The 89,207-nt window shown below is 56.5% G+C and carries 86 protein-coding genes, 2 tRNA genes and 3 pseudogenes; 69 read left to right on the forward strand and 22 right to left on the reverse strand.

Features of this window, described 5'->3' with window-relative positions:
• Positions 1 to 9 precede the first annotated feature (9 nt).
• Positions 10 to 1,479, reverse strand: coding sequence for a glucose-6-phosphate dehydrogenase (gene zwf, locus HHJ16_RS16080; protein WP_296902234.1), 1,470 nt, complete (start codon positions 1,477 to 1,479; stop codon positions 10 to 12).
• Positions 1,480 to 1,618: 139 nt separating this feature from the next.
• Between zwf and tal the strand changes: the two genes are divergently transcribed.
• From tal to HHJ16_RS16100, 4 genes are all read left to right on the forward strand, one after another.
• Positions 1,619 to 2,566, forward strand: coding sequence for a transaldolase (gene tal, locus HHJ16_RS16085; protein WP_296902236.1), 948 nt, complete (start codon positions 1,619 to 1,621; stop codon positions 2,564 to 2,566).
• An 8-nt stretch (positions 2,567 to 2,574) separates the two neighbouring features.
• Entirely contained in the window at positions 2,575 to 4,179 is a 1,605-nt protein-coding gene (gene pgi / locus HHJ16_RS16090; RefSeq protein WP_296902238.1) for a glucose-6-phosphate isomerase, read from the forward strand.
• A gap of 224 nt (positions 4,180 to 4,403) precedes the next feature.
• Positions 4,404 to 5,618 carry an SGNH/GDSL hydrolase family protein gene (locus tag HHJ16_RS16095; RefSeq protein ID WP_296902240.1) on the forward strand — a complete coding sequence of 405 codons (1,215 nt, stop codon included), beginning with the start codon at positions 4,404 to 4,406 and terminating at the stop codon, positions 5,616 to 5,618.
• A 61-nt stretch (positions 5,619 to 5,679) separates the two neighbouring features.
• Complete coding sequence (locus HHJ16_RS16100; RefSeq protein WP_296902242.1) at positions 5,680 to 5,850, forward strand: hypothetical protein; 171 nt, start codon at positions 5,680 to 5,682, stop codon at positions 5,848 to 5,850.
• Between the two features lie 229 nt (positions 5,851 to 6,079).
• On the opposite strand, the gene groL is transcribed toward HHJ16_RS16100, so the two are convergent.
• Together groL and HHJ16_RS16110 are read right to left on the reverse strand one after the other, a co-directional pair.
• The gene (groL, locus tag HHJ16_RS16105) at positions 6,080 to 7,732 is read right to left on the reverse strand and encodes a chaperonin GroEL (RefSeq protein ID WP_296902243.1); all 1,653 of its coding nucleotides are present in this window, start codon (positions 7,730 to 7,732) and stop codon (positions 6,080 to 6,082) included.
• A 45-nt stretch (positions 7,733 to 7,777) separates the two neighbouring features.
• The gene (locus HHJ16_RS16110; RefSeq protein WP_296902244.1) at positions 7,778 to 8,068 is read right to left on the reverse strand and encodes a co-chaperone GroES; all 291 of its coding nucleotides are present in this window, start codon (positions 8,066 to 8,068) and stop codon (positions 7,778 to 7,780) included.
• A gap of 735 nt (positions 8,069 to 8,803) precedes the next feature.
• Between HHJ16_RS16110 and HHJ16_RS16120 the strand changes: the two are divergent.
• A pseudogene (locus HHJ16_RS16120) lies at positions 8,804 to 9,957 on the forward strand (acyltransferase).
• Positions 9,958 to 10,087: 130 nt separating this feature from the next.
• Here the strand turns inward: HHJ16_RS16120 and HHJ16_RS16125 are convergent.
• A complete protein-coding gene (locus HHJ16_RS16125; protein ID WP_296902250.1) occupies positions 10,088 to 11,698 on the reverse strand; it encodes a multicopper oxidase domain-containing protein in 1,611 nt (536 codons plus the stop codon).
• 244 nt (positions 11,699 to 11,942) lie between these two features.
• Positions 11,943 to 12,365 (reverse strand): hypothetical protein, encoded by a 423-nt coding sequence (locus tag HHJ16_RS16130; protein WP_296902252.1) that lies wholly within the window; start codon positions 12,363 to 12,365, stop codon positions 11,943 to 11,945.
• A 428-nt stretch (positions 12,366 to 12,793) separates the two neighbouring features.
• Here HHJ16_RS16130 and HHJ16_RS16135 point away from each other — a divergent pair.
• The 3 genes and pseudogenes from HHJ16_RS16135 to HHJ16_RS16145 form a co-directional block, all read left to right on the forward strand.
• Positions 12,794 to 13,189 (forward strand): annotated as a pseudogene (locus HHJ16_RS16135) (HupU protein); the annotation flags it as partial.
• Positions 13,190 to 13,199: 10 nt separating this feature from the next.
• A complete protein-coding gene (locus HHJ16_RS16140) occupies positions 13,200 to 14,657 on the forward strand; it encodes a nickel-dependent hydrogenase large subunit (RefSeq protein ID WP_296902254.1) in 1,458 nt (485 codons plus the stop codon).
• Between the two features lie 42 nt (positions 14,658 to 14,699).
• On the forward strand, positions 14,700 to 16,088 hold the full coding sequence (locus HHJ16_RS16145; RefSeq protein ID WP_296902375.1) for an ATP-binding protein: 1,389 nt from the start codon (positions 14,700 to 14,702) through the stop codon (positions 16,086 to 16,088).
• A gap of 144 nt (positions 16,089 to 16,232) precedes the next feature.
• Here the strand turns inward: HHJ16_RS16145 and metK are convergent, their stop codons facing one another.
• Positions 16,233 to 17,414, reverse strand: coding sequence for a methionine adenosyltransferase (metK, locus tag HHJ16_RS16150; RefSeq protein WP_296902255.1), 1,182 nt, complete (start codon positions 17,412 to 17,414; stop codon positions 16,233 to 16,235).
• A gap of 172 nt (positions 17,415 to 17,586) precedes the next feature.
• Between metK and HHJ16_RS16155 the strand changes: the two genes are divergently transcribed.
• Entirely contained in the window at positions 17,587 to 18,435 is an 849-nt protein-coding gene (locus HHJ16_RS16155; protein ID WP_296902257.1) for a lysophospholipid acyltransferase family protein, read from the forward strand.
• Positions 18,435 to 19,334: a lipid A biosynthesis acyltransferase gene (locus HHJ16_RS16160; RefSeq protein WP_296902258.1), complete on the forward strand. Its 900-nt coding sequence runs from the start codon at positions 18,435 to 18,437 to the stop codon at positions 19,332 to 19,334. Before HHJ16_RS16155 ends, HHJ16_RS16160 begins: the two co-directional genes overlap by 1 nt.
• Before the next feature lie 23 nt (positions 19,335 to 19,357).
• Here the strand turns inward: HHJ16_RS16160 and HHJ16_RS16165 are convergent, their stop codons facing one another.
• Together HHJ16_RS16165 and yihA are read right to left on the reverse strand one after the other, a co-directional pair.
• Positions 19,358 to 20,269, reverse strand: coding sequence for an alpha/beta fold hydrolase (locus tag HHJ16_RS16165; protein ID WP_296902259.1), 912 nt, complete (start codon positions 20,267 to 20,269; stop codon positions 19,358 to 19,360).
• A gap of 109 nt (positions 20,270 to 20,378) precedes the next feature.
• Complete coding sequence (yihA, locus tag HHJ16_RS16170; RefSeq protein ID WP_296902261.1) at positions 20,379 to 21,107, reverse strand: ribosome biogenesis GTP-binding protein YihA/YsxC; 729 nt, start codon at positions 21,105 to 21,107, stop codon at positions 20,379 to 20,381.
• 179 nt (positions 21,108 to 21,286) lie between these two features.
• Here yihA and HHJ16_RS16175 point away from each other — a divergent pair, with 179 nt between their 5' ends.
• Positions 21,287 to 21,919, forward strand: coding sequence for a c-type cytochrome (locus HHJ16_RS16175; RefSeq protein WP_296902262.1), 633 nt, complete (start codon positions 21,287 to 21,289; stop codon positions 21,917 to 21,919).
• Between the two features lie 41 nt (positions 21,920 to 21,960).
• Here HHJ16_RS16175 and HHJ16_RS16180 read toward each other — a convergent pair whose 3' ends face one another.
• Positions 21,961 to 22,137, reverse strand: a complete 177-nt coding sequence (locus HHJ16_RS16180; RefSeq protein ID WP_296902263.1) for a hypothetical protein — start codon at positions 22,135 to 22,137, stop codon at positions 21,961 to 21,963.
• Here HHJ16_RS16180 and HHJ16_RS16185 point away from each other — a divergent pair.
• From HHJ16_RS16185 to HHJ16_RS16200, 4 genes are all read left to right on the forward strand, one after another.
• Positions 22,136 to 24,337, forward strand: a complete 2,202-nt coding sequence (locus HHJ16_RS16185) for a cytochrome c biogenesis protein ResB (protein WP_296902264.1) — start codon at positions 22,136 to 22,138, stop codon at positions 24,335 to 24,337. The genes HHJ16_RS16180 and HHJ16_RS16185 overlap by 2 nt on opposite strands.
• Positions 24,334 to 25,707, forward strand: a complete 1,374-nt coding sequence (gene ccsB, locus HHJ16_RS16190; protein ID WP_296902265.1) for a c-type cytochrome biogenesis protein CcsB — start codon at positions 24,334 to 24,336, stop codon at positions 25,705 to 25,707. Before HHJ16_RS16185 ends, ccsB begins: the two co-directional genes overlap by 4 nt.
• Positions 25,708 to 25,792: 85 nt before the next feature.
• Positions 25,793 to 26,791 carry a protein-methionine-sulfoxide reductase catalytic subunit MsrP gene (msrP, locus tag HHJ16_RS16195; RefSeq protein WP_296902266.1) on the forward strand — a complete coding sequence of 333 codons (999 nt, stop codon included), beginning with the start codon at positions 25,793 to 25,795 and terminating at the stop codon, positions 26,789 to 26,791.
• Positions 26,791 to 27,438: a protein-methionine-sulfoxide reductase heme-binding subunit MsrQ gene (locus HHJ16_RS16200; RefSeq protein ID WP_296902267.1), complete on the forward strand. Its 648-nt coding sequence runs from the start codon at positions 26,791 to 26,793 to the stop codon at positions 27,436 to 27,438. The genes msrP and HHJ16_RS16200 overlap by 1 nt, the downstream gene beginning before the upstream one ends.
• A gap of 51 nt (positions 27,439 to 27,489) precedes the next feature.
• Here the strand turns inward: HHJ16_RS16200 and lysA are convergent, their stop codons facing one another.
• Together lysA and HHJ16_RS16940 are read right to left on the reverse strand one after the other, a co-directional pair.
• Positions 27,490 to 28,806 (reverse strand): diaminopimelate decarboxylase, encoded by a 1,317-nt coding sequence (gene lysA / locus HHJ16_RS16205; RefSeq protein ID WP_296902269.1) that lies wholly within the window; start codon positions 28,804 to 28,806, stop codon positions 27,490 to 27,492.
• Positions 28,803 to 29,015 (reverse strand): lipoprotein, encoded by a 213-nt coding sequence (locus HHJ16_RS16940; RefSeq protein ID WP_366557504.1) that lies wholly within the window; start codon positions 29,013 to 29,015, stop codon positions 28,803 to 28,805. The genes lysA and HHJ16_RS16940 overlap by 4 nt, the downstream gene beginning before the upstream one ends.
• Positions 29,016 to 29,027: 12 nt before the next feature.
• Between HHJ16_RS16940 and cyaY the strand changes: the two genes are divergently transcribed.
• Positions 29,028 to 29,363: an iron donor protein CyaY gene (gene cyaY / locus HHJ16_RS16210; RefSeq protein ID WP_296902270.1), complete on the forward strand. Its 336-nt coding sequence runs from the start codon at positions 29,028 to 29,030 to the stop codon at positions 29,361 to 29,363.
• A 67-nt stretch (positions 29,364 to 29,430) separates the two neighbouring features.
• Here cyaY and HHJ16_RS16215 read toward each other — a convergent pair whose 3' ends face one another.
• The gene (locus HHJ16_RS16215; RefSeq protein WP_296902272.1) at positions 29,431 to 31,842 is read right to left on the reverse strand and encodes a penicillin-binding protein 1A; all 2,412 of its coding nucleotides are present in this window, start codon (positions 31,840 to 31,842) and stop codon (positions 29,431 to 29,433) included.
• Positions 31,843 to 32,109: 267 nt separating this feature from the next.
• On the opposite strand from HHJ16_RS16215, the gene HHJ16_RS16220 reads away from it, so the two are divergent.
• The 35 genes from HHJ16_RS16220 (at position 32,110) to tatC (ending at position 64,999) form a co-directional block, all read left to right on the forward strand.
• Positions 32,110 to 33,189, forward strand: coding sequence for a pilus assembly protein PilM (locus tag HHJ16_RS16220; protein ID WP_296902274.1), 1,080 nt, complete (start codon positions 32,110 to 32,112; stop codon positions 33,187 to 33,189).
• Positions 33,186 to 33,821 carry a PilN domain-containing protein gene (locus HHJ16_RS16225; protein ID WP_296902276.1) on the forward strand — a complete coding sequence of 212 codons (636 nt, stop codon included), beginning with the start codon at positions 33,186 to 33,188 and terminating at the stop codon, positions 33,819 to 33,821. Before HHJ16_RS16220 ends, HHJ16_RS16225 begins: the two co-directional genes overlap by 4 nt.
• A gap of 22 nt (positions 33,822 to 33,843) precedes the next feature.
• Complete coding sequence (locus tag HHJ16_RS16230; protein ID WP_296902278.1) at positions 33,844 to 34,518, forward strand: type 4a pilus biogenesis protein PilO; 675 nt, start codon at positions 33,844 to 33,846, stop codon at positions 34,516 to 34,518.
• The gene (locus HHJ16_RS16235) at positions 34,515 to 35,066 is read left to right on the forward strand and encodes a pilus assembly protein PilP (protein WP_296902280.1); all 552 of its coding nucleotides are present in this window, start codon (positions 34,515 to 34,517) and stop codon (positions 35,064 to 35,066) included. The genes HHJ16_RS16230 and HHJ16_RS16235 overlap by 4 nt, the downstream gene beginning before the upstream one ends.
• Positions 35,063 to 37,210 carry a type IV pilus secretin PilQ gene (locus tag HHJ16_RS16240; protein ID WP_296902282.1) on the forward strand — a complete coding sequence of 716 codons (2,148 nt, stop codon included), beginning with the start codon at positions 35,063 to 35,065 and terminating at the stop codon, positions 37,208 to 37,210. Before HHJ16_RS16235 ends, HHJ16_RS16240 begins: the two co-directional genes overlap by 4 nt.
• Before the next feature lie 170 nt (positions 37,211 to 37,380).
• On the forward strand, positions 37,381 to 37,905 hold the full coding sequence (locus HHJ16_RS16245) for a shikimate kinase (protein WP_296902284.1): 525 nt from the start codon (positions 37,381 to 37,383) through the stop codon (positions 37,903 to 37,905).
• An 87-nt stretch (positions 37,906 to 37,992) separates the two neighbouring features.
• Positions 37,993 to 39,108, forward strand: coding sequence for a 3-dehydroquinate synthase (gene aroB, locus HHJ16_RS16250; protein WP_296902286.1), 1,116 nt, complete (start codon positions 37,993 to 37,995; stop codon positions 39,106 to 39,108).
• 92 nt (positions 39,109 to 39,200) lie between these two features.
• A complete protein-coding gene (locus tag HHJ16_RS16255) occupies positions 39,201 to 40,400 on the forward strand; it encodes a deoxyguanosinetriphosphate triphosphohydrolase (RefSeq protein WP_296902288.1) in 1,200 nt (399 codons plus the stop codon).
• Between the two features lie 219 nt (positions 40,401 to 40,619).
• Entirely contained in the window at positions 40,620 to 41,318 is a 699-nt protein-coding gene (locus HHJ16_RS16260; protein ID WP_296902290.1) for a transposase, read from the forward strand.
• A 232-nt stretch (positions 41,319 to 41,550) separates the two neighbouring features.
• Complete coding sequence (locus tag HHJ16_RS16265; RefSeq protein ID WP_296902292.1) at positions 41,551 to 46,299, forward strand: glutamate synthase-related protein; 4,749 nt, start codon at positions 41,551 to 41,553, stop codon at positions 46,297 to 46,299.
• 96 nt (positions 46,300 to 46,395) lie between these two features.
• Positions 46,396 to 47,862, forward strand: coding sequence for a glutamate synthase subunit beta (locus tag HHJ16_RS16270; RefSeq protein ID WP_296902294.1), 1,467 nt, complete (start codon positions 46,396 to 46,398; stop codon positions 47,860 to 47,862).
• Positions 47,863 to 47,917: 55 nt separating this feature from the next.
• Entirely contained in the window at positions 47,918 to 48,763 is an 846-nt protein-coding gene (locus HHJ16_RS16275) for an ABC transporter ATP-binding protein (RefSeq protein ID WP_296902296.1), read from the forward strand.
• Entirely contained in the window at positions 48,760 to 49,542 is a 783-nt protein-coding gene (gene mlaE / locus HHJ16_RS16280) for a lipid asymmetry maintenance ABC transporter permease subunit MlaE (protein WP_296902298.1), read from the forward strand. Before HHJ16_RS16275 ends, mlaE begins: the two co-directional genes overlap by 4 nt.
• A 10-nt stretch (positions 49,543 to 49,552) precedes the next feature.
• The gene (gene mlaD / locus HHJ16_RS16285; RefSeq protein ID WP_296902299.1) at positions 49,553 to 50,059 is read left to right on the forward strand and encodes an outer membrane lipid asymmetry maintenance protein MlaD; all 507 of its coding nucleotides are present in this window, start codon (positions 49,553 to 49,555) and stop codon (positions 50,057 to 50,059) included.
• Positions 50,056 to 50,835 (forward strand): VacJ family lipoprotein, encoded by a 780-nt coding sequence (locus HHJ16_RS16290; RefSeq protein WP_296902301.1) that lies wholly within the window; start codon positions 50,056 to 50,058, stop codon positions 50,833 to 50,835. Before mlaD ends, HHJ16_RS16290 begins: the two co-directional genes overlap by 4 nt.
• Positions 50,836 to 50,995: 160 nt before the next feature.
• Complete coding sequence (locus HHJ16_RS16295) at positions 50,996 to 51,631, forward strand: phospholipid-binding protein MlaC (protein WP_296902302.1); 636 nt, start codon at positions 50,996 to 50,998, stop codon at positions 51,629 to 51,631.
• A gap of 14 nt (positions 51,632 to 51,645) precedes the next feature.
• Positions 51,646 to 51,927 carry an STAS domain-containing protein gene (locus HHJ16_RS16300; RefSeq protein WP_296902304.1) on the forward strand — a complete coding sequence of 94 codons (282 nt, stop codon included), beginning with the start codon at positions 51,646 to 51,648 and terminating at the stop codon, positions 51,925 to 51,927.
• A 101-nt stretch (positions 51,928 to 52,028) separates the two neighbouring features.
• Positions 52,029 to 52,997 (forward strand): ABC transporter ATP-binding protein, encoded by a 969-nt coding sequence (locus HHJ16_RS16305; RefSeq protein ID WP_296902306.1) that lies wholly within the window; start codon positions 52,029 to 52,031, stop codon positions 52,995 to 52,997.
• On the forward strand, positions 52,994 to 53,749 hold the full coding sequence (locus HHJ16_RS16310; protein WP_296902307.1) for an ABC transporter permease: 756 nt from the start codon (positions 52,994 to 52,996) through the stop codon (positions 53,747 to 53,749). The genes HHJ16_RS16305 and HHJ16_RS16310 overlap by 4 nt, the downstream gene beginning before the upstream one ends.
• A gap of 17 nt (positions 53,750 to 53,766) precedes the next feature.
• Positions 53,767 to 54,012, forward strand: coding sequence for a BolA family protein (locus tag HHJ16_RS16315; RefSeq protein ID WP_296902309.1), 246 nt, complete (start codon positions 53,767 to 53,769; stop codon positions 54,010 to 54,012).
• Positions 54,013 to 54,017: 5 nt separating this feature from the next.
• The gene (murA, locus tag HHJ16_RS16320; protein ID WP_296902311.1) at positions 54,018 to 55,289 is read left to right on the forward strand and encodes a UDP-N-acetylglucosamine 1-carboxyvinyltransferase; all 1,272 of its coding nucleotides are present in this window, start codon (positions 54,018 to 54,020) and stop codon (positions 55,287 to 55,289) included.
• Between the two features lie 85 nt (positions 55,290 to 55,374).
• Positions 55,375 to 56,013, forward strand: coding sequence for an ATP phosphoribosyltransferase (gene hisG / locus HHJ16_RS16325; protein ID WP_296902313.1), 639 nt, complete (start codon positions 55,375 to 55,377; stop codon positions 56,011 to 56,013).
• A gap of 18 nt (positions 56,014 to 56,031) precedes the next feature.
• Entirely contained in the window at positions 56,032 to 57,375 is a 1,344-nt protein-coding gene (gene hisD, locus HHJ16_RS16330; RefSeq protein ID WP_296902315.1) for a histidinol dehydrogenase, read from the forward strand.
• Entirely contained in the window at positions 57,372 to 58,481 is a 1,110-nt protein-coding gene (hisC, locus tag HHJ16_RS16335) for a histidinol-phosphate transaminase (protein ID WP_296902317.1), read from the forward strand. Before hisD ends, hisC begins: the two co-directional genes overlap by 4 nt.
• Positions 58,478 to 59,098, forward strand: a complete 621-nt coding sequence (gene hisB / locus HHJ16_RS16340) for an imidazoleglycerol-phosphate dehydratase HisB (RefSeq protein WP_296902318.1) — start codon at positions 58,478 to 58,480, stop codon at positions 59,096 to 59,098. The genes hisC and hisB overlap by 4 nt, the downstream gene beginning before the upstream one ends.
• A 132-nt stretch (positions 59,099 to 59,230) precedes the next feature.
• The gene (gene hisH / locus HHJ16_RS16345) at positions 59,231 to 59,908 is read left to right on the forward strand and encodes an imidazole glycerol phosphate synthase subunit HisH (protein WP_296902320.1); all 678 of its coding nucleotides are present in this window, start codon (positions 59,231 to 59,233) and stop codon (positions 59,906 to 59,908) included.
• Between the two features lie 83 nt (positions 59,909 to 59,991).
• The gene (hisA, locus tag HHJ16_RS16350) at positions 59,992 to 60,732 is read left to right on the forward strand and encodes a 1-(5-phosphoribosyl)-5-[(5-phosphoribosylamino)methylideneamino]imidazole-4-carboxamide isomerase (RefSeq protein WP_296902321.1); all 741 of its coding nucleotides are present in this window, start codon (positions 59,992 to 59,994) and stop codon (positions 60,730 to 60,732) included.
• Between the two features lie 30 nt (positions 60,733 to 60,762).
• The gene (gene hisF / locus HHJ16_RS16355; protein WP_296902323.1) at positions 60,763 to 61,542 is read left to right on the forward strand and encodes an imidazole glycerol phosphate synthase subunit HisF; all 780 of its coding nucleotides are present in this window, start codon (positions 60,763 to 60,765) and stop codon (positions 61,540 to 61,542) included.
• A gap of 85 nt (positions 61,543 to 61,627) precedes the next feature.
• Positions 61,628 to 62,017, forward strand: a complete 390-nt coding sequence (gene hisI, locus HHJ16_RS16360; RefSeq protein ID WP_296902324.1) for a phosphoribosyl-AMP cyclohydrolase — start codon at positions 61,628 to 61,630, stop codon at positions 62,015 to 62,017.
• A 16-nt stretch (positions 62,018 to 62,033) separates the two neighbouring features.
• On the forward strand, positions 62,034 to 62,438 hold the full coding sequence (locus HHJ16_RS16365) for a phosphoribosyl-ATP diphosphatase (RefSeq protein ID WP_296902326.1): 405 nt from the start codon (positions 62,034 to 62,036) through the stop codon (positions 62,436 to 62,438).
• A gap of 15 nt (positions 62,439 to 62,453) precedes the next feature.
• Positions 62,454 to 62,804 (forward strand): hypothetical protein, encoded by a 351-nt coding sequence (locus HHJ16_RS16370; protein WP_296902328.1) that lies wholly within the window; start codon positions 62,454 to 62,456, stop codon positions 62,802 to 62,804.
• A gap of 50 nt (positions 62,805 to 62,854) precedes the next feature.
• Entirely contained in the window at positions 62,855 to 63,214 is a 360-nt protein-coding gene (locus HHJ16_RS16375) for a histidine triad nucleotide-binding protein (protein WP_296902330.1), read from the forward strand.
• A gap of 156 nt (positions 63,215 to 63,370) precedes the next feature.
• The gene (gene tatA, locus HHJ16_RS16380) at positions 63,371 to 63,613 is read left to right on the forward strand and encodes a Sec-independent protein translocase subunit TatA (protein ID WP_296902331.1); all 243 of its coding nucleotides are present in this window, start codon (positions 63,371 to 63,373) and stop codon (positions 63,611 to 63,613) included.
• A 48-nt stretch (positions 63,614 to 63,661) separates the two neighbouring features.
• Positions 63,662 to 64,129: a Sec-independent protein translocase protein TatB gene (gene tatB, locus HHJ16_RS16385; protein WP_296902332.1), complete on the forward strand. Its 468-nt coding sequence runs from the start codon at positions 63,662 to 63,664 to the stop codon at positions 64,127 to 64,129.
• Between the two features lie 69 nt (positions 64,130 to 64,198).
• Positions 64,199 to 64,999: a twin-arginine translocase subunit TatC gene (gene tatC, locus HHJ16_RS16390; protein ID WP_296902334.1), complete on the forward strand. Its 801-nt coding sequence runs from the start codon at positions 64,199 to 64,201 to the stop codon at positions 64,997 to 64,999.
• A gap of 157 nt (positions 65,000 to 65,156) precedes the next feature.
• On the opposite strand, the gene HHJ16_RS16395 is transcribed toward tatC, so the two are convergent.
• Entirely contained in the window at positions 65,157 to 66,314 is a 1,158-nt protein-coding gene (locus HHJ16_RS16395; RefSeq protein WP_296902336.1) for a trypsin-like peptidase domain-containing protein, read from the reverse strand.
• A 189-nt stretch (positions 66,315 to 66,503) separates the two neighbouring features.
• Between HHJ16_RS16395 and HHJ16_RS16400 the strand changes: the two genes are divergently transcribed.
• Together HHJ16_RS16400 and pdxA are read left to right on the forward strand one after the other, a co-directional pair.
• Entirely contained in the window at positions 66,504 to 67,274 is a 771-nt protein-coding gene (locus HHJ16_RS16400) for a Nif3-like dinuclear metal center hexameric protein (protein WP_296902338.1), read from the forward strand.
• Between the two features lie 24 nt (positions 67,275 to 67,298).
• The gene (pdxA, locus tag HHJ16_RS16405; RefSeq protein WP_296902340.1) at positions 67,299 to 68,351 is read left to right on the forward strand and encodes a 4-hydroxythreonine-4-phosphate dehydrogenase PdxA; all 1,053 of its coding nucleotides are present in this window, start codon (positions 67,299 to 67,301) and stop codon (positions 68,349 to 68,351) included.
• A gap of 42 nt (positions 68,352 to 68,393) precedes the next feature.
• Here pdxA and mscL read toward each other — a convergent pair whose 3' ends face one another.
• Positions 68,394 to 68,813 (reverse strand): large conductance mechanosensitive channel protein MscL, encoded by a 420-nt coding sequence (gene mscL, locus HHJ16_RS16410; RefSeq protein ID WP_296902342.1) that lies wholly within the window; start codon positions 68,811 to 68,813, stop codon positions 68,394 to 68,396.
• 269 nt (positions 68,814 to 69,082) lie between these two features.
• Here mscL and petA point away from each other — a divergent pair, with 269 nt between their 5' ends.
• From petA to HHJ16_RS16440, 6 genes are all read left to right on the forward strand, one after another.
• Positions 69,083 to 69,709 carry a ubiquinol-cytochrome c reductase iron-sulfur subunit gene (petA, locus tag HHJ16_RS16415; RefSeq protein WP_296902344.1) on the forward strand — a complete coding sequence of 209 codons (627 nt, stop codon included), beginning with the start codon at positions 69,083 to 69,085 and terminating at the stop codon, positions 69,707 to 69,709.
• 104 nt (positions 69,710 to 69,813) lie between these two features.
• Positions 69,814 to 71,223: a cytochrome bc complex cytochrome b subunit gene (locus HHJ16_RS16420; RefSeq protein ID WP_296902345.1), complete on the forward strand. Its 1,410-nt coding sequence runs from the start codon at positions 69,814 to 69,816 to the stop codon at positions 71,221 to 71,223.
• A 16-nt stretch (positions 71,224 to 71,239) separates the two neighbouring features.
• Entirely contained in the window at positions 71,240 to 71,995 is a 756-nt protein-coding gene (locus HHJ16_RS16425) for a cytochrome c1 (protein WP_296902346.1), read from the forward strand.
• A gap of 118 nt (positions 71,996 to 72,113) precedes the next feature.
• Positions 72,114 to 72,725, forward strand: a complete 612-nt coding sequence (locus HHJ16_RS16430; RefSeq protein WP_296902348.1) for a glutathione S-transferase N-terminal domain-containing protein — start codon at positions 72,114 to 72,116, stop codon at positions 72,723 to 72,725.
• Positions 72,726 to 72,767: 42 nt separating this feature from the next.
• On the forward strand, positions 72,768 to 73,301 hold the full coding sequence (locus tag HHJ16_RS16435) for a ClpXP protease specificity-enhancing factor (protein ID WP_296902349.1): 534 nt from the start codon (positions 72,768 to 72,770) through the stop codon (positions 73,299 to 73,301).
• Between the two features lie 12 nt (positions 73,302 to 73,313).
• Positions 73,314 to 73,389, forward strand: a tRNA-Thr gene (locus HHJ16_RS16440).
• A 134-nt stretch (positions 73,390 to 73,523) separates the two neighbouring features.
• Here the strand turns inward: HHJ16_RS16440 and HHJ16_RS16445 are convergent.
• Positions 73,524 to 73,841, reverse strand: a complete 318-nt coding sequence (locus tag HHJ16_RS16445) for a hypothetical protein (RefSeq protein ID WP_296902350.1) — start codon at positions 73,839 to 73,841, stop codon at positions 73,524 to 73,526.
• Positions 73,842 to 73,891: 50 nt separating this feature from the next.
• Here HHJ16_RS16445 and HHJ16_RS16450 point away from each other — a divergent pair, with 50 nt between their 5' ends.
• From HHJ16_RS16450 to HHJ16_RS16470, 5 genes are all read left to right on the forward strand, one after another.
• Positions 73,892 to 74,875 (forward strand): M23 family metallopeptidase, encoded by a 984-nt coding sequence (locus HHJ16_RS16450; protein WP_296902352.1) that lies wholly within the window; start codon positions 73,892 to 73,894, stop codon positions 74,873 to 74,875.
• 308 nt (positions 74,876 to 75,183) lie between these two features.
• Positions 75,184 to 77,949 carry a preprotein translocase subunit SecA gene (gene secA / locus HHJ16_RS16455; protein WP_296902354.1) on the forward strand — a complete coding sequence of 922 codons (2,766 nt, stop codon included), beginning with the start codon at positions 75,184 to 75,186 and terminating at the stop codon, positions 77,947 to 77,949.
• 74 nt (positions 77,950 to 78,023) lie between these two features.
• Positions 78,024 to 79,274, forward strand: a complete 1,251-nt coding sequence (gene argJ / locus HHJ16_RS16460; protein WP_296902355.1) for a bifunctional glutamate N-acetyltransferase/amino-acid acetyltransferase ArgJ — start codon at positions 78,024 to 78,026, stop codon at positions 79,272 to 79,274.
• 19 nt (positions 79,275 to 79,293) lie between these two features.
• Positions 79,294 to 80,178, forward strand: coding sequence for an ATP-binding protein (locus HHJ16_RS16465; protein ID WP_296902357.1), 885 nt, complete (start codon positions 79,294 to 79,296; stop codon positions 80,176 to 80,178).
• Positions 80,175 to 80,651 (forward strand): NUDIX domain-containing protein, encoded by a 477-nt coding sequence (locus HHJ16_RS16470; RefSeq protein WP_296902358.1) that lies wholly within the window; start codon positions 80,175 to 80,177, stop codon positions 80,649 to 80,651. Before HHJ16_RS16465 ends, HHJ16_RS16470 begins: the two co-directional genes overlap by 4 nt.
• Positions 80,652 to 80,675: 24 nt before the next feature.
• On the opposite strand, the gene HHJ16_RS16475 is transcribed toward HHJ16_RS16470, so the two are convergent.
• Positions 80,676 to 81,338: a lytic transglycosylase domain-containing protein gene (locus HHJ16_RS16475; protein WP_296902359.1), complete on the reverse strand. Its 663-nt coding sequence runs from the start codon at positions 81,336 to 81,338 to the stop codon at positions 80,676 to 80,678.
• A 27-nt stretch (positions 81,339 to 81,365) separates the two neighbouring features.
• On the reverse strand, positions 81,366 to 83,111 hold the full coding sequence (locus HHJ16_RS16480) for a proline--tRNA ligase (RefSeq protein WP_296902360.1): 1,746 nt from the start codon (positions 83,109 to 83,111) through the stop codon (positions 81,366 to 81,368).
• A 102-nt stretch (positions 83,112 to 83,213) separates the two neighbouring features.
• On the opposite strand from HHJ16_RS16480, the gene HHJ16_RS16485 reads away from it, so the two are divergent.
• Both HHJ16_RS16485 and HHJ16_RS16490 read left to right on the forward strand, forming a co-directional pair.
• Entirely contained in the window at positions 83,214 to 83,921 is a 708-nt protein-coding gene (locus HHJ16_RS16485) for an RNA pyrophosphohydrolase (RefSeq protein ID WP_296902361.1), read from the forward strand.
• Positions 83,918 to 84,421 (forward strand): CNP1-like family protein, encoded by a 504-nt coding sequence (locus HHJ16_RS16490; RefSeq protein WP_296902362.1) that lies wholly within the window; start codon positions 83,918 to 83,920, stop codon positions 84,419 to 84,421. The genes HHJ16_RS16485 and HHJ16_RS16490 overlap by 4 nt, the downstream gene beginning before the upstream one ends.
• A gap of 44 nt (positions 84,422 to 84,465) precedes the next feature.
• Here HHJ16_RS16490 and proB read toward each other — a convergent pair whose 3' ends face one another.
• From proB to rplU, 4 genes are all read right to left on the reverse strand, one after another.
• Positions 84,466 to 85,602: a glutamate 5-kinase gene (gene proB, locus HHJ16_RS16495; protein ID WP_296902363.1), complete on the reverse strand. Its 1,137-nt coding sequence runs from the start codon at positions 85,600 to 85,602 to the stop codon at positions 84,466 to 84,468.
• 103 nt (positions 85,603 to 85,705) lie between these two features.
• Positions 85,706 to 86,800 (reverse strand): Obg family GTPase CgtA, encoded by a 1,095-nt coding sequence (cgtA, locus tag HHJ16_RS16500; RefSeq protein WP_296902364.1) that lies wholly within the window; start codon positions 86,798 to 86,800, stop codon positions 85,706 to 85,708.
• 107 nt (positions 86,801 to 86,907) lie between these two features.
• Positions 86,908 to 87,165: a 50S ribosomal protein L27 gene (rpmA, locus tag HHJ16_RS16505; RefSeq protein WP_296902365.1), complete on the reverse strand. Its 258-nt coding sequence runs from the start codon at positions 87,163 to 87,165 to the stop codon at positions 86,908 to 86,910.
• Positions 87,166 to 87,192: 27 nt separating this feature from the next.
• Positions 87,193 to 87,504 (reverse strand): 50S ribosomal protein L21, encoded by a 312-nt coding sequence (rplU, locus tag HHJ16_RS16510; protein ID WP_296902376.1) that lies wholly within the window; start codon positions 87,502 to 87,504, stop codon positions 87,193 to 87,195.
• Positions 87,505 to 87,680: 176 nt separating this feature from the next.
• Here rplU and HHJ16_RS16515 point away from each other — a divergent pair, with 176 nt between their 5' ends.
• The 3 genes from HHJ16_RS16515 (at position 87,681) to HHJ16_RS16525 (ending at position 89,034) form a co-directional block, all read left to right on the forward strand.
• Entirely contained in the window at positions 87,681 to 88,664 is a 984-nt protein-coding gene (locus HHJ16_RS16515; RefSeq protein ID WP_296902366.1) for a polyprenyl synthetase family protein, read from the forward strand.
• An 11-nt stretch (positions 88,665 to 88,675) separates the two neighbouring features.
• Positions 88,676 to 88,752: transfer RNA gene (locus HHJ16_RS16520), tRNA-Pro, on the forward strand.
• Between the two features lie 9 nt (positions 88,753 to 88,761).
• On the forward strand, positions 88,762 to 89,034 hold the full coding sequence (locus HHJ16_RS16525) for a hypothetical protein (RefSeq protein ID WP_296902367.1): 273 nt from the start codon (positions 88,762 to 88,764) through the stop codon (positions 89,032 to 89,034).
• A 36-nt stretch (positions 89,035 to 89,070) separates the two neighbouring features.
• Here HHJ16_RS16525 and HHJ16_RS16530 read toward each other — a convergent pair.
• A pseudogene (locus HHJ16_RS16530) lies at positions 89,071 to 89,207 on the reverse strand (IS3 family transposase); the annotation flags it as partial.

Raw genomic sequence — 89,207 nt, forward strand, 5'->3', positions numbered from 1 at the left:
GCGCCGGGATCAACCTTCCTCGCTCCAGCAGTAATTGTCTCTGGCGATCATGGCGCTTGAGGCACTCGGCCCCCAGGTGCCCGAGGCGTAAGGACGGGGGCCTGTAGCGTCGTTACTCCACGCGTCCAAAATCGGTTCGACCCAACGCCACGCTTCTTCCTGCTCGTCACTGCGCACAAACAGATTGAGTCGCCCGTCGATCACATCGAGCAGCAGTCGTTCATAGGCGCCTACGCGCTCGGCGCCAAAGCGCTTGTCAAAATCGAGATCCAGCTGCACCGGCGCGAGCGTGGGCGTACCTCTGCCGTGACGCTGATTAGCATTTTGCGCCAGCAAATGAAGTTCCAGCCCGTCCTTGGGTTGCAAGTTAATCACCAGCCGGTTGGCCACGTTGCAGTTGGTCAGGGGTAATTTGAAAATCGCATGAGGTGTGGGGCGAAAGTTCACTTCAATGTAGGCGTCACGGTTCGCCAGACGCTTGCCGGTGCGTATGTAAAAGGGTACTCCCGCCCAGCGCCAGTTGGAAATCTCGGTGCGCAGCGCCACAAACGTTTCCGTGGTGCTCTCCGGGTTCACGCCTTTTTCATCGCGGTAAGCAGGTAAAGCCTCGCCGTTGATGCTGCCGCCTCCGTATTGGCCGCGAATGACATGTTGACTCAGCGTTTCAGGTGTCCACGGTTTGAGTGAACGCAAGACCTTGAGCTTTTCGTCACGGATGGCATCGGCGTGGGAATTGATGGGTGGCTCCATGCCCATGGCGCACAACAGCTGCAATGCATGGTTTTGCACCATGTCCCGCAGGGCACCGGTACTGTCGTAAAAGGCACCCCGTTTTTCCACGCCCAACTCTTCCGCGATGGTAATTTGAATGTTCGCAATGTGCTCGCGCCGCCACAAAGGTTCAAACAACGAATTACCAAAACGCAGTGCAAACAGGTTTTGCACTGCGGGTTTGCCGAGGTAGTGGTCGATGCGGAATATTTGTTTTTCCGTTAGTACGCTGCGTACCGTTTCGTTGATGGCACGGTTCGAAGCCAGGTCGTGCCCGAGCGGCTTTTCGAGCACCACCCGGGTCTGGGGGCCGTTCAGGCCGCTGGCCCCAATCTGTTCACAAACCACAGTAAAGAGGCTGGGGGCCGTAGCAACATACATGACCACCACATCCGCGCGTCGCTGTTGCAGCTTGGCCGCCAGGCGGGCATAGTCGGCCGGGTTGGACAGATCCATGCGCAGGAAACCGAGCAGCGCTGAGAAGCGCGAAAACTCCTCTTCACTGGGGCGTTTATCCAGCTCGACTTGATCAAAGCGAGACTTGATGAGCGACCTGTACTGGTCGTCCGACAAATCGTCTCGTGCCACACCCACAATGCGCCCGTCTGAAGGCAGCGAGCCATGGCGAAAGGCCTGAAACAATGCGGGCATGATTTTTCGCCACGCCAGATCGCCCGTACCGCCAAACAAAATAAGATCAAAACTCATAGTGGAAAGCTGCCGCTGTAATTAAGTTTTCTATTCTATGGATGAATGGTACCCACACATCATCGGATGCACACCTCAAATGTGTTTTACGATGGGTTCTATCCTGATAAATTTTGCGCTTTTGCCAAGCGCTCACGCCATGAGTCAACTTGACGCTCTCAAAAAATTCACCACGGTGGTCGCAGATACCAGCGACTTCAAGCAGCTGGCGCAATTCCAGCCGCAAGACGCGACCACCAACCCCTCCTTGATTTTAAAGGCGGTGCAAAAAGCTGATTACCAGCCGTTGCTGAAAGACACGATGGGGCGATTCAAAGGAGGCGCGCTGGACGAAACGATGGACTGGTTGCTGGTGCGCTTTGGCTGCGAGATTTTGTCCATCATTCCCGGTCGTGTATCGACTGAAGTCGACGCGCGCCTGAGCTTTGACACCCACGCCACCTATCTGCGCGCCGAGCGCCTGATTGAGCTGTACCGGACCGAGGGCATTCACGTTGACCGAGTGCTGATCAAAGTGGCCGCAACCTGGGAGGGTATTCAGGCTGCGCAAAAGCTGGAGCAGCGCGGCATCCACACCAATTTGACCTTGCTATTTTCGTTCTGCCAGGCGGTCGCCTGCGGCCAGGCCAAAGTGCAGCTCGTGTCTCCGTTCGTCGGGCGTATTTACGACTGGTATAAAAAGTCGGCGGGTGTCGCCTGGGACGAGGCGGCAAATGCAGGGGCTAACGATCCCGGTGTTAAATCGGTGCACGAGATTTACCAGTACTACAAACACTTCGGGGTTGCCACCGAAATTATGGGCGCGAGTTTTCGGAACATCGGCCAAATTACGGCGCTGGCAGGCTGCGATCTGCTGACTATCAGCCCGGAACTGCTGGCGCAGTTAGCGGCATCCGAAGCGCCGCTGCCTCGCGCACTGGACGCGGGGGTCGCGAAAGCCCTCGACTTGCCCGAGGTAAGTTTCGACGAAGCGAGTTTCCGCTACGCACTGAACCAGGATGCCATGGCGACCGAGAAGCTGGCAGAAGGCATCCGCGCGTTCGGGGCCGACGCCGTCAAGCTTGAGCAGCTGATGTTGGCCGTATAGGGCGCGCCATGAACCGATTGCGTTGCGACCAAACCCCGGCGTGGACTGCCCTGCAAGCCTTCTTTGAGAAGGCAGGCAAAGATTTCGACTTGCGTGACGCGTTTGCCGCAGACCCGGCCCGTTTTGCTAATTTCAGCCAGGACGCGCCGCATGTTTTTGCTGACCTGTCCAAAAATCTGATCGACGCTGATTGTCAGGCGCTTTTGTTCGACCTTGCGCGGCAGTGCGGTCTTGAGCAGTATCGGGACGCCATGTTTTCCGGGGAGCCGATCAACCGCACCGAACGGCGTGCTGCGATGCACTTCTTATTAAGAAGCCCCCCTTTCGGCGAGGCGGCCCAGCAGCGGGGTGTTTTTGAAAAGAGGGCAGATGACTTGGCGCATGTACACGCCACGCTCGACGCCATGTTGGCCTACGCTGAGCAAGTGCGCGGCGATGACGCCATCACCGACATCGTGAACATCGGTATTGGAGGTTCAGATTTGGGGCCGCAAATGGCGGTGCTGGCGCTGAGTGAATTTGCCATAGTGGGAAAGCGCTTCCACTTTGTTTCGAACATTGATGGTCAGGAACTCGCTGGCGTTCTGGCCGCGCTGAAGCCTCAGAACACCTTGTTCCTGATTGCTTCCAAAACGTTCACAACCACCGAGACCATGACCAATGCCCACTCGGCGAGGGACTGGTTTGAGGCACAAGGCGGGAAAAATATAGGTCGGCATTTTGTTGCGCTGACGACCAACGTGGCGGCGGCCCATGACTTTGGTATCGGCACCACGTTCGGATTTTGGGATTGGGTGGGGGGCCGCTATTCTCTTTGGTCCGCCATTGGGTTGCCGATAGCCATTGCGATTGGTGCTGCGGGTTTTCGCGAATTTTTGGCGGGTGCCCACGCGATGGACGAGCACTTTCGCACGGCGGCGTTGGCACAAAACCTGCCGGTGCGTCTCGGCCTGATAGATGTCTGGTACCGTAACTTCCACGGTTTTACCAGCCGCAGCATTGCGCCTTACAGCAGTGCCTTGCGCCGCTTGCCAGCCTATTTGCAGCAGTTGGAGATGGAGAGCAATGGCAAACGCGTGGATCTGGATGGCAAGGCCTTGCCTTATGCCACCGCGCCGGTGCTGTGGGGCGAGCCCGGCACCAACGGGCAGCACGCCTACTTTCAGATGCTGCACCAGGGTACTTCAGTGGTGCCGGTGGAGTTTGTGGCGATAAAGCGAGGCGCAACCTATCCCCACGACTTGCCGGGGCATCACGAGAAGTTGCTGGCCAACGTCCTCGCGCAGGCGCAGGCCTTGATGCTGGGGAAAAAAGATGGCGGCGGCCACAAAGACTTCCCGGGCAACCGACCCAGTACTTTTCTCTTGCTTGAGCGGCTCTCGCCAGCCAGCCTCGGCGCACTGATTGCGCTACAGGAACACCGCGTATTTGTCAGCGGCGCGATCTGGGGAATCAACAGTTTTGATCAGTGGGGGGTTGAGCTTGGCAAGGTGCTGGCCAAGGACATCGAGCCGCGCTTAGCCAGTGGCGACGCAACTGGACTCGATGGTTCCACCGCTGGATTATTGCGGCGCCTACGGTGCGATCGGGAGATGCCACACGAAGGGCATTAGCGAACTTAACATTCGTTACTCCCATGAGGCGAGGTCCGCGCACCCAAGAACTGATGCCTTGGTCCGGTATGCTGTCTATTCATTGACTGCCTTAAGCGGCAATCTGGCGGTATTGCGAGAGTGAGTTCAAGCTCCGCATTTACCCTGTATTGCACGGAGATCATTGCCTCTATTATTTGATTTTTTAAACGAACGATCATTTTATTTTTCAACAGGGGACGGCAATGAAACAGTGGAAATGGGCAGCGACTACTGCAGTCTGTGCAGTTGTATTAGCCGCTTGCGGCGGCGGAGAGAGCAGTGTTTCCAGCAACAATGGCATCGGTTTTACCCAGCTGGTGAGCTTTGGCGACAGCCTGAGTGACGTTGGTACTTACAAGGTCGGCTCCGTTGCGGCGCTGGGCGGCGGCAAATGGACTGTCAACTCTGATACGGCCAAGAACTGGACCGAGCTGATCGCAGCCCTGTATGGATTGCCCACCCCCTGTCCCGCTCAGACGGGCCTATTTCCGTTAATTCCAGGTTTCACCGGAGCGCCGATCCAGAACTTTTCAAGCTGCCGCAACTACGCGCAAGGTAGTTCGCGCGTTACCAGTACCTATGGCCCGAACAGTACAGCGGTGCAGACTTTCGTATCGGCTGCCAACGGCGGGAGCACTGCTGGAGCCACGGCAGCGGCTTCAGCAGCGCCGCTAGGCCTGATGGCAGTTCCTCTCGTGACCCAGATGAGCACGCATCTGAGCAACGTAGGTGGCAGCTACAGCGGCAAGGAACTGGTCACCATCATGGCCGGCGGCAATGACGTCTTTATGAATCTCAATGGCGTGGCCAATGCTGCGACAGGCGGAGCTGCCGCCGTCGGTGCCGCCAAGCTTGCGGGCTGGTCGTCCACCGTGCAGACGGCAGTGGCAGCAGGAGGTACCGCTGCATCCGATGCAGCCGTAGCGGCTGCTGTCCAGGGCATGGCACAGGCCGCGACCGAGTTGACCGGTTACATCAAGACCCTCGTCGTTGCGAAAGGCGCCAAGTATGTAACGGTAGTGAATCTTCCCGACGTGAGCCAGTCTCCTTACGCGGCGGCGCAAAGCGTACAGATCCAGGGTTTGCTGAACACGATGGTGACGACGTTTAACGCCACCCTTCAGACCGGGCTTTCGGGGACCAGTGGCGTGATCATCCTGGACGCCTACTCCCAAGGCCGAGACCAAATCGCCCACCCCAGCCAGTATGGCCTGAGCAATGTCACCAGCGTCGCTTGTAGCACCACCTCGACGGCCAATCCGCTGGCGGGCAGCTCCTTGACCTGTACTACTGCGAGCACCGTTCCAGGGGACACCAGCAGATACCAGTTTGCCGACCAGGTACATTTCACGCCTTACGGCTACAAGCTGCTGGCCGAGTTCGTCACGCTGAAGCTGGTGGCCGCAAGCTGGAAATAAATTTAATTCCTACCGAGTAAAGCCTTCATAGGCAACTCCGTTTTCCGCTTTTAGCGGCAACTTGAGCGCACCCGGCCTACCCGGCACCCAAGCCACGGTCAACAGCAATACGCAATTGACGCACCCCCGACTCGTCAATGACAAGTTGACGGACCTTGCGGCCATCGGCGGTCCTCTGGGCCACGGTTCCAAGTGCCAGGTGAGCGGGGCGGGGGCTGGCGACAAATTCTAAATGTCCTCGCATCGGCACGGCTGACCGCGGGTCTCTGACGAAAAAAACCGCTGGGGGCTGCTTTTTTATGTCAAAGTGAAAAAGAGTAGGAAGTCGCATTGGTGTGAGGGCTTGAGCGGACAAAGAGAAAAGGCCGTGGTGCTTTCGCACCGCGGCCTTTTTCGGAAGCAGAAAAAAATGGGGAGTTGGCCACCGACTTTTTAAAAAAATCGGTGGCCGCCCCGTTTTTTTACATGCCCATATCGCCCATGCCACCCATACCGCCCATGCCACCCATACCGCCACCGCCAGCAGGTGCGTCGTCCTTTGCAGACTCGCACACCATGGCTTCAGTGGTCAGCATCAGCGATGCCACAGAGGCTGCGTTCTGCAGAGCCGTGCGGGTCACCTTCGTTGGGTCAAGAATACCCATTTCGATCATGTCGCCGTAGGTATCGTTGGCAGCGTTAAAGCCGTAGTTGCCCTTGCCGGCCAACACAGCGTTCACTACCACAGAGGCCTCGCCGCCTGCGTTGTACACAATCTCGCGCAATGGCGCTTCGATGGCGCGCAGCACCAGCTTGATACCAGCGTCCTGGTCAGCGTTTTCGCCTTTGATGACGCCAGCGGTTTGCTTGGCACGCAGCAGAGCAACGCCGCCACCAGCCACAATGCCTTCTTCCACAGCAGCGCGGGTCGCGTGCAGAGCGTCTTCAACGCGGGCTTTCTTCTCTTTCATTTCGACTTCGGTAGCAGCACCAACCTTGATCACCGCAACGCCGCCAGCCAGCTTGGCCACGCGCTCTTGCAGTTTTTCGCGGTCATAGTCGCTGGTTGCTTCTTCGATCTGCACACGCACTTGCTTGACGCGCGCTTCGATGTCAGCAGCAGCGCCGGAGCCGTCGATGATGATGGTGTTTTCTTTGCCCACTTCGATGCGCTTGGCCTGGCCGAGGTCAGCCAACGTCACTTTTTCGAGCGACATGCCAACTTCTTCAGCAATCACTTTGCCGCCGGTCAGGACAGCGATGTCTTCCAGCATGGCTTTGCGACGATCGCCGAAACCTGGTGCCTTGACAGCGACCACTTTCAGAATGCCGCGCAGAGTGTTGACCACCAGCGTTGCGAGGGCTTCGCCTTCGACATCTTCTGCAACGATCAGCAGCGGACGGCCAGCTTTTGCGACTTGTTCCAAGGTAGGCAGCAGGTCACGGATGTTGCTGACTTTCTTGTCGTAGAGCAGAACGAACGGGTTGTCCAGCAACGCGGACTGCTTTTCAGGGTTGTTGATGAAGTAAGGCGAGAGGTAGCCGCGGTCAAACTGCATGCCTTCGACTACGTCCAGTTCGCTTTCCAGCGACTTGCCGTCTTCAACGGTAATGACACCTTCTTTGCCGACTTTGTCCATGGCATCAGCAATGATCTTGCCAATGGTTTCGTCGCTGTTGGCGGAAATAGAGCCGACTTGTGCGATTTCCTTGGAGGTCGTGGTGGGCTTGGAAGCCTTTTTCAATTCTTCGGTCAACACGGCGACCGCTTTGTCGATGCCGCGTTTCAGGTCCATCGGGTTCATGCCGGCCGCGACGTATTTCATGCCTTCGTGAACGATGGCTTGTGCCAGCACGGTAGCCGTGGTGGTGCCGTCGCCAGCGATGTCAGACGTTTTGGAAGCAACTTCCTTGACCATCTGCGCACCCATGTTTTGCAGCTTGTCTTTGAGTTCGATTTCTTTAGCGACGGAGACACCGTCTTTGGTCACGGTGGGGGCGCCGAAAGAGCGCTCGAGCACCACGTTGCGGCCTTTGGGGCCCAGGGTTACTTTGACGGCGTTGGCCAGGATGTTGACACCCTCGACCATGCGTGCGCGGGCTTCGCCGCCGAAAATGACGTCTTTTGCTGCCATGTAAATTCTCCAGATTCAGTTAAAGGATTGGGAAAGCGCGAGAACTTACTTCTCGACGACCGCAAACAGATCTTCTTCTTTCATCACCAGAAGTTCGTCGCCATCGACTTTGACGGTCTGGCCGCTGTATTTGCCGAACAAAACGCGGTCGCCCACTTTCACGCCCATGGCGCTGATTTCGCCTTTGTCATTTTTCTTGCCTGGGCCTACAGCCAATACTTCGCCTTGATCAGGCTTTTCAGCGGCGCTGTCAGGAATAACAATGCCAGAGGCAGTTTTGGTTTCGTTTTCTACGCGTTTGACGATCACGCGGTCGTGCAAAGGACGAAGTTTCATGAGAGCTCCTTGTTTAAAAACAATGGGTTTTGGGAATCAAAAAGCACCAATAAAAAATTGATGCTCAATAACTTGATGGTTTTGAAGGGTTTTTTGGCACTCCATACCACCGAGTGCTAATCATATGGGGGTTTTACCCAATTTTCAAGAGAGCTCAATGCGAAGGGGTGGAATTGGTGCCGAATGTCCTTGATGGATTCGCTGCTGCGGCAAGTGACGACGCTTCGCATTCGTGCGAAATGGCCACTTTCAAAAACTGCATTCTCGATGCCACCGCCGTGATCGTGGGCGATGGGCGGGCTGGATGCGTACGTCACTCCGCGTTGCTGCCGCCGATTTAATCAGTAGCACCGAATGCCGAACACTGGTGTGGGCTGGCGAATCACGAAGCCTGGTCCGCTAAAGCTAACGGTGCTGGTCGAATTGGCCTCTGCGACGACACATCAACGCACCAGTCGGCGCAAAACGTCTGGACTGTAAGCGCGGGCTGATCGTGGTGTAAGCGCGCATCCCTTTCTGGCCTGCCGTTACCCGGAGTCCGTGCCGGTGGCAATTTTTCATTGCATACAGCGGGCACTTAAAAAAACGTCTGTCTTTCAGAACCGTCGCCGCGTTGTTGGAGAACAGACTTCAGCCGGCTGCCCAATCCTGTAAGAAATTCAGAAAGCATTAATGGCGCACAGCGCTGCGGTCCTGATTGGTATTCTTCTCATTGCAGGTTTCTGTTATGCCCTGATGGCAGGACGGCGAGGCTTTTGGACATCGAGAGGCGTGTCAAACACCGCCTCCGCGATACCTGCCAGCGATGCGTTTGCCGCGTTCACCTCGGTACGCTACTTCAGCGGCCTGGATGCCCTTCTGGCGATCAGCGTTATCGGAATCATTTGGACCCACCTGAGCGGCGAGCACAGCGTGCATCTGCTCAACCGGGGCAATATGGGCGTGGACCTTTTCTTCGCCATCAGCGGCTTTCTGGTGACAACGCTGCTGCTGCGCGAGTACCGGCAAAACGGTCGTATCTTGCTGCGAAATTTCTACATCCGCAGAACCTTGCGAATCTTCCCTCTGTACTAGCCGTGCTGGCGCTGTATTGCGTGCTGGTCTTCCTGACCTTGAGGGAAACGCCCAAGGCGAGCGAGTTCTGGCACAACCTTCCAACGTTCGCCAGCTACACATCCAATTGGTTTGTGAATGCAGAAAATGGCGCAGACCATGGGGTCACGTTCTACCTTGCCTGGTCGCTGGCGACCGAGGAGCAGTTCTACCTTTTCTGGCCTTCGCTGATGGTCTTGCTGTTGTGGAAGTTCAAAAAGGACTGGATTCTCGTCCTTGCGGCCGTGGTGCTGATTGGCATGAAGGTGGTCGCTGTTGCGTACGATGGCGAAATCCTGCTCGCGACCGTGATTGCGAGCCTTGCACCGGCGATCCTGTTCGGCGCTGCGTTCGCGGTTTTGCTCAACAAGCGCTCGGCTTTCAACACCTTGTATCCGGTTCTCGGCAACAAACTCATGGCGCCTGCCACTGTTTTGCTGCTCTTGGTGATGCTGCAGTTGGAGGCTCACTGGCTGCTGACGCGCTTCGTGATTGCCGTGTTGGTCACCAGTGTTTGCATCCGCGAGGATACTTACCTGCACTCTCTTTTAAGATGGCGGCCAGCAGTTTTTGTGGGCACGATCAGCTATGGTATTTATCTTATGCACATGCTGGCAGCGAACGTCGTGCGCAAGGTGCTCGGTCACTCCTTTGGAATCGATGTGTTCGTGGCAACAGCGTTGCTGGTGACCGTTCTCGCCTACCTCAGTTTCCGCTACTTCGAAACTCCCCTCCTCAGCTTGAAGAACCGGTTCGGCGCGCAACGGCGTGATGCGGAGGCTGCCGCCCCCGCTTAGCCAGTGCTACCGAAAACCGGTGATCATTTGGATTACCGGGAATTCCGAACGACCATGCGCGCGATTGAACCGCTGGTCTTGGTCAGTCAAAGCCGGCAAGGCTGGTCAAACTGGCCTATCGATTGCGCTCTTATGCTTGCACGCGATAGTTGAGCATCATTCCGCCGTCCCCATGTTCCAGGTTATGGCAATGGAACAAGTAGGTCTGACTGCCTGGGTAGTCGTGAGTGAAGTCAATCGCAATTCGCACCGTTTCACCCGGCCACACCAGCACAGTGTCTTTCCAGCCAAGGTCGCTTACCGTACGACCCTTTCCGAAGCGCGCCAAAGCGGACACTTGCGGCGGGCTATTCAGGCGCTCGATCACTTGGAAAGAAAATCCGTGCAGGTGCATGGGGTGGGGCATCCCTAGCTTCGGATTGCTGATGCTCCAAACTTCGACCGCACCACGCTTCACGTTGAACGCGATGTCGTGCATGCCGAAGCTACGTCCGTTAATCAGAAACTTCATGTCTTTCAGGGACAGTTTGATCTGGCGCTGCGCTGCGCCAACAAGTGGAATCGGCTTGACTTGGGACAGGGTTGCGGGCAGCGTGGTAAGGACCGGTTTTCCGGGCATGACCGAGAGTTTCAAAATGTTGAATTCCGCACCCATCGCCAGTCGCGACGTGCTTTCGCCCATGCCTGACATGCCCGGCATACTGACGGTGCCTTCGTTTTCCATAGGATCGAACGCCAGACTTTTCAGGAACAGGTCGGTACCGGGCTCTCCTTGCCCCGCGTCAAAAAGCACATCGAGGCGTTCTCCTGGAGAAATAAAAGCCTCAGTCACTTTTTCAGGCCGCTCAATCAGGCCCCCATCGGTTCCGATCACCGTGAAATTCAGCCGTGTAGCGTCAGGTGAATTTCCTTTGCTGAAGGCGAGTCGATAAATGCGTGCGTTCGACCCATTCAAGATTCGCAGGCGATAACTGCGTTGGGTGACGACCTGAACGGCGTTGGGCGTCAGGTTGGCAAGAACGACGTCACCCAGCCAGCCCATCATCGACTCCTGGGCGTTAGGCTGGTATAACAGCTTTCCTTCTTTGTCGAACTGTTTGTCTTGTATGACTAGAGGCAGGTCGGTTTCTCCGATCCGCAGATCGAGAGCCTTGGCAAGGCTGCGCTGATCTTTGTCGTCCACCAGGAAGAAACTTGCTAAACCCTGGTAAGCCTGCCGGGCAGTCAGGCCGTGTGCGTGCGTGTGATACCAATAGGTGCCACCGCGATTGGGCACCGTGAAGTCGTATTCGAAGCGACCGCCCGGGGCGATGGTGCTGCCAGGATGGCCGTCCATGGCCGCTGGCGTATGCAGGCCATGCCAGTGAATGATGGTTGGCTCAGTCAGCGCGTTGTCGAGACTGGCTGTAAAACGCGCACCGCTCTCAAGCCGCAAGATGGGATTCTGATAGGCCTTGCCAGCGTGCTCGGTCTGATACAACAGGAACGGTGATTCGTGGCCGGGCAGGATGGAGAAGCTCGCCGCAGTGGCACGAATTTTCAGTGGCCCGGTGACATCCAATATCCCAAATGGCCCACTGGTCCCGGGGATGAATAACTTGTTCTGAAAGTTTTCCGCCGCGACGGGATCGAAGGGATAGTGGCGAAACGGCTTGGCGGCCAACTCCTTGGAGTAGCCGGCACCAGAATACATCAAGGCTGCTGCGCCCACGAACTGGAATAACTGTCTTCTTTTCAACATAATGAGTTCCTTTTTTCAATTCAATTTCTTCACTAATTCGGTGCGAGCCGGTAGCCACTAAAAATGACCTACGGCGCGAACGAATGAAATGCTACAGAGTCTGCTGCACCGCGTAGACCGATGCGACGATTCGGTTCAGCGCCCATGACCGGCAGATGCAGTGAGTCTGCGAAGTATCCGGCGCTAGACGCGGACTTATTGCCAAGCGGTCAGTGCGCTTGCCAAAAGTCCTGAAGGCCGACGATCAAATAGTGAGCCGCAAAAAGCGGATGAAGAGGGGTGGTTCCGATCTGGTCGGACTATCGAGTACCTGCGGCTGGCTCTCCCGAGTGAGCGCGGGAATCCGCAATCCCGTCAAGAAAAGCACGGGAACGAAATCAAAACCTGCAGTGTCGCCCAACTGGTGCGGGGCCTTGGCCACGGTGGTCTGCTCTGCCGCGCAAAAACTCAAACAGACTGGGGTGTCTGGCGACATCGGGTGGACATCGGCGTTGCGGTGATCTTGTAAAGACACCGGTACAGAAAGACCCTGCCGCCCCTGACCCTGACCCTGAACTTGAGCGAGCAGACAGGCATTCGCCACTCCAATTCCCAAAGTCATTAACCAGACGATCAGCATCGCGACAGCGGTGTACCGGGAGCGTCGAAAGTTAAAAAAAGACTTCATATTGTTTTGAAACGAACAGGGAATGGGGTGTCGGGGCCTGCTGCAAATTCTAGAAGTGATGATGACACAAGTATTGATATGGATTAAGTTTCTAAGCAATCGCCTCAGCGAAGGTTGCTGATTTCTTTAGTGGGACCATCCCCAAAGGTTTTCCATAAGAACGGTCGGGGAGCGAAATTCAGGTCATGAATCAAGTTGTGATTCCAGGCGCCCCGCTTTCACTGAACACGTAGCTTTCGAAAATCACCTGTGACTGAAAGCTGGCCTTCCACAGCGGTATATGGAGCGCCGTCACGCTGTTTTTGGCCTTCAAATTTAGCCAAAAAAACAAACACTTAAAACGACTACCGAGGGTCTTCCCGAGGTCGGGTGCGTACTGGCGCGTGAATTGCATTTCAGCATCAGAGTGGCCTGTGCAGGCGATGGACCACCACGGTTGCACGCGCAATGAGTACTACGAGTACAAAGCCAGCGCTGAAAAACCGTCCGATCTCGGCTGCATGATGGAGAACATGGGTTGCAAAGGAACCCAAGTGCACGCCGACTGCAACACCCGGTTATGGAACGGGGAGGGCTCCTGCACCCGCGGCGGCTATGCCTGCATCGCCTGCACCGAGCCGGGTTTCCAGGAACCGGGTCATCCCTTCCACGACACACCGAAGTTCGCCGGTATTCCGATTGGCCTGCCGACCGACATGCCCAAGGCCTGGTTTGTGGCCCTGGCGTCACTGTCCAAATCCGCTACGCCCCGGCGTGTCAAGCTCAACGCCGTGGCCGACCACCTGGTCGTCGCACCGGTCGCCCGTAAAACCCGATTGAAATGACGCGCGTGCCATGACCCGTTTAATCGTTGGCCCGTTCAACCGGGTGGAGGGCGACCTCGAAGTGACGCTAGACATCGACGCAGGACGAGTCACGGCGGCCCACGTCAATGCACCGATGTACCGGGGTTTCGAGCAGATTTTGCAAGGCAAAAATCCGCATGATGCGCTGGTGTATGTGCCGCGCATCTGCGGCATCTGTTCGGTGTCTCAGTCGGTGGCCTGCGCGCGCGCCCTGGCCAGCGTGGGCGGCATCGAGATGCCGCCTAATGGCCAACACGTGACCAATGTGATTCTGGCCACCGAAAACCTGGCCGACCACCTAACCCATTTCTATCTTTTTTTTATGCCGGACTTCACGCGTCCGGTGTATGCGCAGCAGTCCTGGCATACCGAGGCAGTGCGCCGCTTCGCCGCGCAGACGGGTGAGCAGACGCGCGCGGCCATCGCCACCCGTCAGCGCTGGTTCACGCTGTTGGGCACGCTGGCGGGCAAGTGGCCGCATACACAGAGCATTGAGCCGGGTGGCTCGACGCGGGCGATCGACGTCGCCGAGCGCATCCGCCTGTTGGCCAAGGTACGCGAATTCCGGGGCTTTCTGGAGCGCCAGTTATTCGCCGCGCCACTCGAGCAAATCACTGCGCTTTCCAGTGAAGAGGCGCTGTGGGCCTGGCATGCAAAAGATCCCTTGGGCGGTGATTTCCGGCTCTTTTTAAGTATGGTGCAGGACACCGGACTGGCCAGCCTGGGTACAGGACCTGGCCGCTACCTGAGTTTTGGGGCTTATCCGCAGCCGCAGGGCGGCTTCGAGTTTGGCAGTGGCGTGTGGCACGCGCGCACCGGCGCACTGGCGCGCCTTGATGAGCGGGGCATCCGTGAAGACGCCACCTGCGCCTGGCTGTCCGATGCCGCCGGGCCACGGCATCCACTTGAAGGCATCACGCTGCCGGATGCCAACAAGTCCGGGGCCTACACCTGGAACAAGGCGCCGCGCCTGGCGGGCGAGGTGATTGAGACTGGCGCGATAGCGCGCCAACTGGCGGCGGCGAACCCGCTGGTGCTTGATGCGGTGGGTCGCCATGGCGGCACGGTTTACACGCGGGTACTGGCGCGCCTGCTGGAGCTCGCACGCGTGGTACCCATGATGGAGCATCGGCTGCAACAACTGCGGCCCAATCAGGCCTACTGCGTGCCAACCCCACCCTTCACGGAAGGCGTTGGCGTGGGCTTGAGCGAGGCGGCACGCGGCAGCCTGGGCCACTGGGTGGTGGCCAGCCGGGGCCGCATTGCCAACTACCAGATCGTGGCGCCCACCACCTGGAACTTCTCACCGCGCGATGCCGCTGGCACGCCCGGTGCACTCGAGCAAGCACTGGTTGACGCGCCAGTGCGGAATGGGGAAATCACCCCGGTGGCGGTGCAGCACATCGTGCGCTCCTTCGATCCCTGCATGGTGTGTACCGTGCATTGATTAAGGCTTGTTCAAATCATGCTTGAGCCTTCCTCTACGAATATGCCCGCGCCGCGCCCCCAGGGCCTGGTAAGTCTGATGCCGCGCGGCCCGATGGACGGGGTGGACGAGTCCACCTGGATCGACGTGATCCAGAAAATGGACGAGGTGTACTCGCAGCTGATCCATGACGAAATCGAACTTGAGAATAAAAACACCGAACTCGAGCAGTCACAGCAATTTATCTTCAGCGTGCTCTCGGCCATGTCGGACGTGCTGCTGGTTTGCAATGAACGCGGCGTGATCGAGGAAACCAATGCCGCACTGTGCGAACTGGTGGGCCGCAGCGACGCCGAACTGCGCGGCACTTCGATATATGACCTGTTGGCCGATAGCCCGAGTACAGACCGCGCGCGAACCGTGCTGGACAACATCAACCCGCCGCGCCGCGGTGAAGGGCTGGAGCTGAACTTGCTGGATGCGCAGCGCCTGAGTGTGCCGGTGGATGCCAACTGCACCCCGCGCGTGGCCGCCAACGGACGCCGGGTGGGTACCGTGTTCGTGGCCCGTCCCACGGCCGAGATCAAGCGCGCTTACCATGAACTGCGTGCCGCGCACGAAGCACTGAAACGCGCACAGCAGCAGTTGCTGCACTCTGAAAAAATGGCCTCGCTGGGCCGGTTGGTGGCCGGCGTTGCGCACGAGCTCAACAACCCGATCAGCTTTGTCTTGGGCAATGTGCATGCACTGAGCCGCTACTGTGAACGCCTGAGCCACTATCTGGCAGCCGTGCATGCCGGCGAACCCGCCAAGCAGCTAGAGGCGCTGCGTGGCAAATTACGCATCGATCATCTGCTAGGTGATCTGCCCTCGCTGATTGAAGGCACGCTCGAAGGCGCCCAGCGCACGGCAGACATCGTCAATGGCCTCAAGCGGTTCTCGGCCATGGACCCGGAAGCTCGCGCGCCCGTCAATTTGAACCAGGTGATTGAGCGCGCCATCCATTGGGTGCGCAAGGGCGTTGCGCCGAACTTTGAAGTGCATTGGCAAGCGGGGGCGCCTTGTACCGTGACGGGCAGCGCCGGCCAGTTGCAGCAGGTGCTGATGAATCTGCTGCAAAACGCGCTCGACGCGGCTACGGGCATTGGCCGGACGCCCCCGGAGGTGTGGATCGACATGGACGTGAATAGCGCTCGCCTGCAGTTGCGCCTGCGTGACAACGGGCCTGGCATTGCGCCGGAACACCTTTCGCACCTCTTCGATCCGTTTTTTACCACCAAACCAGTCGGCAAGGGCACCGGCCTGGGCTTGTCCATCAGCTACGGCATCGTGGAGCAACACGGTGGCACTTTGAGTGTGCACAACCATCCTGACGGTGGGGCGGAGTTTTTATTGGAACTGGCGCTGGCGCAGACGCCGCCCGAGACCGTGATCCACCCTCTGAAGTCCTGAAAGACCTTGTTCCTGCGCACCGTTGGCGGCAAGGCCGCTTTCGCCTGACGCTGAAACCCTTCCGCCCGGCATACAAGCGGTGACCGCGACAGTGCGGGAGACGAATGGCCCCCGCACTGCCAAAACCATTTGGGTCGTGCTCGCTTACAGGCCCGCCGCTACGCGCAGCGCTGCCGCCCTGTCAGTACGCTCCCAAGTGAACTCGGGTTCGTCGCGGCCGAAGTGACCGTAGGCCGCGGTTTTTTCGTAGATGGGGCGCAGCAGATCCAGCATCAGGATGATCCCTTTCGGACGAAGGTCAAAGTGTTCGTTGACCAGGGCTGAAAGTTTCTCGTCAGAGATCACGCCAGTGCCTTCGGTATACACCGTCACGTTCATGGGTTTCGCCACGCCAATGGCATACGCCACCTGGATCTGGCATTGCTTGGCCAGACCGGCTGCAACGATGTTTTTGGCGACATAACGTGCGGCGTAAGCGGCTGAGCGGTCCACCTTGCTGGGGTCTTTGCCACTGAACGCGCCGCCGCCGTGCGGGCACGCGCCACCGTAGGTGTCCACAATGATCTTGCGCCCCGTGAGGCCGCAGTCGCCCTGTGGGCCGCCGATGACGAAGCGGCCGGTCGGGTTGACCAGGTAACGGGTATTTTTCAGCCATTCCTTGGGCAGTACCGGCTTGATGATCTCTTCGATAATGGCTTCAATGAACGACGCCTTCATCTTTTGCGCGGTCTCGCTCTGGTCGGGGCTGTGCTGGGTGGACAGCACCACGGTGTCGATGCTGTGAGGCTTGCCATCGACATAGCGCATCGTGACCTGGCTCTTGGCATCAGGGCGCAGAAACGGCAGGCGGCCGTCTTTGCGCAATTGAGCCTGGCGCTCGACCAGGCGGTGCGCGTAGTAAATGGGGGCGGGCATCAGCTCAGGCGTTTCGTCGCAGGCGTAGCCGAACATCAGGCCTTGGTCGCCCGCGCCCGTGTTCAGGTGGTCGTCGCTGGCGTGGTCCACGCCCTGGGCAATGTCGTTGGACTGCTTGTCGTAGGCTACCAGCACAGCGCAGCCTTTGTAATCAATGCCGTATTCGGTGTTGTCATAGCCGATGCGCTTGATCGTGTCGCGGGCGACCTGGATGTAGTCGACGTGCGCGTTCGTGGTTATTTCGCCCGCCAGCACCACCAGCCCGGTGTTTGTCAGGGTTTCTGCAGCGACCCGCGAGAGCGGATCCTGTTTGAAAATCGCGTCGAGGATTGCGTCGGAAATCTGGTCAGCCACCTTGTCGGGATGACCTTCAGAGACGGATTCGGAAGTAAAGAGAAAATCATTTGCCATTGCGTACACTCCATAAGTTTGTTGGCGCGTTGCCAGCTGAAGTGCTTCGGCGAACGCTTTAGCAGTTTGGTTTAATGTCGCCCTGCAAGTTGTTCAGTAACTCGGCGACAGCCAGAATTATAAGACGCCCTCGTTGCTGCCCCATTTCCTTTTGTTTTTAAACACCCCTCCGATGCTCTGGTTATTTCGTTTTTTCTCCCTGTGGCCGCTGGCCGTTTTGCACGCGGTGGGCGGAGGGTTGGGCTGGTTGGTTTGGGCCTTGAGCCCGTCGTACCGGGCGCAATTTCGAGCCCATGTCACGCAGGCGGGGCTGCCGTTTGAGGTCGCCCGGCCTGCTATCGCCGAGGCCGGGCGTTTTGTCGCCGAACTGCCCAAGCTGTGGCTGCGGCCCAGCGCGCAGTCGTGCTTGTCCAATGTTCAGCTGGAAGGTCGCTCGCATGCCGAGCAGGCTTTTGCGACAGGTCGTGGCGTGATTTTCTTTGGCGCCCACTGCGGCAGTTTTGAACTGGGACCGCAAGCGCTGGCCGAGGTTTATGGACCCATCACCGCGATCTATCGGCCAGCCCGCAAAGCCTGGCTGGCCGAACTGGAGCGGCTTGCCCGCAACCGCCAGAATTTGACCGTGGTGCCGGCCAGTCTCAGTGGCATCCGCCTGATGCACAAGACCCTTAAGGCTAACCGTGCCGTCGCCATGTTGACCGACCAGGTGCCGCCGGAGGGTCTGGGGGTCTGGGCGCCTTTTTTTGGCCGACCGGCCTACACCATGACGCTGGCGGCCCGGCTGGCATTGCAAAGCGGCGCAAGCTTGCTGCCTGTGAGCTGTGAACGCCTGCCTCGTGGGAGGGGGTATTTGTTGAAAATTTGGCCGGCGGTGGCAGGCCTTGAAGTCGCTGAAAAAGCCGATGTGCTGCCGGTCGTAACAATCATTAACCAAGCGATTGAGGCGATTGTGTTGAGCCAGCCCGGCCAATATTTGTGGGGCTACGCGCGCTACAAGACACCCCGCAAGGAACCCCGTTGATGTCTCGTCCGCCAGCCAATTATTTCAGTGCTTTCGCCACCCGAGCCGGCATCGCGCTCATGCAGGGGCTGGCTGTCTTGCCGCTGTCCTGGCTCCGCGCTTTGGGCACTGGCTTGGGTTGGACCCTGTATGCCCTCGTGAAGTCACGGCGGCGGGTAGTAGAAATCAATTTTGCCGTGTGTTTTCCCGAGCGTTCAGCGGCCGAACGGCGCCAGCTTACGCAACAGATGTTTATCTATTTTGCGCAAGCCTGGCTGGATCGGGCCTGGTTGTGGCATGCGCCCAAAAGCTGGGTACAGCGCCGCGTACATCTGACTGGCGCCGTGCACGAACTGACCGGCACTGGACCAACGGTGATTTTTCTGCCGCATTTTGTCGGGCTCGATGCGGCTTGGGCAGGTGTGGCGCTAATGTTGCCCCGGCTATCGACCACGATTTACACCGATCAGTCGAACAAGCTGGTCGATGAATGGATATTGCGGGGGCGACAGCGCTTTGGCCATCTGCGCTTGTTTGGGCGGGTGGACGGCGTCAAACCGATCGTGGCGGCGCTGCGTGAAGGGCAGCCCTTGTATTTGCTGCCCGACATGGACTTTGGCCCCGAAGATTCGGTGTTTGTGCCGTTCTACGGCATCCCGACTGCGACCGTGCCGTCGCTGTCGCGCTTTGCCAGGCTGGGCCGGGCCAAGGTGGTGCCGCTGTTACCCCGCATTACGGCGGCGGGCTACGAGGTGCAGGTATTGCCTGCCTGGGATAATTTTCCCAGTGATGATCCGCTGCTGGACACGGCACTGATGAACGCTCGTCTGCAGCAGTACATCGACACCATGCCGGCGCAATACTACTGGGTGCACAAACGCTTCAAGACCCGGCCCGATGGAGAGCGCTCGTTGTATTGAGCAGTTCTTTGGGATTGGTTTATTCAGCGCAGGAATTGTTGTAGATAACGAGCTACCAGCTCGGGTTGTTCATGCACGATCCAGTGCGTGGCGCCCTCTACCCGGTGCAGGGTCATTTCGGGTACGAACTGGTCCAGCCCGTCGAGCAGTGCAGGGGGCAAGGCGGTGTCTCCCATCGCCCAGATCACCAGCGTGGGAAGGTGGATTTCGAGCATCGCCTGGGGAATCGTCACCGCCGCTGCGGCTGGATCGTTGTGCGGCGGGCCGGGACGGGGCGGGCGCAGCGGTGAGGCTCTGTAGTAATTACAGGGGCCCGTCAAGCCTTGAGTCCATACCGCCCGGTAGCGCGCCTTGACCGCTTCGGTCAGCCAGGCGTGTGGCCCTTCCACCGCGCCCATTTGGGTAAAAAATTCCCAGAGTCGCCGGAAGTCGTTCTCGGCGAGAAGGGCTTCCGCGTCGGGGCGGATCAGGAAATTCATGTACGCGCTGGCGGCCTGCTGTGTGGGTGAGTGCTGCAGTTCGCGGAGGAAAGTACCGGGATGCGGCGAGTTGATGATGGCCAGCTTTTTCATGCAGTCGGGTTGCGCCGCCGCGAGGTTCCAGGCCACCGCCCCACCCCAGTCGTGCGCAATCAGACATTCGATCTGACCGCCCTCCAGGTCAATCAGTGCTGCAATGTCTTTCACCAGTTGTTTGGGCCGGTAAGCGGCGACATCGCTTGGCGCACTCGACTGCTCAAAGCCGCGCAGGTTAGGCGCAACACAACGAAAGCCGCCGTTTTCGGGTTGAGAAAAATACGTCATCAGGCCGTCCCAGACAAAGGCGGCTTCCGGAAAACCGTGCAAAAACAGCAGCACCGGCCTCCCTCTGGCCCCAACGGTACGGCATGACAGGGTGATGCCATGCGGCAATACTTGCGAACTGGTTTCAATCATGGGGCTACGCTTTCATGGCTTTTTACAGGGCGATGCAAAAGCTAAAGCCACTTTTTGTAAACTGACTTTGGTCGACCGGCGCCGGCCGCGTTTTTCGGCCCAGCGGGCTTCAAAGTTCGGTCGGTGACTCCGGCGCAACGGCTTCGGCGTCTGGCACTGCTTTGGGTTTTTTCACTGGCTTTTCGGCTGGATGCGCCCAGTCCCACAAGTGTTGGGCGACTTCTTCCACGCCTTGGCGCTTCAACGCCGAGAAGAGTTTGACATCCCCGCCGCCGGCTTGTAGTCGCACAATGGACAGGGCCTTCGCCCCTTCGGTCTTGTTAAGTTTGTCAGATTTGGTTAACAGCACCAAAAATTTAAGGCCCTCAGCGACCCGAGGCCGGATCACGTCAAGCAGCACTTCGTCGAGTTCTGTGAGGCCCAAGCGAGGGTCGCACAGCAACACCACCGCCTTGAGGTTATCGCGGGTTTGCAGGTAGTTCCCCATCACTTGTTGCCAGCGGTACTTAGCCTCTTTAGGCACTGCTGCATAGCCATAACCGGGCAAGTCGGCCAGCATCGCGTCGGTCACGCCTTGCTTGCCCAAACTGAACAGGTTGATACTTTGCGTGCGGCCCGGTGTTTTTGAGGCAAAGGCCAGCCGGTGTTGCTGCGTCAGCGTGTTGATGCAGGTCGATTTCCCGGCGTTGGATCGGCCTACGAAGGCGATCTCGGGAACCTCTAGCCGGGGTAGGTGTTTCAGTTCGGGCGCTGTGGTCAGGAATTTTGCCGTGTGAAGCCAACCCATGGCGATTTTGGGGTCGGGGCGGGAAGAAGGTATAGAGGCGGATGAGGTCATGGTGGGGCGCTCGCTGGAGGTCGGTTGCAGGCGGTGGCGTGCGGTGAAGAGGGCGTCAGTCAGCGGGTCGTGGTCGGTGAGCGGCTACCGCGGCAAGTTCCGGATAATCAGAATCGCCTCTAAGCATTGTAAAATCACAGAGTTCAAAGTATTGTGCGCCAACCAATTAAAACCTCGATATGAAGCTGTTCGCTACTTCCCTACTGGCCGTTTTGCTGGCCGTGTCTGCCGTATCTTCATTTGCCGCCGCCGCGGAGCCCGCCAAGGTTGCTAAACCTGATCTGGTCAAAGGCGAGGCCAGCTTTACGGCTGTTTGCGTGAGCTGCCACGGCGCTGACGGCAACTCGACCACGCCCGCCTATCCCAAGTTGGCCCAGCAACACCCTGAGTATCTGGTCAAGCAATTGCAGGAATTCAAAGCCGGCAAGCGCCAAAACGCCATCATGCTAGGCTTTGCGTCGACGCTTTCCGAAGAGGACATGAGAAATGTTGCCTATTGGGTCACGTCGAAAAAGGCCAGTCCTGGTTTTGCCAAAGACAAAGAGCTGTCGGCCCTCGGCGAGCGTATCTACCGCGGGGGGGTGGCTGATCGACAGATTCCCGCTTGTGCGGGATGCCACAGTCCGAACGGCGCTGGCATTCCGGCGCAGTATCCTCGTTTGAGTGGCCAGCATGCGGACTATGTCACCACGCAACTGACTTCTTTTCGCGATGGCATCCGCAACAATAGCCTGCAAATGACGCAGGTTGCTTCCAAGCTCAATGACCGCGAGATCCGCGCTTTGGCCGACTACATTGCGGGCTTGCGTTGAGCGAATGGGTTTACGGGTGACGTAAGCCCTTTTCTCAGAAATTATGCATAGATCGTTTGCAGTATTGAACCTAAGCCTCCAAAGTCGATCTCATCGAAGCGGGCCTTTCTGATAAAAGTCCGCTTTTTTTGTTTTTGCTGATTTTTCTTCCGTCGGCTCGCTCCGCTTGGTGTGCCGCTGACGCCTTTTGAACCGACATCAGAACCAACTTTCCGCATGACAGTTTCCACCCAAGGCATGAAAGTCAACTGGGGTTCCCGCACTCTCCGGGCGTCCGTGGAGTTGCTGTCGTCGATGCGATTTTCCATTTCGCTGTTGACGGTCATCTGCATTGCGTCCGTCATCGGAACGGTGCTCAAGCAACAAGAGCCGCTGAGCAACTATGTGAACCAGTTCGGACCGTTCTGGGCGCAGGTTTTCAACCTGACCAGCTTGAACACCATCTACAGCGCCTGGTGGTTTTTGCTGATTCTGACCTTTCTTGTTATCAGCACCAGTCTTTGCATTGCACGCAACGCGCCCAAAATTCTGATTGACCTGAGCCAGCTGAAGGAAAACGTCCGCGAACAAAGCCTCAAGGCGTTTGGCCACCGTGCTGAGGGGGCCCTTGCGGAGTTGCCTGAAGTAGCGGCCCGCCGTATTGGTCAAACGCTGGTGCAAAGCGGCTGGAAGGTCAAACTGCAGCAAAGAAATACCGGCTGGATGGTGGCCGCCAAAAAGGGCACCGCTAACAAGTTGGGCTACATCGCGGCACACAGCGCAATTGTGCTGATCTGCGTGGGGGGTCTGCTTGATGGCGACATGATGGTGCGCGCGCAAATGTGGTTGGGGGGGAAATCTATCTACACCGGCGGCGGACTGATTTCCGATGTACCTTCCCAGCATCGGCTGAGTGACAGCAACCCAACGTTTCGCGCGAATCTTCTGGTCGCCGAGGGAACGCAATCCGGGACTGCCATTCTGAACCAGCCCGGCGGTGTGCTCCTGCAGGAACTGCCGTTTTCGATTGAACTGAAAAAATTCATCGTCGAGTATTACTCCACCGGCATGCCCAAGCTGTTTGCAAGCGACATCATCATTCATGACAAGGAGACTGGCGACAAGGTCCCGGTGCGGGTGGAGGTCAATCACCCTGCCAAGTACAAGGGCGTCGAAATATACCAGTCCAGCTTTGACGACGGTGGTTCCAGTGTCACGCTCAAGGCGATACCGATGGCTGCGGCGAGCAAGCCGTTCGAAATTCAGGGCACGATTGGCGGTTCCAGCAGCCTGACGAGTGGCGCAGAAAAACTGACGCTTGAATATACGGCGCTGCGCGTCATTAATGTCGAAAACTTCGCTGCTGGGGGCAACCAGGGCAGCGGCTCGGGTACGGATGTGCGTAAAGTCGATTTGCGCCAGGCTATCGACACCCGCTTGGGTGCAGCCAATAAAACCGTCACGCAAAAAGAGCTCCGCAATGTCGGCCCAAGCGTGCGCTACAAGTTGCGCGATGCGGCCGGTCAAGCCCGTGAGTTTCAAAACTATATGCTACCCGTCAAGGTGGATGAAGGCTTGGACAGCCCGGCGGTGTTTTTGATGGGTGTGAGAGAAACGCCGGCCGATGCCTTTCAGTACCTGCGGATTCCCGTCGACGCGGAAGGCAGTATGGAAACCTTTGTACGCCTCCGCGCCGCGTTGGCTGACCCCGCGCAGCGCGAACTCGCTGTCAACCGATATGCCAGTCAAGCTATTGGCCCTGACCGCCCCGAACTGATTCCGCAGCTCGCCGCCTCCGCATCGCGTGCGCTGGCACTGTTTGCAGGTAGCGGAGCCCCCGGCCCGTCATCGGGCAATGTAAAGACAGCGGCCGGGTTAGAGGCTATCTCTAACTTTATGGAAGCCAACGTCCCGGAAGCCGAGCGCAACCGTGCTGGCGAGATGCTGGTTCGTATTCTTAATGGCGGGCTGTTTGAGCTCACACAGATGACGCGAGAGCAAAGCGGCCTGAAGCCGCTGCCACAGGACGAGAAAACCCGGGCTTTCATGTCGCAGATGGTTCTCAGCCTGTCCGACGCCCCCCATTATCCGGCGCCGATGGCCTTTGAGCTCAAAGATTTCACACAAGTGCAGGCCAGTGTGTTCCAGGTGGCACGGGCGCCGGGCAAAACGGTTGTCTACCTGGGCTGTGGCTTTCTGATATTGGGGATATTTGCCATGCTGTACGTGCGCGAGCGGCGTGTTTGGGTCTGGCTGGCACCCCGTCAGACCGACTTTACTGCCGAATCTGGAAATCCCATTGCGGTGGGCGGGCATCCAGTGTCAGAATCTACCGCAAGCAGCTACGCGACCATGGCCTTGTCCACCAATCGTAAAACCATGGACGGTGATAAAGAGTTTGAGATGTTGAAAACGAAACTGTTGCAGGCACCTTTATGAATACTACAAGTATCAACACCACCACGTTGTCGGCCGGAAGACACAGCACCACGCTGAGTCTGAACGAGGGCTATTTCTCCAAGCGCAGCCCGCTGGACTGGATGTTTGCCGCGCTGGTCGTGGGGGGCTTTCTTTACGCTTTTGCCCGCTACAGCACGTTTATGGATGTGTACGAAAAGGGCATCCTGATGGCGGCCATTCCGGCGACGATTGCCATGGGTTGGTTCTGGCGCCCTCTGCGGGTGCTGATGCTGGTCGTCACCGGCTTTGCGTTGCTTGGTATTGCCTCCTACCAGGGCGATCTGGCACGGGCAGAACAGGTGTTTTGGCTGAAGTATTTTCTGTCCAGTCAATCCGCGATTTTGTGGATGAGCATGCTCTTCTTCATGAGTACTATTTTTTATTGGCTCGGCATGTTCGCTGGACGTGAAGGTTCAGGCCAGAGTGCGGTGCTGGAGTCCCTGGGTTCGAAAATCGCCTGGGTAGCGGTGGGCATGGCGCTGATTGGCACGCTGGTGCGCTGGTATGAAAGTTACCTCATTGGTGCCGACGTCGGGCATATTCCGGTCAGTAATCTGTATGAAGTGTTTGTGCTGTTTTGCTGGATGACGGCAGCGTTCTATCTTTACTTCGAGGAAAAGTACCACACCCGTGCGCTGGGTGCTTTCGTCATGCTGGTGGTGAGCGCCGCAGTTGGATTTTTACTGTGGTACACCATCGTGCGCGAAGCCCATCAAATCCAGCCGCTGGTACCGGCCCTTAAAAGCTGGTGGATGAAGCTGCACGTGCCTGCCAATTTCATTGGCTACGGTATGTTTTCGCTGGCGTCCATGGTGTCACTCGCTTACCTGGTCAAACAGCAGGCGACTGAAACCCGCTGGTACAAGCTCACGCCGTTGTGGTTGCTGGGCGTCGTGTTGTGTTTTGTTCCGATTGTTTTCCGTAAATCGCCTGCCGACGTGGGCGGCGGCAACTATTGGGTGGGCTATCTGGTCGTGGCCGGTTTGATCGCTTCCCTGATTTTGTTGGGCCGCAAGCGTATTGCTGCTCGCCTGCCGAGCTTTGAAGTGCTTGACGATGTGATGTACAAGGCGATTGCAGTCGGTTTTGCCTTCTTTACGATTGCCACTGTGCTCGGTGCGCTCTGGGCGGCCGAGGCTTGGGGGGGGTACTGGAGCTGGGATCCCAAGGAAACCTGGGCATTGATTGTCTGGCTTAACTACGCCGCCTGGCTGCACATGCGGCTTATGAAGGGGTTGCGGGGGACTGTCGCCGCATGGTGGGCGCTGGCCGGGGTGGCGGTGACCTCATTTGCGTTTTTGGGAGTCAATATGTTTCTGTCAGGTTTACACAGTTACGGAACCTTGTAGGCGTGAGGTGACTCCAGGTAATTGAATCCGTGTAAGAAATGGTCGCGTATTAAGACTAGCCATTATTTCCCTTCAAGGACCGTTCATGCTCATCAGGACCACCGCCAGCTCGTTTGATTCCCCGGTTTCCAGCGAAATAACGCCTCAGGACATTTATCATGCCCGCCGCGACCTGATGAAGCTAGTGGCTACGGGTGCCGCTGGGGTAACGCTGGCAAGCTGGGCGGGGCGCCGAGCCTTCGCTCAAACGATTCAAAAGCCAGGTAAGCTGGCGGTACTGCCTGCTGGAAAATCAGCGGTTGCCGGCGCAATGACCCTGGAAAAAATCACCGATTACAAAGACGCCACGAGCTATAACAACTACTACGAGTTTGGTACTGACAAGGCAGATCCGGCTAAAAATGCGCATACGCTGGTAACAAAGCCCTGGTCGGTCGTCGTGGAAGGTTTGGTCAAGCAACCAAAAACCTACACGCTCGAAGACCTGATCAAGCTCAGCCCTCAGGAAGAGCGTATCTATCGCCACCGCTGCGTAGAGGGCTGGTCCATGGTGATCCCCTGGGTCGGTTATTCGTTGGCTGAATTGATCAAAAAAGTTGAGCCGCTGGGGAGCGCAAAATATGTCGAGTTCGTTACCCTTGCCGACCCTAAAACCATGCCCTTTGTCGGCTCGCGCGTGCTGGACTGGCCTTATGTCGAGGCACTGCGCCTCGACGAGGCGATGAACCCCTTGGCCCTGCTGGCGTTCGGCATGTATGGGGAAGTGCTGCCGAATCAGAATGGCGCGCCTGTGCGTCTGGTGGTTCCGTGGAAATACGGTTTCAAAAGCGGAAAAAGTATCGTCAAGATCAGGTTCACCGACAAGGAGCCCCGAACCGCTTGGAACAAGGCCGCCGCGCAGGAATATGGTTTTTATTCCAACGTCAATCCGACTGTGGACCATCCGCGCTGGAGTCAGGCCACTGAGCGGAGGATTGGTGAAGACGGTTTGTTTGCGAAAAAGCGTAAAACCCTGATGTTCAATGGTTACGAAGCGCAAGTCGGCCAGTTGTACGCCGGCATGGACCTCAAGAAGTTGTTCTGATGCTCTCGCGTCAAAAGCTATTGCTGCACCCCGCGGCAAAGGCGACTCTCTTCGTTCTTTGCCTACTGCCTTTTGCGTGGTTGTTTTACAGGGCACTGAGCAACCAGCTAGGGGCCAATCCCGCAGAGGCGTTAATTCGCGCCATGGGCGACTGGACACTGCGGTTTATTTGCATTGTGCTGGCCGTGACCCCTCTTAGAGTCATCAGCAGCACGCCGGCGCTGGCGCGCTTTCGCCGCATGCTGGGTCTTTTCGCGTATTTTTATGCCTTCGTTCACCTACTGAGCTACAGTTGGTTTGACATGGGCCTGGATGTTTCCGATATTGCCAAAGATATCGGTAAACGGCCTTTCATCCTCGTAGGCTTTACCGCGTTTGTGCTGCTCACGCCTTTGGCGGCTACTTCGTTTAATGCCGCTATCAAGGCCATGGGTGCCAAACGCTGGCAAATGCTGCACAAGCTGGTGTACCTGATTGCCGGCCTTGGGTTGTTGCATTTTTTCTGGATGCGTGCAGGCAAGAACAATTTTGCTGAAGTGTTTGTCTATGCAGCGATCATCGTTTTTTTGCTGGGCTGGCGGGTGCAGCAGTTTTTAAAAAGGAAGATGCCGCAGCGGTCGTACGCCGGTCGAACCAAGCTATCTTAATAATGGTTTATTGATTGTCAGGGTGGGCCGGGTGTGGCGCTCTATGGGCTGTCAGGAGTCCACTAGGCGCTCCTGCTGCATCTGTTCCTGTACGGTTTCCCTTCGGCGAATCAAATGGCTTTTGCAGCCGTCTACCAATATCTCAGCGGCTCGGTTGCGGGTGTTGTAGTTGCTGGCCATGCTCATGCAATAGGCACCCGCCGACAATACGGCCAAATGGTCACCCGCTGCGACACTCAGGGCGCGCTCGTGGCCAATCCAGTCTCCGCTTTCACACACCGGGCCCACAACGTCGTAAGTGGCCTCCGTGGCCCCTGTTGCCCCTATGCCCGGCAATGCAACGGGGACGATGGCGTGGAAAGCTTGGTATAAGGCCGGGCGCGGCAAGTCGTTCATGGCCGCGTCAATAATGCAGAAATTTTTCTGCTCGCCGAACTTTAGGTAGAGCACCTCAGTGAGGCAAACACCGGCATTGCCCACCAGTGAACGGCCAGGCTCGATCATTAGTTTTTTCGCGCCGAATCCGCGTGCATCCAATTTGGTTAGCAACTGCTGCCAAAGCGCGTCCGCCGCTGGCGGAGTGTCGTGGTTGTAATTGATGCCCAGTCCACCGCCAAAGTCGATGTGCTCAAGCGGGATACCTGCGGCTTCAATGGAAACTACCAGATCAAGAATTCGGTCCATCGCGTCGAGATAGGGGGTGGCATCGGTGATTTGTGAACCGATATGGCAGTCGATTCCGATGACCTTGAGTCCTTTCAGGGAAGCCGCGTGCTGGTAAACGCGCAACGCATCTTCGTGGGCAACACCGAATTTATTGTCTTTTAAGCCGGTCGAGATATAGGGATGCGTTTTGGGATCAACATTGGGATTGACCCGAATGCTCACTGGTGCGAGTAGATTCATCGCAACCGCAACGCTCGAAAGTGCATCCAGCTCACCCTCGCTTTCAACATTGAAGCAGCCAATGCCCGCCGCCAGTGCGTGCTGCATTTCGGCACGGGTTTTACCGACGCCGGAAAAAATAATTTTTTGGGCATCTCCGCCTGCCGCTAGCACGCGGTCAAGTTCGCCGCCCGAAACAATATCAAAGCCGCACCCGGCCTGGGCAAACACTTGCAGCACGCCCAACGAGGAATTAGCCTTCATGGCGTAGCAGATTTGCGCACGGCGTCCTGCGAAACCGCGTTGATAAGCCGCCAGGGCTGACAGCATGGCGGCCTTCGAATACACGAAAAGAGGTGTGCCATGCTCTCTGATCAGCTTTGAGAGCGTTACGTCTTCGAGGTGAAGCGACTCATTTCGATAAGCTAAAAATGGGTGACCTGGAAGCGCTGCAGGTGCGGCTTGGGTGACTAAATCACTCATTTTGTAGCCGATGCGGGAGAAAGAGGTACAAGCACCGCAGGTATCGCGGTGGGCAGTGACGCGGGCTGCACGCTGGGCGGTACCCGTATGAAAAGTGGACCTTTCTGGCCGCAACCGACCAGCGTTACAGCAACCGCCACGACGGCAAAAAGGCTGTGCCTGGAAATAGCAGCCTGGAGCCGATCTAAAATTTGAAGTAAGAAAACCATGATGGAATTGTAATGACTGACCTTGACTACCAAGACTTGGCGGAGAACGTGCTGAAGGCCATTGAACTCGCCTGTGACCGCATTAATGATGAGACCGATGTGGACCTTGACAACCAGCGGACCGGCAGCATGATCACGCTGACCTTCCAGAATCAGAGTCAGATCATTATTAACCTGCAAAAACCGCTTCAGGAAATCTGGATGGCGGCCAAAGCGGGCGGATTTCACTACCGATTCGTTGGCAATCAATGGGCGGACACAAAGGACTCGCGCGAGTTTTTTGCCAACTTATCGATCTACGCCAGCGAACAGGCAGGCCAAGCCCTGGTGTTCAAGGCATCGGCTTGAATAGCGGGTAGATCGAAAACACCTTGCTTCTCGCGGGGAGCCGGTAATGGCCCCGCTTGGCCCCTGATTAGTTCTTGAAAAGATCCAGTATTCGTTTCTTTTCGTCCGAAGGTGGCAGCACCTGAATGCCGCCAGCGGGCGGGCCCGCGTTGGCAGACCCCGCATCTTGCTGTGTCCCTACGCTAGTTACCCCGGCGCCCTTGGCATACTCGTTGTAGTACCACTCGCCGCCTACATTCACCACGCCTTCAGGCGGTGGATATTCGGTAACCGGTACCCCTTTGAGGGCGTATTCCATGAAGTTGATCCAGATGGGCAAGCTCAGGCCGCCACCCGTCTCCCGATCGCCAAGCTTTTTGGGGGTGTCGTACCCCATCCAGACCGCAGCCGCGAGCGTCGGCTGAAAACCCACAAACCAAGTGTCTATCGAGTCGTTGGTCGTACCGGTTTTTCCGAAAATATCAGGACGCTTGAGCATCGCCTGCGCTTTGGCTGCCGTGCCCGATCGTGCTACTTCTTGTAACAAACTGTCCATGATAAAGGCGTTGCGCGGGTCAATACCCCTCGCTGATTCATTCAAAACAGGCGGTTTGGTCTCGAGTAAAACTTTGCCTCGTTGATCGGTAATTTTCGTGATCAGATAGGGATTGACCCGAAAGCCCCCGTTCGCAAAGACGGAATATCCCGTGACCATTTGCATCGGCGTGACCGAGCCGGCGCCCAGCGCCATGGTGAGGTAAGCGGGGTGTTTTTCTGCCTCAAAACCAAAATGTGTGATCCATTCCTGCGCGTACTTGGGACCGATTGCCTGAAGAATACGGATGGAAATCATGTTCTTTGATTTCTTCAGACCAGTTCGCAAGGTCATAGGGCCCTCGAAATTTCCATCGTAATTTTTGGGCTCCCAAGGTTGGCCGCCCGTAACGCCTGCATCGAAAAACAAGGGCGCGTCATTCACAACCGTGGCTGGAGTGAAGCCTTTCTCAAGCGCTGCCGAATAGATAAAAGGTTTGAAGCTGGACCCTGGCTGGCGCCAAGCTTGGGTCACGTGGTTGAATTTGCTCTTCTGAAAATCAAACCCGCCGACCAGCGCGCGGACGGATCCATCCCGCGGATCCAAGGCCACAAAAGCGCCTTCAACTTCGGGAAGCTGGGTAATTTCCCACGTATTTTTCACGGTTTTCACCACCCGGATCAGGGCGCCACGGCGGATCTTGATGTTGGGTCCGGCTTTGTCAGCCAAGCCAGACTGCGCGGGCTTCAGGCCTTCGCCTGTGATTGCAACTGTCTCGCTGTTCTGGCGCATCGCAAAAATTCGCTTGGGATTGGCCTCTAGCACCACGGCAGACATGATGTCGCCGTTGTCGGGGTTGTCGGTCAACGCTTCGTCAATTGCATCCTGCGTCTCTTGAGGGTTGGCTGGAAGGTCGATGAATTTTTCAGGTCCTCGGTAAATTTGCCGGCGCTCGTAATCCATGATGCCTTTGCGCAAGGCCTTGTAAGCCACTGCCTGGTCGGTGGCGATCAAGGTCGTGTAAACATTGAGTCCTCGGGTATAGCTTTCTTCACCGTACTGGTTGTATACCAGCTGGCGCACTGTTTCCGCCACGTATTCGGCATGTATGCGGCCGGTGTCGGACCCGGTTTTGACATGGAGTTCTTCCTCCTTGGCGGTCTTGGCTTGATCGGCTGTGATGAAGCCGTTTTGTTCCATACGCTCAATGATGTAGAGCTGGCGGGCGCGGGCCCGGGTGGGGTTGATGATGGGGTTGTAGGCCGAAGGTGCTTTCGGAAGGCCAGCCAGCATGGCCGCTTCCGCAATTGAAATATTCTTGAGCGGTTTGCCAAAGTAGGCCTCTGAAGCGGCAGCAAAGCCGTAGGCCCGGTTGCCCAGAAAAATCTGATTCATGTAGATCTCAAGAATCTGGTCTTTGGTCAGTAAATGCTCCAGCTTGAAGGTCAGCAGGATTTCATAAATTTTTCGGGTATAGCTTTTTTCGGCTGACAGGTACACGTTTCGGGCTACCTGCATGGTGATCGTAGAGGCCCCCTGGCTCTTTGCGCGCCCCAGATTGGCAAAGCCTGCACGTATCACGCCAAGATAGTCCACGCCTCCATGCGAGAAGAAGCGCGCGTCCTCGATAGCCAGTACAGCGTCTTTCATGACTTGAGGAATATCCTTGATCGGGGTGAAATTCCGACGCTCTTCGCCAAACTCGCCGATCACGACGCCGTCTGCAGAATAGACACGCAGTGGCAACTTGGGTCGGTAGTCTGATAAATCTGAGATATCTGGCAGATTTGGGTAGGCGACCGATAGGGCAATGGCGATGAACAAGAGGAGTCCGGCAATGCCCGCCAGGACCAAACCCGCACTCCATATGGAAAGTTTGATCAACCAGCGCTGCCAGGAAGGGTTTGAAGAGGTCGGCTTCACCGGGCGGGGGGTTGGATTTGAAGAGGAGGGCGTAGAGGGCATGTAGACAATCGTAAAGTCGCGTGATCATTATAAAAACCCCGGAAACCCGGAGGTATCAGGCGCCTTCCAAAACGCCACACTGTTACGTTTACAGACAGTGCTTTGACCTGACTTGCATTGACAGAGGCGTCAAAACCGTCTGCTTTTGACAACGGTGGCGACCCAGGAAGCAGGAAAAATCCTTACAGCACAAAGAGCTTACTGCTACTATTCAACCGATTTATTAAGTATGCAGGGCTACATATTAGCCGTCATTTGGGGACCGCCTTGATCTCTGTGGGATCGTTATTCAACCGTCAGCAGCCCGCGTTGCTGGGTCTTGACATCAGTTCTTCCGGCGTCAAGCTGGTGGAGTTGAGCCATGACAGCGCAGGCAATTTGGTGCTGGAGCGATGTGCAATGGAGCCGCTGGAGCCCGGCTGGATCACGGATGGAAATGTCGAAAAATTCGACGAGGTGGCAGACGCCGTGCGCCGTTTGGTCAAAAAGAGCGGGGCCCGCACCAAGAACGTGGCGATGGCGCTGCCGGCCTCGGCGGTGATTAGCAAAAAAATCATTTTGCCGGGTGGCCTGAGTGACGCCGAACTAGAAACTCAGGTCGAGTCTGAGGCCAACCAATATATTCCCTTCTCTCTCGATGAGGTCAGCCTGGATTTTTGTGTGGTGGGTCCCAGCGCTATGTCCAGCGGCGACGTCGAAGTGCTGATTGCCGCTTCGCGCAAGGAAAAAGTGCAGGACCGACAAGGTCTTGCGGAGGCTGCCGGGCTTAAACCCGTAATAATGGATGTGGAGTCTTACGCTTCGCGCCTTGCAACCGCACGCCTGATTGCAAATCTGCCTGACAAGGGCGTCGGCGCCATGATTGCGCTGTTTGAAGTGGGCGCTTTGACCACCAGCATGCAGGTGCTCAGGAATGATGACGTGTTGTACGAGCGCGACCAAGCCTTTGGTGGGGCGCAACTGACGCAGTTGATTGTTCGCCAGTACGGGTTTTCGCCCGAAGAAGCGGAGGCTAAAAAGCGCAGCGGTGATTTGCCTGAAGATTATGGATTGAGCGTGTTGAAGCCGTTCGTGGAGAGTCTGGCTCAAGAAATTGGCCGAGCGCTACAGTTCTTTTTCACGAGTACGCCGCATAACAAGATTGATTACGTGATGCTTGCCGGCGGCTCCTCTGCCTTGGCTGGACTGACCGATTCCGTGACGCAGCAGACCTCATTCGCCTGCTCGCTGATTAATCCTTTTGAAGGCATGGAACTGGGATCTGGCGTGCGGGAAAAGAAAATGCGGCGTGAGTCGTCGTCGTATTTAACCTCCTGCGGACTGGCTTTGCGGAGGTTTTTGCAGTGATTCTGATCAATCTGCTCCCGCACCGGGAAGCTGCGCGCAAGAAGAGGCGGGAAGTATTTCATGCAACGCTTGGTTTAGCTGCACTGGCAGGCGTTCTGATTTGCGGCGCAGTCTATTCCTGGTACCTGACTGAAATCGAAAGCCAGCAGGGAAAGAATACTTTCCTCAAATCTGAAATTTCCCGCCTGGATGGGCAGATCAAGGACATTTCAACTTTGCAAGCAGAGATCGCTGGGCTGAGGGCGCGCCAAAATGCGGTGGAAGAATTGCAGGGAAACCGCAATATGCCTGTGCATTTGCTCAACGAACTAGTCAAGCAATTGCCCGACGGGGTATATATAAATAGTATGAGGCAGGATAACCAGACTGTCCTGATCACGGGGGTTGCGCAATCCAACGAGCGGGTTTCCGAACTGTTGCGAAATTTTTCCAATAACAGCCCTTGGTTGACCAAGCCCGAACTGGTTGAAATCACCGCCAGTATTGTTACCCTGAGCCAGCGCGATCAGCGGCGGGTGTCCAATTTCACCATGCGGGTGGGGCTCAAACGGGCCAGTGATCCAACGCCTGTCAATTCCGCCAACTTAAGTTCAGCGCCAGCGTCTGCCGCATCTGCGTCATCCAAGACATGACGCGGTTTGAATAAGACTGATCATGGTAAAAACTTTAAAACTCCCTATCAATTTCGCCGATATTCAAAGTGATTTGAAGGCACAGTTCACCGGTCTTGATTGGAAAGATCCGCCTTCATTGCCGGCTTTGCCGCGTTATCTTCTATGCGTTGCGGTCACGCTGGTTGTTGTGGTTGCGCTCTGGTTTCTTGGGTTGGAATCGTCAGAAAAAGAGTTGACTGCAGAGAAAACAAAAGAAGTTGAACTGAGAGAAGACTATAAAAAGAAGCTTACGCAGGCGGTTAATCTGGACGCGCTGAAGAAACAGCGAGAACAAGTCCAGCAGTATGTTACCCAGCTCGAAAAACAATTGCCCAGCAAGGCTGAAATGGATGCACTGCTTTCTGATATTAACCAAGCCGGTCTGGGCCGCAGCCTGCAGTTCGAGTTGTTTCGACCTGGACAGGTAAGTGTTAAAGAGTATTACGCCGAGTTGCCGATTACGGTCCGTGTAACCGGCCGTTATCACGATATTGGAGCTTTCGCTGCCGATATTGCCAATCTCTCGCGCATCGTGACCCTGAATAATCTGAGTATTACGCCGGTCAAAGATGGCGTCTTGTCCATGGACACCACTGCAAAAACATTTCGATATTTGGACAAAGAAGAAGTCGCTTTGCAGCGTAAGAGCGCTCCCGGCAATGGAGCTAAAAAATGAGACTTTTAAAGTATGCGCTGGCTGGTAGCTTGACGCTGGTCTTATTCGGAATCGTCGGTTGCGGTGCTTCGGGGCAGGAAGAGTTGCAGCAATGGATGGCGGAACAACGCGATGCAACCAAACCTCGGACGGAACCCCTGCAGGAGCCTACCAAGTTCTCGCCGCAAGTGTATGACCAGGAGCGTTCAGTCGAGCCTTTTAGCAGCCAGAAACTTGCACAAGCCTTGAAGCGCGACTCCAATCGGGTTACTGCCAACGCCGCTTTGATAACGCCGGAGCTAAGCCGACGCAAAGAGCCGCTCGAAGCATCCCCGCTGGATGCCATTGTCATGGTGGGCAGCCTGATTAAAGCCGGCCAGCCTGTGGCACTTGTTCGTGTCGACAACTTGATTTATCAGGTTCGAGCGGGTAATTATCTTGGACAGAACTATGGTCGTATAGACAAGGTGACCGAAACGAGTCTTGCTTTGCGCGAAATTGTTCAGGACGCTTCTGGTGAATGGATAGAGAGAACAGCGACTTTGCAGCTTATAGAGGGATCAAAATGAACAAGCAGACATGGACATTAGGGGCGAAGGCGACGCGAGGTAGTCTGCTGAGTTTGGTTGGACGTGTGTTGCTCTCTGTTGCACTCAGCGTGATATTGTTCGCGCACACTCCGCCACTTGAGGCGCAAACGCACAATGCGATCCAGGCTGTTTCTGGCTCGGTTCAGGGAAGTTCGGAAATTATTCGAATCGATTTTGCCGAACCCTTGGCGACTGCGCCTACCGGGTTTAGTATCCAGACTCCTGCGCGCATTGCTCTTGATTTTCCCGGCGTTAGTAATTCAATGGGTCGTTCCGCTGTTGATTTGAACCTTGGAAATTTGCGTTCGGTGAATGTAGTTCAAGCAGGTGAGCGAACCCGAGTGGTGCTCAGCCTCAAGGCGTCTACTCCGTACAAAGCTGAGATTCAAGGCAAGACGCTGCTAATTATCTTGGACTCTCCCACCATTGCAGTACCTTCTGCTGCAACTACGCCGATTTTTGCCGAGAGCCGCAACCGCGACACCCTTCCGCTCAAAGACATTGACTTCCGCCGGGGGACAGACAATTCAGGACGAATTGTGGTCGGACTGGCCAATAATGAGGTTGGCGTTGACATTCGCCAACAAGGCCAAACATTAGTGGTCGAATTTCTGAAAACTGCGTTGCCCGAGGGATTACGACGTCGCCTGGATGTTACTGATTTCGGGACGCCTGTCCAAACAGTCACTACTTTCCAAGTCGGCGACAAGGTGCGCATGGTCATCGAGCCTAAAGGTTTGTGGGAACACAGCGCGTATCAAAGTGATAACCAATTTGTTTTGGAAGTGCGTCCACAAAAAGTCGATTCGGAAAAACTGACTCAAGGTGTGGGTTATAACGGGGAAAAACTGTCGCTCAATTTTCAGAATATTGAAATTCGTTCTCTTTTACAAGTTATTGCGGATTTTACAAACTTCAATATTGTGACTTCAGATACGGTTGCCGGTGCCGTAACCCTGCGTTTGAAGGATGTCCCCTGGGACCAGGCACTGGATATTATCTTGCAGGCCAAGGGCTTGGGAATGCGCAAGGTAGGCAATGTGTTGTTAATAGCGCCCAAGGATGAACTGGCAGCTAAAGACAAGCTCGATTTAGAATCTAGAAATGCCATTCAGAGCCTGGAGCAAGTGCGGACGCAGGACTTTAAGCTGAACTATGCCAAGGCTTCGGATGTCGCTGCCGGACTGTTGGGCACGGGGGGAGCAGGCACCACCAAAATATTATCACCTCGCGGCAGCGTTATATCGGAGTCACGTACCAACCAGTTATTTGTCACAGATATTCCGACCAAGCTGGAGCAAGTTCAAAGTTTGATTGCGAAGTTGGATATTCCCGTACGTCAGGTTTTGATTGAGTCGCGTATTGTCGAAGCGTCAGACTCTTTCGGAAAATCGCTCGGGGTCCGGCTGGGCGGCCGACCTTTCAATACGACCAGCAACGTTATGGTTGGCAGCACTTACATTGCACCCAGCGTTCCAACGGGAACAGCGCCTAAACTCGGGCTTAATATAGGCACCTATGCAGGAGACTTTGTCAATCTGCCAACGGCGGGACAAAGCGGTTTTCCAGCAGCCACCTTCGCAGTGTCACTTTTCAACTCGTCATTGACACGCCTTTTGAACCTTGAAATCTCCGCGATGGAGGCAGATGGTCAAGGCAAGATTGTTTCAAGCCCCAGGATTGTGACCGCCGACCAAGTGAAAGCGGTGATCGAGCAGGGCACAGAGTTGCCCTACCAGCAGTCGACTTCCAGCGGCGCTACGTCGGTATCTTTTCGGAAAGCTAACCTGAAGCTTGAAGTGACACCTCAGATTACGCCGGAAGGAAATGTTATTTTGAATGTTGATGTTACCAAGGATAGCGTGGGGCAAGCTACTACTGCCGGGTTCGCCATCAACACCAAACACATACAAACGCAGGTTCTTGTGGATAACGGAGGCACGGTGGTGATCGGCGGAATTTTTGAACAAACAGATCGAGTAGATGAAGCCAAGGTACCGTTTCTGGGCGATCTGCCGGGAGTCGGTATTTTGTTTAAAACAAAAACCCGCACGGCCAACAAGTCTGAACTGCTGGTGTTCATTACGCCGAAAGTACTCGCCGGCGGAGCAACGCCGCGATAGTTCGAGTCATGTAAATTAATAGCGGGATCGCCCCTCGGTGAGGATTTTGATGTGGTGCTGTAGCCGGCAGATCTTCCGGTCCGGTGCCACAGCGCCCTACTTCAGGAAATCTTTGCTTCGTGCAGGTACTAACGTTAGCGGCACATCCTATCCAAGTGAATCCAAGCTTCTTGAAAATTTCATGCGTGGGTCTTCCGGGTTCTGGAAAGTCGACGGTTGGCAGGCACCTTGCCAAAAGGTTGGGTTTGGAGTTCATCGACTCGGACCACGTGATAGAACAGCGTACGGGATGCTCCGTTCGCGTTTTTTTCCAACGTGAAGGCGAGGCTTCTTTTCGTGATCTTGAACAATTGGTCATTGATGAGTTGACCCAAGGCCTTCCATGTGTTCTTTCGAGCGGTGGGGGCGCTGTTTTGCGGCTCGCGAACCGCGAGCGTCTTCGGCAGCGTACGCACGTCATTTACCTTCACTCTTTGCCGGAAGAGATTTTTCGCCGGTTGCGACATGACCAGAGCCGACCCTTGCTTCAGGTGCCAGATCCGCTCGCCAGGCTTCGTGATCTTTACCACGCACGCGACCCGCTCTACCGCGAGACCGCTCATTTCGTGATTGAAACCGGTCGACCATCGGTTGCAACCCTGGTCAACATGATCGTCATGCAACTCGAACTGGCTGGCGTCATTCGGGCACCATAGCGTGCGCCACATCGCAGTGGCGGACGGCCTACTGCAACAAAACCGGACAGGTAAAAAAAACTGACGAGTGCCTCTACACTTGCCGTTATGCAAGCAAATTCTTCTTCCGAAGCGGTCCAGGTACACATCAGTCTGGCTGAACGTAGCTATCCAATTTTGATTGGTTCCAAGCTGCTTGGTTGCGCGCTCACCTACGAAAACCTGCCTGCCGCCGCGACAGCTCTGGTGGTGTCCAACACGACCGTAGCTCCGCTGTATGCGGAGCCGCTGATGCAAGCGCTGCAGGCGCGTTATGGCCGGGTGTTGCTGGTCACGTTGCCGGATGGGGAGATTTACAAGGACTGGGCCACCCTTCAGTTGATCTTTGACGCTTTGTTGGAAAGCGGTTGTGACCGCAAAACCGTACTTTTTGCATTAGGCGGTGGTGTCGTCGGCGATATGACGGGTTTTGCTGCAGCAAGTTACATGCGTGGCGTGCCATTTGTGCAGATACCCACGACGCTTCTGGCTCAAGTGGACTCATCCGTAGGCGGCAAAACGGGTATCAACCATCCGTTGGGGAAAAACATGATCGGAGCGTTTTACCAGCCTCTCTTGGTGGTGTGTGACCTTGATGTGTTGACGACGCTGCCGCCCCGTGAACTGAGTGCCGGCTTGGCAGAGGTGATTAAATATGGGCCGATCGCCGATATGCTGTTTTTCGAATGGATCGAAGCCCACCTTGATGCGCTGCTGGCGAAAGAGCCGACCGCACTCTCGCACGCCATACAACGCAGTTGTGAGATCAAAGCCCGGGTAGTGAGTCAGGATGAGCGCGAGTCTGGCTTGCGGGCGATTTTGAATTTTGGCCATACCTTTGGGCACGCGATCGAATCTGGCATGGGGTATGGAAATTGGCTGCACGGCGAAGGCGTGGGCTGCGGCATGGTGATGGCGGCGCACCTGTCGCAGCAATTGGGTTTGGTTGATAGCCGGTTTGTCGAGCGCTTAACCAGCCTTATCCGGCGAGCCGGGTTGCCGGTGAAGGGACCGGTACTTTCGACGACTGACAATGCCGGTCGCTACCTCGAACTCATGCGCATCGATAAAAAATCCGAGGCGGGAGAGATTCGGTTTGTGCTGATTGAGGGACCTGGTAAGGCTTCAGTGCGCACTGCGCCCGATGCGCTGGTGCGCAAAGTGATCGACGCATGCTGTGCGTAGTCAACGGTCCGAATTCCCATCAACGCGCGATTGAAACATTAGCTAATTGTGGACACGGCGATGGGACTGCAGTTGTTTTTCGTATTTAATTTATGACTTGGGCACCCGCTGCATGTGATCCCGCGTTGTCGCGCGGTCGACGTTATCCTGAAGCCCCAGCGCCGACGCGGTCCGACTTCCAGCGGGATCGCGACCGAATTGTGCACTCCACGGCTTTTCGCCGTTTAGTCTACAAAACTCAGGTATTTTTGAACCATGAAGGCGACCTGTTCCGCACTCGCCTGACTCATTCGCTGGAGGTTGCGCAACTGGGGCGCTCAATTGCCCGCACTCTTCAGCTAAATGAAGACTTGGTTGAAGCGATTGCCCTGGCGCACGATCTAGGCCACACGCCCTTCGGGCACGCGGGGCAGGATGCCTTGAATGCGTGCCTGAGAGCTCACAATCCTGCCAGCGCGGGTTTTGAACACAATTTGCAAAGTCTACGCGTCGTGGATGCGCTGGAGGAAAGTTACCCCGCGTACAACGGTTTGAATTTGACGTTCGAGACACGCGAAGGCATCTTGAAGCACTGCTCAAAACGTAATGCCCGCCATATTGAGGCTCGCGAGCCTTTCGGCGTAGCGCACCGGTTTGTCGAGCAGGCAGGCAGTGGTCCGGCATGGCGCCAGCCCAGTCTGGAGGCGCAGCTGGCCAATCTGGCGGATGAAATTGCTTACAACGCCCACGATATTGATGATGGCGTTCGCTCGGGACTGCTGAGCCTGGAACAGTTGGAAGAGGTGGCGCTGTTCCGTCAGTATCGATGCGAAACGACGGCGGCCTATCCCTATTTGAAGGGGCGACGCCTGCTGTTTGAGACCATACGGCGCATGCTCAGTGCGCAAGTCTACGACGTGATCGACGCAACGCGCCTGACGCTGAAAAAAGCGGCGCCGGCCAACGTTCAGGCGGTGCGCGAACAGGGCGCGCTGGTTTGTTTTTCGGTTCAAATGTCCTTGCAGTCGGCGTCCCTCAAGCACTTTCTGCTGCAAAATTTATACCGTCACGCTCAAGTTGTAGAAACCACGGAAGCCGCCAAGCAGGTTGTGCGCGATTTGTTTGATGCTTACATGGCCGACCCGGCCCAACTGCCGCAGGCCCATATTGACCGCTTCGACGGCATCGGAGCCTCCCACGCCGCTGGCGCCAAACCCGAGCGCGTGGTGGCCGACTATATCGCCGGCATGACCGACCGTTTCGCCGCCAAAGAGCATGAGCGGATCATGGGGCACGCTGTTTTCCCCGTTTGAAAATAAGAACACTGAGGGAGGGTTTCATGGCGCGGTCTTGGACCGCAATCCCTGAAGAAAGTCGGCTTACGCTCCTAATTCGCGATTGAAATAGCCCCACAACCCAACGCAGACTTTCGCAGTAGCTATAAAGATAATAGCAAATTTTTCACGTCGATATTCTGAATAGGGGAGGCCGGAATCCACTTATCATGACGCAAACTTCAGGCAAAGCATCTTATGGCCCGTCTTCCCCGTCTTACGCTGCCGGGCTATCCGCATCACATCATCCAGCGGGGCAATAACCGGCAGGTCATTTTTTCATCGATGGCCCACTACCAGATGATCTTGGCGCTACTGAATGAAAATGCCCTGAAGTTTGGCGTGGCGCTGCATGCCTATGTGTTGATGAACAACCATTTTCATTTGCTCGCAACCCCTGCAACCGATGAGGCGCTACCGCAGATGATGCAAGCGGTCGGCCGCAGCTATGTGCGTTATTTCAACGACAGCCAAGGACGTTCAGGTACCTTGTGGGAAGGGCGCTACCGCTCGACAGTAATAGAAACTGACCGTTACTTGTTGGCCTGTATGGCCTACATCGATCTCAATCCCGTGCGTTCCGGAGTGATGAAAGAGGCGAGAGACTATCCCTGGTCCAGCCATGGCCACTACATCGGTTTGCGGACGGACAAAATGGTGACACCCCACGCCTTGTTCTGGGCACTGGGTAACACACCCTTCGCGCGTGAAGCCGCTTACGCCGAATTGGTAAAAGCGGGCATCACGCAGAAGCAACAGGACGCGTTGACCCAATCGGCTCTTAGTGGATGGGCGTTAGGCGACGACGATTTCGTGTCTGATCTCCAAAAACGGACAGCTCGTCGAATCAAGAAAAATCAGCCCGGGCGTCCCACCGGAAAATCTCGGCAAGAGTAAGAACGCAGCACCCGTGACATTCATTTACCTGGCAACGAGTTTTAACATGTCCCCAATTAAAGTTTATGGTGTTTTCGCGGTCATTAATTAGAATCTGACCCTTATTAAAGTGCTTGGTGATATTGTTGCGGTGCACTATGCTGTGTATTCTGTGAAAAATTATGAACCCTGGGGGAAGGAGTGATGCGCGCCCGCTGCGCCGCTTTTGTCTTCCAAACGATGAGGAATTGCCATGACCACGGCTGCAGAAATTAAGCACTTTGAACAACACGGTTTGTATGCTGGCGCCAATGAGCACGATGCGTGCGGCGTCGGATTTGTCGCGCACATCAAAGGTCACAAAAGCCATGCCATCGTCCAGCAGGGTCTTAAAATCCTTGAAAACCTTGATCACCGGGGGGCAGTGGGCGCTGACAAGTTAATGGGCGACGGCGCCGGCATACTGATTCAATTGCCCGATGCCCTCTACCGGGAAGAGATGGCTAAACAAGGCGTTAACCTGCCCCCTCCGGGAGAATATGGCGTCGGCATGGTGTTTTTACCCAAAGAACACGCGTCCCGTCTGGCATGCCAGCAGGCGTTGGAACGCGCTGTCAAGGCCGAGGGCCAAATGCTGCTCGGCTGGCGCGATGTACCGGTTAACCGCGAGATGCCCATGTCGCCCACGGTGCGCGAAAAGGAACCCATTCTTCGGCAGATATTCATTGGCCGCGGCAATGACGTAATTGTTCAGGACGCGCTGGAACGCAAGCTGTACGTGATTCGCAAAACTGCCAGCGCGGCCGTTCAGAAACTGCACCTCACGCACAGCAAAGAGTATTACGTCCCCAGCATGTCCAGCCGCACAGTGGTTTACAAAGGCTTGTTGCTGGCCACGCAGGTAGGCACTTACTACCGGGATCTAACGGATACCCGCTGCGTTTCGGCGCTGGGTCTGGTGCACCAGCGTTTTTCGACCAACACCTTTCCAGAGTGGCCGCTGGCGCATCCCTATCGCTATGTTGCGCACAACGGTGAGATCAACACCGTCAAGGGGAACTACAACTGGATGAGGGCACGCGAAGGCGTGATGTCCTCACCCGTGCTCGGCGCCGATCTACAAAAACTTTACCCAATCACCTTCGCCGGCCAATCCGATACCGCCACCTTTGACAATTGCCTTGAGCTGCTGACCATGGCGGGTTACCCCATCAGCCAGGCCGTGATGATGATGATTCCCGAGCCCTGGGAGCAGCACACCAGCATGGACGAGCGCCGCAAGGCTTTTTACGAATACCATGCGGCCATGCTGGAACCGTGGGACGGTCCAGCGTCTATCGTGTTCACCGACGGCCGTCAGATTGGTGCGACGTTGGACCGCAATGGCCTGCGTCCATCGCGTTATTGCGTGACCGATGATGATCTGGTCATCATGGCCTCTGAATCAGGTGTGTTGCCGATTCCCGAACACAAAATTGTGCGCAAGTGGCGTTTGCAGCCCGGCAAAATGTTCCTGATCGATCTGGAGCAAGGTCGCATGGTGGACGATGAGGAGATCAAGGCGACGCTGGCCAACAGCAAGCCTTACAAGCAGTGGATTGAAAACCTGCGCATCAAGCTGGATGATGTCCCCAGCGAAGCGCCGACCGCATCAGTCGCTTCCAAAACCCCGACTTTGCCGGCGGCTTCGCTGCTGGACCGCCAGCAGGCTTTTGGCTACACCCAGGAAGATATCAAATTCCTGATATCACCCATGGCCATCAATGGCGAGGAAGCTACCGGCTCCATGGGCAATGACAGTCCGCTGGCCGTGCTGTCGAATCGGAACAAGCCGCTCTATAACTACTTCAAGCAATTGTTCGCGCAGGTCACCAACCCGCCGATTGACCCGATTCGCGAAGCCATCGTGATGTCGCTGGTGTCCTTCGTCGGACCCAAACCCAACCTGCTCGACATCAACCAGGTCAACCCGCCCATGCGCCTGGAAGTCAGTCAGCCCGTGCTGAACTGCGCCAACATGCAAAAACTGCGCGATATCGAAGCACACACCCAGGGCAAGTTCAAGAGCTACACCCTGGACATCACCTATCCGCTGGTTTGGGGCCATGAAGGGGTGGAGGCCAAACTTGCATCCCTGTGCGCTGAAGCGGTGGATGCCATCAAAGGCGGAAAAAATATCCTGATCGTGAGTGACCGGGCCGTGAGTGCAAGCCAGGTTGCCATTCCGGCTGTGCTGGCACTTTCAGCCATTCACCAGCACTTGGTGAAAGAGGGCTTGCGCACCACCGCAGGGCTGGTGGTTGAGACCGGTTCCGCGAGAGAAGTGCACCACTTTGCCGTGCTCGCAGGGTATGGCGCAGAAGCGGTTCATCCCTACCTCGCCATGGAGACACTGGCCGAGCTGTCCCGGGGACTTCCGGGCGACTTGAACACCGACAAGGCAATTTACAACTACACCAAAGCGGTTGGCAAAGGTCTTTCCAAGATCATGTCCAAGATGGGGGTGTCGACTTACATGAGCTATTGCGGTGCCCAGTTGTTCGAGGCGATTGGTCTGAACCGCGAAACCGTGGACAAATTCTTTACGGGCACGGCCAGTCAGGTCGAGGGCATGGGTGTGTTCGAGATTGCAGAGGAAGCCTTGCGCATGCACAAGGCCGCCTTTAGTGAAGATCCGGTGCTGGCCAATATGCTCGATGCAGGCGGTGAATACGCCTGGCGCGTACGCGGCGAAGACCACATGTGGACGCCTGACGCGATTGCCAAACTGCAGCATTCCACGCGTTCGAATAACTGGAATACCTACAAAGAGTATGCCCAGCTGATCAACGACCAGAATCGCCGCCACATGACCTTGCGTGGTTTGTTCGAATTCAAGATTGACCCCAGCAAAGCGATCCCGATTGATGAGGTCGAGTCCGCCAAGGAAATCGTCAAACGGTTCGTAACGGGTGCCATGTCGTTGGGCTCGATCAGCACCGAAGCGCATGCTACTTTGGCTGTGGCCATGAATCGCATTGGCGGCAAGAGCAACACCGGTGAGGGCGGAGAGGATCCAAACCGCTATCGCCAGGAACTCAAGGGCATTCCGATCAAAAAGGGAGAGACGCTGAAAAGCGTGATCGGTCCCAAGCAGGTCGAGGTCGATCTGCCTTTGCAGGACGGTGATTCACTACGTTCGCGTATCAAGCAGGTCGCTTCGGGCCGCTTTGGGGTTACCACCGAGTATTTGGTATCGGCTGACCAGATCCAGATCAAGATGGCGCAGGGTGCCAAGCCCGGTGAGGGCGGTCAGCTGCCAGGCGGCAAGGTGAGTGAATACATCGGTAGCCTGCGCTACTCGGTGCCGGGAGTGGGCTTGATTTCGCCACCGCCCCATCACGACATCTACTCGATCGAGGACCTCGCGCAGTTGATCCACGACTTGAAAAACGTCAACCCGCGTGCCAGCATCAGCGTCAAGCTGGTCAGCGAAGTCGGCGTGGGGACGATTGCGGCAGGCGTGGCCAAGGCCAAGTCTGACCACGTGGTCATTGCCGGCCATGACGGAGGCACGGGCGCATCGCCCTGGTCGTCCATAAAGCATGCAGGCTCTCCTTGGGAAATTGGCCTGGCTGAAACCCAGCAGACGCTGGTACTCAACCGATTGCGCGGCCGTATTCGGGTTCAGGCTGACGGCCAGATGAAAACCGGTCGCGACGTGGTCATCGGCGGGCTGTTGGGGGCCGACGAATTCGGCTTTGCCACGGCGCCGCTGGTGGTCGAAGGCTGCATCATGATGCGCAAATGCCATCTCAATACCTGCCCGGTGGGCGTGGCAACGCAAGACCCGGTATTGCGTCAAAAATTCAGTGGCAAGCCTGAGCATGTGGTCAATTACTTCTTTTTTGTCGCCGAGGAAGCGCGCCAGCTCATGGCCCAACTGGGGGTGCGCAAGTTCGATGACCTGATTGGCCGCGCCGACCTGCTGGATACACAAAAAGGCATTTCACATTGGAAGGCCAGCGGCCTGGACTTTAGCCGTCTGTTCTATCAACCCCATGTGCCAGCCGATGTGCCGCGCAGGCATGTGATGGAGCAAGACCACGGGCTCGAAAAAGCACTCGACATTCGCCTGATTGAAAAATCAAGAGCGGCCCTCGAAAAGGGGGAGAAAGTTCAGTTCATCGAGGTTGCGCGGAACGTCAACCGAACCGTGGGCGCCATGTTGTCCGGCGAATTGACGCGCATGCGCCCTGAAGGTTTGCCCGACGACACCTTGCGCATCCAGCTCGAGGGGACGGGCGGCCAGTCCTTTGGGGCCTTCCTCGCCAAAGGCATCACGCTTTACCTGATTGGCGACGCGAACGACTACACCGGCAAGGGTCTCTCGGGGGGTCGCATCGTGGTGCGGCCTAGTATCGACTTCCGCGGTGATGCCGTCAAAAACACCATTGTCGGCAACACGGTGCTTTATGGTGCCACCACTGGCGAAGCCTTTTTCAGTGGAGTCGCGGGTGAACGTTTTGCCGTTCGCCTGTCGGGTGCGACCGCCGTGGTGGAAGGCACGGGTGACCATGGCTGCGAATACATGACCGGCGGCACGGTGGTCGTGCTCGGCAAGACTGGCCGTAACTTTGCCGCGGGGATGAGCGGTGGCGTGGCCTATGTCTATGACGAAGACGGACAGTTTGCAACGCGTTGCAACACCTCCATGGTGTCGATGGACCGTGTGGTGACCACTGCCGAGCAGCACAGCCATGACAAGGCGGACTTGCATACTGGCGAAAGCGATGAAGAGCTGCTCAAACGCCTGTTGCAAGAGCACAACCGCTGGACCGGCAGCAAGCGTGCCAGAGAGCTGCTGGACCACTGGAACGAATCGCGCTTGAAGTTCGTGAAAGTGTTCCCCAATGAGTACAAACGGGCCTTGATTGAGCGCAAGGAGCGCCGACTGGACGCGGCGACCGAGACCACGCGCGCGCAGGTTGCCACCAATCAGGAAGCGGTGCTGGCCAAGTAAGGCCTCCCCTTTTTTGCTATTGTATTAATAGCTGTTTGCACCCACTCTCAGAGCGCCAACAGCGTAGAACGCTTAAAAAATCGCAGAGGACTCATCATGGGAAAAATTACCGGCTTCATGGAATACGAGCGCATTGAAGAAGGCTACAGGCCGATCACGGAGCGCTTGAAAAGTTACAAGGAATTTGTCATTGGCCTGGACCATGCCCAGGCCAATAAGCAAGCGGCGCGATGTATGGACTGCGGCACACCGTTTTGCAACAACGGCTGCCCCGTCAATAACATCATTCCCGATTTCAACGACATGGTGTTTCGTGGCGACTGGAAAAATGCAATTGACACATTGCACAGCACCAACAACTTTCCGGAATTCACCGGCCGCATCTGTCCCGCGCCGTGTGAGGCTGCTTGCACGCTCAACGTCAACAACGATGCGGTGGGAATCAAATCGATTGAGCACGCCATCATTGACCGCGCCTGGTTGGAGGGCTGGGTCACGCCCCAGTTACCGAAGCACAAAAGCGGAAAAAAGGTGGCCGTGGTGGGGTCCGGTCCTGCCGGCATGGCCGCTGCGCAGCAACTGTCTCGCGCTGGCCATGAGGTGACGTTGTTTGAGAAAAACGATCGCATCGGCGGCTTGCTGCGCTACGGCATTCCTGACTTCAAAATGGAAAAAATTCACATCGATCGCAGGGTTGAGCAGATGCAGGCCGAAGGTGTGAAGTTCAGAACCGGCGTGATGGTGGGTCGTCTTACCAAAGACTCCAAAGTAACCAACTGGGCCAAAGAGACCATCAGCCCGGAACAACTTAAAAAAGACTTCGACGCCGTCATTCTGACTGGCGGCGCTGAACAGTCCCGTGATCTGCCCGTGCCCGGCCGCGACTTGAACGGTGTGCACTTTGCGATGGAATTTTTACCGCAGCAAAACAAGATTAATGCCGGGGACAAAGTCAAAGGCCAGCTTCGGGCTGATGGCAAGCATGTGATCGTGATTGGCGGCGGCGACACAGGTTCCGACTGCGTGGGCACCAGCAACCGCCATGGCGCGGCCAGCGTGACGCAGTTTGAACTGATGCCGCAGCCGCCTGAAGAAGAGAATCGCCCCATGACTTGGCCCTATTGGCCGATCAAATTGCGAACCAGTTCCAGTCACCAGGAAGGCTGCGACCGCGAGTTTGCCATTTCGACCAAGGAACTGATGGGTGAAAAGGGAAAAGTCACGGGTCTCAAAACGGTGCGGGTCGAGTGGAAAGACGGCAAGATGGTCGAGGTGCTAGGTTCCGAGCAAATCCTGAAAGCGGACTTGGTATTGCTCGCCATGGGGTTTGTCTCGCCTGTCGCTTCGGTTCTGGAGGCCTTCGGCATTGAGAAGGATAACCGCGGTAACGCCAAGGCGAGTACTGACTTCGCGGGTGGCTATGCCACCAACGTGTCCAAGGTGTTTGCAGCAGGTGATATTCGTCGCGGTCAAAGCCTGGTGGTGTGGGCGATTCGCGAAGGCCGCCAGGCCGCTCGCTCCGTTGACGAGTTTTTGATGGGGTACAGTGATCTTCCGCGCTGAAGTCGCGTAATCCCTTATGATCCACAATCCGGAGAAACCCGGATTTTTTCTTTCTATGGCTTCATCTTCCACCCAATCCCTTGTTGAATTGCGTCACCTGACCTTCGGGTACGGGGAGCGCATCATTCTGGACGACATTTCACTGTCGGTGCCTCGGGGCAAGGTCACGGCATTGATGGGAGCCTCTGGTGGCGGCAAGACGACCATCCTCCGCTTGATTGGCGGCCAGAATCATGCACAGTCTGGACAACTTTTGTTCGACGGCCAGGACGTTACCCCCATGAAGCAACCGCAGCTCTACGCCGCGCGGCGGCGCATGGGCATGCTGTTTCAGTTTGGCGCTCTATTTGCCGACCTGAGCGTGTTTGAGAACGTTGCCTTTCCGCTGCGCGAGCATACCGATTTACCCGAAGCCCTGATTCGTGACATTGTGCTGATGAAACTCAATGCGGTGGGCTTGCGTGGCGCGCGTGACCTTATGCCCAGCGAAGTGTCGGGGGGCATGGCGCGTCGTATTGCGTTGGCGCGCGCGATTGCCCTCGACCCCGATCTGGTCATGTATGACGAACCCTTTTCCGGACTTGATCCAATTTCTCTGGGCACTTCGGCACGACTCATTCGTCAACTCAATGACACGATGGGATTGACTAGCCTCTTTGTGTCGCACGAACTGGAGCAGACTTTCGGCATTGCGGACCACGTAGTCATCCTGGCCAACGGGAAAATCGCTATCGAAGGGACACCCGACGAGGTGCGCAAAAGCACTGACCCGCTGGTCTATCAGTATGTGAATGCGTTGCCAGACGGTCCCGTCCGTTTTCATTATCCTGGAGTGACGGTTGAGGAAGACTTCGGTCTCGATGTCAAGTCCGCATCCCATAGCGCGAAGGTTTCATCATGAGCTGGTACAAACCCTCGGATGTGGGCCTCGCTACGCGCAGCAAACTGGTTAACCTGGGTTACGGCGCTCGGCTTTTTTTGAAGCTCCTCGCCTCGATTGGTTCGAGTTTTCGGCGTTTTGGTTTGGTGCGTGACCAGATCCATTTTCTCGGCAATTACTCGTTGGTCATCATCGCGGTGTCCGGGCTGTTTGTCGGTTTCGTCTTCGGTCTGCAAGGGTATTACACCTTGCAGCGATTTGGTTCTTCAGATGCATTGGGCTTGTTGGTGACGCTGACCCTGGTCCGGGAACTTGGCCCGGTGGTGACCGCGCTGCTATTCGCCGGACGGGCAGGGACCTCGTTGACAGCCGAGATCGGATTGATGAAGGCGGGTGAGCAGATCAGCGTCATGGAAATGATGGCGGTGGACCCGGTGCAACGCATTTTGGCACCCCGTTTTTGGGCAGGTGTTATTACCATGCCTTTGCTGGCCGCTGTGTTCAGCGCCATGGGCATTATTGGCGGCTGGGTCGTCGGCGTGCTGATGATCGGCGTGGACGCGGGCTCGTTCTGGAGCCAGATTCAGGGCGGTGTCGATGTCTGGAAAGATGTCGGAAACGGCATTGTCAAGAGTATCGTTTTCGGCTTTGCCGTGACTTTTATTGCCCTGATGCAAGGTTTCGAGGCGCAAGCCACACCGGAGGGGGTGGCAAGCGCCACGACGCGTACGGTGGTCGTGGCTTCCCTGGCGGTTCTGGGTCTGGATTTCATCCTGACCGCGATGATGTTTACTAATTAAGGAGAGTGTGGTGCAACGCTCAAAGATCGATGTGTGGGTGGGCTTGTTTGTCCTTATCGGCGCTGCGGCCATCTTGTTTCTCGCGCTGCAGGCTGCTAATTTGCTAAATCTGAATTTTCAGTCGACTTACCGAATTGAAGCCCATTTCGACAATATTGGCGGTCTGAAATCCAAGGCTGCGGTACGCAGCAGCGGGGTTGTCGTGGGCCGTGTGGAGTCAATCACCTTTGACGACAAGACCTTCCAGGCGCGTGTTACGCTGGCTATAGAAGGCCGTTACAGATTCCCCAAAGACAGTTCGCTCAAAATTCTCACAAGCGGCCTGCTTGGTGAGCAATATATCGGTGTGGAACCGGGCATGGATGAAAAAAATCTTGTTGCGGGTGACGTGATCAAACAAACCCAGTCGGCCGTGGTACTTGAAAATTTGATCGGCCAGTTTTTGTTTAGCAAAGCGGCGGAAAGCAGTTCTGGATCGGGGGCTGCACCGCCATCAGGGACAGCAGAGAAAAAATGACGACGCAAATCACGAATAAACCACTAGGCTGGGCCGCGGCGGCGCTAGTGCTGGCCCTCTTGCAAGGTTGCGCTACCGGGCCGAATGCCAATCCGGCCGATCCGCTTGAACCGTTGAACCGGACGGTGTTTAATTTCAACGACGGCGTGGACCGGGCGGTACTCAAACCTGTGGCGACCGTGTACAAGGACGTTACGCCGGCGCCGATTCGCACGGGCGTCGCTAGTTTTTTTGGAAATATTTCTGATGTCTGGTCGGTGGCAAACAACTTGCTGCAGTTCAAGCCTGAAGCCGCCGCAGACAGTCTTTTCCGCGTAACCGTCAATACACTGTGGGGCTTGGGTGGAATTTTCGACGTCGCCAGCGAGATGAAAATCCCCAAGCACAGTGAAGACTTTGGCAGGACGCTGGGGTATTGGGGTGTGGCTTCCGGTCCTTATCTGGTATTGCCTTTGTTGGGACCTTCCACTGTGCGTGATTCGGTCGGATCGCTGGTAGACACCCAAGGGGATCTTGTGGACCGGTCCCATAACATCCCTGTCCGTAATTCGCTGATTACCTTGCGGGCAGTGGATAAGCGAGCCAGCCTGCTCAGCGCAGGTGACTTACTTGAGCAGGCATCCCTGGATAAATACAGTTTTGCGCGCGACATCTACCTGCAGCGCCATAGTCGCCCCAATGGGAGCACGGCCGGAGCGCCCGAGGAGCGTTACGACCTGCCAGAGGCCGCACCGGGCGCAGGGGCGCCAGCAGTTCCGGATCCCGCAGTCAAGTAAAGAACGGCCTCAAGCAAGCTTTACAAAACTGCGCTAAAACTTCATCTTCTGCCCGAAAACAATACCCAAAATAACTGGAGAAGAACTGGTTTTCAGCAGGCGTTGCATGATAGTCATGCAACGATGTCGACCACAAACGCTTCCCTATCGAAGGAAAATTATGAATCGTAGAACTCTTGGCCGGTTATTGACTGCCTCGCTCAGCCTGGCGCTACTGGTATCTTCCCCCTTTGTTCGCGCCGCCGATGAGTCGCCGGATGCGCTGATCAAGCGGGTCTCTAATGAAGTCTTGGACAACATCAAGTCGGATAAGGCCATCAAAGCCGGCGACATGTCGAAGCTGATTGCGCTGGTTGACAGCAAGGTCATGCCCAACGTGAACTTTACGCGGATGACCGCCTCCGCGGTAGGTCGCAATTGGCGTCAAGCGACGGCCGAGCAGAAAACGCGTCTGCAGGAAGAATTCAAGACACTGCTGATTCGCACCTACTCCGGCGCCTTGTCACAGGTCAAGGATCAAAGCCTCAACGTCAAGCCATCGCGCGCAGGGCCGACCGATTCAGAGGTCGTGGTGCGAACCGAAGTCGTCGGTCGGGGTGAGCCGATTCAGCTGGATTACCGCATGGAGAAAACAGCGGGAGGCTGGAAAATATATGACCTCAACGTGCTGGGTGTTTGGATGGTGGAAACCTACCGCGCTCAATTTGCCCAGGAAATTACCGCAAAAGGTGTGGATGGTCTGATTGCATCGCTTGCGCAGCGCAACAAGTCCAACGCGGGTATCCCGAAGTCTTGAACCAGCAATCTGCCGTGGTAACACTCCCTTCAATATTGACGCATGACTTGGCGGCGAAGTTCGCTGTCGGGTTGAAACAGGCCGTGCAGTCCGAACCGGCTGAGGTGGTGGTTGATGCCAACGCGTTGAAGCAGTTCGACTCGTCGGCCCTGGCCGTGTTGCTGGAATGCCGGCGCCAGGCTTTGGCTGCGGGCAAAAGCTTCTACGTGCAGGGAGCGCCCGCACGGCTGCTTGAGTTGGCCACCCTCTATGGGGTTGCTGCGCTGATTCCTGCCACGCCCGCTGTCGCTGCTTGAGTCTCATTGGGGGAGAATTCGCCGCTGGGGTCTGCGTCTGCATGGGGCCTTCGGAGGCCCGGACAGGTGAATGTGAAGGCAGCCCGTAAAATGGTGGGTTAATGCCAGCTATTTCATTCCAATCCGTCTCCAAAACCTACCCCTCGGCGCGCGGTCAGACCGGCCCGCTCGTACGAGCGCTCGACCATGTGAGCTTCGATATCCAGAAGGGCGAGTTTTTCGGCTTGTTGGGTCCTAACGGGGCCGGGAAAACCACACTTATTAGTATCCTAGCGGGCCTGTCCCGGGCCACCAGCGGCTCCGTCCAGGTGCATGGCAGTGATGTTGTTACAGACTATGCCAACGCGCGACGGATGCTCGGCGTCGTGCCTCAAGAATTGGTGTTTGATCCGTTTTTTACGGTGCGCGAGGCCTTGCGCATTCAGTCGGGCTATTTCGGCATCAAAAACAACGACGCTTGGATTGACGAACTCTTGTCGAGTCTCGGGCTGACGGATAAGGCCGATGCCAACATGCGCCAACTCTCGGGCGGCATGAAGCGTCGCGTGCTGGTAGCGCAAGCGCTGGTACATAAACCTCAGGTCATTGTGCTCGACGAGCCCACCGCTGGCGTCGATGTGGAGTTGCGCCAAACCTTGTGGCAGTTCATCGCCAAACTAAACCGGCAGGGCAGCACCGTCTTATTGACGACGCACTACCTTGAAGAGGCGGAGGCTCTATGCAACCGAATAGCCATGCTGAAGCAGGGGCGCGTGGTGGCGTTGGCCGAGACGTCAGAGTTGCTGAAAGCGGCCTCGTCGAATGTGCTCCGCTTCAAAATTGACAGCGAATTACCTCCGCACTTGGCGGCCCAGGCCCGGGTGACCGGCCGGATCGTTCAGTTTCCAGCGCACAACGCCTATGAAATTGAGCAGTACCTGGCCGCTCTTCGCGAGGCGGGGTTGGTGGCGGAAGACGTGGAAATCCGCAAGGCTGATTTGGAAGACGTATTTCTGGATGTGATGAACGACGAGTCAGCGAAAGAACCTGTGGTTGCTGACGACCTTGACTTGGCTGGAGCCGCGAAATGACTGGTTGGCAAACCCTTTTTTATAAAGAAGTTCTTCGTTTCTGGAAAGTCGGCATCCAGACTGTAGGTGCGCCGGTATTGACGGCTGTGTTGTACATGCTGATTTTCGGTCATGTGCTTCAAGGACAGGTCAAGGTGTATGACCAAGTCAGTTACACCGCTTTTCTGGTACCTGGACTGGTCATGATGAGCGTGCTGCAAAACGCTTTTGCCAACAGTTCTTCTTCGCTGATTCAGAGCAAAATTATGGGTAGCCTGGTGTTTGTCCTGCTCACGCCACTGTCGCACTGGCATTGGTTTTTTGCCTACGTCGGCTCTTCGGTGGCGCGGGGATTGCTGGTCGGCGCGGGGGTGTTTGCCGTGACGGTGTTTTTTGGCCAGCCCGGCTTTGAAGCGCCGCTCTGGATCGTGGTGTTTGCAATTCTCGGGGCCTCCATGCTGGGTGCGCTGGGGGTGATCGCCGGTCTGTGGTCAGAGAAATTCGATCAGATGGCCACCTTCCAGAATTTTGTAGTCATGCCCATGACTTTTTTGAGCGGGGTGTTTTATTCCATTCATTCGCTACCGCCATTTTGGCAAAAGGTGAGCCGCCTGAATCCATTTTTTTACATGATTGACGGCTTTCGCTACGGATTTTTTGGGGTGAGTGACGTATCACCTTGGCTAAGCCTGGGCATTGTGGTGGCTGCGTTGCTTATCGTGAGCGCTGCAGCGGTCAACATGCTGCGCACGGGCTACAAAATCAGACATTAACGGAAGATCGAAACACCATGACCAGCGAAGAACTTCAAATCATTATTGCGGCAGGTCTGCCGTGCGAACACATTGATCTGTCGGGCGATGGTCGGCACTGGTATGCCACCATCGTCTCGAGCGCTTTTGAGGGCCAGCGCCGAATCCAGCGTCACCAGCAGGTGTACGCCACGCTGGGCGCGCGTATGCAGGCCGATGAAGTGCACGCCCTGTCTATGAAAACCTTCACGCCGGCCGAGTGGGCCGCCAACCAGGCTGAATAAAAGACATGGACAAACTACGCATCAGGGGCGGCCGGTCGCTGGCCGGCACCGTCGACATTTCCGGGGCCAAGAACGCCGCGCTTCCGGAGCTGTGTGCCGCCTTGCTGACCGCAGAAGCCGTGACGCTGAAGAACGTTCCGCGCCTGCAAGATGTGGCCACCATGCTCAAGTTGATTCGCAATATGGGCGTGGCCGCTGATCGCAGCCTAATTGAGCCCAGCACCGTCACTATCAACGCGGGTGAATTGAACTCACCCGAAGCGCCTTACGAATTGGTAAAAACCATGCGCGCTTCTGTTTTGGCGCTCGGTCCGCTGCTTGCGCGCTTCGGCAAAGCCCGGGTGTCGCTGCCCGGCGGCTGCGCGATCGGCTCGCGGCCCGTGGACCAACACATCAGGGGCTTGCAAGCGATGGGGGCCGAGATCGCGGTCGAGCACGGGTACATGCTGGCCAAATTTCCGGCGGGCCGGAGCCGTCTGAAGGGCGCGAACATCACGACCGACATGGTCACTGTGACGGGCACTGAAAACTTCCTGATGGCGGCTAGCCTGGCCGAGGGCGAAACCATTCTCGAAAATGCGGCGCAGGAGCCCGAGATTGGCGATTTGGCCGCGATGCTCATCAAGATGGGGGCAAACATTGAAGGTCACGGCACACGTCGTATCCGCATTAACGGCGTAGATCGCCTTCACGGCTGCACCCATCAGGTGGTAGCAGACCGCATAGAAACCGGCACCTTCCTGTGCGCAGTCGCAGCCGCTGGCGGCGACGTCATCCTGAAGCATGGGCGAGCTGATCACCTTGACGCAGTGATCGACAAACTGCGCGAGGCAGGGGCTACTGTGACGGCGGGCGATGGTTTTATCCGCATCCGGGCCCAAGGCCGCCTCAAGGCGCAGTCTTTCCGCACCACCGAATACCCCGGTTTTCCGACCGATATGCAAGCGCAGTTCATGGCCTTGAACGCCATTGCGCAGGGCACCAGCACCGTGACGGAGACGATTTTTGAAAACCGCTTCATGCACGTTAATGAGATGGTCCGGCTGGGCGCAAAGATTCAGATCGAAGGCAAGGTCGCGGTGATCGAAGGCGTCGAAAAATTCTCTGGCGCCACTGTGATGGCCACCGATTTGCGCGCCTCTGCCAGCCTGGTGATTGCCGGGCTGGTCGCTCAAGGCGAAACCGTGATAGACCGCATTTACCATCTTGATCGGGGCTACGACCGGATGGAGGCCAAGCTGCGCGGCCTGGGCGCTGATATTGAGCGAGTGAAATGACTACCGACGCTTATCGCATCGTGCGCCGCACCGCCTGTGTTCGCTTTGTTGCATCCATCTCGCTGGCATTTCTGGAGAGGCTATTTTGATTACGCTCGCCCTGTCTAAAGGACGGATCTTTGACGACATTTTGCCGCTGCTCAAGAGCGCAGGCATCGAAGTGCTCGACGATCCGGAAAAATCTCGCAAGTTAATCCTCGATACCAATCAGCCGGATTTACGTGTAGTCCTGGTTCGTGCCACCGATGTTCCGACCTATGTTCAATACGGGGGCGCCGATTTGGGTGTTGTCGGCAAGGACACGTTGCTTGAATCCGGCAGTCAGGGTTTATATCAGCCGCTGGATCTGCGAATCGCGAAGTGCCGCATTAGTGTGGCGGTACGCCAGGGGTTTGATTACGCCGCCGCCGTGAAACAGGGGTCTCGTTTGAAAGTGGCGACCAAGTACGTCGCCATTGCCCGGGATTTTTTCGCCACAAAAGGCGTTCACGTCGATTTAATCAAGCTCTACGGCAGCATGGAGCTGGCACCGCTCACGGGACTGGCTGATGCAATCGTTGACCTGGTTTCGACAGGCAACACGCTCAAGGCCAACCATTTGGTGGAGGTCGAGCGCATCATGGAGATCAGTTCCCACCTGGTCGTTAACCAGACTGCGCTCAAACTTAATCAGGCGCCCCTGCGCAAACTCATTGATGCTTTTTCCTTGGCAGTTGCCCAATAACTCATCACTCCTAATGCTATGAATTTAGTAGCTTCTCCTGTCCGCCTGTCAACTGCAACGAGCACTTTTGATGCTGAGCTCAAAGCGCGGCTGCATTGGTCTGCGGATACCGATGCAGCGATCGAACAACGGGTTGCCGAGATTTTGGCCGACGTGGAACAACGCGGCGATGCGGCGGTGCTGGAATACAGCGCCCGCTTCGATGGCTTGAACGCTGCCTCGGTGAGCGCGCTGGAACTCACGCAAGCTGAATTGAAAGTCGCTTTCGAGACCATTCCAGCGGCTCAGCGGGGCGCTTTGCAGCAGGCCGCCGGGCGTGTCCGCAGCTACCATGAGGCGCAGAAAAAGGCCAATGGCGAAAGTTGGAGCTACCGCGACGAAGACGGCACGCTGCTGGGCCAGAAGGTCACGCCGCTGGACCGGGTCGGCATTTATGTGCCCGGGGGCAAGGCAGCCTACCCCTCAACGGTGCTGATGAATGCCATCCCCGCCCATGTCGCCGGCGTGGCTGAAATTATCATGGTGGTGCCGACGCCGAAGGGCGAAAAAAATGCGTTGGTACTGGCTGCCGCGTACATCGCTGGGGTGACCCGGGTTTTCACCATTGGCGGTGCGCAAGCCGTGGCCGCACTGGCCTACGGAACCGCCACCATTTCTGCCGTGGACAAAATTACCGGTCCCGGCAACGCCTATGTGGCGGCCGCCAAGCGCCGCGTGTTTGGCATGGTAGGCATCGACATGATTGCCGGACCGTCCGAGATTTTGGTGTTGGCAGATGGCAGTACGCCCGCCGACTGGGTGGCGATGGACTTGTTCAGTCAAGCCGAGCACGATGAGCTGGCGCAAAGCATTCTGCTGTGCCCAGACTCCGCCTATATTGAGCAGGTGCAGGCTGCAATCAATCGCCTGCTGCCTTCCATGCCGCGTGCCGACATTATTGCCAAGTCCCTGAATGATCGGGGCGCGCTGATCCACACGCGCAGCATGGAAGAGGCCTGCGAGATCAGCAACCGCATTGCACCGGAGCATCTGGAAGTTTCAAGCAACGACCCACACCGCTGGGAGCCACTCCTGAAACACGCCGGCGCTATTTTTCTGGGTGCCTACACCAGCGAAAGCCTGGGTGACTATTGCGCTGGCCCCAACCATGTCTTGCCCACCAGCGGCACCGCGCGCTTCTCCAGTCCGCTGGGCGTGTATGACTTTCAAAAACGTTCCAGCTTGATCGAGGTTAGCGAGGCCGGTGCCCAGACCCTAGGAAAAATTGCCGCTGAACTTGCTTATGGCGAAGGCTTGCAGGCGCATGCCCGCGCGGCAGAGATGCGTATGCAGCCTGTTCCTGATAGGAGGGTGAACAAATGACGGTGCTCGATTCCCCGCTTGATCCGAAACTCAAAAAATTAATTCGCCAGGATGTTCAGTCCATGCAGGCGTACGCCATTCAGGATTCGGCTGGCATGGTCAAGCTCGACGCGATGGAAAACCCCCATAGTTTGCCGGCGGCTTTGCAGGCGCATTTGGGGCAGCGACTCGGTGCGCTCGCACTGAACCGTTATCCGGATGGGCGCATCAATGACTTGCGCGATGCCTTAGCAAAGTATGCCGAGATGCCCGAGGGCTTTGATCTCATGCTGGGCAATGGCTCGGACGAACTGATTTCGCTGCTCGCGATGGCCTGCGATGTTGAAGGCGGCGCCATCCTCGCGCCGGTGCCCGGCTTTGTGATGTACGGCATGAGCGCAAAGCTGCAAGGCCTGAAGTTTTTCGGCGTGCCGCTGACGGCCGACTTTGAGCTCGACGAAGCGGCGATGCTGTCCGCCATTGCCCAGCACAAGCCGTCCGTTACCTACTTGGCCTACCCGAACAATCCCACGGCCAACCTGTGGGACGACACAGTGATCGAGAAAATCATTAACGCCGTCGGCTTGCAAGGCGGCCTGGTCGTGATGGACGAGGCCTACCAACCGTTTTCGAGCAAGAGTTATATCGACCGGATTGCCAAACACCGGCATGTGCTGCTGCTGCGCACCCTGAGCAAGTTCGGGCTGGCCGGTGTACGCCTTGGCTATTTGATGGGGCCGAAAGCCCTGATTGCCGAGGTCGACAAGGTGCGGCCGCCGTACAACATCAGCGTGCTCAATTACGAGTGCGCCCTCTTTGCGCTGGAGCACCAGGACGTGTTTGCGAGCCAAGCGCAGGAGCTTGTCGCTCAGCGCACCATGCTGCTCGAAGCGCTGGGCGCCATGAAGGGAGTCAAAGCCTGGAAAAGCGACGCCAATATGATCCTGGTGCGCATCTTGGGCAACGGTGATCGGGCTACCCCAACCTTTGAAGGCATGCGCGAACGTAAGGTGCTGGTCAAAAACGTTTCTAAAATGCATTCATTGCTCGACAATTGTTTGCGACTGACAGTGGGTACTGTCCAAGAAAATTTGGCCATGCTATTTGCCCTTGAAGAATCACTATGACGACTCTTATTCCTGTCCTTTCCAAGGCTCCGCGTACCGCAGAGGTCTCGCGCAACACTGCCGAGACTAAAATCACCGTCAAGCTCAATCTGGACGGAACGGGCCTTGCCAAACTGTCAACGGGCATTGGATTTTTTGATCACATGCTGGATCAGATCGCCCGCCATGGCCTGATCGATCTGGACATTCATGCCGAAGGGGACCTGCATATCGACGGTCACCACACAGTAGAAGATGTTGGCATTACTTTCGGGCAGGCCGTGGCCAAAGCCGTTGGCGACAAAAAAGGCCTGCGCCGCTACGGTCACGCCTATGTGCCGCTTGACGAGGCGCTGTCTCGCGTCGTGGTGGATTTCTCTGGTCGTCCCGGCCTGAGCATGCAGGTGCCGTTCAAGAGCGGCATGATCGGCACGTTTGATAGTCAGCTCGCCTATGAATTCTTCCATGGCTTTGTCAACCATGCTTTTGTGACGCTGCACATTGACAACCTGAAAGGCGAAAATGCTCACCACCAGGCGGAAACGGTGTTCAAGGCCTTTGCTAGAGCCCTGCGCATGGCACTGGAAATTGATCCGCGTGCGGCGGGCGTGATTCCTTCGACCAAGGGCTCGCTGTAAAAGCCGCAAATAAGAAATGATCGCGCGATGCCTTTTGGTCCGGTCTATTTAACAGCTAAGTCTTTCGTAAACCGGGCCTAGTGGGCTATTAAAATAATAGCAAGTATTTTTTTATTCCTCTTTTTCCGTTGAATGGCTAATTTAAAAACAGTTGCGGTGGTTGATTACGGTTCGGGCAATCTGCGCTCGGTGTCGCAAGCCGTTCAGCGGGTGGCGCAAGGCAGCGGCTACGAAGTGGTGGTCACTTCGCGCCCGCAAGACGTGCTGAGCGCTGACCGCGTGGTGCTCCCAGGCCAAGGCGCCATGCACGACTGTATGCGCGCCCTCGCCGAATCGGGGCTGCAAGAGGCTGTGCTGCATGCAGCAGCGCACAAACCGCTGTTTGGGGTGTGCGTCGGCATGCAGATGCTGCTGGACACCAGCCACGAGGGGGCTTCGGCATCGGGAACGCCCGGTTTGGGGCTGATCCATGGCGACGTCGTTAAATTCGATCTGGCGGGAAGAATCCAGCCAGATGGCAGCCGCTACAAGGTGCCGCAAATGGGCTGGAACCAGGTTTACCAGACCTTGTCGGCCGGTTCACCGCATCCCCTATGGGCGGGAGTACCTGACGGAGCCTATTTCTATTTCGTCCATAGTTTTTACGCCCGCCCGTCTGATGCGCGCCACATTGCCGGCCAAGTGGACTACGGCGCGCGCTTTGCCGCAGCGATTGCACGCGATAATATTTTTGCGACCCAGTTCCACCCTGAGAAAAGTGCCGACCATGGACTGGCCCTGTATCGTAATTTCCTGCATTGGACGCCCTGAATCCTGGACCTGGCCGATTGCACCCCGAGGACCCAGGGGGAATCGTTTTTTAACCTTCTTACTTGTTTCCTTTTTACCCCAACATGCTACTCATTCCCGCGATTGACTTGAAAGATGGTCACTGCGTTCGCCTCAAACAGGGCGACATGGATCAATCCACGATTTTCAGCGAAGATCCGGCCGCCATGGCGCGTAGCTGGGTTAGTAAAGGTGCCCGCCGCCTGCACTTAGTGGATCTGAACGGCGCGTTTGCGGGTAAGCCCAAGAACGAACTCGCCATCAAGCGCATCCTCGCGGAAGTGGGCAACGAAATTGATGTCCAGCTGGGCGGCGGCATTCGCGATCTGGACACCATAGAGCGTTATCTGGACGCCGGCCTGCGCTACGTCATTATCGGCACCGCCGCGGTGAAAAATCCGGGTTTTCTGCAGGACGCCTGCACCGCTTTCGGCGGTCACATCATCGTCGGGCTGGATGCCAAAGACGGCAAAGTCGCCACCGACGGCTGGAGCAAGCTTACCGGCCACGAAGTGGTGGATTTGGGCAAAAAGTTTCAAGACTACGGCGTCGAATCCATTATTTACACGGACATTGGCCGCGACGGCATGCTGAGTGGCATCAATATTGAAGCCACCGTCAAACTTGCACAGGCGCTGACGATTCCAGTCATCGCTTCGGGAGGCCTGTCGAACATGGCCGATATCGAAGCGTTGTGCGCGGTTGAAGATGAAGGCGTGGAAGGTGTCATCTGCGGCCGCTCGATTTACAGCGGTGATCTGAATTTTGAAGCGGCTCAGACGCGCGCCGACGAGCTCAACGGCTAATCGTTCGCCCGATCCGTAACCATTTTCAGCATGCTCGCCAAACGCATCATCCCCTGCCTTGACGTGACCGGTGGTCGCGTCGTAAAAGGCGTTAATTTTGTCGAACTGCGTGACGCTGGCGACCCGGTTGAAATTGCCGCCCGCTACAACGACCAGGGTGCTGACGAACTTACTTTTCTGGACATCACTGCCACCAGCGACGGCCGCGACCTTATCTTGCACATCATCGAAGCAGTGGCTTCCCAGGTGTTTATTCCTCTGACGGTCGGTGGTGGGGTGCGCACAGTTGACGACGTGCGCCGCCTGCTCAATGCCGGGGCGGATAAGACGAGCTTTAATTCCGCCGCGATTGCCAACCCGCAGGTGATCGAGGATGCCTCCAATAAATACGGTGCCCAGTGCATCGTGGTCGCCATTGACGCGAAGCGCCGCAGCGAAGAAGACGCCAAAACGCGTGGCCCGGGCTGGGATGTATACAGCCATGGTGGCCGCAAAAACACCGGGCTCGACGCCGTTGCCTGGGCCATTGAGATGGCGCGGCGCGGTGCGGGCGAGATTTTGCTGACCAGCATGGACCGCGACGGCACCAAATCGGGCTTTGACCTGGCGCTAACCCGCGCGGTAAGCGACGCCGTCAGTGTGCCGGTGATTGCGTCGGGCGGGGTCGGCAACCTCGATCATCTGGCCGACGGCGTGCAAATCGGCCATGCCGATGCGGTGCTGGCGGCGAGTATTTTTCATTATGGTGAGTACACCATACTGCAGGCCAAGCAGCGCCTGGCCGAGCGCGGTATTCCGGTCCGGCTCTAACCTTCAAGCATTTTTTGGGCACCTTGGGCGGGAGGGTTGGGCATAACGCAAGGCGGCCGCCCGACAATCGCGGACAATATAAATCATGAATTGGTTAGACAACATTCGTTGGGACGACAAGGGCTTGATCCCGGTCATCGCGCAGGAAGCTTCCAGCGGCGATGTGCTCATGTTTGCGTGGATGAACCGTGAGGCGCTGCAAAAAACCGCCGAGCTGGGCCATGCGGTGTATTTCAGCCGATCGCGCGGACGCTTGTGGCACAAGGGCGAAGAGTCAGGTCACATTCAGACGGTGCATGAAATTCGGCTCGACTGTGACAACGACGTGATCCTGCTCAAGGTAACGCAACTCGGCCACGAGCCTGGAATTGCCTGCCACACCGGCCGCCACAGTTGTTTTTTCAGCCTTTACAAAGACGGCGAGTGGGTCGTCACCGAGCCGGTCTTGAAAGACCCCGCCAGCATCTACAAATAGCCTGAACTGAACCAATATGTCTTCTAACGACACCCTCCAGCGCCTGGCGCAAATTATTGAAAGCCGCCTGCCAGCCCAAGGCGGCGACCCGGATAAAAGTTATGTCGCGCGTCTGTTGCAGAAGGGCCCGGACGCTTTCCTGAAAAAGATTGGCGAAGAAGCCACTGAAACCGTAATGGCCGCCAAGGACCTCGACTACAGCGGCGATACGGTCGAGATCAAAGCCGGGTTGAAGGCCAAGCTGGTTGGCGAGGTTGCTGATTTATGGTTTCATAGCCTGATCGCGCTGGTCCACTACGGATTGAGCCCCGCCGACGTGATGGTCGAGTTGGAGCGCCGCGAAGGCACCAGTGGGATTGAGGAAAAGGCGCTGCGCAAGGCGCAACATCGCGACGCAAGCGAGGCGGTCGGCAAGACTTGAACCAAGGCATCAACCATGGAAAATGATTTGGCCAACATCGACATCAAGAACTCTAACGATCGCACCGTGATGCATGTGCTGTATGGCCTGCACACGCTGGCCTGGTTCAGTGGTGGTGTTTTTGCGGTGATAGCGCTCATCGTCAATTACATCCGCCGTGCAGACGAATCTGACCCGCTGTATATCGATCACCACAGTTACATGATCCGCACCTTTTGGTGGACGCTGCTATGGCTGGTCCTGCTGTCGCCCTTATGGCTGTTGCTGATGTTGCCGGGTGTGGTTGCTTACGGCATCGTCTGGTTATGGTATTTGTACCGCTGCGTGCGAGGCTGGATGCGCTTTAACAGCGACCGCTTTTCCTGACCTGCACGTCGATTTCAGAAATAAGAATTCATAACAATCCTGGCCACCGCATGAGTACTTCTGACAATTGCATTTTTTGCAAAATCGCTTCTGGCGCGATTCCTAGTAAAAAAGTGTACGAGGACGACGAGCTGTTCGCGTTTCATGACATCAAGCCCTGGGCGCCCGTACATTTTCTGATTATTCCCAAGATGCATATTCCCTCGATGGCGCAGGTCGGCCCTGAGCACGGGTCGCTGCTGGGGCGCATGATGGTGCTGGCGGCTCAATTGGCGTTGGAGCAGGGATGCAATCCTTATCCAGAGGGCGGTTTTCGCATTGTCGTCAATACTGGCACGGAAGGCGGGCAGGAAGTACATCACCTGCATTTTCATGTGATTGGCGGCGCCAGACCCTGGCTAAAAGGCTGACCGGTGTCGGGAGCTTGGGAACCCTTGGGGCGGCGAAGGTACTAACATCAACCTGCAATGCAGTGGGTGTACTCAGCGGTTCGTGCGCTGGGCCTTTAGAATCAAAGCATTCGCATGAGAATTCGCAAACCTGTATTTACAGATTAGGAGCAAAACATGGGTGGACTTTCCATTTGGCACTGGTTGATCGTGCTGTTAATCGTGGTGATGGTGTTTGGCACCAAAAAGCTCAAAAACATGGGCAGTGACTTGGGTGGCGCAGTCAAGGGTTTTAAAGAAGGCATGAAAGAAGGCGGGCAGCCCGCTGAAGACAAGCCCGCCAGTCAGGTCACCAATGCGCAGGCGCCTGATAAGGCTGACAAGACCACCATTGACGTCGAAGCGCGGCAAAAGCCGTAATTCGAGACAGCTTGCCGCGTCTACAGCAACTTTAACGCCTCGCCTGTAATGATTGACCTCGGGATTTCCAAAATCGCTTTGATCGGGGCCGTCGCACTGATTGTGATTGGCCCAGAAAAGTTGCCTCGCCTCGCCCGTACTGTGGGCACTTTGTTGGGCAAAGCGCAACGTTACGTGGCCGATGTCAAGCAAGAGGTCAACCGGTCCATGGAGCTTGATGAGCTTAAGAAGATGAAAGAGACCGTCGAAGGGGCTGCCCGGGACGTTGAACACTCGATCCAGACCAATGCCAGTGATTTTGAGAAATCATGGGCTGACGCCACCAGCGGCGCCGCTACCAGCGCGGTTCCCCAGCTTGAGATTTTCCCCGAATACCGGCATCCAAAAAAGAAGTGGCGGCTGAAACAGGGCGCTACGCCGCAATGGTATAAAGCGCGCACAGGTAGGCGCACCAAGGCTCAGTCCGGCGCAGCGCGAGTAGCGCGATTCCGTCCGCTGCCTGGCCACAATGCCTGATTTATCCTCCTCCTTCTCTCGCTTATTAGCGCGCCCTCTCACGCAACCCACTCAGCGCAAACTTCCTTCATGAGCGACCCCCACACCGACAAGCCCGACGAACTCGCAGGCACAGAACAACCTTTCGTGCAGCACCTTGTGGAATTGCGCGACCGGATGATCAAGGCGGTGATTGCAATTGGTATCGCCGCCGCCGTTCTGGCGTTGTTTCCCGGTCCTGGCGCGCTGTATGACTTGATGGCGGCACCGCTTGTTGCCGCTTTGCCCAAGGGGGCCACGCTGATCGCTACCAACGTCATTTCGCCGTTCGTGGTACCCATCAAGATTCTTTTCATGGCCGCGTTCATGGTCGCGTTGCCCGTGGTGCTCTATCAGGTCTGGGCGTTCGTGGCGCCCGGGTTGTATTCGCACGAGAAAAAACTTGTCATGCCGCTGGTCGTTTCCAGCACCTTGTTATTTTTTGTAGGGGTGGCGTTTTGCTACTACTTTGTGTTTGGCCAGGTGTTCAAGTTCATCCAGAGCTTTGCGCCCAAGTCGATCACCGCTGCACCAGACATTGAGGAATACCTTAACTTCGTGCTCGGTATGTTCCTGGCGTTCGGCTTGGCCTTTGAGGTGCCGATTGCGGTGATTCTGCTGGTTCGCATGGGGTTGCTCAGCATTGCCCAATTGCGCCAGTACCGCGGCTATTTTTGGGTGGCTGCCGCTATTGGCACCGCGATGGTTACACCGCCCGATGCGGGCTCCATGATCATGCTGCTCATGGTGGTCGGTGGCTTGTACGAGATCGGCATTCTTGCGGCTTTGGTATTCATCAAGCACACCAAAGCCCCTGCGTCCGATGGCGACACAGACGCTGCGAAATCCTGACGTTCGTGAACTACCGAAGTTTTCGGCCGTAACCACGTCAGGTGCGCAGCACCATTTTTGGACCCTGACGAAAGAAGTTCATCTAATCGGCAGGGTGCCGGATTAATGGGGATATTTGTCGCGCTTAAAACGGTAGTAAATCAAAGCCAGATCTGTTTCATTGCGGAACCTTGGGGCGCTGTCGCTTACCGGGCGTTACCGGAATTTCAGTCTGATTGTCCTTGCGCAGCACGGTCAGCGGTGACGGTGTGCCGGGTTTAAGCGCTGCGACGGCGGTTAGCAGCTGGCTCACGTTGCCAACCGACTTTCCATTGACGGCCGTGATGACGTCGCCCGGTCGTATGCCTGCCTGCGCGGCCGGGCCGTTTTGCAGCACGCCGGTGATGATCACCCCTCCCGCCTTTACGGCGCTCGGTTTGATGTTGAAGGTTTCTGCCAATTCGGGGTTCAGGTCCTGCGGCTCAACGCCGATCCAGCCGCGTGTGACCTGACCGTCTTTAACAATGCCTTCCAGCACCTGTTTCGCCGTGGACACGGGAATGGCGAAACCGATACCCATTGAGCCGCCTGAGCGCGAGTAAATCGCCGTATTTATGCCCATCAGATTGCCGTTCACATCGACCAACGCGCCGCCCGAGTTCCCGGGGTTAATGGCGGCATCGGTCTGGATGAAGTTCTCGAACGTGTTAATGCCGAGTTGGTTTCGACCCAGTGCGCTCACGATGCCGCCGGTTACGGTCTGGCCCACGCCAAACGGGTTGCCAATGGCCAGCACCGGATCGCCGACCTGCAGTGCGTCCGAATTGCCCAGGACGATGACTGGCAGTTTGTCCAGATCGATTTTGAGAATGGCCAAATCGGTGTCTGGATCGGTGCCGATCACTTGGGCCTTGGCCTTGCGGGTGTCGTTAAGAATCACCTCAATATCGTCCGCACCTTCCACTACGTGGTTGTTGGTCAATATGTAGCCGGAGGCACTGATAATGACGCCGCTACCCAAGCCGCTCTGAGGCTCCCCAGAGCTCTTGTCGCCAAAGAAAAACTTGAACCAAGGATCGTCTGCGTTCGGGTTTTTGGCTGCAGCTTTGCTGGTGTTAATGCTGACCACCGCCGCCGAGGCCTGCTTTGCGGCCAGGGCGAAACTTCCGACCGGGGCGCCCCCGCGCGGCGCGATGCTGGCAGGTGCTTGAATGACTGCTACACCGCGCAGAGAGGCCCCTCTGTCCAGCCACTGCGGCTTCAGTGTGGCCACCACAAAATAAGCCGCCAGCACAACGGTGACGGTTTGGGAAAACAGGAGCCAAGTGCGCTTCATGGGTGAAAGAGTGGTCAGTTGGCCATTAAAAAGGGATTGAACGGTATGCAGCCGCGTCGGATTGAAGTACGGGCTGCATGACCGTATTGTGCCCGCAAGCCGGCGAGGACGCGTCCGAACCTGTGTGCACCAGGTCCGTAATATATCCAAAAAACTTTTGTGCCCTCCACCTCCTGAGACAATCAGCGCATGAGCACCAACCGACAGGATTTGCTGCACGCCTTTGATGCGCTGTTGCAGCCCGCGCGCTTCAAGGACTATGGCCCCAACGGCCTGCAGGTGGAGGGGCGACTGCGGATAGGGAAAATTGTGTCCGGCGTGACTGCGAGTCGGGCCCTGATCGAAGCCGCCATCGAAGCGCAGGCCGATGCGATTTTTGTGCACCACGGTCTTTTCTGGCAGGGGCAAGACGGCTGCGTGACGGGATGGATGAAGCAGCGTTTGGCCCTCCTGTTGGCCCACGACATTAACCTGTTTGCCTACCATCTGCCGCTGGATGCCCACCCGGTATGGGGCAACAACGCGCAATTGGGCCTGCAACTCGGTTTAAAAGCCAGCGCACGGTTTGGCGAGCAGGATTTGGGTTTTCTTGGAGTTCGGGCGGATGGCGGCCAATTTGCCAGCGCCGCTGCGCTGGCTGATCACGTTAAAACTGTATTGGATCGATCTTTTGTATATCTCGTACAAGCTGCAGGAGTGGTTGGTGCTGTACAAAACATAGCGTGGTGTACCGGCGGGGGGCAAGGGTACTTTGAGGCCGCGATAGCGGCGGGCGCGGAGGCCTTCATTACCGGCGAGATATCCGAACCGCAAGCGCACTACGCGCGCGAGATGGGCGTAGCCTTCATCGCGTGCGGTCACCATGCGTCAGAGCGTTTTGGTGCCCCCGCATTGGCGGGGCATGTCGCGGCAGAGCTCGGCCTGACCCACCAATTTATCGATATTGACAACCCTGCCTGACACCGCTCGTGCAACCAAGCCAACATGACTAAACCCCTGCTCATTACCATGGGCGATGCTGCTGGCATCGGCCCTGAAATTATCGCCAAAGCTTTTCGGGATTGGCCTGTCGACTTGGCGTGTTGTGTCGTCGTAGGTGACGTGGCCACCTTGCGTCGCGCTGCCGCGCTGACAGCCGCGCCACTGGCTTTGCCGGTAGCGCAGCTCGATAACTTGAACGAAGTCTCCTCCATCCCGCCGCGCTGTATTCCCGTGCTGCAAAGATGTGATCTGCTTGCGCCTGTCCCTTATGGGCTGGTGAGTGTTTTGGCTGGAAAAGCTGCGGGCGACTGTATTGTCTGGGCGGCCCGCGCCGTCCTCGCGGGGGAAGCGGCGGGTATGGTGACCGCTCCAATTCACAAGGCGGCCCTGGCCGCTGCCGGGGGGCGAATGGCAGGTTTTCCCGGCCATACAGAGCTGCTGCAAGCAGAAGCCGCTGCGTTCCTGGGTCGGGCGCTCAGTGAGGTTCCGGTGCGCATGATGCTGGCCAATGACGAACTGAAAACCGTGCTGGTCAGTATTCACCTGTCGTTGAGGCGGGCCATTGAGGCCGTGACTTTTGACAACGTGCTGCAGACGTTGCAGATCACGCACCGGGCTATGGGCGCCAGCTTGGGGCGGCCGCCCCGCATCGCGGTGGCAGGCCTGAATCCGCATGCGGGTGAGGGCGGCCTGTTTGGTACCGAGGAGCAATTCATCATTGCCCCCGCCATTGCCGCTGCCACTGACGAAGGCTTGCACGTCAGTGGCCCGTTTGCGCCTGATACCGTTTTCATGCGGGCACGTAATACCCTACGTAAACCCGGTGAATTTGACGTGGTGGTCGCGATGTACCACGACCAAGGGTTGATTCCCGTTAAATATTTGGGCGTAGAGCAGGGCGTGAACGTCACGCTGGGCCTGCCTCTGGTGCGAACCAGCCCAGACCATGGCACTGCGTTTGATATTGCCGGGACCGGCCGGGCCGACCCTTCCAGTCTGGTCGCCGCTATCCGAACGGCGCGCCGGCTGGCGGAAAAGTCAAATCGGGCGGCTTAACTGATCGCGACGGCACCAATTCAGTTGCCTACAGTTCAAGCTCTAGCGTTTAAGGCTGTCGCGAATTTCGCGCAACAGAAGGATGTTTTCGGCAGGTGCCGAAGGCGCGGCTTCGCCTTGGCGCTTGAGCCGGTTGATCTGCCTGACCATCAGAAAAATGATGAAAGCCAAGATGGCAAAGTTGACCGCTACCGTGATAAAGCTACCGTACGCCAGCACCGGAACGCCCGCTTTTTTCAGCGCGTCCAGTGTCCTCACGGTCCCGGGCGGTACGCTGCCCATGACCATGAACAGATTGGAAAAATCCAGCTTCCCCACCACTGCGCCGATCGCCGGCATGATCAGATCTCCCACCATGGACTCGACAATCTTGCCAAACGCGCCCCCGATGATCACGCCTACGGCGAGATCAATTACATTGCCTTTGACGGCAAATTCCTTGAATTCCTGGACCATTCCCATGAGGTTCTCCTGCTATTGATGGTTTTTTGTTGATCGTGCTTGGCGATCTCAGGCCGGTGATTATCACGGCTAAGGGGATTCGGGCCGCCATCGTGCAGCATTGTTCCAAACGAAGCGGCAACTGCCTCAAAAGCCCACAGTTGGGAGTTCCCTGGCAAGCCCAAGTGGCTCGCGACCAGCGGTCTTCTTTGAGAAACGGCTTCGCTCTCCGCTACAATCATCGGTTGATCCTCGTATGCCTTTTTCAAGCAAGTTCTTGAAGGACCTTCATGACCCAAGCAAGTGTAATTGGTGTGCCCCAAGGCACTACTATCGATAAAGATAAAAGAAACTGGATCGTAGCCACGTGTGCCATGGGTGGCGCGGGCGTCGCGGCGGTTGCCGTTCCCTTTGTCAGCTCCTTCGAGCCCTCTGAAAAAGCCAAAGCAACGGGAGCCGCGGTGGAAGTCGATATTTCAGCCTTGAAACCAGGCGAAAAAATGACGGTAGAGTGGCGCGGCAAGCCCGTGTGGATTGTCAGAAGAACGCCCGAAGAACTGGCAACTTTGCCAAAACTGGATGGTTTGCTGGCCGACCCCAAGTCCGAGCGCAAGCTGCCAGACTGGACGCCTGCATACGCCCTCAACGAAAACCGCTCCATCAAACCCGAAACACTGGTAGTGGTGGGTATTTGCCCGCACCTTGGTTGTTCGCCCTCGGATAAGTTTAAAACCGGCCCGCAACCGTCGTTGCCGGATGACTGGGCCGGGGGCTGGCTCTGCCCCTGCCATGGTTCCACTTTTGATATGGCTGGCCGCGTTTACAAAAACAAGCCTTCACCCGACAATCTGGAAGTGCCGCCGCATAAGTACCTGTCAGCCACAAGGCTGCTGATCGGTGACGATAAAAAGGCCTGAAGGCCACAAACTCCTTCGCAAGACCTTGCAGCCAGCGTCTGAACCCTGTCTCACGCCACAATAGCAGGCGCTTGCCAAAGAACTCCACCAAACCAGGATCAGTTATGGCTGAATTCAAAGAAATTTCTCAAGATGCTCCGTTCGCTGCCAAAGCGATGAACTGGGTCGACAACCGTTTCCCCGCCAGCAAGCTCTTTAAAGAGCACATGAGCGAATACTATGCACCGAAAAACTTCAATTTTTGGTATGTATTTGGCTCGCTCGCACTGCTTGTACTGGTCATTCAGATCGTCACCGGCATTTTCCTGACGATGCACTACAAGGCGGATGCGGCCCTTGCGTTCGGCTCTGTCGAATACATCATGCGTGATGTGCCGTGGGGCTGGCTGATTCGCTACATGCACTCCACAGGTGCTTCAGCCTTCTTTATCGTCGTCTACATGCACATGTTCCGGGGTTTGCTGTACGGCAGTTATCGGAAGCCGCGAGAGTTGATCTGGGTTTTCGGTTGCGCAATTTTTCTGGCGCTGATGGCGGAAGCGTTTATGGGTTACCTTTTGCCTTGGGGTCAGATGAGCTACTGGGGCGCCCAGGTGATCGTGAACCTGTTTGCCGCCATCCCATTTATCGGCCCCGACCTGGCGCTTTTGATCCGCGGCGACTATGTGATTGGTGATGCGACCTTGAATCGTTTCTTCTCGTTCCACGTGATTGCCGTACCGCTGGTGCTGCTGGGCTTGGTAGTTGCGCACATCATTGCGTTACACGAAGTGGGCTCCAATAACCCTGACGGTGTTGAGATCAAAGGCCCGAACGCACCGCGCGATGCCAACGGTCACCCGCTGGACGGCATTCCGTTCCATCCGTACTACTCGGTGCACGACATCTTCTTCGTGTGTCTGTTCCTGATGATCTTTACGGCCATCATCTTCTTCGCGCCAGAGTTCGGCGGATACTTCCTCGAGTACAACAATTTCATCCCTGCCGACCCGCTGCAAACTCCTTTGCATATTGCCCCCGTCTGGTATTTCACACCTTATTACTCTATGTTGCGAGCCATTACTGGCGAGATGATGTACGCGCTCATTGCCTGCGTGCTTGCGGGTGCGGTGCTGGGTGTGGTCAAGGCGAAAATCGGTATTTTGTTTAAGGCTGTCATCGTGGGTGCTACGGTGGCGGTAGTCGCTGCCATGCTGACCATTGATGCCAAGTTCTGGGGCGTGGTGGTGATGGGTGGTGCTGTCGTCATCCTGTTCTTCCTGCCCTGGTTGGACAATAGCGAGGTCAAATCTATCCGTTATCGTCCGAGTTGGAACAAGTACCTGTACGGGATTTTCGTCATCAACTTTTTCGTGCTGGGCTATCTTGGCGTGCAGCCACCTTCAGCGCTTGGTGGACGGCTGTCTCAGATCGGCACCCTGTTCTATTTCGGCTTCTTTCTGCTGATGCCGTGGTGGAGCCGACTGGGCACGTTCAAACCCGTCCCGAACCGCGTGACGTTTGCCGCCCACTGAGCTGGAGACCTACACAATGAAAAAATTCATTTTCGCCTTGATTACAACGGTTGGCCTGGTCGCGGGTGCGCAGGCTGCGGAGGGTGGCTTCGCCTGGGACAAAGCGCCCAGCAAGACCAACGACCTGGCTTCACTGCAAAACGGGGCTAAGCTTTTTGTCAACTACTGCCTGAACTGTCACTCGGCCGCCTTCATGCGCTTCAACCGCCTGAAAGACCTCGGCCTGACCGATCAGCAAATCAAGGAAAACCTGCTCTTCACCACCGATAAAGTCGGTGAAACGATGAAATCCGCGATTGACCCAAAACAGGCGAAAGCGTGGTTTGGCGCTAACCCGCCTGATCTGACGGTGATTGCCCGTTCGCGTTCTGGCGCTGGTGGGTCGGGTGCCGATTACCTTTACACGTATCTCCGGACCTTCTACCGCGACGATACCAAAGCCACTGGCTGGAACAACATGGCTTTCCCCAACGCGGCTATGCCGCACGTGCTGTGGGAATTGCAGGGTGAGCGCAAGCCGGTGTACTTAGAGCAAGAAGAGCATGGTCATAAGGTGTCGGTCTTGAAGGGATGGCAGCAAGTTACGCCCGGCACCCTGACGCCGCTCCAATATGACCAGACTATAGGGGACCTCGTGGGTTATCTGCAGTGGATGGGCGAGCCAGCCCAAAATACCCGGGTACGTGTCGGGGTTTGGGTACTGATTTTTCTTCTTGGCTTGACGTTTGTCGCGTGGCGCTTGAATGCGGCGTTCTGGAAAGACATCAAGTAATTTTCTCGCCGATTAATGTGCTGTGGGTGCGCTTTGGTAGGGCCCCGGCATCTTCGGAGTGGATGGCTCAAGTTTAAATTCTTAGCCTCCACTCTTTTGTTTTCAGGAGTTCCGAATCATGATGGTCCTTTATTCAGGCACAACCTGCCCTTTCTCACACCGCTGCCGTTTTGTGCTTTTCGAAAAAGGCATGGATTTCGAAATCCGCGACGTGGACCTTTACAACAAGCCCGAAGACATCAACGTGATGAATCCGTACGGACAAGTTCCGATTCTGGTCGAGCGCGACCTGATTCTGTACGAGTCGAACATCATTAACGAGTACATCGACGAGCGCTTCCCGCACCCGCAACTGATGCCTGGTGACCCGGTTGACCGCGCGCGCGTCCGGTTGTTCCTCCTGAATTTTGAAAAGGAGCTGTTCGTTCACGTCAGCGCGCTTGAATCACGTGCCTCCAAGGGAAATGACAAGGCGCTTGAAAAATCCCGTCTGCATATCCGGGATCGTCTGACCCAGCTGGCGCCGATTTTTCTAAAAAACAAGTTCATGCTCGGTGACAATTTCTCCATGCTGGATGTGGCGATTGCACCGCTCCTTTGGCGCCTGGACTACTATGGCATCGACTTGTCTAAAAATGCCGCGCCGCTTCTGAAGTACGCTGAACGTATTTTTTCGCGACCCGCTTACATTGAAGCATTGACGCCCTCCGAGAAAGTGATGCGCAAGTAATTGCCACATTAGATATCCGGAGCAAGAAGCTTGGCTGAATTCATGAATGCACTGGACTCCGCTTCAACGCGCCCTTACCTGATACGGGCCTTGTATGAGTGGTGCACTGACAACGGCTTCACACCGTATGTGGCCGTCTCGGTGGATGAAAGCGTTCAGGTGCCGCGGGAGTACGTCAAGAACAACGAGATTGTCCTCAACATCGGTTTCGCGGCAACCAGCGCGCTTCAGCTGGGCAATGAGTTCATTGAGTTCAAGGCGCGTTTTGCCGGTAGTGCGCGGGAGATTCTGGTTCCCATCAGCCATGTGATAGCGATTTATGCCCGCGAAAACGGGCAGGGGATGGCGTTTCCCATGGTGACCGCTGCGGCGGGGAAGGATGCGGGCCCTGCCGCGTTGGACGCCTCGGCACCGACCCTGGTGTCTGCTGCGACGGGCTCCATGGATGCACCAGATAACAGATTCATGCAGCTTGTGCCTGAAAGTTCGCCGGGTGTCGCCGAGCAGGATTCCGATTCCTCAGAACCCCCAGAGCCACCGCCACGCACGCGACCTTCGCTCACGCGGGTCAAGTAAAATAAGATTTTTGCCGCTTTAGCTCAGTTGGTAGAGCAACCGCCTTGTAAGCGGTAGGTCGTCAGTTCGATTCCGACAAGCGGCACCAGTTATCAGAATTTTTGACCAATTTTTCTTGTAGTCAAACAGCATTCGGGCAAGCGACGTCAAATTTAGTAGAAAAAGCAAGGTCACTGCTAAAAACCGCGCGGGCCAGGTATCCGGTAAACCTTTGTCCAGGCGTTACTTTTTCGCGATGAGCACCTTCAGCCGAACTGAGGCAACCTTCCAACCTTTGCGAAGCAGCTGGGCTTGGATGAGGGGAAGCAGTTGCCGGATTTTTGCAGCGGCTGAGCTGCTGCTCACCAGCAGGCACCAGCTTTCGCCGTCGATCGGACCGGCCATGACGGCAGGGCGGAGGGCTTCAGGGAGCAACGACTCAATTGCCTTGAGCCGCTCGTTGGAATCCTGGACCAGCGCTGTCAGCTTTGCCAGTGACGGTGAGTTCTCAGCCGCCTGATGCACGGTAAGAACCAGGGGAAGGTGCCGAATTGGATTCACGGTTTTCGGAACTCTGCGGAATAAGCGGAAGCTTTTAGAAAGGTAGACAAGTGCAATTGATTATCACGGATGCATGGCTCGCCAAAAGCCGTGCCATCTATTTAAGCGGCACAAGACTCATTCTGACTGGTTTCGTTGCTGCATTGGCGCTCATGGTAGTGGCTGCGGGCCTGTATCACTGGGTGTTTCTCAAGGGCGCACGTGAGGGCTGGCCGGTGATTGGATCCCTGGTGAAGCTGATGGTCAAGGATGAGTCTGACCAGCGTGAGCGCTTTCTTCGCGAGAATCTCGACATGATGGCCAAGCGTCTCGGCGAAATGCAGGCCAAGCTGCTGCAGCTCGAATCACTTGGGGAACGGGTGTCCGGACTGGCAGGCATCAATCCCAACGAGATCAAGTCGACGCCTGGCAGTGGGGGGGTTCTGATAGCCGGGCGTTCGCTTACCATGGAAGAGCTTCAGACGACCATGGCAGATATGGACCAACTGACCGACCAGCGGGCGGATTTGATGACCGTCATGGAGTCGCGTCTTTTTGACCAGAAGGTCAAAAAAATGATGGTGCCGAACCAGGAACCTGTGACCAACGGCAACCTCGGCTCACCTTTTGGTTGGCGGATCGACCCCTTTAACGGCCGCTCCGCCCTGCATACCGGCCTGGATTTCCCGTCGGAACCCGGTACCGCCATTCTTGCTGCTGCGGGGGGTGTGGTTGTGGCGCAGGAATACCACCCGGCTTATGGCAATATGGTGGAAATAGATCATGGTAACGAGTTGATAACGCGTTACGCGCATGCGTCGCGGGTGCTGGTAAAAAAAGGCGATCTCGTCAAACGGGGTCAGAAAATTGCGGAAGTGGGAAGTACCGGGCGCTCTACCGGTCCGCACTTGCATTTCGAGGTGCTGGTGCAAGGCGTTTTTCAGGATCCGCAGAAATTTCTGACCGCTGGAAAGCACTTGCCAGCATCTTCTTTGGGCGCAGTAGCCATGTCCCGGCTCCCCATGGCAACCTTGCAGAAAGCACCGGCGAACTAGCGGTTCTTTTGCTTTAAAACGAGAGAACGATGGTGGTTGCGAGCCGCCCTACGACATTTCCTGTGTGAGCTTTTTTACCTTAAACTGCAGTCATCTTTCGCCTTATCCACCACAGCGGGATCTTCTGCGCTTCCTGGCACCTCCATCATTTGAAGGTGAGCAAACGCGGGGTCTTTTGGCAGAGTTAAAATCAGAGGGTTTGCGCACAGTTGAACTGACTGCTAGCGCCCACACGTAAGTTCCGTACTCAATAAGGGATTTCGGCCGCAATGCCAGCTCACGGGAGCCGGCAATGCGGCCTCGCATTTATGGCTTCTAATATTCTGACTAAAATTTTCGGTAGCCGCAACGACAGGCTGCTCAAAACCTACCGCAAAACCGTAGAACAAATTAATGCACTGGAACCCCAGTATGAGAAGCTCGACGACGACCAGTTGCGCGCCAAAACTCAGGAGCTCAAGGACCGGGTGACCGCAGGCGCAGAACTCGATGCAATTCTCCCAGAAGCCTTTGCCGTGGTGCGAGAGGGCAGCAAACGCATTATGAAGATGCGCCACTTTGATGTGCAAATTTTGGGCGGAATGTCACTGCACAACGGCAAGATTTCGGAAATGGGCACCGGGGAAGGCAAGACCCTCACCGCGACGCTACCGGTTTACCTGAATGCATTGACCGGTAAGGGCGTGCATGTGGTGACGGTCAATGATTACCTTGCCAGTCGCGATGCGCGCTGGATGGGCAAGCTCTACAACTTTCTGGGCCTGACAGTCGGCATCAATTTGCCCAATATGTCGCGGGAGGAAAAGCAGGCTGCCTACAACTCCGATATCACCTACGGCACCAACAACGAGTACGGTTTTGACTACCTGCGTGACAACATGGTGTACGAGGTAGCGGACCGGGTACAGCGCGGGCTGAACTACGCCATCGTGGATGAGGTGGACTCGATCCTTATCGACGAGGCACGCACTCCGCTCATCATCAGCGGCCAGGCCGAAGACCACACCGAAATGTATATCGCGATGAACAAGGTCGTGCCCTTCCTGACGCTGCAGGAGGGAGAAGCGGATCCTAGAACGGGTGAGGGTGTGACTAAACCTGGCGACTACACCATCGATGAGAAAACACACCAGGTGTTTCTAACCGAGCAGGGGCATGAAAGTGCCGAGCGTCTTCTGTTCAATTTTGGTTTGATCGCGGAAGGGGCCACGCTTTACGATCCAACCAACATTTCGTTGATGCATCATTTATATGCGGCCCTGCGCGCCAATTTGTTGTACCACCGGGACCAGCATTACGTCGTCCAAGAGGGCGAGGTCGTGATTGTTGACGAGTTCACCGGGCGGTTGATGTCGGGCCGCCGCTGGAGCGATGGTCTGCACCAGGCCGTCGAAGCCAAGGAGGATGTTCAGATCCAGGCTGAAAATCAGACCATGGCTTCGATTACCTTCCAGAACTATTTCCGCCTTTACGGTAAGTTGGCCGGCATGACCGGCACCGCCGACACCGAAGCCTACGAGTTCCAGGAAATCTATGGACTGGAAACCAGCGTTATCCCACCGAATCGAATCAGCCGGCGCGAAGATCAGCTTGATCGTGTCTACAAAACTACGCGCGAAAAATACGAAGCGGCCATCAAGGATATTCGCGAGTGTTATGAGCGCGGCCAACCGGTGCTGGTCGGCACCACGTCGATCGAGAATTCCGAAATCATTGACCAGTTGCTGGTGAAGGAAGGACTGCCGCACCAGGTACTCAATGCCAAACAGCATGCCCGTGAAGCGGACATCGTGGCGCAGGCGGGACGCCCGAATATGATCACGATTGCCACCAACATGGCAGGTCGAGGTACCGACATCGTATTGGGCGGCAACGTCGAAAAATTGATTGAAGCGGTTGAAGCCGACGAGGCAATGGATGCAAGTGCGAAAGAAGCTGAAATGGCTCGCTTGCGGATTCAGTGGCAGGAGGAACATGAGCAGGTGAAGTCGCGAGGCGGACTGCGGATTATTGCAACCGAACGCCATGAGTCGCGCCGTATCGACAATCAGTTGCGAGGACGGTCGGGGCGGCAAGGCGACCCCGGCTCATCGCGCTTTTACCTGAGCCTGGATGATCCGTTGATGCGCATTTTTGCGGGGGACCGTGTCAAGGCCATCATGGAGCGGCTGAAGATGCCCGATGGCGAAGCGATCGAAGCGGGGATCGTGACGCGCAGTATCGAATCTGCGCAACGCAAGGTGGAAGCACGCAACTTTGACATCCGCAAGCAACTGCTGGAATACGACGACGTGTCCAACGATCAGCGCAAGGTGATTTACCAGCAGCGCAACGACATCATGGACGCCGACAGCCTGCAGGGACAAATCGCATCTTTGCGCGAAGGCTGCTTCACGGATTTGACGCGGCAGTACGTGCCGGTTGAAAGTGTCGAAGAACAGTGGGATGTGGCCGGGCTCGAAAGAGTATTGAGTGAAGAGTGGCAGATAGAGTTGCCCCTGCGCCAGGAACTGGATACGGCCACTGCTCTCAGCGACGAGGACGTGCTTGGGAAAGTCATCGCTTCGGCCAATATTGCATTTGCCGACAAGGTCGAAAAAATCGGGGAAGAAAATTTCACCCAGTTTGAACGCGTTGTACTGCTTCAAAGCATAGACACCCAATGGCGGGACCACCTGAGCGCGCTCGATTATCTGCGCCAGGGCATTCACTTGCGTGGCTATGCGCAGAAGCAGCCTAAGCAGGAATACAAACGTGAAGCTTTTGAATTGTTCGGTCAATTGCTCGACAGCGTCAAAAACGAAGTCACCAAAGTATTGATGACGGTCAAAGTTCAGTCGGGCGAGCAACTTGAGCAGGTGGCTGAAGAATATGAAAACCGGGCAGAAAACATCGCCAATGTCACCTACACCGCACCGACTGAAACCGGTGAAGTAGAGACGACGTTGGATGAAGAATCGCAGAGAAAAGCCAGCCCTGTGCTCGGCGCGGCGATGCCTCGGGTGGGCCGCAACGATCCTTGCCCCTGCGGTTCAGGTAAAAAATTCAAGCTCTGCCACGGCAAGTTGAAGTGAGCTGAACTCATCCCGTCGGGTAACCGGCCCAGCCATTCGTCGTCGTAAAGCCCTGGTTTCCTGGAGTTAAGAACATGTCCGTCAATCTCGTTGCAACGCCTGCCGCAGACCTGTACCCAGTGCCTGGCGTGCGCTGGGGGATCACCGAAGCGGGGATCCGCAAGGCCAATCGCAAAGACTTGGCCGTGCTACTGCTGGACGAGGGGGCTTCGGTAGGCGCTGTTTTTACACAAAACCGGTTTTGCGCTGCACCGGTCCAGATCTGCCAGAAGCACTTGGCAAAAGCGGTAGCTGGCGATCTCGCTGGCGAAGGTATTCGCGCCCTGCTGATCAATACCGGAAACGCAAATGCCGGTACCGGTGAGAACGGATTGATGCGTGCCGAAGCTAGCTGCATTGCGCTGGCTCGTGCGCTCAATGTCTCAGTTGGGCGAATCCTGCCGTTTTCAACCGGGGTGATCATGGAGCCCTTGCCCCATGAGCGTATTGCGGCCGGGTTGCCGGGAGCGCTGGCGGATGCCAGGGAAGACAACTGGGCCAACGCCGCAGAGGCGATCATGACCACGGACACGGTAGCCAAGGCGTTTTCAACCCGAATCACGCTGGGTGGCGCAGCCGTCACCATCACCGGGATCAGCAAGGGAGCTGGCATGATTCGGCCCAATATGGCGACCATGCTGGGTTTCATGGCGACCGACGCTTGTGTTTCTCAGTCGCTCATGGTGCAGCTTGCCAGGGAGTTGGCTGAAGGTTCGTTTAACCGCATTACCGTCGACGGCGACACCTCTACCAACGATTCCTTTGTGGTCATGGCCACTAACCGGGCAAAACATCCGCCGGTGACCTCGCTGGACAGCCCTGACGGTCGAACTTTGCGGGCTGCCATGATGGCTCTCGCGCAAAAATTGGCGCAAGCCATCGTGCGCGATGGGGAAGGTGCTACCAAGTTCATTACGATTCGGGTTGACGGTGGAAAAACCGGCGAGGAATGTCGCCAGGTAGCGTATGCGATCGCTCATTCACCGCTGGTAAAAACAGCTTTTTTTGCCAGTGATCCCAATTTGGGCCGGATACTGGCCGCGGTGGGCTATGCGGGCATCGACGACCTGGATCAGACCCAAATAGATTTGTACCTTGACGATGTCCTGGTGGCGAAAAACGGCGGACGATATGTGGATTACATAGAGGCTGACGGCCAGCGCATCATGAAACAAAGCGAAATCAACGTACGGGTAGTGCTGGGCAGGGGACCGGCCGCTGACACGGTCTGGACCTGCGACCTCTCCTATGACTACGTCAAAATCAACGCCGATTATCGAAGTTAAGCCGTTAAGCAGAGCAGAAATGAACCAACCGTTTGAGCGCCTGATGGCGCGGGTCGAATCCCTGGTCACCCGTATTGAATCCGTGTTGCCGAAACCGCTGTCAGCGCCTGACTGGACCGTGTCAGTAGCCTACCGGTATCGCAAGCGCAGTTCGGGCCATGGCGCGCTGGAACCCGTCAAACATCTGGGGACCATACGCCTGACTGATTTAAAAGAGATTGAAGATCAAAAGGAAAAAATCCAGCGCAACACCGAACAGTTTGTCAGCGGCCAACCCGCCAACAATGTCTTGTTGACCGGCTCACGCGGCACTGGAAAATCGTCCTTGATCAAGGCCTGCCTGAATGAGTATTCAACCCGTGGATTGCGGCTGATCGAGGTGGACAAGGCTGATCTGACGGATCTGCCGGACATTGTGGATGTGGTCTCGGGTTTGCCTGAGAAGTTCATTGTTTTCTGTGACGACTTGAGCTTCGAGGAAGGCGAGTCCGGCTATAAGGCACTCAAGTCCATTCTTGATGGCTCTATCGCCGCTGCAACTCCGAATGTGTTGATTTATGCCACCAGCAACCGGCGCCACCTGCTGCCCGAGTACATGATGGAGAACCTCACCTATACGCACACTGAAAGTGGAGAAGTGCATCCGGGAGAAGTGGTGGAAGAAAAAATATCGCTATCAGAGCGGTTCGGTTTGTGGGTCAGCTTTTACCCTTTCAGCCAAGACGAGTACCTTGCCATCGTGACCCAGTGGTTGTCGTCCTTCGGCGTTGGTGCCCCTGCCATCGAGGCCGCACGAACTGCATCGTTGGTGTGGGCGCTGGAAAGGGGGTCGCGCAGCGGTCGCGTGGCTTACCAGTTCGCGCGCAACTATGCCGGCCAGCACGCTGACATCAAAGGCCCATGAGAGGACCGGTTCTGATCGCTGACGCGGACCTGCCCCGCGAGGGTGGTCCCGAGCGGAAGGTGGTGGAGGTAGCCGTCGGGGTACTGGTTCGGGCCGACGGCCGGTTTCTACTGACCTCTCGTCCTCCCGGTAAGGTCTACGAAGGATACTGGGAGTTTCCCGGTGGCAAGCTGGAGCAGGGCGAGAACGTCGAGCAGGCGCTACGCCGTGAACTTCAGGAAGAAATAGGCATCACGATCGGTAGCGTGCAGCGCTGGAAGGTAGAGATGGTGGATTACCCGCACGCGCTGGTCAGGCTCCACTTTTGCAAGGTGTTTGATTGGAGCGGCGAGTTGCAGATGCACGAAGGGCAGTTGTTTTCATGGCAACGCCTTCCTGTGGCCGTCAAACCGGTTTTACCGGGCACCATTCCGGTTTTGAACTGGTTTGCGGAAGAGCGCGAATTTTTAGGTGAGACCCATCTGACTGGCTGACCCCGCGCAGCTTAAAACGGCAGCCTAGCCTCCAAAATTCCAATATTGACTGGCAGCCATGACAGCGTTCGGGTAGGGGGCCTTGCCCCGCGAGCCGTTGTAGCGGCCCAAGCCCATAAAAACATCCCCTCGTTCGCGGTCCAGGTAATGGCGGAGGATTACGCAACCGAAGCGTAGATTGGTTTGCATGTAAAACAGCTTGCCGGGGTCGCCATCGCCAATCACACGTGTCCAGAACGGCATGACTTGCATGTAACCGCGGGCCCCCACATTGCTAACCGCGAACTTGCGGAAATTGCTCTCGACCTGGATCAAGCCGAGCACCAGCGTGACGTCCAGTCCGGCTCGCTTGCTTTCGTACCAGACGGTTTGCAGAAATTCCTTGCGGATCTGCCACTCTGGATTCTTCTTTTTAAGGCGATCGCTCATAGCGCCCAGCCAGCGCAGATAAGCCAGCCGGCTCTCCGTGTCCCTAAACTTGGGTATCGGGGGGGCATGGTTGGCCACGGCTGAACTCAACGCCGTGCGAACAGAGTCGATAAGTGGCTCCTCGACCTGCGCCCCCGCGCTCGCCTTGTCTGAAAACAATAGAGGTAGGCAGCCGGAAACTATGGACTGCAGACACTTTCTTCTTGAAATTTGCGCTGAGACAGACGAAACCGCGACGCGTGGCGCTAACAGAGTCATAAGAAATTGCGGGCGGTCATTCAGCGTTTACAAGCTTAGTTTTCCCTTGAGGAAATCCAACACAGCGGCAGCTTCCACTTTGCTGGCTGTCGTGTCGCGGCGGTGCTGGTATTCAACTTGTCCTTCCTTCAAACCGCGGTCTGAAATGACCACGCGGTGCGGCACACCGATCAATTCCCAGTCGGCAAACATGGCCCCAGGCCGCTCATCGCGGTCATCCAGCAGTACGTCCACCCCCGCTGTTAGCAAGTCGTCATGGAGCTGGGTCGCTGCGGCCTTGACTACCTCGCTGCGGTTCATGCCTATGGGGCAGATCACCACGGTAAACGGGGCAATGGCGTCAGGCCAGATGATGCCGCGCTCGTCGTGATTCTGCTCAATGGCGGCGGCCGGCAGGCGTGTGATGCCTATGCCGTAGCAGCCCATTTCTAAGAATTGCGGTTTGCCGTTTTCACCTAGAAAGGTCGCATTCATCGCTTGGCTGTATTTGGTGCCGAGGTAGAAGACATGACCTACTTCAATGCCGCGCTCGATCACCAGCACGCCCTTGCCGTCGGGTGAAGCGTCGCCCGCAACGACGTTGCGAATGTCAACAATCAGGTCAGGCTCGGGCAGGTCGCGACCCCAGTTGACTCCCGTGATGTGAACGTCAGCTTCGTTGGCGCCGCAGACCCAGTCGGCCAGCACCGCAACTTCGCGGTCTACCACGAGCTTGACCGGTTTCAGTAGATTGAGTGGTCCCAGGTAGCCTGGTTTGCAGCCAAAGTGATCTTCGATCTCGGGCAGGCTGGCGAAGCGGAAACTTGTGCCCAGACCGGGCACCTTGCGGACCTTGACTTCGTTCATGTCATGGTCGCCACGCAGCAGCAGCAGCCAGACCTCGGACTTGACCACTTTGCCGGCTTCGTCGATCTGGTCTGTAGCCAAGACCAGCGACTTGACCGTGACTTGTAGCGGGATGCCCAGCAGTTCGGCTACGGCGGCGCAGGTTGCCTTGCCCGGTGTCGGTATTTTGGCCATCGTCTGTGCGGCGGCTTTGCGCGGACCGGGAGGCGCGAGTGCCTCCGCCTTTTCCATGTTGGCTGCGTAGTCGCTACTGGGACAGTAAACAATCGCGTCTTCGCCCGTGGCGGCGATCACCTGGAACTCTTCACTCAAGTCACCGCCAATCGCACCGCTGTCAGCAGCAACCGCGCGGTATGTCAAACCAAAACGGTCAAAAATACGGCGGTAAGCCTGCGCCATGATTTGATAGCTGGCTTTAGCGGCGGGTTGGTCGCGGTCAAAGCTGTAAGCGTCTTTCATGATGAATTCGCGTCCACGCATCAGACCAAAACGCGGACGGCGCTCGTCGCGGAATTTGGTCTGAATTTGGTACAGATTTTTGGGCAGCTGCTTGTAGCTCTTGATGTCTTGGCGCATCACGTCGGTGATGACTTCTTCGCTCGTCGGCTGGACCACAAAATCACGGCCGTGACGATCCTTGATGCGCAGCATTTCAGGGCCCATGGCTTCGAACCGGCCGGTTTCTTGCCACAGCTCTGCAGGCTGAATTACCGGCATGGCCATTTCCACAGCGCCGGCGCGGTTCATTTCCTCGCGAACAATCGCTTCGACTTTTCGGATCACGCGCAGACCCATGGGCATGTAGTTATAGATGCCAGCCCCCAACTTTTTGATCATGCCAGCGCGCGTCATGAGCTGGTGACTAACAACTTCCGCGTCAGCAGGCGCTTCCTTGAGGGTTGAAATGAAGAACTGGGAGGCTTTCATAAGCTATTTTTCTGGGTTTGGGGAGCGTAGTCGTGCTGTGCGCTAGGCGCAGGGGCCTTCGCTGTGCATAATGGACTTAGTTTAAAGAATTGAGGTTTGATTATGCTTGACCGGGACGGCTTTCGGCCCAACGTCGGCATCATCTTGCTCAACCAGAGAAGTCAGGTATTTTGGGGCAAACGTATTCGTACCCACTCATGGCAGTTTCCGCAGGGTGGCATTGACCGGGGTGAAAATCCCGAACAGGCCATGTTCCGTGAATTGCATGAGGAAGTTGGGCTGTTTCCTCAGCACGTGCACGTGGTGGCCCGTACCCGAGACTGGTTGCGCTATGAGGTGCCTGACCGGTTTATCCGGCGCGATGCGCGCGGGCATTACAGAGGCCAGAAACAAATCTGGTTCCTGTTGCAACTGGTCGGTCACGACTGGGATCTAAACCTGCGCGCCACGGATCATCCAGAATTTGACGCTTGGCGTTGGAACGACTATTGGGTGCCACTAGATGTTGTGGTGGAGTTCAAGCGGGGCGTCTATGAAATGGCACTCACCGAGTTGTCGCGCTTCGTGCCACGCTTGGATTTTCGGTTTGAGCCACGCTCAGATCATCGCAGCCGCTACATGCGCGGCGGCCCGAACCAGCACGATCTGGTCGTGAATCATCCCGCAGAGGCCAGTTCTCCCACGGTGGATAACTCAATGCATCCGTATGCTGTCAGGCTTGGCGCGTCGTTTGAGCTGCCTCCCGGTGCTACTTTCGAGCCCGATCCGCAGACCAGTTTGCGGGTGGATTCCCAGACTACAAAAACATGACAAAAAAAACGATATTTGGGCTTTTTTCGACGATCTTGCTTAGCTTGACTTGTACGGCTTGGGCGCAGCCTGCGGCGGACGACCCCGAATGGAAAGAGGCCGAAGTGCCGCCGCCACCTGCGTTTGACGTTAGTAAACTCATTACATTTGAGGGGTCGCCCAACTCATCGCTGGTTTATGGTGTCGATCCTGCTTCCATCCGCATTTCCAACAGCGATAGCGTGGTGCGCTATGTGATGGTTGCGACCAGCGCCAGTGGCGCAAGAAACGTGATGTACGAAGGGATACGCTGCTCCACGGGAGAGTTCAAAACCTACGCCCGCTATTCATCGGATGGCCGCTGGAATATGGTGACGCCGACAGAGTGGCGCTCCATGTTTGACAACATGCCATCCAAGCACGCTTTGCGATTCGCGAAGGCTGGCGCGTGCGATAACGCGGCACCGGCGTTATCGGTCGATGCATTGGTCGTTCGGCTCAAAAACCCATTTAAAAATTAGACCGTAGAAGTCAAAAGATGTTTCTTCTCGCTCCGGGGTTATTTTTACCGGCTGAGGACTAAGTTGGTTCGGTGAACCATTTCTGGCTCGCCGGTGTAACCCAGTAGTTTTTCGAATTCCGTGGATGGCTTGCGACAAATTAGCCGGGCTTCGGAACTCGAATAATTGGCCAAGCCGCGCGCAATTTCTGCGCCGTTCTCATCCCTGACTGCGATGACGTCGCCGCGCGAAAAATCGCCCTGCACTTCAGTCATACCAATGGGCAGCAGGCTTTTCCCTTCGTTGCGGACCTTGCTGACGGCGCCGCTGTCCACGGAAACTGAACCGCGCATTTGCAGGTGATCGGCAATCCACTGCTTGCGGGCCTGCATCTTTTGAGTTTGCGCCACCAGCAGCGTACCGATCGCCTCGCCTTGGGTCAACCGGATCAATGCCTGAGGCTCGCGTCCCCAGGCAATGACCGTAGAGGCTCCTGAGCCCGCAGCGCGTTTTGCAGCCAGGATTTTGGTGATCATACCGCCGCTGCCGATGCCCGAGCCTGCACCGCCCGCCATCGCTTCCAGTGACACATCACCAGCATGTGCCTCGCGTACAAATTTGGCGGTGGGGTCCTTGCGCGGATCGGCGGTGTACAGACCTTTTTGGTCGGTCAGGATAATCAGCGCATCGGCTTCGACAAGGTTGGCCACCAGCGCACCCAGGGTGTCGTTATCGCCAAACTTGATCTCGTCGTTGACGACGGTGTCATTTTCGTTGATGACTGGAACAACACCGAGGTGGAGCAAGGTCAGCAGGGTAGTGCGGGCATTGAGGTATCGCTCCCGGTCGGCTAGGTCGGCATGTGTGAGCAAGACTTGCGCGCTGCCAATGCCGTTCTCTCGCAATTTGGTTTCATACATCTGGACCAGCCCCATCTGGCCTACTGCGGCGGCGGCCTGGAGCTCGTGAATGGCTTTCGGGCGGATAGTCCAGCCCAGACGTTTCATGCCTTCGGCGATGGCGCCGCTGCTGACCATGATGACTTCGCGCCCGTCCTTGATCAAGGCGGCCAACTGCTCACACCATTGGCCGATGGCGATAGCGTCAAGGCCGCGGCCTTCGTTGGTCACCAGGCTGGAACCCACCTTGACCACAATGCGTTTGGCGTTGCGCAGAATAGAGGTGCCTGTTTGATCGTGCATTTTCAGCGTTTTAAAACAATAACCTGATTAAGACGCGCGGTTATTGCTATGTATCTTAGAGCGCAAGGGCGCTGCGCCTGCAACTGCATCACCGCAACCGATGTTAATCGGGGGACGTCGGTTCTGGCGACTCAGGAGGCAACTCAACAAATCGTGGATCCACTTCTTCCTCGGGTTGCTCGCTTTTTTGCACTTTCTTAACATGCTGGTAAATCGTCTTGACGAGTTGCTCGCAGCCCTCCCGCGTCAGTGCTGAAATTTCAAAGACAGGCCCTTTGAATTTGAAACGCTTTACAAAATCTTTAACGACGGCAACGCGTTGATCGGCATCCACCATGTCGAGCTTGTTGAGCACCAGCCAGCGCGGTTTGTTATAAAGCGCTTCGTCGTATTTTTTAAGTTCTCCCACGATGGCCTTCGCCTGAGCGACCGGATCCACGTTTTCGTCGAAGGGTGCCAAGTCAACGATATGCAGCAACAGGCGAGTACGCTGCAAGTGCCGCAAAAAGAGATGCCCCAAGCCAGCACCCTCCGAGGCACCCTCAATAAGACCTGGCAAGTCAGCCACCACAAAGCTCTGTTCAGGGCCGACCCGGACCACGCCCAAATTAGGATGCAGCGTCGTGAAAGGGTAATCGGCGATGCGCGGGCGGGCGTTGGATACTGCCGAGATAAAGGTGGATTTTCCCGCGTTAGGCATGCCGAGAAGGCCGACATCGGCGAGTACTTTCAGCTCAAGCTTCAGGTTCTTTCGGTCACCCGGCCAACCCGGTGTTTTGCTGCGCGGCGCGCGGTTGGTAGAGCTTTTAAAGCGCAAATTACCAAAACCGCCGTCGCCTCCTTTGGCGATCAGGATTTGCTCGCCAGGCACCAGTAACTCAAAAAGAACCTCGCCGGTTTCGGCGTCGGTGAGTATGGTGCCCACAGGCATTTTGAGGATGACGTCGTCGCCTTTGGCGCCAAACATGTCAGAGCCCATACCGTGCTGGCCATTGCGGGCCTCATGACGGCGCGAAAACCGGAAGTCCACCAAAGTGTTCAGGTTGACGTCTGCAACCGCATACACATGGCCGCCGCGTCCGCCATCACCGCCATTGGGGCCGCCGAACTCTTTGTATTTTTCGTGGCTGAACGAAACGCAGCCACTCCCGCCGTCGCCCGCAGCAATGTCAATATAAGCTTCGTCAACAAATTTCATGATGGGGTAGGACGCGATTAGAGCGGGGCAGTTGAAGTACTGATTGAGAGTTTACAAACAAAAAAGCCCCGACAGGTCGGGGCTTCGACGCTATCGAAGTGATCGGCTTACGCCGGCGTCACACTGACGGTTTGCTTGTTCAGCGCGCCCTTGATGGCGAAAGATACTTGGCCATTAACCAGCGCAAACAAAGTGTGATCTTTGCCGATGCCGACATTAACGCCTGGGTGGAACTTGGTCCCACGCTGGCGCACGATGATGCTGCCTGCGTTGATCACTTCGCCGCCAAATTTCTTGACGCCCAGCATTTTGGGCTGTGAATCACGCCCGTTTCGCGTAGAGCCGCCGCCTTTTTTCTGTGCCATTTTTCGTTACTCCTGGTACTTTACTGGTCAACCGGCGATAGCGCCGATGAGCAGTTCAGTGAAGTTCTGCCGGTGACCCTGGCGTTTCTGATAGTGCTTGCGACGGCGCATTTTAAAAATGCGCACTTTGTCGTGCCTGCCGTGAGCCACTACTGTGACTGTGACAGTTGCGCCGGACACCAAGGGCGTACCAACCTTGATTGTGCTGCCGGTTCCGACAGCCAATACCTGGTCAATAACGATCTCTTGGCCTACGTCCGCAGCAATCTGTTCTACTTTAATTTTTTCTCCAGCAGCAACTTTGTATTGTTTGCCACCGGTTTTTATGACCGCGTACATGTAAGACCTCGTAAATTGAGTTCCGCGGACGGATTTCCGCAGAGCCCAGGATTCTAGCATGTCGGGTCAAAAAATGGACTATCCGGCGATTTCGGGCGGTGGGCCGGCCCGATTGAGTCTGATATCTGACGGCGGGTTTTCTATAATCTGGCGAAACTTAACGTCTGGACGTCCTTTTGGCTGCTAATTCTTCAAGCACTGCTGCTGCCCTTGCCCTGATTGCCGACGACATGCGCGGAATGGATGCGGTCATTGAGCAACGCCTCAAATCCGAGGTGCCTCTGGTCAGCCAGGTTTCTCATTACATCGTGGCCGCTGGAGGCAAGCGCTTGAGACCGGCTCTCTTGCTGCTAATGTGCGGTGTCCTGGGCTACCGCGACGATCAGCGCTACAACCTTGCCGCCGTGGTGGAATTCATTCACACCGCAACGCTGCTGCATGACGACGTTGTGGACGAGTCCACGCTGCGTCGCGGGCGGCCTACCGCCAATGAGGTTTTTGGCAACCCTGCAAGCGTGCTGGTGGGGGATTTTCTGTATTCCCGGGCCTTTCAGATGATGGTGGATGCGGGCGATATACGCATCATGCAAACCCTCGCGGAGGCCACGAATGTGATTGCTGAAGGGGAGGTCCTCCAACTCATGAATATGCATGATGCGACGTTGTCTGAGGAGGGCTATCTCCGGGTGATCCGCTCCAAGACAGCCAAGCTGTTTGAGGCGAGTGCCCGGTTGGCGGCGTTATTGGCGCGGTCATCTGCCACCGTCCAGCAAAGCTGCGCAGATTATGGGCAGGCGCTGGGCACTGCATTTCAGGTCATCGATGATGTACTGGACTACGACGGTGATGTTTCCGAAATGGGTAAAAACCTGGGAGATGACTTGCGCGAAGGCAAAGCAACGCTGCCCCTCATCATTGCGATGCAGCGAGGCACGGAGCTTGAGCGCGCCGTTATTCGCCAGGCCATTGAAACGGGAGGGACGGATCAGATGGCCCAAATTATTCGGATCGTGCAACAGACGGGCGCGTTGCGGGCCACTCGGGACGCCGCCGCCGTGGAGGCTCAGCGCGCGTTGAACGCCTTGCACACGTTGCCTAAAAACCTTTACAGTGATGCCTTGACGCAGCTAGCTTCTCAGTTACTGGCAAGGCGTGCCTAGTTTTTTCAAGGCGGGGTGTAGCTTAGCCTGGTAGAGCGCTACGTTCGGGACGTAGAGGCCGGAGGTTCGAATCCTCTCACCCCGACCAGATTTTTTCTTGAAATCAACGACTTACGTAATCGAGGGCTGGCTTGAGGACAGTGAAGCCCATGGGCAGGTCCTGCTGGAGCCCTACCGCGTCACTCTGTACGAAAGCGACAAGCCGGTTCGAAGCACAAAGTTCAAGATGCGCGAGACCTGCAGCAGCTTGATGTGGATTTATAAACGGCTGTCGGAGGTGACGGCTATTGACATCGAATACTTCATCGCCGAATGCCTGCTGAGCGTTCCTCCAGACACCGAATCCGAGTTCCTTGAAAGCAGGCTCTGAATCGCCCCGGGTTTCGTGGAGGCCCGTTGGGTTAAGTCAGGCAGACACTGCAGCCTGACTGGTTAATTGCCGATAGTAATTTTCTTCAGCTTCGGCAGGGGGAATGTAACCGATGGGCTCAAGCAGCCGGTGATGGTTAAACCAGGACACCCATTCCAGCGTAGCAAGTTCCA

The sequence above is a fragment of the Polaromonas sp. genome (genome assembly GCF_012927485.1).
Classification (GTDB): domain Bacteria; phylum Pseudomonadota; class Gammaproteobacteria; order Burkholderiales; family Burkholderiaceae_C; genus Polaromonas.

Coding starts and splice junctions, on each gene's coding strand:
- HHJ16_RS16480 (WP_296902360.1), bottom strand. CDS start 83,111: ATGAAAGCCTCCCAGTTCTTCATTTCAACCCTCAAGGAAGCGCCTGCT.
- cgtA (WP_296902364.1), bottom strand. CDS start 86,800: ATGAAATTTGTTGACGAAGCTTATATTGACATTGCTGCGGGCGACGGC.
- hisH (WP_296902320.1), top strand. CDS start 59,231: ATGGCTAATTTAAAAACAGTTGCGGTGGTTGATTACGGTTCGGGCAAT.
- HHJ16_RS16180 (WP_296902263.1), bottom strand. CDS start 22,137: ATGCGGAAAGTTGGTTCTGATGTCGGTTCAAAAGGCGTCAGCGGCACA.
- HHJ16_RS16425 (WP_296902346.1), top strand. CDS start 71,240: ATGAAAAAATTCATTTTCGCCTTGATTACAACGGTTGGCCTGGTCGCG.
- HHJ16_RS16155 (WP_296902257.1), top strand. CDS start 17,587: ATGCTCTGGTTATTTCGTTTTTTCTCCCTGTGGCCGCTGGCCGTTTTG.
- HHJ16_RS16490 (WP_296902362.1), top strand. CDS start 83,918: ATGACAAAAAAAACGATATTTGGGCTTTTTTCGACGATCTTGCTTAGC.
- HHJ16_RS16295 (WP_296902302.1), top strand. CDS start 50,996: ATGAATCGTAGAACTCTTGGCCGGTTATTGACTGCCTCGCTCAGCCTG.
- HHJ16_RS16290 (WP_296902301.1), top strand. CDS start 50,056: ATGACGACGCAAATCACGAATAAACCACTAGGCTGGGCCGCGGCGGCG.
- HHJ16_RS16185 (WP_296902264.1), top strand. CDS start 22,136: ATGACAGTTTCCACCCAAGGCATGAAAGTCAACTGGGGTTCCCGCACT.
- HHJ16_RS16310 (WP_296902307.1), top strand. CDS start 52,994: ATGACTGGTTGGCAAACCCTTTTTTATAAAGAAGTTCTTCGTTTCTGG.
- HHJ16_RS16255 (WP_296902288.1), top strand. CDS start 39,201: ATGACTTGGGCACCCGCTGCATGTGATCCCGCGTTGTCGCGCGGTCGA.
- HHJ16_RS16315 (WP_296902309.1), top strand. CDS start 53,767: ATGACCAGCGAAGAACTTCAAATCATTATTGCGGCAGGTCTGCCGTGC.
- HHJ16_RS16110 (WP_296902244.1), bottom strand. CDS start 8,068: ATGAAACTTCGTCCTTTGCACGACCGCGTGATCGTCAAACGCGTAGAA.
- HHJ16_RS16485 (WP_296902361.1), top strand. CDS start 83,214: ATGCTTGACCGGGACGGCTTTCGGCCCAACGTCGGCATCATCTTGCTC.
- tatA (WP_296902331.1), top strand. CDS start 63,371: ATGGGTGGACTTTCCATTTGGCACTGGTTGATCGTGCTGTTAATCGTG.
- proB (WP_296902363.1), bottom strand. CDS start 85,602: ATGCACGATCAAACAGGCACCTCTATTCTGCGCAACGCCAAACGCATT.
- hisC (WP_296902317.1), top strand. CDS start 57,372: ATGACGGTGCTCGATTCCCCGCTTGATCCGAAACTCAAAAAATTAATT.
- lysA (WP_296902269.1), bottom strand. CDS start 28,806: ATGAGTGATTTAGTCACCCAAGCCGCACCTGCAGCGCTTCCAGGTCAC.
- HHJ16_RS16465 (WP_296902357.1), top strand. CDS start 79,294: ATGAACCAACCGTTTGAGCGCCTGATGGCGCGGGTCGAATCCCTGGTC.
- HHJ16_RS16275 (WP_296902296.1), top strand. CDS start 47,918: ATGGCTTCATCTTCCACCCAATCCCTTGTTGAATTGCGTCACCTGACC.
- tatB (WP_296902332.1), top strand. CDS start 63,662: ATGATTGACCTCGGGATTTCCAAAATCGCTTTGATCGGGGCCGTCGCA.
- HHJ16_RS16400 (WP_296902338.1), top strand. CDS start 66,504: ATGAGCACCAACCGACAGGATTTGCTGCACGCCTTTGATGCGCTGTTG.
- HHJ16_RS16175 (WP_296902262.1), top strand. CDS start 21,287: ATGAAGCTGTTCGCTACTTCCCTACTGGCCGTTTTGCTGGCCGTGTCT.
- mlaE (WP_296902298.1), top strand. CDS start 48,760: ATGAGCTGGTACAAACCCTCGGATGTGGGCCTCGCTACGCGCAGCAAA.
- HHJ16_RS16475 (WP_296902359.1), bottom strand. CDS start 81,338: ATGACTCTGTTAGCGCCACGCGTCGCGGTTTCGTCTGTCTCAGCGCAA.
- HHJ16_RS16375 (WP_296902330.1), top strand. CDS start 62,855: ATGAGTACTTCTGACAATTGCATTTTTTGCAAAATCGCTTCTGGCGCG.
- rplU (WP_296902376.1), bottom strand. CDS start 87,504: ATGTACGCGGTCATAAAAACCGGTGGCAAACAATACAAAGTTGCTGCT.
- groL (WP_296902243.1), bottom strand. CDS start 7,732: ATGGCAGCAAAAGACGTCATTTTCGGCGGCGAAGCCCGCGCACGCATG.
- HHJ16_RS16140 (WP_296902254.1), top strand. CDS start 13,200: ATGACCCGTTTAATCGTTGGCCCGTTCAACCGGGTGGAGGGCGACCTC.
- HHJ16_RS16165 (WP_296902259.1), bottom strand. CDS start 20,269: ATGATTGAAACCAGTTCGCAAGTATTGCCGCATGGCATCACCCTGTCA.
- mscL (WP_296902342.1), bottom strand. CDS start 68,813: ATGGGAATGGTCCAGGAATTCAAGGAATTTGCCGTCAAAGGCAATGTA.
- secA (WP_296902354.1), top strand. CDS start 75,184: ATGGCTTCTAATATTCTGACTAAAATTTTCGGTAGCCGCAACGACAGG.
- HHJ16_RS16420 (WP_296902345.1), top strand. CDS start 69,814: ATGGCTGAATTCAAAGAAATTTCTCAAGATGCTCCGTTCGCTGCCAAA.
- hisB (WP_296902318.1), top strand. CDS start 58,478: ATGACGACTCTTATTCCTGTCCTTTCCAAGGCTCCGCGTACCGCAGAG.
- HHJ16_RS16215 (WP_296902272.1), bottom strand. CDS start 31,842: ATGCCCTCTACGCCCTCCTCTTCAAATCCAACCCCCCGCCCGGTGAAG.
- petA (WP_296902344.1), top strand. CDS start 69,083: ATGACCCAAGCAAGTGTAATTGGTGTGCCCCAAGGCACTACTATCGAT.
- HHJ16_RS16265 (WP_296902292.1), top strand. CDS start 41,551: ATGACCACGGCTGCAGAAATTAAGCACTTTGAACAACACGGTTTGTAT.
- HHJ16_RS16305 (WP_296902306.1), top strand. CDS start 52,029: ATGCCAGCTATTTCATTCCAATCCGTCTCCAAAACCTACCCCTCGGCG.
- murA (WP_296902311.1), top strand. CDS start 54,018: ATGGACAAACTACGCATCAGGGGCGGCCGGTCGCTGGCCGGCACCGTC.
- HHJ16_RS16260 (WP_296902290.1), top strand. CDS start 40,620: ATGGCCCGTCTTCCCCGTCTTACGCTGCCGGGCTATCCGCATCACATC.
- hisA (WP_296902321.1), top strand. CDS start 59,992: ATGCTACTCATTCCCGCGATTGACTTGAAAGATGGTCACTGCGTTCGC.
- HHJ16_RS16940 (WP_366557504.1), bottom strand. CDS start 29,015: ATGGTTTTCTTACTTCAAATTTTAGATCGGCTCCAGGCTGCTATTTCC.
- pgi (WP_296902238.1), top strand. CDS start 2,575: ATGAACCGATTGCGTTGCGACCAAACCCCGGCGTGGACTGCCCTGCAA.
- HHJ16_RS16235 (WP_296902280.1), top strand. CDS start 34,515: ATGAGACTTTTAAAGTATGCGCTGGCTGGTAGCTTGACGCTGGTCTTA.
- hisD (WP_296902315.1), top strand. CDS start 56,032: ATGAATTTAGTAGCTTCTCCTGTCCGCCTGTCAACTGCAACGAGCACT.
- hisF (WP_296902323.1), top strand. CDS start 60,763: ATGCTCGCCAAACGCATCATCCCCTGCCTTGACGTGACCGGTGGTCGC.
- yihA (WP_296902261.1), bottom strand. CDS start 21,107: ATGACCTCATCCGCCTCTATACCTTCTTCCCGCCCCGACCCCAAAATC.
- HHJ16_RS16430 (WP_296902348.1), top strand. CDS start 72,114: ATGATGGTCCTTTATTCAGGCACAACCTGCCCTTTCTCACACCGCTGC.
- HHJ16_RS16125 (WP_296902250.1), bottom strand. CDS start 11,698: ATGTTGAAAAGAAGACAGTTATTCCAGTTCGTGGGCGCAGCAGCCTTG.
- HHJ16_RS16130 (WP_296902252.1), bottom strand. CDS start 12,365: ATGAAGTCTTTTTTTAACTTTCGACGCTCCCGGTACACCGCTGTCGCG.
- aroB (WP_296902286.1), top strand. CDS start 37,993: ATGCAAGCAAATTCTTCTTCCGAAGCGGTCCAGGTACACATCAGTCTG.
- HHJ16_RS16470 (WP_296902358.1), top strand. CDS start 80,175: ATGAGAGGACCGGTTCTGATCGCTGACGCGGACCTGCCCCGCGAGGGT.
- tatC (WP_296902334.1), top strand. CDS start 64,199: ATGAGCGACCCCCACACCGACAAGCCCGACGAACTCGCAGGCACAGAA.
- HHJ16_RS16365 (WP_296902326.1), top strand. CDS start 62,034: ATGTCTTCTAACGACACCCTCCAGCGCCTGGCGCAAATTATTGAAAGC.
- pdxA (WP_296902340.1), top strand. CDS start 67,299: ATGACTAAACCCCTGCTCATTACCATGGGCGATGCTGCTGGCATCGGC.
- zwf (WP_296902234.1), bottom strand. CDS start 1,479: ATGAGTTTTGATCTTATTTTGTTTGGCGGTACGGGCGATCTGGCGTGG.
- HHJ16_RS16435 (WP_296902349.1), top strand. CDS start 72,768: ATGAATGCACTGGACTCCGCTTCAACGCGCCCTTACCTGATACGGGCC.
- HHJ16_RS16240 (WP_296902282.1), top strand. CDS start 35,063: ATGAACAAGCAGACATGGACATTAGGGGCGAAGGCGACGCGAGGTAGT.
- msrP (WP_296902266.1), top strand. CDS start 25,793: ATGCTCATCAGGACCACCGCCAGCTCGTTTGATTCCCCGGTTTCCAGC.
- rpmA (WP_296902365.1), bottom strand. CDS start 87,165: ATGGCACAGAAAAAAGGCGGCGGCTCTACGCGAAACGGGCGTGATTCA.
- tal (WP_296902236.1), top strand. CDS start 1,619: ATGAGTCAACTTGACGCTCTCAAAAAATTCACCACGGTGGTCGCAGAT.
- HHJ16_RS16270 (WP_296902294.1), top strand. CDS start 46,396: ATGGGAAAAATTACCGGCTTCATGGAATACGAGCGCATTGAAGAAGGC.
- metK (WP_296902255.1), bottom strand. CDS start 17,414: ATGGCAAATGATTTTCTCTTTACTTCCGAATCCGTCTCTGAAGGTCAT.
- HHJ16_RS16395 (WP_296902336.1), bottom strand. CDS start 66,314: ATGAAGCGCACTTGGCTCCTGTTTTCCCAAACCGTCACCGTTGTGCTG.
- HHJ16_RS16370 (WP_296902328.1), top strand. CDS start 62,454: ATGGAAAATGATTTGGCCAACATCGACATCAAGAACTCTAACGATCGC.
- ccsB (WP_296902265.1), top strand. CDS start 24,334: ATGAATACTACAAGTATCAACACCACCACGTTGTCGGCCGGAAGACAC.
- argJ (WP_296902355.1), top strand. CDS start 78,024: ATGTCCGTCAATCTCGTTGCAACGCCTGCCGCAGACCTGTACCCAGTG.
- cyaY (WP_296902270.1), top strand. CDS start 29,028: ATGACTGACCTTGACTACCAAGACTTGGCGGAGAACGTGCTGAAGGCC.
- HHJ16_RS16160 (WP_296902258.1), top strand. CDS start 18,435: ATGTCTCGTCCGCCAGCCAATTATTTCAGTGCTTTCGCCACCCGAGCC.
- HHJ16_RS16145 (WP_296902375.1), top strand. CDS start 14,700: ATGCCCGCGCCGCGCCCCCAGGGCCTGGTAAGTCTGATGCCGCGCGGC.
- HHJ16_RS16230 (WP_296902278.1), top strand. CDS start 33,844: ATGGTAAAAACTTTAAAACTCCCTATCAATTTCGCCGATATTCAAAGT.
- hisI (WP_296902324.1), top strand. CDS start 61,628: ATGAATTGGTTAGACAACATTCGTTGGGACGACAAGGGCTTGATCCCG.
- HHJ16_RS16200 (WP_296902267.1), top strand. CDS start 26,791: ATGCTCTCGCGTCAAAAGCTATTGCTGCACCCCGCGGCAAAGGCGACT.
- HHJ16_RS16095 (WP_296902240.1), top strand. CDS start 4,404: ATGAAACAGTGGAAATGGGCAGCGACTACTGCAGTCTGTGCAGTTGTA.